General features: G+C 37.5%; 90 protein-coding genes, 1 tRNA gene and 2 other RNA genes (1 of these 93 running past the window's edge). 52 read left to right on the top strand and 41 right to left on the bottom strand.

The window, feature by feature from the left end; genetic code table 11:
• Positions 1 to 169, bottom strand: partial view of an o-succinylbenzoate synthase gene (locus LVD47_RS11275; protein ID WP_236975993.1) — the start only. It extends 878 nt beyond the left edge of the window; 169 of the gene's 1,047 nt are visible here — the first part of the coding sequence; the start codon lies at positions 167 to 169; the stop codon falls past the left edge of the window.
• 46 nt (positions 170 to 215) lie between these two features.
• Between LVD47_RS11275 and LVD47_RS11270 the strand changes: the two genes are divergently transcribed.
• Positions 216 to 623: a hypothetical protein gene (locus LVD47_RS11270; protein WP_236975991.1), complete on the top strand. Its 408-nt coding sequence runs from the start codon at positions 216 to 218 to the stop codon at positions 621 to 623.
• Positions 624 to 1,120: 497 nt separating this feature from the next.
• Here the strand turns inward: LVD47_RS11270 and rnpB are convergent.
• Positions 1,121 to 1,514: RNase P RNA component class A (rnpB, locus tag LVD47_RS11265), an RNA gene on the bottom strand.
• Between the two features lie 44 nt (positions 1,515 to 1,558).
• Between rnpB and LVD47_RS11260 the strand changes: the two genes are divergently transcribed.
• The 4 genes from LVD47_RS11260 to LVD47_RS11245 all read left to right on the top strand — a co-directional run bounded on the left by LVD47_RS11260 (position 1,559) and on the right by LVD47_RS11245 (position 8,883).
• Positions 1,559 to 4,969 carry a sensor histidine kinase gene (locus tag LVD47_RS11260; protein ID WP_236975989.1) on the top strand — a complete coding sequence of 1,137 codons (3,411 nt, stop codon included), beginning with the start codon at positions 1,559 to 1,561 and terminating at the stop codon, positions 4,967 to 4,969.
• Between the two features lie 49 nt (positions 4,970 to 5,018).
• Positions 5,019 to 5,735, top strand: a complete 717-nt coding sequence (locus LVD47_RS11255; protein WP_236975988.1) for an SDR family oxidoreductase — start codon at positions 5,019 to 5,021, stop codon at positions 5,733 to 5,735.
• A 78-nt stretch (positions 5,736 to 5,813) separates the two neighbouring features.
• Entirely contained in the window at positions 5,814 to 8,078 is a 2,265-nt protein-coding gene (locus LVD47_RS11250) for an acyl-CoA dehydrogenase family protein (RefSeq protein WP_236975987.1), read from the top strand.
• A 43-nt stretch (positions 8,079 to 8,121) separates the two neighbouring features.
• Complete coding sequence (locus LVD47_RS11245) at positions 8,122 to 8,883, top strand: DUF481 domain-containing protein (protein WP_236975986.1); 762 nt, start codon at positions 8,122 to 8,124, stop codon at positions 8,881 to 8,883.
• Between the two features lie 695 nt (positions 8,884 to 9,578).
• Here the strand turns inward: LVD47_RS11245 and LVD47_RS11240 are convergent.
• Entirely contained in the window at positions 9,579 to 10,247 is a 669-nt protein-coding gene (locus tag LVD47_RS11240; protein ID WP_236975985.1) for a metal-dependent transcriptional regulator, read from the bottom strand.
• A 324-nt stretch (positions 10,248 to 10,571) separates the two neighbouring features.
• On the opposite strand from LVD47_RS11240, the gene LVD47_RS11235 reads away from it, so the two are divergent.
• The 8 genes from LVD47_RS11235 to LVD47_RS11200 all read left to right on the top strand — a co-directional run bounded on the left by LVD47_RS11235 (position 10,572) and on the right by LVD47_RS11200 (position 19,714).
• On the top strand, positions 10,572 to 12,980 hold the full coding sequence (locus LVD47_RS11235; protein WP_236975984.1) for a TonB-dependent receptor domain-containing protein: 2,409 nt from the start codon (positions 10,572 to 10,574) through the stop codon (positions 12,978 to 12,980).
• 258 nt (positions 12,981 to 13,238) lie between these two features.
• Complete coding sequence (locus LVD47_RS11230) at positions 13,239 to 14,009, top strand: exodeoxyribonuclease III (protein ID WP_236975983.1); 771 nt, start codon at positions 13,239 to 13,241, stop codon at positions 14,007 to 14,009.
• A gap of 18 nt (positions 14,010 to 14,027) precedes the next feature.
• Complete coding sequence (locus tag LVD47_RS11225) at positions 14,028 to 14,561, top strand: dihydrofolate reductase family protein (RefSeq protein WP_236975981.1); 534 nt, start codon at positions 14,028 to 14,030, stop codon at positions 14,559 to 14,561.
• 172 nt (positions 14,562 to 14,733) lie between these two features.
• Positions 14,734 to 15,663 (top strand): T9SS type A sorting domain-containing protein, encoded by a 930-nt coding sequence (locus LVD47_RS11220; protein ID WP_236975979.1) that lies wholly within the window; start codon positions 14,734 to 14,736, stop codon positions 15,661 to 15,663.
• Between the two features lie 66 nt (positions 15,664 to 15,729).
• A complete protein-coding gene (locus LVD47_RS11215; protein WP_236975977.1) occupies positions 15,730 to 16,677 on the top strand; it encodes a TerC/Alx family metal homeostasis membrane protein in 948 nt (315 codons plus the stop codon).
• A gap of 680 nt (positions 16,678 to 17,357) precedes the next feature.
• The gene (locus tag LVD47_RS11210; RefSeq protein ID WP_236975975.1) at positions 17,358 to 17,696 is read left to right on the top strand and encodes a P-II family nitrogen regulator; all 339 of its coding nucleotides are present in this window, start codon (positions 17,358 to 17,360) and stop codon (positions 17,694 to 17,696) included.
• A gap of 25 nt (positions 17,697 to 17,721) precedes the next feature.
• Positions 17,722 to 18,963, top strand: a complete 1,242-nt coding sequence (locus LVD47_RS11205; RefSeq protein ID WP_236975973.1) for an ammonium transporter — start codon at positions 17,722 to 17,724, stop codon at positions 18,961 to 18,963.
• Positions 18,964 to 19,138: 175 nt separating this feature from the next.
• Entirely contained in the window at positions 19,139 to 19,714 is a 576-nt protein-coding gene (locus LVD47_RS11200) for a DJ-1/PfpI family protein (protein WP_236975972.1), read from the top strand.
• A 128-nt stretch (positions 19,715 to 19,842) separates the two neighbouring features.
• On the opposite strand, the gene pncA is transcribed toward LVD47_RS11200, so the two are convergent.
• Complete coding sequence (gene pncA / locus LVD47_RS11195; RefSeq protein WP_236975971.1) at positions 19,843 to 20,454, bottom strand: bifunctional nicotinamidase/pyrazinamidase; 612 nt, start codon at positions 20,452 to 20,454, stop codon at positions 19,843 to 19,845.
• A 141-nt stretch (positions 20,455 to 20,595) separates the two neighbouring features.
• Between pncA and mscL the strand changes: the two genes are divergently transcribed.
• A complete protein-coding gene (mscL, locus tag LVD47_RS11190) occupies positions 20,596 to 21,024 on the top strand; it encodes a large-conductance mechanosensitive channel protein MscL (protein WP_236975970.1) in 429 nt (142 codons plus the stop codon).
• 58 nt (positions 21,025 to 21,082) lie between these two features.
• On the opposite strand, the gene LVD47_RS11185 is transcribed toward mscL, so the two are convergent.
• The 3 genes from LVD47_RS11185 to LVD47_RS11175 all read right to left on the bottom strand — a co-directional run bounded on the left by LVD47_RS11185 (position 21,083) and on the right by LVD47_RS11175 (position 23,702).
• Entirely contained in the window at positions 21,083 to 21,925 is an 843-nt protein-coding gene (locus LVD47_RS11185) for a DUF2911 domain-containing protein (protein WP_236975969.1), read from the bottom strand.
• 18 nt (positions 21,926 to 21,943) lie between these two features.
• Positions 21,944 to 22,969: a coiled-coil domain-containing protein gene (locus LVD47_RS11180; protein ID WP_236975968.1), complete on the bottom strand. Its 1,026-nt coding sequence runs from the start codon at positions 22,967 to 22,969 to the stop codon at positions 21,944 to 21,946.
• 178 nt (positions 22,970 to 23,147) lie between these two features.
• Positions 23,148 to 23,702 carry a 5' nucleotidase, NT5C type gene (locus LVD47_RS11175; RefSeq protein WP_236975967.1) on the bottom strand — a complete coding sequence of 185 codons (555 nt, stop codon included), beginning with the start codon at positions 23,700 to 23,702 and terminating at the stop codon, positions 23,148 to 23,150.
• A 1,395-nt stretch (positions 23,703 to 25,097) separates the two neighbouring features.
• Here LVD47_RS11175 and LVD47_RS11170 point away from each other — a divergent pair.
• The 3 genes from LVD47_RS11170 (at position 25,098) to LVD47_RS11160 (ending at position 27,643) form a co-directional block, all read left to right on the top strand.
• Positions 25,098 to 25,733, top strand: coding sequence for a response regulator transcription factor (locus LVD47_RS11170; RefSeq protein WP_236975965.1), 636 nt, complete (start codon positions 25,098 to 25,100; stop codon positions 25,731 to 25,733).
• Between the two features lie 340 nt (positions 25,734 to 26,073).
• Positions 26,074 to 26,450, top strand: a transfer-messenger RNA (tmRNA) gene (gene ssrA, locus LVD47_RS11165).
• 158 nt (positions 26,451 to 26,608) lie between these two features.
• Entirely contained in the window at positions 26,609 to 27,643 is a 1,035-nt protein-coding gene (locus LVD47_RS11160) for a fatty acid desaturase (RefSeq protein ID WP_236975964.1), read from the top strand.
• 57 nt (positions 27,644 to 27,700) lie between these two features.
• Here the strand turns inward: LVD47_RS11160 and LVD47_RS11155 are convergent, their stop codons facing one another.
• The 4 genes from LVD47_RS11155 to LVD47_RS11140 form a co-directional block, all read right to left on the bottom strand.
• Positions 27,701 to 28,318: a YceI family protein gene (locus tag LVD47_RS11155; protein WP_236975963.1), complete on the bottom strand. Its 618-nt coding sequence runs from the start codon at positions 28,316 to 28,318 to the stop codon at positions 27,701 to 27,703.
• Positions 28,319 to 28,613: 295 nt separating this feature from the next.
• A tRNA-Met gene (locus LVD47_RS11150) sits at positions 28,614 to 28,686 on the bottom strand.
• A 110-nt stretch (positions 28,687 to 28,796) separates the two neighbouring features.
• The gene (locus tag LVD47_RS11145; protein ID WP_236975962.1) at positions 28,797 to 29,795 is read right to left on the bottom strand and encodes a dipeptide epimerase; all 999 of its coding nucleotides are present in this window, start codon (positions 29,793 to 29,795) and stop codon (positions 28,797 to 28,799) included.
• Positions 29,796 to 29,797: 2 nt separating this feature from the next.
• On the bottom strand, positions 29,798 to 30,586 hold the full coding sequence (locus LVD47_RS11140) for a hypothetical protein (protein ID WP_236975961.1): 789 nt from the start codon (positions 30,584 to 30,586) through the stop codon (positions 29,798 to 29,800).
• 166 nt (positions 30,587 to 30,752) lie between these two features.
• On the opposite strand from LVD47_RS11140, the gene LVD47_RS11135 reads away from it, so the two are divergent.
• The 6 genes from LVD47_RS11135 to LVD47_RS11110 all read left to right on the top strand — a co-directional run bounded on the left by LVD47_RS11135 (position 30,753) and on the right by LVD47_RS11110 (position 40,004).
• Complete coding sequence (locus LVD47_RS11135; protein WP_236975960.1) at positions 30,753 to 32,048, top strand: cation:proton antiporter domain-containing protein; 1,296 nt, start codon at positions 30,753 to 30,755, stop codon at positions 32,046 to 32,048.
• A 669-nt stretch (positions 32,049 to 32,717) separates the two neighbouring features.
• Positions 32,718 to 33,062: a PadR family transcriptional regulator gene (locus LVD47_RS11130; RefSeq protein WP_236975959.1), complete on the top strand. Its 345-nt coding sequence runs from the start codon at positions 32,718 to 32,720 to the stop codon at positions 33,060 to 33,062.
• The gene (locus LVD47_RS11125; protein WP_236975957.1) at positions 33,055 to 33,711 is read left to right on the top strand and encodes a PspC domain-containing protein; all 657 of its coding nucleotides are present in this window, start codon (positions 33,055 to 33,057) and stop codon (positions 33,709 to 33,711) included. The genes LVD47_RS11130 and LVD47_RS11125 overlap by 8 nt, the downstream gene beginning before the upstream one ends.
• 28 nt (positions 33,712 to 33,739) lie before the next feature.
• On the top strand, positions 33,740 to 35,395 hold the full coding sequence (locus LVD47_RS11120) for a serine hydrolase (protein WP_236975955.1): 1,656 nt from the start codon (positions 33,740 to 33,742) through the stop codon (positions 35,393 to 35,395).
• An 87-nt stretch (positions 35,396 to 35,482) separates the two neighbouring features.
• Entirely contained in the window at positions 35,483 to 37,063 is a 1,581-nt protein-coding gene (locus tag LVD47_RS11115; protein WP_236975954.1) for a peptide chain release factor 3, read from the top strand.
• Between the two features lie 511 nt (positions 37,064 to 37,574).
• Positions 37,575 to 40,004 (top strand): TonB-dependent receptor domain-containing protein, encoded by a 2,430-nt coding sequence (locus LVD47_RS11110; RefSeq protein ID WP_236975953.1) that lies wholly within the window; start codon positions 37,575 to 37,577, stop codon positions 40,002 to 40,004.
• A gap of 95 nt (positions 40,005 to 40,099) precedes the next feature.
• Here LVD47_RS11110 and LVD47_RS11105 read toward each other — a convergent pair whose 3' ends face one another.
• The 3 genes from LVD47_RS11105 to LVD47_RS11095 form a co-directional block, all read right to left on the bottom strand.
• The gene (locus tag LVD47_RS11105; RefSeq protein ID WP_236975952.1) at positions 40,100 to 42,316 is read right to left on the bottom strand and encodes a DUF5682 family protein; all 2,217 of its coding nucleotides are present in this window, start codon (positions 42,314 to 42,316) and stop codon (positions 40,100 to 40,102) included.
• A gap of 161 nt (positions 42,317 to 42,477) precedes the next feature.
• Positions 42,478 to 43,575: an AAA family ATPase gene (locus LVD47_RS11100; RefSeq protein ID WP_236975951.1), complete on the bottom strand. Its 1,098-nt coding sequence runs from the start codon at positions 43,573 to 43,575 to the stop codon at positions 42,478 to 42,480.
• A complete protein-coding gene (locus tag LVD47_RS11095) occupies positions 43,572 to 44,903 on the bottom strand; it encodes a HEAT repeat domain-containing protein (protein ID WP_236975950.1) in 1,332 nt (443 codons plus the stop codon). Before LVD47_RS11095 ends, LVD47_RS11100 begins: the two co-directional genes overlap by 4 nt.
• 157 nt (positions 44,904 to 45,060) lie before the next feature.
• Here LVD47_RS11095 and LVD47_RS11090 point away from each other — a divergent pair, with 157 nt between their 5' ends.
• The 3 genes from LVD47_RS11090 (at position 45,061) to atpC (ending at position 48,263) form a co-directional block, all read left to right on the top strand.
• Positions 45,061 to 46,293 (top strand): hypothetical protein, encoded by a 1,233-nt coding sequence (locus tag LVD47_RS11090; protein ID WP_236975949.1) that lies wholly within the window; start codon positions 45,061 to 45,063, stop codon positions 46,291 to 46,293.
• A 189-nt stretch (positions 46,294 to 46,482) separates the two neighbouring features.
• On the top strand, positions 46,483 to 48,003 hold the full coding sequence (gene atpD / locus LVD47_RS11085) for a F0F1 ATP synthase subunit beta (RefSeq protein ID WP_236975947.1): 1,521 nt from the start codon (positions 46,483 to 46,485) through the stop codon (positions 48,001 to 48,003).
• Between the two features lie 2 nt (positions 48,004 to 48,005).
• Complete coding sequence (atpC, locus tag LVD47_RS11080) at positions 48,006 to 48,263, top strand: ATP synthase F1 subunit epsilon (protein ID WP_236975946.1); 258 nt, start codon at positions 48,006 to 48,008, stop codon at positions 48,261 to 48,263.
• Positions 48,264 to 48,347: 84 nt separating this feature from the next.
• Here atpC and LVD47_RS11075 read toward each other — a convergent pair whose 3' ends face one another.
• Positions 48,348 to 48,872: a DUF2911 domain-containing protein gene (locus LVD47_RS11075; protein ID WP_236975945.1), complete on the bottom strand. Its 525-nt coding sequence runs from the start codon at positions 48,870 to 48,872 to the stop codon at positions 48,348 to 48,350.
• Positions 48,873 to 49,026: 154 nt separating this feature from the next.
• Positions 49,027 to 49,776, bottom strand: a complete 750-nt coding sequence (locus LVD47_RS11070; protein ID WP_236975944.1) for a DUF547 domain-containing protein — start codon at positions 49,774 to 49,776, stop codon at positions 49,027 to 49,029.
• 70 nt (positions 49,777 to 49,846) lie between these two features.
• Between LVD47_RS11070 and LVD47_RS11065 the strand changes: the two genes are divergently transcribed.
• The 6 genes from LVD47_RS11065 (at position 49,847) to LVD47_RS11040 (ending at position 57,137) form a co-directional block, all read left to right on the top strand.
• Positions 49,847 to 50,746: a PfkB family carbohydrate kinase gene (locus tag LVD47_RS11065; protein WP_236975943.1), complete on the top strand. Its 900-nt coding sequence runs from the start codon at positions 49,847 to 49,849 to the stop codon at positions 50,744 to 50,746.
• 120 nt (positions 50,747 to 50,866) lie between these two features.
• The gene (locus LVD47_RS11060; protein WP_236975942.1) at positions 50,867 to 51,538 is read left to right on the top strand and encodes an ABC transporter ATP-binding protein; all 672 of its coding nucleotides are present in this window, start codon (positions 50,867 to 50,869) and stop codon (positions 51,536 to 51,538) included.
• Positions 51,535 to 52,767 (top strand): ABC transporter permease, encoded by a 1,233-nt coding sequence (locus tag LVD47_RS11055; protein WP_236975941.1) that lies wholly within the window; start codon positions 51,535 to 51,537, stop codon positions 52,765 to 52,767. The genes LVD47_RS11060 and LVD47_RS11055 overlap by 4 nt, the downstream gene beginning before the upstream one ends.
• Positions 52,768 to 52,918: 151 nt before the next feature.
• Positions 52,919 to 54,172: an ABC transporter permease gene (locus tag LVD47_RS11050; protein ID WP_236975939.1), complete on the top strand. Its 1,254-nt coding sequence runs from the start codon at positions 52,919 to 52,921 to the stop codon at positions 54,170 to 54,172.
• Positions 54,173 to 54,260: 88 nt separating this feature from the next.
• Entirely contained in the window at positions 54,261 to 55,511 is a 1,251-nt protein-coding gene (locus tag LVD47_RS11045; RefSeq protein ID WP_236975937.1) for an efflux RND transporter periplasmic adaptor subunit, read from the top strand.
• A 204-nt stretch (positions 55,512 to 55,715) separates the two neighbouring features.
• A complete protein-coding gene (locus LVD47_RS11040) occupies positions 55,716 to 57,137 on the top strand; it encodes an L-serine ammonia-lyase (protein WP_236975935.1) in 1,422 nt (473 codons plus the stop codon).
• A 173-nt stretch (positions 57,138 to 57,310) separates the two neighbouring features.
• Here the strand turns inward: LVD47_RS11040 and LVD47_RS11035 are convergent, their stop codons facing one another.
• Positions 57,311 to 57,982 carry a DUF2461 domain-containing protein gene (locus LVD47_RS11035; RefSeq protein ID WP_236975933.1) on the bottom strand — a complete coding sequence of 224 codons (672 nt, stop codon included), beginning with the start codon at positions 57,980 to 57,982 and terminating at the stop codon, positions 57,311 to 57,313.
• Positions 57,983 to 58,275: 293 nt separating this feature from the next.
• On the opposite strand from LVD47_RS11035, the gene LVD47_RS11030 reads away from it, so the two are divergent.
• Positions 58,276 to 58,671 (top strand): DUF302 domain-containing protein, encoded by a 396-nt coding sequence (locus LVD47_RS11030; protein WP_236975931.1) that lies wholly within the window; start codon positions 58,276 to 58,278, stop codon positions 58,669 to 58,671.
• A 70-nt stretch (positions 58,672 to 58,741) separates the two neighbouring features.
• On the opposite strand, the gene LVD47_RS11025 is transcribed toward LVD47_RS11030, so the two are convergent.
• The 3 genes from LVD47_RS11025 to LVD47_RS11015 form a co-directional block, all read right to left on the bottom strand.
• A complete protein-coding gene (locus LVD47_RS11025; protein ID WP_236975930.1) occupies positions 58,742 to 59,653 on the bottom strand; it encodes a 1-aminocyclopropane-1-carboxylate deaminase/D-cysteine desulfhydrase in 912 nt (303 codons plus the stop codon).
• Positions 59,653 to 60,630, bottom strand: a complete 978-nt coding sequence (locus LVD47_RS11020; protein WP_236975928.1) for a sugar phosphate isomerase/epimerase family protein — start codon at positions 60,628 to 60,630, stop codon at positions 59,653 to 59,655. Before LVD47_RS11020 ends, LVD47_RS11025 begins: the two co-directional genes overlap by 1 nt.
• 484 nt (positions 60,631 to 61,114) lie before the next feature.
• Positions 61,115 to 62,803 (bottom strand): DEAD/DEAH box helicase, encoded by a 1,689-nt coding sequence (locus tag LVD47_RS11015; protein WP_236975926.1) that lies wholly within the window; start codon positions 62,801 to 62,803, stop codon positions 61,115 to 61,117.
• 451 nt (positions 62,804 to 63,254) lie between these two features.
• Between LVD47_RS11015 and LVD47_RS11010 the strand changes: the two genes are divergently transcribed.
• From LVD47_RS11010 to ribA, 5 genes are all read left to right on the top strand, one after another.
• Positions 63,255 to 64,082, top strand: a complete 828-nt coding sequence (locus LVD47_RS11010; protein WP_236975924.1) for a prephenate dehydratase — start codon at positions 63,255 to 63,257, stop codon at positions 64,080 to 64,082.
• Positions 64,072 to 65,247 carry a pyridoxal phosphate-dependent aminotransferase gene (locus LVD47_RS11005; RefSeq protein WP_236975923.1) on the top strand — a complete coding sequence of 392 codons (1,176 nt, stop codon included), beginning with the start codon at positions 64,072 to 64,074 and terminating at the stop codon, positions 65,245 to 65,247. The genes LVD47_RS11010 and LVD47_RS11005 overlap by 11 nt, the downstream gene beginning before the upstream one ends.
• Positions 65,248 to 65,250: 3 nt before the next feature.
• Positions 65,251 to 66,093, top strand: coding sequence for a prephenate dehydrogenase (locus tag LVD47_RS11000; protein ID WP_236975922.1), 843 nt, complete (start codon positions 65,251 to 65,253; stop codon positions 66,091 to 66,093).
• 6 nt (positions 66,094 to 66,099) lie between these two features.
• Positions 66,100 to 67,197, top strand: a complete 1,098-nt coding sequence (locus LVD47_RS10995; RefSeq protein WP_236975921.1) for a chorismate mutase — start codon at positions 66,100 to 66,102, stop codon at positions 67,195 to 67,197.
• A 380-nt stretch (positions 67,198 to 67,577) separates the two neighbouring features.
• Positions 67,578 to 68,165 carry a GTP cyclohydrolase II gene (gene ribA, locus LVD47_RS10990; protein ID WP_236975920.1) on the top strand — a complete coding sequence of 196 codons (588 nt, stop codon included), beginning with the start codon at positions 67,578 to 67,580 and terminating at the stop codon, positions 68,163 to 68,165.
• A 62-nt stretch (positions 68,166 to 68,227) separates the two neighbouring features.
• Here ribA and LVD47_RS10985 read toward each other — a convergent pair whose 3' ends face one another.
• Positions 68,228 to 68,437, bottom strand: coding sequence for a hypothetical protein (locus tag LVD47_RS10985; RefSeq protein ID WP_236975919.1), 210 nt, complete (start codon positions 68,435 to 68,437; stop codon positions 68,228 to 68,230).
• Between the two features lie 239 nt (positions 68,438 to 68,676).
• On the opposite strand from LVD47_RS10985, the gene mazG reads away from it, so the two are divergent.
• The 6 genes from mazG to LVD47_RS10955 all read left to right on the top strand — a co-directional run bounded on the left by mazG (position 68,677) and on the right by LVD47_RS10955 (position 74,776).
• Positions 68,677 to 69,450 (top strand): nucleoside triphosphate pyrophosphohydrolase, encoded by a 774-nt coding sequence (mazG, locus tag LVD47_RS10980; RefSeq protein WP_236975918.1) that lies wholly within the window; start codon positions 68,677 to 68,679, stop codon positions 69,448 to 69,450.
• A 170-nt stretch (positions 69,451 to 69,620) separates the two neighbouring features.
• Positions 69,621 to 69,896 carry a 30S ribosomal protein S15 gene (rpsO, locus tag LVD47_RS10975; RefSeq protein WP_255785100.1) on the top strand — a complete coding sequence of 92 codons (276 nt, stop codon included), beginning with the start codon at positions 69,621 to 69,623 and terminating at the stop codon, positions 69,894 to 69,896.
• Positions 69,897 to 70,075: 179 nt separating this feature from the next.
• The gene (pnp, locus tag LVD47_RS10970; RefSeq protein WP_236975917.1) at positions 70,076 to 72,283 is read left to right on the top strand and encodes a polyribonucleotide nucleotidyltransferase; all 2,208 of its coding nucleotides are present in this window, start codon (positions 70,076 to 70,078) and stop codon (positions 72,281 to 72,283) included.
• Positions 72,284 to 72,626: 343 nt separating this feature from the next.
• The gene (locus LVD47_RS10965) at positions 72,627 to 73,283 is read left to right on the top strand and encodes a hypothetical protein (RefSeq protein WP_236975916.1); all 657 of its coding nucleotides are present in this window, start codon (positions 72,627 to 72,629) and stop codon (positions 73,281 to 73,283) included.
• Between the two features lie 110 nt (positions 73,284 to 73,393).
• A complete protein-coding gene (locus tag LVD47_RS10960) occupies positions 73,394 to 73,816 on the top strand; it encodes an NUDIX hydrolase (RefSeq protein ID WP_236975915.1) in 423 nt (140 codons plus the stop codon).
• A 15-nt stretch (positions 73,817 to 73,831) separates the two neighbouring features.
• Positions 73,832 to 74,776 (top strand): phosphoribosylaminoimidazolesuccinocarboxamide synthase, encoded by a 945-nt coding sequence (locus LVD47_RS10955; RefSeq protein WP_236975914.1) that lies wholly within the window; start codon positions 73,832 to 73,834, stop codon positions 74,774 to 74,776.
• A gap of 102 nt (positions 74,777 to 74,878) precedes the next feature.
• Here LVD47_RS10955 and LVD47_RS10950 read toward each other — a convergent pair whose 3' ends face one another.
• The 5 genes from LVD47_RS10950 to LVD47_RS10930 all read right to left on the bottom strand — a co-directional run bounded on the left by LVD47_RS10950 (position 74,879) and on the right by LVD47_RS10930 (position 80,378).
• Positions 74,879 to 75,406: a DUF8685 domain-containing protein gene (locus LVD47_RS10950; RefSeq protein WP_236975913.1), complete on the bottom strand. Its 528-nt coding sequence runs from the start codon at positions 75,404 to 75,406 to the stop codon at positions 74,879 to 74,881.
• Between the two features lie 162 nt (positions 75,407 to 75,568).
• Entirely contained in the window at positions 75,569 to 76,795 is a 1,227-nt protein-coding gene (locus LVD47_RS10945) for an NAD(P)-dependent oxidoreductase (protein WP_236975912.1), read from the bottom strand.
• Positions 76,796 to 76,894: 99 nt separating this feature from the next.
• Positions 76,895 to 77,860 carry an ADP-glyceromanno-heptose 6-epimerase gene (gene rfaD, locus LVD47_RS10940; protein WP_236975910.1) on the bottom strand — a complete coding sequence of 322 codons (966 nt, stop codon included), beginning with the start codon at positions 77,858 to 77,860 and terminating at the stop codon, positions 76,895 to 76,897.
• Positions 77,861 to 77,955: 95 nt separating this feature from the next.
• Positions 77,956 to 79,365, bottom strand: a complete 1,410-nt coding sequence (locus tag LVD47_RS10935) for an MATE family efflux transporter (RefSeq protein ID WP_236975909.1) — start codon at positions 79,363 to 79,365, stop codon at positions 77,956 to 77,958.
• A 311-nt stretch (positions 79,366 to 79,676) separates the two neighbouring features.
• The gene (locus LVD47_RS10930; RefSeq protein WP_236975908.1) at positions 79,677 to 80,378 is read right to left on the bottom strand and encodes an SDR family oxidoreductase; all 702 of its coding nucleotides are present in this window, start codon (positions 80,376 to 80,378) and stop codon (positions 79,677 to 79,679) included.
• Between the two features lie 80 nt (positions 80,379 to 80,458).
• On the opposite strand from LVD47_RS10930, the gene LVD47_RS10925 reads away from it, so the two are divergent.
• Positions 80,459 to 81,205, top strand: coding sequence for an MlaE family ABC transporter permease (locus LVD47_RS10925; protein WP_236975907.1), 747 nt, complete (start codon positions 80,459 to 80,461; stop codon positions 81,203 to 81,205).
• A 10-nt stretch (positions 81,206 to 81,215) separates the two neighbouring features.
• On the top strand, positions 81,216 to 81,977 hold the full coding sequence (locus tag LVD47_RS10920; RefSeq protein WP_236975906.1) for an ABC transporter ATP-binding protein: 762 nt from the start codon (positions 81,216 to 81,218) through the stop codon (positions 81,975 to 81,977).
• A gap of 328 nt (positions 81,978 to 82,305) precedes the next feature.
• Here LVD47_RS10920 and LVD47_RS10915 read toward each other — a convergent pair whose 3' ends face one another.
• From LVD47_RS10915 to LVD47_RS10890, 6 genes are all read right to left on the bottom strand, one after another.
• Positions 82,306 to 83,646, bottom strand: a complete 1,341-nt coding sequence (locus LVD47_RS10915) for an MATE family efflux transporter (protein ID WP_236975905.1) — start codon at positions 83,644 to 83,646, stop codon at positions 82,306 to 82,308.
• A 239-nt stretch (positions 83,647 to 83,885) separates the two neighbouring features.
• Positions 83,886 to 86,450, bottom strand: a complete 2,565-nt coding sequence (locus LVD47_RS10910) for an adenosylcobalamin-dependent ribonucleoside-diphosphate reductase (protein ID WP_236975904.1) — start codon at positions 86,448 to 86,450, stop codon at positions 83,886 to 83,888.
• A 721-nt stretch (positions 86,451 to 87,171) separates the two neighbouring features.
• A complete protein-coding gene (locus LVD47_RS10905; protein WP_236975902.1) occupies positions 87,172 to 90,549 on the bottom strand; it encodes a DUF1080 domain-containing protein in 3,378 nt (1,125 codons plus the stop codon).
• 5 nt (positions 90,550 to 90,554) lie between these two features.
• On the bottom strand, positions 90,555 to 91,814 hold the full coding sequence (locus LVD47_RS10900) for a Gfo/Idh/MocA family oxidoreductase (RefSeq protein ID WP_236975900.1): 1,260 nt from the start codon (positions 91,812 to 91,814) through the stop codon (positions 90,555 to 90,557).
• A 362-nt stretch (positions 91,815 to 92,176) separates the two neighbouring features.
• Positions 92,177 to 93,409, bottom strand: coding sequence for a multidrug effflux MFS transporter (locus LVD47_RS10895; protein WP_236975898.1), 1,233 nt, complete (start codon positions 93,407 to 93,409; stop codon positions 92,177 to 92,179).
• A 111-nt stretch (positions 93,410 to 93,520) separates the two neighbouring features.
• Positions 93,521 to 94,477 carry an aldo/keto reductase gene (locus LVD47_RS10890; protein ID WP_236975896.1) on the bottom strand — a complete coding sequence of 319 codons (957 nt, stop codon included), beginning with the start codon at positions 94,475 to 94,477 and terminating at the stop codon, positions 93,521 to 93,523.
• Between the two features lie 258 nt (positions 94,478 to 94,735).
• Here LVD47_RS10890 and trhA point away from each other — a divergent pair, with 258 nt between their 5' ends.
• Together trhA and LVD47_RS10880 are read left to right on the top strand one after the other, a co-directional pair.
• Positions 94,736 to 95,362, top strand: coding sequence for a PAQR family membrane homeostasis protein TrhA (gene trhA / locus LVD47_RS10885; protein WP_236975894.1), 627 nt, complete (start codon positions 94,736 to 94,738; stop codon positions 95,360 to 95,362).
• Between the two features lie 161 nt (positions 95,363 to 95,523).
• Positions 95,524 to 95,913, top strand: coding sequence for a Dabb family protein (locus LVD47_RS10880; protein ID WP_236975892.1), 390 nt, complete (start codon positions 95,524 to 95,526; stop codon positions 95,911 to 95,913).
• A gap of 37 nt (positions 95,914 to 95,950) precedes the next feature.
• Here LVD47_RS10880 and LVD47_RS10875 read toward each other — a convergent pair whose 3' ends face one another.
• The 4 genes from LVD47_RS10875 to LVD47_RS10860 all read right to left on the bottom strand — a co-directional run bounded on the left by LVD47_RS10875 (position 95,951) and on the right by LVD47_RS10860 (position 99,816).
• Positions 95,951 to 96,580 (bottom strand): nitroreductase family protein, encoded by a 630-nt coding sequence (locus tag LVD47_RS10875; RefSeq protein WP_236975890.1) that lies wholly within the window; start codon positions 96,578 to 96,580, stop codon positions 95,951 to 95,953.
• Positions 96,581 to 96,871: 291 nt separating this feature from the next.
• Positions 96,872 to 97,666 carry an SDR family oxidoreductase gene (locus LVD47_RS10870; RefSeq protein WP_236975889.1) on the bottom strand — a complete coding sequence of 265 codons (795 nt, stop codon included), beginning with the start codon at positions 97,664 to 97,666 and terminating at the stop codon, positions 96,872 to 96,874.
• Positions 97,666 to 98,727, bottom strand: coding sequence for a VOC family protein (locus tag LVD47_RS10865; protein WP_236975888.1), 1,062 nt, complete (start codon positions 98,725 to 98,727; stop codon positions 97,666 to 97,668). The genes LVD47_RS10870 and LVD47_RS10865 overlap by 1 nt, the downstream gene beginning before the upstream one ends.
• Before the next feature lie 231 nt (positions 98,728 to 98,958).
• Positions 98,959 to 99,816: a cupin-like domain-containing protein gene (locus LVD47_RS10860; protein ID WP_236975887.1), complete on the bottom strand. Its 858-nt coding sequence runs from the start codon at positions 99,814 to 99,816 to the stop codon at positions 98,959 to 98,961.
• Positions 99,817 to 100,265: 449 nt separating this feature from the next.
• Here LVD47_RS10860 and LVD47_RS10855 point away from each other — a divergent pair, with 449 nt between their 5' ends.
• Complete coding sequence (locus LVD47_RS10855) at positions 100,266 to 101,039, top strand: AMP nucleosidase (RefSeq protein WP_236975886.1); 774 nt, start codon at positions 100,266 to 100,268, stop codon at positions 101,037 to 101,039.
• 265 nt (positions 101,040 to 101,304) lie between these two features.
• A complete protein-coding gene (gene htpG / locus LVD47_RS10850; protein WP_236975885.1) occupies positions 101,305 to 103,182 on the top strand; it encodes a molecular chaperone HtpG in 1,878 nt (625 codons plus the stop codon).
• 89 nt (positions 103,183 to 103,271) lie between these two features.
• On the opposite strand, the gene LVD47_RS10845 is transcribed toward htpG, so the two are convergent.
• Entirely contained in the window at positions 103,272 to 103,784 is a 513-nt protein-coding gene (locus LVD47_RS10845; RefSeq protein WP_236975883.1) for a DUF4943 family protein, read from the bottom strand.
• Between the two features lie 81 nt (positions 103,785 to 103,865).
• On the bottom strand, positions 103,866 to 107,153 hold the full coding sequence (locus tag LVD47_RS10840) for an outer membrane protein assembly factor (RefSeq protein WP_236975881.1): 3,288 nt from the start codon (positions 107,151 to 107,153) through the stop codon (positions 103,866 to 103,868).
• A 157-nt stretch (positions 107,154 to 107,310) separates the two neighbouring features.
• On the opposite strand from LVD47_RS10840, the gene LVD47_RS10835 reads away from it, so the two are divergent.
• Positions 107,311 to 107,958: an MBL fold metallo-hydrolase gene (locus LVD47_RS10835; RefSeq protein WP_236975880.1), complete on the top strand. Its 648-nt coding sequence runs from the start codon at positions 107,311 to 107,313 to the stop codon at positions 107,956 to 107,958.
• A gap of 440 nt (positions 107,959 to 108,398) precedes the next feature.
• On the opposite strand, the gene LVD47_RS10830 is transcribed toward LVD47_RS10835, so the two are convergent.
• The 3 genes from LVD47_RS10830 to LVD47_RS10820 are packed head-to-tail and all read right to left on the bottom strand — an operon-like array spanning position 108,399 to position 114,155.
• A complete protein-coding gene (locus LVD47_RS10830; protein WP_236975879.1) occupies positions 108,399 to 109,796 on the bottom strand; it encodes an efflux transporter outer membrane subunit in 1,398 nt (465 codons plus the stop codon).
• 6 nt (positions 109,797 to 109,802) lie between these two features.
• Entirely contained in the window at positions 109,803 to 112,964 is a 3,162-nt protein-coding gene (locus tag LVD47_RS10825) for an efflux RND transporter permease subunit (RefSeq protein WP_236975878.1), read from the bottom strand.
• A 6-nt stretch (positions 112,965 to 112,970) separates the two neighbouring features.
• Positions 112,971 to 114,155 (bottom strand): efflux RND transporter periplasmic adaptor subunit, encoded by a 1,185-nt coding sequence (locus tag LVD47_RS10820; RefSeq protein WP_236975877.1) that lies wholly within the window; start codon positions 114,153 to 114,155, stop codon positions 112,971 to 112,973.
• A 562-nt stretch (positions 114,156 to 114,717) separates the two neighbouring features.
• Between LVD47_RS10820 and LVD47_RS10815 the strand changes: the two genes are divergently transcribed.
• Positions 114,718 to 115,164, top strand: coding sequence for a VOC family protein (locus LVD47_RS10815; RefSeq protein ID WP_236975876.1), 447 nt, complete (start codon positions 114,718 to 114,720; stop codon positions 115,162 to 115,164).
• Positions 115,165 to 115,343 lie beyond the last annotated feature (179 nt).

Raw genomic sequence — 115,343 nt, 5'->3', positions numbered from 1 at the left:
TAGCCAATTCAGTACTTAATCCTTCCAATGGAGCAGCTTCTCCCCATCCCTGGGTACCATTATCTCCTTCAAGAACCAAAATGTAGGTATTTCTTTTTCGCAATACAGATCTGGACGTTCCGGCGGGAAATTTAAAATTCAATGTTAACGGGATAATATTTAAATTCATATTTTCGTCTTGATACAAATCTGAAGTAAAAATAAAAAATTGAAGAATGGTCTTAAATGTATGTAAAAGTGTTCAAAATCTACTTTTGTTTATTATGATAATCTCCGGTTTGATTTCTTGTTCGTCTTCAAATGACTCCCTGGAAAAAGAGTTGATCGGTAAATATAATGGTCAGGTTATTTCGGCTTCTTTCAATCCTGAAGTAAAGTCTATGGCACAATCAACCCGTGTAAAATTTGAATTCAATGCTGACAATACGGCTGTTTACGAAACGTCTGCCATGGGACAAAACAGGAGAGCCGAAGGAAAATTTAGGGTACAAAATGATAGCTTATATATCTATGACCTTGGCGTAGTACCAGATGGATACTTCAAATTGACTAAACTTGATAATGGACAATGGAAATTGAATGGGATAGGAAACTTCCTTCTGACCCCGGTTGATAATCAATGAACAATAGCACTGGATATTTTCAAAAGTGAATTAATTTCTCAACACATAATGAGCTAACATTCAATAGGAAGAGATTGAATGCTTTGATAAAATGAATTTCCCGGAAGAAACACGGATTTTTGTTGTGGTTTTAAAAATCACTAAAGACGTCAAAACTTGTTTCTGTTTCCAAATCATAGCACATTCGAAGTGACGATATTTGTAAAAAGATGTACCAATAATGATATTGTATTTATATATAAATTCCCGTATCCATTAGGCCATCAGCTACAAACACTAACACTTATAGTAATTAGGATACTTTCATACCACGGTAGAAAGCATAGTTAGAAACCCTGGATCAATAGAATATATACGAGGAAATGGGAAGATTCAAAACTTTGTGTTTCGCACATAGTAATAATAAGGGGAATCATTTATTTTAATGACAAAAAAATTAAATACTGATCAATAATGGATTCTACTACTTTATAAACATCCATATCAAAGATTTGTAAAAAAGTTGTAGCCCTGTAAACCGGATTCTGTCTAGTCCTATCATTTATCTAGCTCCGACGTCACCATCGGAGTCAAGCTGCCGACCCCTTACGACCTTAAAAATTTAAGCCCCGGCGAGCAACCAGGTATGTCATCAAGACAAATCGAAATATATTTGGCATTTCAACCCACAAGGTTTACCCCAAAATACCATTGCTGGTATTCTGCGTGCGCTCTTACCGCACGATTTCACCCTTATCCCACAAGCCTGCGGGACGGTATATTTTCTGTGGCACTGTTCTGTTTCTTCCTTTGAAGAACCCACCCGTTAGGTGGTGTGGCGCTCTACGTTGTCCGGATTTTCCTCTCCATATGATAAAAAAATCATTGTGGAACGATAGGATAGGCTACAACTTATTAAATATTATAATTATATATTTACATCTAAAAATAAACCTTTGCGAATACAAAAAATAAATATCATTATTGGTTCACTAGCCATGCTTTTTTTTTGTACTGCGCTGCTGACCTCAATTTTCAAAGATAAGTTATCCAATCCTGAAAATCTTAAAAAAGTTTGGGAAAGAAACATTCTTTCTACGTATTCATCACTAAATGAAGTAACTAAAAATGATGAAGTAATCAAACTATTGTCCGATTTCCCTGATTCGGGACAGACCTCGGATATTCGGGAATTTTTCAGTGCATTTGACCTAGGGAAAGGTTATACTATAAATTTATGGAAAAATGACGATTTAAAGTACTGGAAGAACCGGGATTTTAATTTTCAATTTGAAATTATTCCCCGGTCAGATACGGTAAAAATCCTGACCAAAGACCATGAATATTTTGTAAAAATTGAACTCGCTGCAAAATCTACTGATAATATCAGTGTAGTTTATATCAATAGTTTGAAAAATTTAGCCCCGGCTAAAAACACATCCCAGATAGAAGTTACTTTACCTCTTGAGGATATATCAGATGTAGTAACTAAGAGTAGTCAAACCAGGTATGATATTGTAATTATATTTTCATTCCTTCTGGGATACTTCCTGGTGATTTCATTTATTTTCAACCTGTCAAGAACCTACATTATAAAATGGGGTTTTAAAACGGTTGTACCCATAGTAATCAGCTGCCTGGTTGTATTGAGAATTCCCAGCCTGTTTTACCCTCTTCACACTTCTTCGAACTTAATTATCTTTAAACCCTATTTCTTTAGCCCTGAAGTTAAAATCAGTCTGGCCGATACGATCATCAACATCATTACGCTATTAGTATTTTCTATATTTTATTTTAGGGACTTTAAGAGTTTTTCATACGATAGCCTTTCGAAAAACAGGAAGTATTTTTTCACAATAACCGGATACCTTATATTTTGTTGCTTGAGTATGTTCTATTGTTTATTTATAAAGGCCATTGTAAATAACCAATATATCCCTTTAGACATAAACATAATTCCTAACCTGGACGGGAATCATATCATCCTTTTCTGTGCTATTTTTCTCTTGTTAATAGCATTGTTTGGCATAACCATTAGAATATTCCTTTCAATTCGATCTTTCGATCTGGCCTGGGGAAAAAAACTCGGGTTATTTACTATTTCAATGCTAATTAGTTCGCTATTTTTTCTCATAGATCCTGTAGAATTGAATATTTGGATTTGGATGTTTTCTCTATTGATTACAATGCTATTATTTGATTTATTCCTGGATACTACGTTAAGGGATTTCACCTGGATTTCGGTATGGTTGCTTACGCTTTGTCTATTTACAACGGTTCTATTTTTTCATTTTTACAAGACCAAAGTATCTAGCTTATCTCAAGTTGTATTAGAAGAAAAAATAAATTTTCCCGATTCTGTCCTCATTAAAGCCATTGAACAAAAACATCCTCAATTTAATAACAATTTAGCTGCATACACGGCGCTCAATGACATCATTTTTGAGAAGCCCATCATTCAAAAAAATTATGATATCAGGATAGTTGATTCAATACAAAGCCATGAGCCTGATCTTATTAGTAGCGACAACGATGCTTTTACTATTTACAGTGACTATAATTGGCCTATATCATATTATTTTCAGAACAATAAAGTCACCTTAAAAGCTACGTTAAAGGTTTCCAGTCTTGACTACCAAAATAACCTATCATCCGGAAAGCAAAAATTCTACAATGCCGGAGATTGGACCATTTATAAAGGAAATAAAAACTTAATGGCAGAGAGTTTATTTTTTCCGGACAACCTTACCCAGTTCAATATATCGGACTCAAACAACACAAATTTCGTCAATGGAAATACCCTTTATTCTTCAGCACGGAACGGAGAATTTACAATTATAGGAAGGCAGAAATATAATGATCTATTATTGCCTTTTTCATTTTTTTCATTCCTATTCGTTTTTGCTCTATTCATTCTCGCAATATTAGTGGGGATGCAATCTATATTTAAAATTTTACCATCAGAATTCAATCATTATCTTATAGAAAATCTTACTATAAGAAATAAGATTCAGTTTTCCGTACTCTCCATTTTGGCCGTTACATTTGCTATAATCGGAATTGTAAGTTCGAATTTTTATAAAAGAACTTATAAAGAGTCCTTGCGAAATACTGTAAAAGAGTATTACCAACAAATTCATAAAACGAAATTATCGAATTCCAACCCTTTTGAACTAGTAAGGAGCCTTCCGGGCAATTTCGTGCTATATGACCAATCTGGAAGATTAATATCTCAAAATATTTCATCGAATGACACCCCCAAAAGAATGGAGTTCAACACATTGGCAAAACTTAGAGGATCCGATTACGCTCCGTTACTCGACGAGTCGGACCATGAAGAATTAATTTTACCTTTAACCAACAATCAAAATCTCTCATTTCTCGTATATCCGGAGTTCAAAAAAGTCCCTTCCGGATTTTATAATTTTCTCAACTTACTATTAAATGCCTTTGTTTTCCTACTTCTGATTTCATCAGCCCTATCCTACTCCATATCCAATTCTATAATAAGTCCTATCACTGAATTGGGAAAGAAATTAAAAGAATTTTCTCTCGGAAAGCAAAATGAGACGCTCAAATGGAATCAAAGTGACGAACTTGGAACGCTCATTCAGGCTTATAATGAAATGATTGGTAAATTGGAACACAGTGCCGAATTATTAGCCCATACCGAACGGGAGGTTGCCTGGAGGGAAATGGCAAAACAAGTGGCACATGAGATAAAGAACCCCCTTACGCCTATGAAACTCAGTATTCAGCATATGGAACTCCGGATACAAGAAGCCAACGAAGAAGAAGCCAGGCAAATCGTCAAAGAAGTCTCCAGTGTATTAATAGAACAAATTGACAATTTAAGTCGTATCGCCAGCGAATTCTCTTCTTTCGCCAAACTACCAAAACCGGAATATGAAGAAATTCTGCTAAACGATTTGGTCGCCTCTGTTCACGATTTATTCCAAACACGAACAGATATTAAGTTTAATCTATATGTGCCAATAGATGAATTATTCGTTAAAGCAGACCGTACGCACCTTGTCCGTGTATTGAATAATCTGGTAAAAAATGCTTTACAAGCGATCCCCTCCGATAGAAAAGGACATATTTTTATTCGTTTAAAAGAAGAAGATCAAAAAGCAATTGTACAAATTGAAGACAATGGAAAAGGGATACCCGATGAACTTAAAGAGAAAGTATTCTTTCCCAATTTTACAACCAAATCTTCAGGTACAGGTCTCGGGTTAGCCATTAGCAAGAATATTATTGAGACTTTCGGAGGCACAATATCATTTATACCCAATAATCCTCTGGGCACTATTTTCACATTTGAACTTCCCCTGGTTGAAAATGGGAATATAGAAAAATCGTAAACAATTTTTGTCCATATCTACTTGAACTATTAAATAAAGATCTAAACAAATGACAAAACTCAAAAACAAAGTTGCATACATTACAGGTGGGACTAAAGGTATTGGGCTGGGGATAGCCAAAGAATTGATAAAATTAGGTATGCGAGTTGCTATTTCAGGCAGGAATTATGCAGATGTAAATGTAGTAGCCAAACAATTAGGAGAAGTGGATGACCGGGTTCTTCCATTAGAATCCGATGTACGTAACATAGAGGATGAAAAGAAAGCTGTGCAGACAATTATAGATAAGTGGGGACGACTGGATGTGCTAATTGCTAATGCAGGATTAGGGAAATTCGCCCCGATCTCAGAGATGTCGATAGAAGACTGGAATTCTACTATTGATACTAATTTAACCGGGGTATTTCACAGCGTAAAGGCCTCTGTAGAAGACATTAAGAAGTCCAAAGGCTACATTATTACGATTGCCAGCCTGGCCGGGACCAATTTCTTTGCAAGAGGAGCCGCTTATAATGCCAGTAAATTTGGCCTTGTCGGTTTTTCACAGGCGATAATGCTAGACCTAAGACAAGACGACGTCAAAGTCAGTACTATCATGCCCGGTTCCGTAGCTACCCATTTCAACAACAATGAACCCGGAGAAAAAGATGCATGGAAAATCCAACCTGAGGATGTAGGGCAATTAGTAGCAGACCTTTTGAAAATGCATCCCAGGACCTTGCCGAGCAAAGTGGAAGTACGACCTTCGAAGCCACCAAAAAACTAGTAGACCTCAATAACTGATCAAAAACCAGGGAAACAAAATATATTTTTTCATTATTTTTAATGGCAAAGTCAAGAAACTATGGTCACCACCGATTTATCTCCTGCTGCTCAAATCTATATACCTTTTTTATATATTATCTGGGCAGATGGTTTATTGACGGCTTCCGAATTATCCGTTATCAGATCAGTAATTTCGGATGATCCGCACCTCAGAGGACAAGAAAAAACTATCCTTCTGGATTGGTTGCATCCCGGACAACCACCGGCTGAAACACAATTCGAAGAGTGGAAGCAACTGATAGAATTACAGAATGCCAGCATTTCATTGGAGGAGGAATTTCCCCTTGCAAGTTTTTCCAGCCGCTTTTTACCAGAGAAGACCAGTAGTTCTTTAAATATACAGGGGTTGGAAAAAATCGAATATAATTTAGGCATCCAGCCGAACCAATACAAGCATTTATTTACCGTTGATATTCCTGAAAGAATAACAGAAAGTTCGTTTTCTGAACAAAGGATGTCAAAAGTCTTGAAAGGGAAATACGCCACAACCATCAAAAAAGTTCAGGTATTGACAGAAAATGAACTTTTTGATTGGACCATAACAAAAGATAAAACTTTCCACCGCCAAAAAGTATCCGCCCAACTTCAAGAAGTAGGTAAACACGGTTTGGGAGCTGTCTCCTATTCCCCTGATTACGGCGGAAAAAGTGACTTGCAGGCCTATGGACATATTTTTGAACAATTAATGTTTGTAGATGGAAGTTTAGCTGTGAAATTCGGAGTTCAATTTGGTTTATTTGGTGGAAGTGTATTTAGTCTTGGAACCAAAAAGCATCACGACAAATGGTTAAATAAATTAGGTCAGGGAAAACTTCTCGGATGTTTTGCAATGACTGAAGAAAGACATGGATCCAACGTGCGAGGATTGAAAACAACAGCTACCTATATCAAAGAAAACGATACTATAGAAATCAATACACCTTCCTCCCGGGATTATAAAGTCTATATTGGAAATGCATTAGAAGCAAAAATGGCGACCGTTTTTGCCCAATTAATTGTAAATGGGACTAATGAAGGCGTTCATGCAATTGTAGTTCCTATTCGCGATGAAAGCCATAATCTCCTTCCGGGCATCAAAGTAGAAGACAACGGCTACAAGCATGGACTTAACGGTGTAGACAATGGAAAAATCTGGTTTGACTCTGTTCAGGTACCCGTTGACCATTTACTCGATCAGTTTGGTCACATAAAAGATGGCAAGTACTCATCTAATATAAAAAATCCTGATAAAAGATTTTTCACTACACTGGGCACCCTCGCCGGGGGAAGAATATGCGTTGGGAAAGGAGCGAATGCAGCGGCAAAATTGGCACTTACAATTGCAATAAAATATGCATTAAAAAGACGACAATTTGGCTCTGAAATCCACAAATCGGAAACAGCCATAATAGACTACCCGACTCATCAGATGCGTTTGTTCCCCAGGTTAGCCAAGACTTATGCGATCCATTTTGCACTTGAAGATGCCATGAGTGAATATTCTGCCCTGGGCATACATGATGACAAACGCAAACTGGAAACCCAGATAGCTGCACTTAAGTCTATAGCCACCTGGCACGCCAATCAAACCGTTCAGGAATGTCGCGAAGCATGCGGCGGAAAAGGATACATGAGTGAAAACAGGATACCCGACCTAAAATCTGATATTGACATTTTCACGACATTTGAAGGCGATAATTACGTTTTATTACAATTGGCTGCCAAGGGAGTTTTGTCAGAATTCCAAACCGATTTTAATGCTGAACATTTTACCGGTGTAATTAAATTTTTACGCAGAAAATGGTCTGATTTATTGGTATCATACAATCCAATCTTTACTTCGAACATAGACCTCTCCCATTTATATAGCAGATCATTTCATATGGATGCATTTTCGTACAGGCGGAGAAGATTAACCTTTTCTATTGCACAAAGGATCAACAATTTATTTAAAAAAAGGGTAAAACCCTATCAGGCGTTTTTGAAAGTACAAACCCATATGATTAATCTGGCAAAAGCCTATGGAGAAGAATTAATTCTCATTTCAATGCATAAAGTTATATCAGAAACTGAAGACGAAGATGTAAAATTTATGTTGAAGAAATTAAGTGCTTTGTATGCTTTATCCACTATCCTGGAACACAAAGGATGGTACCTGGAACAAGGATACATTAGTGCCAAAAAATCCAAGGCTATCCGACAGTTAGTTCATCGGCATGCCCAACAACTCGTACCCGATGTCAATGCATTGGTCAACGCTTTCGGAATCCCCGGAAAATATATCAATCTACCTATTATGAGTTAATTTAGCAGCTAAAGAATGAATAAATTGAATTAAAATACCGTTAATGGGATTCAAGAGGTTATTTTTATATATCGGTTTCACCTTCCTTTTTAGTTCTGTGCTCAAAGCTCAAATTATTAATGTTGAATCAGCAAGAAAAGTTACCGACACTTCAGGTTGGGCCGGGGATTTATCTATCTCAGGTGCTTACCTTAATATAAATACACCTATTTGGAATTTTTCTACCAAATCAGACTTACAATACAAAAACAAGAAACACCTGGCTATGTTTTTGACAGATTGGTCACTGGTTCAATCCAAAGAAAATGATTTTAACAACGCTTTGTATTTGCATTTACGCTATAATTACAAAATCAATGCCCTGATAAGAGTGGAAGCCTTTACCCAATATCAATTTAATAAAATCAAGAGAATTGATTCCCGTTATTTACTGGGAGGTGGCCCCAGATTTAAACTATTGGAAAAGGATTTTTTAAAAATATATTTTGGTAGTTTGATTATGTCAGAATGGGAAAATCAAAATAATAATATTGATGAGATTGTTCACTTAATCCGATCCAGCAGTTATTTGTCCTTTACCGTGTTAAAGGACGACATGATCGAGTTTTACAGTACTACCTATTATCAGCCATCATTTTCACATTGGAAGAACTTTAGAATATTTAATGAAGAAATTCTAGAGATTAAAATTACTGAAATATTGACTTTTATTAACAGATTCGGATATAGTTTTGAAAGCTACCCCATTTTGGATGCACCAAAATCTACCTTTCAGTTCTCGTTTGGTTTAAAATTGGAATTCTAAATAAAAACGGGGAATTGATTCCTTCAATTCCCCGCTGTTGTTGATCAAAAAACAATCTTACCAAAGCCAAAAGTCGATCAAAAGTGGTTTGTTTTATAAATTCCTTTTTAAAGGTTGTTCGTTTTCGACGAAAACACCTTTGTATATACGGGTGTCCCAGTTAAAAGTCACACCTCACGCACTAAATATTTTGGATAGTACATAGAAATACAGAAATGGACCTTTGGATAGAATATTAGAATTAGCCTGGTGACTATAACATTATGGTTGATAATAGGTTTTTTTCTTAGTCCTGATCATACCCACTTTTCTACAAACTGATATCTGAGAAGAAAATATTCAGGAGAAATAAATCAAATCCCAAAACTGTTTTATTCATAACCAACAATTGAAAACTAGTAAAGATTATTTGAAAATAATTGAGAGACTACAAAACTTCTTTAGTTCAACCTACTGGCAATAGGTATCAAAACACCTCAGTTCACAAAACTTTTTTGCATAAAAAAACCTTATTCCCTTCAATTGTCAGACTCCAAAATAGTAACATTATTCCTTGCTACAAGTAAGACCCTATTAATTACCTGTGGACCTGGCCAACGATATATACTCAAAAAGATCCCTTTTACGCTCACATTAACTAGGACCGCTGAATCAATGCTTCAGGTAGCAGCGAATGAGAGAAAATTGATTTTTTTTTAAACCTCTACAACAAACACATTTAGTGAGAATTTTTCGGATACTCGGTAGGTATCATTATTCACTTGAATTTCAAGAGAATTGTCAAAATCCTGTTTTTTGATTATTCGAATCAGTGTTTTGAGGTTCATTCCCAGTTCACTTACGTATTGCAAGAAGGCTGCTGAATTATCCCGAACTGAGATAATTTTACAGCTATTTCCCTCTTCAACTTCAGCCAATGTTTTCTTTATAATTTTTTTAACATTTCCATTTTCGTCAGGTATTGGGTCCCCATGAGGATCAACTTTAGGATAGCCCAAAAATTCATCGAGCTTAGCAATTAATTTATCTGATCTGATGTGTTCTAATTGTTCTGCAATTTCATGTACTTCATCCCATCTAAAGTCTAGTTTTTCGTAAAGAAAGGTTTCCCATAACCGGTGCTTCCTTATAAGTTTCATAGCAATTATCTGTCCCTCATCAGTCAGGCTAAGATTCCCGTATTTCTTATAATTCACCCAATTCTTCTCCTTTAGTTTTTTGAGCATACTATTAGCTGTTGCCGGCGCTACACCAACCGTATCTGCCAACTGATTAGTACCTACTTTATTTTCTGGATTTTGCCACAAAAGATACATAAGCCCTTTGAGATAATCTTCCTCCTTTTTTGTAATCCGCCTATCCATTAAGCATTTTTTATCATTGCAAAATTTTCTTATCAATATATCTGTAAAGACAAATTTAAACTAAAAAAAAGAACGAAAGATTTTACTAGTCATAAGCTGATTAGAAAACAGATTAAACCCTTATCAAATTTGTGCATCTAATCTACGGGATGCTGTTTAAATTTTATTAAGTCAGCTGACAACTTTACAAAGACTCAAAGGTTATAAAAATAATAGACTATTCGGATTCAAAGATTTAAGTACTTTTTTAATTAAAACACCAGTAGGAAAATGAAAATCATTTTCAATTATTTTCGACATTTATTAAGTGAACAAAAATTAGTTATGACCATCTCACGGAGCGTATTCATTTTTATCTCGTTTTTTATCATTCCTACTCTCTATGCGCAAAGCCCTTCTAAGGAACTTTATATTGATGGCACCATAACAGACGATCAAAGCGAACCACTACCATTCGCGGCAGTAATGGTATACACGCCTGACACTAATCTCATTAAAGGCCTGACAACAGATGAGAATGGATATTTTAAGGCCGTACTTGACGAAGGGGAGTATATGTTGAAATTGGAGTACTTATCATATAATGATCAATTCATAAATGAACTTACCCTCCAAAATACTCCTCTTTCTCTAGATCCTATCATAATGACCACGGGGGATCTCGTTTTAGAACAAGTAGAAATTACCGCTCAAAAAAGCCAAATGGAATTCAAGTTAGATAAAAGGGTAGTCAATGTGGGTTCCAACCTGGCAAATTCAGGGGCTAACGTAGCTGATTTATTAGATAATATACCTTCTATTTCTTTAGATATAGAGGGGAATGTAGAATTAAGGGGAAGTCAAAATGTACGTATTCTTGTTGACGGCAAGCCTTCCGGCTTATTGGGCAATAACGTAGCTGATGCTCTTAGGCAATTGCAAAGTGATATGGTGGAGAGAGTCGAAATCATTACCAATCCATCTGCACGCTATGATGCGGAAGGAGAGGTAGGTATCATCAATATTGTAATGAAAAAAGAAAGTAAAAAAGGTTTTAACGGATCAATAGATGCTCGGGTAGGTGTACCACATAATCACGGGGCAGGAATAAATTTCAATTACAGGAGAGATTGGATAAATTTGTTTCTCAACGGGGGTTTGTATTACAGGAAGTCACCAGGTAACGGCGCAACATATCAGGAGTTTAATGGTCCGAATGGGTTGCAAATTTACGAAAGTCAATCCGATAGGTACAGGTCCGGATTGTCCAACCAATATCAATTTGGTGCAGACTTTTTTATCAATGATTACAATACATTAACCGCATCCGGTGTATACCGATTTTCAGATGGGAAAAATCGATCCGATATCACTTACAAAGATTATGACAGTGATTACAATTTAATTCAGGAAAGTATACGTACCGATTTGGAAAATGAAAACGGAAACGACCTTGAAACATCATTAAGTTATGTAAAGACCTTTAAAGAAAAGGACCGGAAATTAACCGCCGATTTTAAATGGCTCAAGAATGAAGACCTGGAAATTTCTGACATAACAGAAGAAATAATCAATACCAGTGAAGGTGCCTTGGAACAAAATTCTAGAAACCGGGAAGGGGAGGAAAATTTTCTACTTCAATTAGACTATGTTGATCCGGTCGGAAAAGAAGGACAATTCGAAGCTGGTTTCAAAGCCAACCTCAGGGATGTCACAAATAACTATCTCGTAGAACAATTAAATGAAAACAATAACTGGATACCACTAGAAGGATTTGACGACAACCTGATCTATTTAGAAAATATTTATGCCGCGTATGCCATTTATGGAAATAAATACAAAGCTTTTTCATATCAATTTGGTCTTAGGGTAGAGCATTCGGACATTACGACCGAATTGATCAAAGAAGGACTCGAAAATGATAGGAATTATACCAATTTTTTTCCCACATTGCACTTTACTTATGAACTCAACCCGGAAAATCAATTCCAATTGAGCTATAGCCGCAGGTTGAGCCGCCCATGGTTTCGTATGCTATTACCTTTTTCCAATTTTACCGATAGTCGTTCACGAAGAGTAGGAAATCCGGATTTGAATCCCGAATATTCCAATTCCTTTGAAACTGGATTCCTAAAGTATTTCACTAATGGTTCTTTACTCTCAAGTGTATATTATCGATATAGGACTGGAGTAATTGACCGTATTAGCCTGGTAAATGAGCAGGGAATTGAATTGGAATTCCCGGTGAACCTCGGCATACAAAATGCCTATGGTATCGAGTTTAGTTTTAATTATGATTTCACAAAATGGTGGCAATCAAATATCAATCTTAACTTTTACAATGCGATCACGGAAGGGACCTACCAGGATGTAGAATATAATAGTAATGCGAAAACAATGTCCGGCCAAGCCAGTACAAAATTTAAATTACCAGCAAATTTTAATATCCAGGCCTCTTTTAATTACGAGGCTCCCGAAGAAACAACCCAAGGAAGAAGAGATGCACAATATTCTATGGACATGGGTATGTCAAAAGATATTTTGAAAGGTAAAGGAACCCTGATTCTTAGTGGCCGCGACATTTTCAACACCAGAAGATGGGCAGGATATTCAGAAGGTCCTAATTTCTATAACGAAGAATGGGGACGCTGGAGGGCACGTCAAATTACACTCAATTTTAATTACAGAATCAATCAAACGAAAAGAAACCAAAACGGAGATATTCCAGGAATTGGTGAAAATGATGATTTTTGAATTTAAATAATCGTACTTTCTTTATTATTTTAGCAGCATAATTATTAACTCCAAAATTTACTTAATTCTCTTTTTTTAATAGTAAAGAGATTTAATAACGAGTGGAAAATTTATGTTGTATGTTTGATTTTCCTTTAATAAGGTCATACCCGGGATTCGTATACTTTCTCCTGAGTACCTAATGAAAAAATCAATTACATATCCGACAAAGAGGCACCCATTGTTAAGTCGCTTTCGAGATTTTTTTAAAATACAAATATGTCAGGATTAAATTTAATCACATGGAACGTTAATGGAATTCGAGCAGCAATGCGAAAAGGTTTTGAAGAAAAATTAAAGGAATTAAACCCGGACATTTTGTGTATTCAGGAAACGAAAGCACAAGATGATCAGGTGAAAGAAGCTATTGAATCTATAAATGATTATCATATTTATTACAATTCCGCCGATAGAAAAGGCTATTCAGGAACGGCTATATTTTCCAAATCAAAACCTAATAATGTCATTCCAGACATCAATGTCCAACACCATGATACGGAAGGTAGAGTACTGCTTGCAGAATATGATGACTTTAATCTTGTAAATGTATATGTACCTAATAGCGGAAGTAAATTAAAAAGAATTGAATACCGGGAAGAATGGGACGAATCGTTTGCCAGTTATCTACAAACATTAGCTAGCCAAAAACCGCTTATCCTGACAGGAGACTTAAATGTTGCGCATCAGGCAATTGATTTGGCACGACCTGAACAGAATTATAATAAAACAGCAGGCTATACCCAGGTAGAAATTGATGGATTCGAGCGATTGCTCAACTTTGGAATGCATGATGTCTATCGAGAAAAATATCCTGATAAAATTGAATATACCTTTTGGAACCAGAGGTTTAAAGCACGCGAACGGAATGTCGGATGGAGAATTGATTATTTTTTACTGACAGAAGATATAGTAGGTAGATGTGAAGATGTTAAAATTCTCGGGGAAGTATACGGGAGTGATCATTGTCCCGTTTTATTGAAATTAAATTAATAGATCATATTTTCGTATATGGCTAAACGGAAAATAATATTATATACTGCTGTTTCACTTGACGGCTTCATAGCGAGGGAAGACGGAAGTTATGATTGGCTGCATGATGATGATTATGCTGAAGGGAAAGAAGATTATGGCTATGATAAATTTCTCAAAAATATTGATACTATTCTCATGGGATTTAATACCTATAAAGATATTATGACCCAGGGTGAAGTATTCCCCTACCATAGAACGCAAAATTATGTTTTTACGCGGCGAAAAAATATCCCTGATGACCCACATGTAGAATTTGTTTCTGATGAAATTGTTGAATTTATTACTGAACTAAAAAATAGTCAGGGCAAGGATATTTGGTTAGTAGGAGGCGGTCAGATTAATAGCATATTGACAAAACATAAACTTGTAGATGAGTTTATTCTTACTTATATACCCATTACCCTTGGGAAGGGTATCAGAATATTTCACGGAGAATCATTCGATAACAGATATAAATTAAATGACGCCGTAGTTTATCCCAACGGTTTTGTACAACTCTATCTTAAATAACCCATTCGCTTAAATTTTAGCATTTTCACCCGGAAAATAGCAGTGTAATGCTGTAATAATTCATATTACAAAAAAAACCTATATATTTAGTTAAATATTTAAAAATTGCTCTTTTTTTTGGCAATAAAAAAAGACATTTGTGGTTTTAAAATTCAGAACAAAAAACGTTACCATGAACAAGATTTTTTTACTTTTATCTACTTTATTTTTCATTTCAAATGCCACTGCGCAGGAATACACACCCTTTTTTGGTGAATCTTCTACGGGTTGGTACCAATACCTGGATGCTGCAGATTTGGATGGAAAAATGACCCTTACTTTTTATACAGATGGAGATTCCATAGTTGATGGTATTACTTACCATAAAGTATATTATGACCTGGCTGGGGAAACGGATTCTATTGAATATCAACTTGACGGTCTATACAGAGAAGACATAGAAGAACAAAAAGTATATGCTCTTAATGCAGAAACAGCTTTGGAAAGAGAAAAATTGGTATATGACTTCAGTAAATCAGCAGGAGATACCATTCGACTGGGTGTTAATATTGAATTACTATTGGATTCTGTATCAAATACACTTCATTTTTGTGGTCAGTCAATGGAATTGGAAAGCCAGGTCTACTACCTTAAGAATAGCGCAATAGAAGATAGCACTGTAATATGGATTGAGGGTGTTGGCAGCTTGACTAGTCCTTTCCTTCAATATTCAGGAGTAAACTGTGACAGTATTACTGAAGCCCTTTTATGTAAAATGACTGATGAAGAAATTGTATATCATTTCAATGAAGTAGAAGGATTTGAAGATTGTCCATTTGAGGTCAGCTCATCCAATGAATCCAGGCCGGAACCATTGGAACTGAAATTATTCCCCAACCCTGCGACGAGTAGAATATACATTTCAGGAGACCCTAATGAGTTAGGTAAATCTACTTTTAAAGTTTATAGTCTGACCGGGCAAGAAATCAAAAGAGGTGTTTTAGATTATTCCCAGCAAACAGAAATAGATGTTACCAATCTTAATAGCGGTGCCTATATGATAGAGATCTTCAATAAAGAGAAGAACTTGCTTTCGATCAAAAAATTTATTATCGCTCAATAAGATAATTCATTGGGTTTTTATAAATCAAAAAGTTATACCTTTATAACAGGGGTATAACTTTTTTTTATGTCAATATTTCTTTACTTCTCACTTCTCATCCTGGTATTTATTATTCTTGATTTGTTTGTAATAAATAAATCAGTAATAGAATTAAAAAAAGCAAGAAAGAAGGCCACTATTGCTACTGCTTTCTGGATGAGTCTTGGCCTTTCGTTTTCCATAATTGTTTATTTCGGGTATAACAATCACTGGTTTGGACTTGGTAATTCTGTCGGTTTAAATACTTCCGGAAAAATCGCGATGATCGATTATATAACGGGATTTCTATTGGAACTATCCCTAAGTATTGACAACATTTTTGTCATGATACTCATTTTCAAGTATTTTAAAATTCCATTTTACAATCAGCACAAAGCTCTAATTTATGGCATTATCGGGGCAATAATATTTAGAGCTATTTTAATTTACCTTGGCAGCTATTTGCTTTCCAAACTTCCCTGGTTCAACTATATATTCGGCGCGATTCTTTTGTACTCCGGTATTAATTTGTGGAGAAAAGGAGATAAAGACCAGGATCTGAATCAAAACAAAATAATAAAATACCTCAGGAAGGTGCTTCCCGTCATCAAAGACCCTGACAATCCGCACTTCATTACCAGAATAAGAGGAATTTGGGTAGTAACACCTTTATTCCTAACTGTGATCATGATCGAATTTACAGATATTCTATTTGCTTTTGATAGCATTCCTGCCATTTTCGGAATAACGAAGGATCCATTTATAGTTTTTAGTTCCAATATTTTTGCGATTTTAGGACTACGATCTCTTTTTTTGGTACTCAGCTCTTTTATTGACCGGTTTCATAATATTAGATATAGTCTGGTCTTTATTCTAATCTTTATTGGAATTAAAATATGTATTGAGCACATATTTGAAATTCCGGCCATGGTATCATTAATAGTTGTTGTTATGGCACTAGCAGGAGGGGTTATTACTTCCATTAAAAGAAAATAAACACCATTATTCTACCTCGTAGTTAATACTAATCAATTTAGTAATCGAACATGGGCTCGACGAATAATTGTTTGATACATTATTTTTGCGAAAAAAGCAATGCCAGAATTGAGGAATCCACTAATTTTCCACCCAGGATTATTTATATTTTGCTCCTTGCTCCACTGCTAAAGCTATAGGCGTCACGCAGTCAGGTCTCTTATTTTCTCTGTCGAATTTATGATAAACTAATTTTCCGTTCTCTCCTGGGAAATCCATCACCTAAAAGGGAAAGACCATCCTATTTAGAAAGGATAGCGTATTGAAGATAAACCTTCTCATCGAAGGTCATTTCGAATGATTATACCATAGCATTTTACTGACTACCTGTAAGGAATCCATAGTCTATATTCTTAGTTCCTTTATTTATCATCGCTCTTTGGACTAATTCAGGACTATTTTGGATTTAATGTCAATTTATATAAGACTAGAAGGAACAAAGACAGCTTACTCAATACACTATATACCAGTATATTACAAACCAAAACATCCATTTTCAAATACACAATATCAAAATTTTAGCAATTTTTTCGACAAAGCTTCAAATGTAATTTAGCTTCCGTAATCAAAAAGGTATAGTGTTAAAAATTCATTTATACCAACTTTTAATATAATCACGACTCAATTAAAAAAGTACACCAATGAAAAAAATCGAAGCCATCATTCGCAAAAGCAAGTTTGAAACCGTAAAGGATGCTTTGGCGAAAATTAATGTCAAATTCTTTACAACCCAGGATGTAAAAGGATATGGTTTGCAGAAAGGGGAAAAAATGGTTTACCGCGGATCTTCCTATGGCACGGAATATATCGAAAGGATACAAATGGATATATACACTACGGAGGAAAAGTGTGATGATATTGTAAAAACAATTTTAGATTCCGGGGCTACTGGAGAGATAGGTGATGGAAAGATAACAGTTCTGCCGATAGAAAAAATATATAGAATTAGAAATGCCGAGGAAAACGCAAAGGCTATTTAAAAACCCACAAATTAATCAATAAAAAATGGATACAAATTTATTTACCACGAACAATTTATGGCTCCTTGTAGCCACAGTACTAGTTTTTGTAATGCACCTTGGATTTGCCACATTGGAAGCAGGGCTGGTGCAACGCAAAAATGCCGTCAATATATTATTCAAAAACGTAATGATAATTAGCATAGGTCTTATCAGTTATTACGTAATAGGTTTTAGCTTGATGTATCCGGGTGAATCCTGGAATGGCATCATTGGGTTTGCACAAATAGGCCTGGCTCTCCCAGAAGGTGAGTCTATAGCTTACGCCGACGGAAGTTATACCTATTGGACAGATTTTATCTTCCAGGGGATGTTTGCTGCTACTTGTTGTACCATTGTATCTGGTGCAGTAGCTGAGAGAATGAAGTTGGAGAGTTTCTTAATAATTAGTTTAATTTTTGTTTCAATTTCTTACCCTATTACCGGTATGTGGAAATGGGGCGGAGGATGGTTAGACTCCCTGGGATTTTATGATTTTGCAGGTTCGACTCTTGTTCACTCTGTAGGAGGTTGGGGCGCATTAGCTGCAATTATTCTATTAGGTCCAAGATTGGGAAAATATTCCAAGAATGGTATCAATCCAATACCCGGGCACAATTTACCATTGGCGGCAGTAGGTGTATTCCTCCTTTGGTTTGGTTGGTTTGGTTTCAACGGAGGTTCCGTACTGTCTGCTGACCCTGATTTAGTCTCTCTTGTATTTGTTACTACTTCATTAGCAGCGGCGGCTGGTGCTCTAGGATCTTTCTTTACATCCTACGCACTATTTAAGTCTCATGACCTTACAATGGTTCTCAATGGAATTTTAGGAGGATTAGTTGGAATTACTGCAGGAGCAGACTTAATGTCTCCATTCGAAGCCATTATCATAGGATTGATAGCCGGTATAATCATTCCATTTTCCGTAGTATTTTTCGATAGAATGAAATTAGATGATCCTGTAGGTGCCACATCTGTACACCTTGTGTGCGGTATTTGGGGAACTTTAGCCGTTGGTATATTTGGGTCGTTGGCCAGTATTAATCAGCTATGGTACCAATTTGTAGGGATTGTAGCTATTGGTGCCACTACATTTATATTCATGTTTATAGTTATTTATATTGTAAAAGCAACTATAGGTATCCGTGTAAGTACCGAAGATGAAACTATTGGTTTGGATACAGCAGAACACGAAATGCCTGCATATCACGATTTATCGCCAAAACCTGAAAACCTGGCGGTAAAATAAACTTGACCTATTCCATTATTGTATTTTATATATTCTAGAAGACGACCCGGTATTAAAGAATACCGGGTCTCTTTATTTTATGAAAAATATAATATTCTTTCAATAATAATTTAACTAAGCATTTATCTGTATACCTTCTATAATTTGTATATTAATCACAATAAATTTATGTACAATGAAGAAGATATTATTACTTACTGGTGATTACGCGGAAGATTACGAAACAATGGTTCCTTTTCAAATGCTTGAAATGGTAGGATATGAGGTACATGCCGTCTGCCCTGAGAAAAAGAAAGGACAAACCATTAAAACAGCCATCCACGATTTTGAAGGCGATCAGACCTATTCCGAAAAGCCGGGACATAATTTTCAATTGACCTATTCATTTTCCGATGTAATTGAAAGTAATTATGAAGGGCTCGTTATCGTGGGAGGAAGAGCTCCTGAATACCTCAGATTAAATGACAGAGTATTAGAAATAGTCAAAGCCTTCTCTGCCAAAGACAAACCCATTGCAGCTATTTGCCACGGCATACAAATTCTGGCTGCAGCTGAAGTCATTAAAGGTAAAAAGCTCACATCGTATCCAGCCGTAAGCCCCGAAGTAAAATTAGCTGGAGGTGAATATGTAGAGGTGGCTCCTACTGAAGCTGTGGTTGATGGCAATTTGGTGACCTCTCCTGCCTGGCCCGGACACCAAAAGTGGATTGCTGAATTTTTAAAAGTACTGGGTGTTGAGATAAAATTGTGACCGTATATCTATATATGATCTGGAATAAAAGAGCGATATTATTTGCTTAAAATATAGAATGAAAATCTATATAAGATTCTTACATAGAAGGTATAAAATAGGTTGGTTCGTATTGAAATGCATAATGGTTAAAAATCTGAAATAATTTTAATACCCCTTTCTATCATTTGTTTTTTGGCCTTCAAGTACCCCTCTTCAGAAATATACCTTGTACCGTTTTCAATAAAATAAGTTTGAAAACCTTCTTTTATTGCATCCATGGCTGAAAAATATACACAAAAATCAGCGGCTAACCCTGTAAAATACAATTTCTCTATGCCTAACCCTCTAAGGTAATGGCTCATTCCCGTGGTCTCTAAATGACCATTATCATAAAAGCAACTATAACTATCTATTCTTCTATTCATTCCTTTACGAAAGATGGCGCGAATACTTCCCGTTTTTAAAGCAGAAGAAAATTCAGCTCCAAAACTACCCTGAATACAATGATCTGGCCACAATTTTTGCAATAGTCCATCCCATTCAACTTCTTCAAATGGGTTTTTACCTGTGTGCTGTGATGCAAAACTCAAATGATCATGCGGATGCCAATCCTGAGAAGCTATAATCCAATCAAATTCAGACTGCAAGTCATTAATATAAGGAATTATATCATCACCCCCGGGAACACCTAAAGATCCACCCGGAAGAAAATCATTTTGCATGTCAATAATTACTAAAGCTTCTGATGTATTTCCCATATCTACGCTGATTTTACCGCTCAATCTCAATATATTTATAGCCTTTGAAATAAAAAAATCATGTTTACAAAAATTCCATAGTAAAGCAAATTATTACTATATTTTTTCTGTCAATTTTTTTTTTGAATTAATACCTGCTATATGAAGTTTTGGAGTGAGTTTAAAGAATTTGCCGTAAAAGGAAGTATGATTGATATGGCCATCGGAATAATCATAGGTGCGGCTTTTAGTAAAATTGTTGATAGCCTCGTCAAATTTGTTCTTACCCCTCCTCTTGGGTATTTAACTGGCGGTGTAGATTTTACTGATATGAGTTGGACAATTCAGGAAGCAGTTGAAAATAGTAATGGAGAAGTAATTAAACAACCTATAATTATAGAATACGGCCAATTTATCCAATCGGGAATTGATTTTTTCATTATTGCTATGACAATTTTTCTTCTTATAAGAGCAATTAATATTCTGAAGCAAAAAGCTGAAGACACAGAAGATCCCTCCACTCCAACACCAAAAGACATTGAATTACTTACAGAAATACGGAACCTACTTAAAAGTCAGGGACAAAAATAAAAGGGCAATCCTTTCGAATTGCCCTTTTATAAAAAAGTTTCTTTTCAAATTCTTATCTCTACATTTCAAGACTTTCAATCAATTTCTCATTTAACATGACATAGTGATCATTACCAGCAGCCTTAGCTGCTTTTATTGATTGATTTGCCGTTTTTATTGCCTCATCCTTTTTACCAAGTTCAGCCTCTATTTTTGCTTTCGCATGAATCACCCAAAATTGACTTCCGTTGCCCATTTCCACTGCTTTAGTAATCCATTTATGAGCTTTTTCCAGCTCTTTCCCAGCCTCCAGGTAATAACTGGCAGCTGCGTGGTAATCCCCTGCTGACGGGCCACTCATAACTTGTTCTATACTAGCAAATACTTTCTCATCTGTATTGAGAGACACTGGAATACTGACACGTGTATTTTCCCAGGACAAATCTATTGTTGCAGTATTATTACGTACATTTGCTACATTAATAGTAAAAGTTTCTACCGTTTTCTCCAATGGTTCCGGCTGTATCATTACACGTACTGCATCATTACTCTTGTCATATCCATCACCGCCGGGTAATTGCATACTATTACTAAAAATCACAGTCCATTCATCCATCCCTGGGTAAGTAAATAATGAATAAGTACCAGCCTTTAAGTCCTTTCCGGCAATCATCACATCATCTGAAAATGTAATCTTTGTAGTTGCATTTGCACCCGTCCGCCAAAATGTATTGTATGGAACCAATTCACCAAAAATGGTGCGACCTTTTACTCCGGGTCTGGAATATTCAATTTCAATTTCTGTCAATCCTACATTTTGGGAAACCTTAGACATAGGACTAGGTGCAGGAGTTTGAATTTGCGCGTTAATGCCAGTAAATACAAATGCAAAGAAAACAAGTACACATAATAATTTTTTCATAATCGTAATTTATATATTTTAATCAAAAAAAGAATCGTACTGATTGTCACGATTTTGGGGTTCCTTGATAGGTTTTTTAACAGGTTGATTCAGGTCCAGAATATCATCATTATCATTTGCTTCCAGCAACAAACCTTCTTTTTCTGGTCCGAGCAAAAGTGATTCTGATTCCTTTTCCCACTTCTCCAGTAACTCCAGACCTTTCTCTTCAAATACACCATTTTGTAGATCAATGGAATTCATAAAATCCTCAGACATTTCCATAAATTCTTCCATTTCACCTACTTTTTGACTCACATCATCTGCCACAGCCTCCAGTGCTTTGTCAAATAGTTCCTTTTTATCCTCATCACCTTTGATGATATCCATAGCTGACCGCATAGCATTTTGACCAGCAATGATTGCTTTACGTTCCTGATCCTTTAAAAAAACCTGATCTTTTACATCTTCGAGAAGGATTTCTGAATTTTCATACATTTTTCTTAATACCCGATATAGTATTTCCATCCGGTTATACAATTCTTCAAGTCGCACATTTGACTCTTTCAACCTCCCCGCCTTTCTAGACTTAAGAATCATAACATTGCGTTTCTTTCTTGCTTTTGCTTCACTAGCCTGTACTAAATTCGCTTTAATCTGTTTTTGATTATTGTAAATCATTTCTTTTAGTTGATGCATTTGCCCACGCAATTGGGCAATTTGACGGTGCATCTTTTTTACATTTTCTTGAAGATCAGATATATAGGACTTCAAAATAGAGATAGGATCAATTTTAACAAAAAGTCCGGTAATCCATCTCATGGTGTTTTTGTAAAAATACCAGATTAGATTTCTCATTTTGGGATCAAGAAATAAATATAAAACAACCCCCAACACCATAAGGGCCACTGCCAACCCCAAACCGCTCTGAAAAGCTCCAATCAAGAAAGGCCAAAGTGAAGCAACTAAAAATGCAACTCCCACAATAATACCACCGAGGATCAATCCCCCGGTTACACCTTCAGGTCGTTGCCAAAATGATTTACCTACTTTACTTGATGACATTGAATACTTTATTTAAATCCAATTACCCATAGATTATTTGTACTTAACAAAGGTACTAAAATTAGAAAACAGCTATAACAAAATCAAGGATGTAATTGCATATTATACGAATACACAATAAGTAATGATAAACAGAAAAATAATAATTTATGTTTAATTCATTGGATTTAACTAAGCCTTAAATTATTTTTGAAGTGACATTTAAGTATGTAAGAGTCTCCTCCCAATTATTCACCCTGAAAAACCTGGTTTCACCAGCGTTATGTGGAGCGGAGAATAAAATGGGACTTCCTTTAAAATATTCAAAATTGTAAGCGTGATCGTCAATAAGATATTTAGCATCTAAAAAATATTTGTGCCCACAAAAAATTCTATGCTGCCAATCTATAAAAGGCATATACTCATCCAGCCATTCATTTTTCTCCGTGAGACATTGCGGGAATTGTTGAGCTGCAGTCACAATAAAAACATCGTATTCTTCTTGCAACAACCTCATTCCTTCAATTGCTCCGTCTATAGGCTTAATCGTTCGAAAAAAGCCCTCAGTAAAAAAATACGAATTAATTATGTCAATTTGGTCTTCTGCTATGACATCTCCCAGATATTGACCCTCTAATTCTTCTTTAGTGTATTTGATACCAAAATCACGCTCATACCAATCTAAAGATTGCTGGTAAGAGTCAGCCAATACATCATCCATATCAACTCCTAAAATGGGCTTCTTTAATTTCATACTATACTTCTTTCAATTATTAAACCTGAAAATACATAAGCAGGCAAAAATGTTTACCAGATTATGGTTATTAATTAATTAATTTCCCGGTATATTATTATACTTTCCCATGGTTAATTTGATCACTACTCCCCCTGATATAGATATACATTATAAAATAGTGATACCCTGACGTAACTACTATTCCTCCCTGATAAACTCAATTTTATTCATATCTCATTGTATAGATCTACTACAATAATTTTTCCCCAGTCCTCACCACAACTTCCATTTGCATTCGAACAGGGTAATAAGATGACATTATTATAATGAAAAAGAAATAAATGCTACAGTACTATGCAACGGCCAGAATCTTCTCTAAAAGATAGAACAAAAACAATCCTCTACTTTCGATTGATACCAAAAAGCAAACTGGTAAGGCATTTAAATGAGAGGAGAGTATATCCTTTATGTATTGAATACCACAGGGTGCTACTTGTTCAAGCCTATTATTATCCCTCTCAAATAAAGGTTAGAAGAGCCAATATATATCCCACATACATACGAAATAGTAATACAAAAAGTAGTTTGCCAGACCATGCCTGGCCCCCAAAATGCCAAGGCAAAATCAGACTCGCCAACCCAAATCCCTCTTTTCAATTTTTTACCAATTCGTTTTGAACCTGCCCTTCGACAAGAAGGAATAAAAGAAACTGAAATGTCTCTTGATGAAATCAATACAAAATGCCTTCCCCCCTTATTGAGCACTACTAATATTTATTGTTCCTACTCTAAGGAATTGTAAAAGAATAGCATACATAAACAACTTACACTCATAAATTATTAGAATTTTAAATAACTGAAATGCCATATTCCCAATGAATTACAGGACAAAATCGGTTATTTCATGATGGCTATAAAGACTAATATATTGGTCAAAAAGATGATTAATAAGAGATATGGTTGGACAAATCCTCGAGGTAATTCGTTCTATAAGTCGAACATTCCATCCGTTTTACTTTGTGTAAAAACGGACATGATGATAGCATTTGAAAAACTTTTTTTAGGCCTTGATCATTCTTTGAATTTACTGGTCAATGGAGATTGAGACCAATTTAGTAATCTATATTATGAACAGCCTGCGATCAATATTTTTAAGATAGCCAAGGGATGCAACTAACTATTTCATAAATCATAAGAACTAAAAAGTATTTGCTTTTAGTATAAAAGGACAAAAGGATATATCCAGGTTTACTACATATAATAAAAGAAATAGGTTCTACCTTTTCAAAAACGCAAATTCGTTAACGCCCCTGGCGAAAAAGACCTTAAAAGAACAGATTTATTGGATGGATTTGCAATTCTATAATTGGTACTAAAAGGGTAATGGAACAGAAATTGCATTAAAAATATCTTATGATGGCTAAAAACTCAAAATTCGTTATAGCAGACGATCATCCTTTATTTTTAAGAGGATTGGCTGACTTTTTACACCAGTTGGGCTATAATGACATCATCCAGTCTCATAATGGAGCGGATGCACTCCAAAAAATAGTTGATCACCATCCAGACTTTGCAGTAATAGATATCCAAATGCCCTATTTATCAGGTATAGAAGTAGCGCAAAAGGCTTCAGATCAATCACCAGATACCCGCATCATATTAATATCCTATCACAAAGATCCTGTCATCGTAAAAATGGCAATAGAACTAAACGTATCGGCCTATATTTTGAAAGAAGATGCACTTTATGAATTAAAAAATTGCCTTGATGAACTCTTAAAAGGGAATTCATACTTTAGCAGCAAGATTTTGGGATATTCGGAAAAGAATATTGAAAATGATAATTATATATCATTTCTTACTCCTACCGAAAAGAAAATACTTCGATTAATTGGTCAGGAAATGACCAGTAAAGATATAGCCAAAGAATACGGTGTATCGATCCGGACTATTGAGAAGCATAGAAGTAATATTATAGAAAAATTATCTTTGGAAGGGACACCTACTTCATTGATAATGTGGGCAAAAAAGAATAAAACTATTTTATAATATTATCCATACGTAGTACTACGTACGATTTTGCGTATATCCACGTATTGCACATCACATTATTGTAAATTACATTTGCACATAAGAAAGCAACTAAAGAAACTTAATGAACGGATTAATCCAGTAACCCAATTGGGCTAATATTTACCTTAAGCTAAACCTCCCGAAGCAGGCCTCTTGGGGAACAAAAAGATCGAATGGGGTATCATCAGGAAATATAAAACAGATGATATCCCATTCTTATTTTAGAGAATTATACTTTACTTTCCAAATAAATAAGTAATTTCACGGAACATTTCTTGTAAAGGGGGTGTTCAACTACAGAAGTTCTTTAAAATACGGGGCTGGCTTGGATTTGACAGGAAAGATTTCTGGTCAGTAAGCATGTCGGAGCATCTTGATTTACTCCGCAACAAATAATCATGAACTTATTTTAATTGGCAATAGAAACTTTGCCTTGGCAGCCTAATTCAAGGAATTAGAAATGCCTTTGTGCCGCACGCTTGATGTCTGATATACAGCGTAGCCGCACACCATAAACTTTCAGACTAGGTAACAAAATTGTTCCGATCTGTTACTAAAATTTAGGAACTAAGGTAATCTGGCGGTTTGCATTGGAACCTATATTTTACCCGACAAAACAATTCAATGCTAAGCATGTAGAAAGCTGATGAGTGCTTTGACTGGACCCGGGTTCGATCCCCGGCAGCTCCACTATTTATTTACACAATTTCTTTAGTGCCCTTTTTTATTCTGCTTAACTTAATTTAGACTTAAAATCAATTATAGGTTTCTGTACTATCCATATTATTCGTACTTTCGCAACAAAATATTATAAGAATAGGCTTAGCCCATGGTAAAATAACAATACAAGTATGCAAGTAAATCAAATAAAAAAAGATCTCAAAGACTGGAAAAATCTAATAAAACCTTATCAACAGCACGATACAAAATTAGCCATCACTCAGATTTTAAACACATTCTTGCCCTTTTTAGCGCTTTGGACAGTTACATTTTTTGCCATGGATTATGCTTTTTGGGCAGGGATCCCCTTAGCAATTTTATGTGGCTTTTTTATGGCGCGGATTTTTATTATCCAACACGATTGCGGTCACCAATCATTTGTGAAGTCAAGGCAATGGAATTCGATAATCGGATGGGGATGTAGCATTTTCAGTACCATTCCTTATGATTATTGGTACAAAGTTCACAATTATCATCACAGCCATAATGGTCAATTGGAAAATAGACATATTGGTGACGTACCTATGCTTACCGTAAAAGAATACGAAGCACTTAGCTGGTGGAGAAGGTTAGCATACAGAATTTACAGATCACCTTTAGTTCTTCATTTAGTCGTTCCTGTAGGATATATTTTATACGTTGTTCGCACACCACTGGTTACTGAAAAAAGCGTAAAAAAAGGTCATAGAACATTATTTAATAATAATATTCTTATCCTTCTTATATATTTATCCCTTACTTTCTTATTGGGATGGAATTTCCTCATCACCCAACTTACGATTCTATTCTTCTTTATTGTGATTGCATTCTGGTTCTTTTATGTACAACATCAGCATGAAGAAACGTACAAAGAATGGAAAGACCGATGGGACTATTTAATAGCCTCCATAAAAGGTAGTACTTATTATAAATTACCCAGACCCATTCAATGGCTCACAGGGAATATAGGTCTACACCATATACATCATTTAAGCCCGCGAATCCCCAATTATTTCCTGGTGAAATGTGCAAAAGAAAATCCCGTATTTCAAAAACACGTTACTATTTTGACATTTAGGGATAGTCTCAAATGTATGTTTAATAAATTATGGGATGAAGAACAAAAGAAAATGATTAGTTTTTGGCAATATTCCAAGTTAAAAAGAAACTTAAGTTATACAAAATAAAAAAAAGGCCACTAATTTTTAGTGGCCTTTTTCTTTAATACCTTTTAAACCAGGAGATTACATGGCTTCCTTTGTTTGAATCTCTACAGAAATTTCAAATTCATCATAGATGGTTTTATCTCCCAAATTATCGAAAAATGAGCCGGATCCATATCTTACATTGAATTCACTACGGTCAATTTCGATATCCGCTGTAGCCAAATACCCACCGGCATTTTCTTTTACTTGAGCCTCAAATTTAATCTCTTTTGTGATTCCTTTAATAGTTAGGTCTGCAACAACTTTGTAAACGCCACCAGTATAAGGAACAACGTTGGTTATGTCCAAAGTAGAATGGGGGTGACTTTCAACACCAAAAAAGTCATCGGACTTTAAATGGCCTTCCAATTTCCCCTTAGAATCTCCCGAAAGATCATCTGATACGATCGTAGCCATATCAATAGCAAATTTACCATCTACTAATTTACCATCCTGAAAAACTAACTCACCGTCTTTTAGTTGAACTGTTCCGTAATGCTCCCCGGTAACTTTGTAGCCATGCCACTTAACAGTACTTTTTTCAACATCTACTTTTGCCGTCTCCGCATCCTCAGTAATCGGATTATTATTGGTAGCTTGAACTCCTGCCGTCAATAAAAGACCTGCCAATAATAAAAAAACATTTCTTACAATCATTTGATAATATTTGGTTAAACAATTAAAGCAAGAACAACACGCAATTGTACATTGTGTTCTATTAAATAGAAATATTTAACAAAATATTTTAAATAGTGGGTTAAAAAACCGGGTCCACGGGGCTCGAATGAGAAGTCAGGTACATTCTTAGTCTATGAAGAAAACTGTTTATTAAGTGGCATTATATCATCGCTCGATTGACGATTTTCACTCCTTATTACAATACAACACCGTATACCTCTTACTTACAACAAAAAAGCCGGTCTGTTTTTCAACTAACCGGCTCTTGTCTTTGTAGCGGGGGCAAGACTCGAACTTGCGACCTTCGGGTTATGAGCCCGACGAGCTACCAACTGCTCCACCCCGCGATATTAACGGATTGCAAATATAGGATAAAAATTGATAAAACAAAAATTAATATCCTTGAACTCTATTAAAAAGTATTCAAATCAGTTTAAAAAATCTATCATTCAAGGCTTTACAATATGTAATTCTTTCCCATTCCTGGTTTATCGTCCAACAATACAAATCCCTTATTTAAAAATAAGGCCTCCTGAAAATCAAAATCAATTAAGTATTCTCCATCTACATCCAAATAATCAAAGTATCCCGCCAATTGACATATTGCGCCAATTCCAATCGAAGATTCAGTCATACATCCTGCCATTATCTTCAAATCCATTGCCTTTGCCTTTTCAATGATCCGAAGTGCTGGCGTAATTCCCCCGCATTTCTGTAGTTTTACATTAATTACCTGATATCGCTGATTCATTTCCAGCAAGTTCTCCAACCCTTGAAAGCTCTCATCCGCTACAAAAGGAATTCCCGGATCAAATTCACTTAAAAATATATCTTCATTCTTTGGAACAGGTTGTTCTATTAATTCAATCTCCAAATCTTTCATAACGGCCAAATTTTTCTCCATATTTTCCTGGTTCCAACCACTGTTAGCATCTATTCGAATTACACCATCAAATTTTTTGCGAATTTTTGTTAATAATTGAATATCCCCTCTAAATCCCATTTTCAGTTTTAATATCGGCCACTCCCAATCTAACTTTTCTTCCCAATCATCCTCTGTAATGGTCAGGCTTGATAAAACAGGTACTTTTTCTTTACCACCTACCAGCCTCCATGTAGATTTGCCATGCTTCTTTCCATACAAATCATATAGAGCACAATCGACGGCGGACCTAATAAAAGGGTCCAAAGGCAATTTGGCCACCATTTCATCATACAAACCCTCAGGGGTCCAATCTTCGGAAACAGTTGATAAGTATCTTCCTGAATCCTCAAATTCCTTCTTTATTATACCTTCATCCTTATTGTAATATGGAACAACACTCATTTCGCCCCAACCTGTATAACCGCCTTCCTCCAATTTCACCAAATATCCCACTCTTTCAGTAAAAGTTCCATAGGACAATTTAAAAGGATACTTCAGAGGATAGACCTTGCGAATCAAGGATAGTTTCATTGTTAACTCTTTAATTCATTTAAAATCTTATTGGCACTGCCATCATCAAGTGATTTAAAACGATCTTCACTCAGGGGCTCATCATCAGATTTACACCAAGCCTTGAGGCATTTCACATCACTTTTCCACCCCATTCCATCAAAAAATTCCAGGGATTTAAAATCGCGAACTTTATACAGGGAATGAGCACCGTAACATGTGCCTAAGTAACAATAATTTCTCCCTGTTTCTTTTGCCATTTCAATAGAATCCAACATCAACCATTTTCCCAATGGTAATTCAATGTACCGATCAAGACTAAAGAAACTATACCAATAATGCAACATACTGTCATTCATACAAGCTAGTATAAATGCAATGTGATTGTCTCCTTCTGAATATTTAATAATATGCGTTGCAAAGGGAGAATTTAAAACATATTGCAATCGATCTGCGGACATTTCTCCACCCTTAAATCGCTCTTTACTATAATCAGTACAAAACTTCGTAAAATGGGGGTCAAGAATATCAAATTCTTCGATAGGAATTATTTCTCTATCAAAAGAAATACCTTCAAATTTACGATCCACCCTACGGTTCTCAGAACTGCGTTTAAAACCTTCTAAATCAACTCGAAGACTTCGGGCCATATAACACATATAGGAATCCAAATGAACATTTCCGGTATAGGGTAAAAAACCCAAATGATAAATATCTTCTAATTTGTCCCCCTTTTCATACATGCAATACGGTGCATAAGAAAAAGTATACGATGAATAGTCTTTTAAATACTCTGAATAAACAATTTTCATATAAAAATATTTCAATAAGTTTTGTTTCCAATAAGTTCGATGAATTTAATTATTTAAATTTGATTTCAAAATACGATCTACAATTACCAATAATTTTCCCTTTTGAACAATTTGATTTCAAATTTTTTTTACAACTTATTGGTCATTGTTTTAAAACTATGACACTATGATTGCAACTATATTCGCTTTGGCAGGAGGTATTGATTTATCCAATCCATATGTCTTATTGATTTGTGCATCCATCATTTTAGTGCTAAGTTATTTTTTCAATAAGCTATCCGAAAAGACAAACATACCCTCTGTTCTACTTCTTATAATAACGGGAATACTTATCAAATTCGGTGTTGAGCAAGCCCATTATGATATGCCAAACTTAATGCCATATTTGGAAATATTAGGTATCGTAGGATTAATAATGATTGTTTTGGAAGCGGCCTTAGACCTGGAACTCAATCCGGAAAAATATCCCCTGATAGGGAACTCATTATTAATTGCATTTTTATGCTTAATAGCCACAACTTTTGCTGTAGCCTATTTTCTGTATGCCCAACTTGATCTTACCTTCGGCATTGCTTTTCTCTATGCAACCCCTTTGACCATTATGTCCAGCGCCATTATTATCCCAAGTGTCACAGGATTGGTTTTAGAGAAAAAAGAATTCATGATTTATGAATCTGCATTCTCTGATATTCTTGGAATTCTTTTATTCTACTTTGTTATTTCGTTTCTGGAAGAAGGTGGTGTAAAAGCGACTTCACAGTTTTTTATCAGCCTTATTATGACAATTTTGGTAGCATTGATCGCCAGTATAATATTGATATATTTATTTAAAGATTTAAAAAGCCAGACCAAATTATTTCTTTTGACAGCCAATTTGATCCTTTTGTATAGTCTGGGAAAGCTTTTTCACCTATCCCCCCTTATTATTATTCTTGTATTTGGACTGGCACTTTCCAATCACGGCAAGTTTAAAAACATCCTTAATAAATACGGGATAGAGACCAGCAGTATTGAAAAAATAGAAAAAGAATTTCATCTTATCACACTGGAAACTGCTTTTCTTGTACGTACTTTTTTCTTTGTCGTATTCGGTATGACTATTGATATTCAAAACCTTTTGAACCTGGAGGTATTTCTTATAAGTCTTGCTGTAGTAAGTTGTATCTTTATCTTCCGGTCAGTAATGTTATATTTTTTCGCTCGATCCAATTTTTATCCGGAAGTATACATAGCCCCCCGCGGATTGGTAACAATTCTTTTATTCTTCCAAATACCGGAGCAATTCATCAGTTCGGAAGTAAAGCCTGGCATAGTCCTTTATGTAATAATTATTACCAGCCTTGTTATGACATACTACCTAATTAAAGACAAAATGAATCGAAACCAACAAACTGACAAAGAAGATAATACCTCAGAAGAGATAGATGCAGCTGAAAAGGATACATCATTAAAAACTGTTTAAGACCCCAATTAGTGTCACAGGAGTTACTTTTCCCAATCCAAATTTTACTGATCTTCAAAAGGGCTACAACGTTTTTTCTCACTGTTAAAACCAAATAATCTCCCTTACACCTCATTCCTGATTTCGAAGAATATTAAGAATTCAGACTGCTGACTGTATCCCGAAAACACCGAACGCAACTGCCCGAACACTCAATACGGACAAACAGGCCCCGCCTCGAATAACGACGAAATAAACCAGAAGGACTGGGTAAATATCTTACTTTCACCTTGCTCCCCGGTTGAAACAATTCTTATTCGAACGTGAGTCCGACAGAGAAAATAAGAGCTCTGAAGTGCCTGTCCCGAAATGAAATTGTCGGGAAGCGAAATATACCTACCCCTGGGAGACCAAACCAGGGTGGGAAACAAATCTTTGTCGAGCTCACGTTATTCGATGAGTTTAGGTTTAATATTCTGCTGGCTTTACTTGATTTTAAAAACATTCCAGGGGTTTCGTCCTTGCGTTAATCGGTAAAATAAAACTATTCATCTAAATTACTATACATAAAATAGTAATATGCTTTGCAAAGTACTATATCATTCTTATGTTTACAAAGTCAATTATAATTAAAATGCATTTTACCTTTTTATAATTACCAGCTATTAATCAATTATAACATGAGAAATTATGAAAGTAGAGAATATTAAAGCCCAAATGAGGAAGGGAGTCCTGGAGCTCTGTGTCCTGGGGATTCTATCCGAAAAAACCATGTATCCATCAGATATTATCCAGAATTTAAAAACCCGTCAATTAATAGTAGTAGAGGGTACACTATATCCTTTACTTAACAGGTTGAAAAGAGATGGATACTTGTCCTATCATTGGAAAGAATCAACCAGTGGACCACCTAGAAAATATTATGCTATTACTGAAAAAGGACAAGAATTAAAATCTGAATTAAAAAAAGCCTGGGAAAAATTATCACAGGCCGTAAATTTTCAAAACACTAAAAAAACAACCGAAAATGAATAAAATAGAATATATCAACCTTGGAGGTATCCCCCTGGCAGTCGACGTTGATGCAGCCCATCATTTACAAAACTACTTATTGGGATTAGACAATTACTTTGGCAAATCAGAACACGCCAATGAAATAATTGATGATATCGAACTTCGTTTGGCCGAACTTATGGAAGAATCCATGGGATCAAGGAAAGTAGCCAACATGAAAGACGTTAAATACGCTATTAATATTATGGGTAGTCCCGAACAATTCGACAACCTGGAAGATACTGAAGAATTTGCAGAATCAGTAGACCACGATTTTTCAGAGGAAAGGGAGAGCTATCAATATAAAAGGAAACTTTACCGGAACCCCGATGAAAAATTTATTGCAGGCGTTTGTTCCGGAATATCCGCTTACTTCGGGATAAATGACCCTATTTGGATTCGATTAGCGATTGTTGTCTTTACAATTACCGGTGGTGCGGGAATACTATTATATATTATTTTATGGATCGTAATGCCTGAAGCACGCACTTCCATAGATAAATTGAGAATGAAAGGAGAACCCATTGATCTTCAAAATATAGAACGAATGGTAGAAGATGGTTTTGACCAAATTTCAGATTTAGCAGACCGGGTATCTGAAAAGTTTACCAAGAAAAAGAAGAAATGGTAAAATTGCTTTTCCTTTTAAAACTACCACTATGAATACCCTACTAAACTGGCCTTTTTTTCTTGTGTACCTTTCAATTATACTTGTAGATCCTGTAAATTGTCAAACACAATCTGAAAAATTTGACCGCTTATTGGAAATGCAATTTTCACCTGAGGGACCAGGGGCCACGGCCCTGGTTTCCCAAAATGGAAAAATCATCTATCAAAGAGCATTGGGGAAGGCGAACCTTGAGCACAATGTGCCTATGGAAAATGACATGATATTTGAAATAGGTTCTATTACCAAACAATTTACTGCTGTAGCTATTTTAATGCTTATGGAAGAAGGGAAACTAAGCCTTCAGGATGATATAAAGAAATACATTATGGATTATCCGGTCCAGGGCTATAATATCACTATCCACCACCTTCTCACCCACACTTCCGGTATTAAAAGTTATACATCCATAAAGAAATTTAACCCCAATTTTTGGCGATTGGATCATACGCCTGAAGAAATAATAGATTCTTTCAAAAATGAACCCATGGATTTTGAACCTGGTGAAGAATACAGGTACAATAATTCAGGATATATCCTTCTCGGTCATATAATTGAAAAAATATCGGGAATATCATATGAAGAATTCATTGAAACAAGGATTTTCGCACCGTTGGGAATGAACCATTCCCGGTATGGTAAAATGTCAGAAATTGTTTCAGGTCGAGCCAATGGATATCATAAACAAGATACTTTTATCAATGCTGAATACCTTAGTTTAACAGTACCTTATGCTGCGGGGTCCGTTTTGTCTACCGCTAAAGACCTCCACTTATGGAATAGCGCAATTACCAATAACGAACTAATTTCCCAATCTACCAAAGAATTGGCATTTACGAATTACAAAACCAATAATGGGGAAAATATTAATTATGGTTATGGCTGGACGATCAATGAAATTAATGGTAGCAATACTATTGAACATGGCGGAGGAATATTTGGATTCTTATCTAATTCCATCTACCTCCCTGAAGAAAACATATACGTCGCTGTTTTCTCCAATTGCGATTGCAGCAGTCCGGTAGAAGTCTCTACCCGCATGGCAGCTATTACAGCCGGAAAACCCTTTCCAACTGTAGAAGATACGATTTCAATAGTTCCTTTACATTTAGCAAAATGGCAGGGAATATATCAATTTCCCGATAGTTCCGAAAGAATAGTTGAATTTAGTGATGACCAATTATTGACTTATATTCCAGGGAATACCAAAGAAAGATTATTGCCTATCGGACCAAGTACATTTATTATAGCAAATACATTTGTCAAAATCTCATTTGGAAAAAATAATTCAGGAATTATCTCCCTGGAATACAGTAATCGTATCGATAAAAAAAGGGGATTGAAAACAGATAAGCTCATTGAGAATCCAAAAGATATTGAAGTACCCGCTGATATTCTGAAAAAATATACTGGAATCTATGAAATACAACCGGGATTTGATTTACAAGTAACACTTGAAGGCACCCAATTATTTACACAGGCTACAGGTCAACAAAAATTTGCCGTTTACCCCAAATCTACAACCAGATTCTATGTCAAAGATTTTGATGCTGAATTGGAATTCGAAAAAGATGAATCCGGAGACTATACTATTTGTAAATTATTTCAGGGGGGTAGAATTGTACCCGCGACTAGGAAAAATGACTAGATATCCTATACAGAGAATGGTATTTTTTCCTTTCTGCCAGTCATTTCAAAAATTACCCTACCTTTGCACGCTCAAATCGAAATAGGAATGAAGCTAAAAGACGAAATAGCAAAAAGGAGAACATTTGGAATTATTTCGCACCCTGATGCAGGTAAGACAACCTTGACTGAAAAGTTACTTTTATTTGGAGGAGCAATCCAAACAGCAGGTGCGGTCAAATCTAATAAAATTAAAAAGCATGCTACATCGGATTTTATGGAAATTGAAAAGCAAAGGGGTATTTCCGTAGCAACATCCGTAATGGGGTTTGAATACAGAGATTTGAATATAAATATCCTAGACACTCCGGGTCACCAGGATTTTGCCGAAGATACCTACCGGACACTATCAGCTGTCGACTCTGTAATAGTAGTAATCGATGTAGCAAAAGGTGTGGAAATTCAAACTGAAAAATTGGTTAATGTTTCCAGGATGCGGAATATCCCCATAATAGTTTTCATCAATAAATTGGACCGCGAAGGAAAAGATGCCATTGACCTTTTGGATGAAGTTGAAGAAAAGTTGGGACTTAATGTACTTCCCCTTAGTTGGCCCATCGGCATGGGACAACGTTTCCAGGGGGTTTACAATCTATATGAAAAGCAACTCGTTCTTTTCAATCCACATGGGCAGCAAGACGAAGATGAAAGTCTGACAATAAAAGAACCTACATTGGAAAATCTTGAACCTCACATAGGTACTGCTGCTGCGGAAGAATTATTAGATGAGCTGGAAATTGTGACTGAAGTATACGATCAATTTGATAGAAAAGAATATGCTGAAGGAAGGCAATGCCCGGTTTTTTTTGGTTCTGCAATAAACAACTTCGGCGTGAAGGAACTCCTGGATTGTTTTGTCGAAATTGCTCCCAATCCCCGCCCTAGAATTACTGAAGAACGCACAATAGCCCCTGAAGAAGAAGCTTTTACAGGATTTGTATTCAAAATTCACGCTAATATGGACCCAAAACACAGGGACCGGATAGCGTTTGTCCGAATATGCTCCGGTAAATTCGAACGCAATAAATTTTACCATCATGTACGAAAAGATGCCAAGTTGCGATTTTCCAATCCAACAACTTTTATGGCTTCAAGAAAAGAAATAGTGGATGAATCCTACCCTGGAGATATTGTAGGATTATACGATTCTGGGAATTTCAAGATTGGTGACTCTATTACAGAAGGTGAAAAGTTAAATTTTAAAGGGATTCCCAGGTTCTCTCCGGAATTATTCCGCTATGTAATCAATAAAGACCCCATGCGATTCAAACAATTGGATAAAGGCCTGATAGAATTAATGGACGAAGGAGTCGCACAGTTGTTTGTCAAAGTAATGGGTACTCAAAAAATTATCGGTACTGTAGGGGCTCTCCAGTTTGATGTTATAAAATACCGGTTGGAAAATGAGTATGGCGCCAATTGCGATTATCAACCTATTAATATTCACAAAGCCCTTTGGATCGAAGTTATAAATAAAGAAGAATTTAAGGATTTTGAAAAAAGAAAGGCCAAAGACATTGCCAAAGACAAAGATGGGAACCTTGTATATTTACCCGAAACTGCCTGGTCCCTTAAAATGGCCCAGGACAATTATCCTGGAATTGTCTTTCATGAAACATCGGAATTTTAATTTTTGAACTTTGAGGTTGGTAGTCTTTGGGTCTCCGCTTTTCACTTAACAGACGGTCCATTTTTTGATTAAAATTAATTCTTATAAAAGAATATTATTATGGATACCTTGCTAAGAATTGCTCTATATTTCCCATCCCTTTCAAAAGAAAAACAAACTCTTCACCTTGCATTAGTGCTGCACAATACACATTCATGGGACAATACCCCATGCCATTAGAAGGTACTAATTGGTTCATTTGCTAATGCTCCAAAATCCAATACCTTTTGATACATTTTCAGTTATTTAAATTCAAAAATGATACATGCTTCTCCCGTAGGGATAAAATCATTAATTAATATAATAAATTCTATACACTTTGAAGACTCATCAACTCCCAGTATCAAGTGATCACTAACTATCCTTCAATCCTTCGACCAATCCCTCCAATCTTTCTACCAACTATAGTAACTTTTTAGAAACGCAACCCGTCTTATCAATACTACAAACTACCAACTATAATTTTTATAAAATGAATCATTTAATCTTACTACCAGCTATCTTTATTTGGGCATGCCTCACATCGGCTAATGCCCAAAGTCCTTTTACCATTACAGGAAACCTCAATGACGAATCCGAAGAGGTAATATCTTATGCTAATATTGTCTTATACGATGGTGCCGACACATCCATTGTCAAAATGAACTATAGTGAAGATAATGGAGACTTTTTATTAGAAACCGATCAGGCAGGCTCATATTTTATTGAGATTACTTATATCGGGCTTCAGGGGTATCGATCCCAACCTTTTGAATTGAATCCTGGTCAACCTACAAAAGAATTTTCAACGATTACCTTAAAAGTTCAGGGAGAAACGTTGAAAGAATTAGTCGTTACGGCTAGAAAACCCCTTCTGGAGGTAAAACCTGATAAGATGGTGGTCAACGTCGCCGGAAGCATTAATGCTGCCGGAAATAACGCCCTGGAATTACTGCGCAAATCACCGGGCGTCATGGTTGATCACAATGAAAATATCAGTCTTATGGGAAAATCGGGTATTCAAATTTATATCAATGGAAAAAGGTCTCCCTTAAATGGAGACCAATTAGCCAATTATTTGAAGTCACTCCCTTCAGAAGATATTGAAAACATAGAGCTCATTACGCAGCCTTCTGCTAAATACGATGCTGAAGGGAATGCCGGTATTATCAACATTGTACTCCGGAAAAATCAAAGTGAGGGATACAATACAAATATTGCTACTGGGTATTCTCAAGGGGAAAAAGCCCGATACAACGGTTCCGTAAACACCAATTTAAAAAAAGGAAAATTTAATGTTTACGGTGCTTTAAGTTATAATAACAACCAATGGCCCAATTCACAGGTTATTTACCGAGAACAAAATGGGATGGTCTTCGACCAGCAATTGAACACCCTTTCTTCAGGAGAAGGCTTGAATTACAGAGGAGGGATTGATTATAGTCTTTCGTCCAAAAGCATATTGGGAATTATGATTCATGGGAACACCAATGAATGGGACTGGGCAAAGGAGTCCACGGCTTATATCCGCTCCACAGACCATTCGGAAATAGATAGTATTCTCATTTCCGATGGTGGGAACTTCAGTAAAAACACCAATACCAATTACAATATCAACTACAAATATACCGGAGAAAAAGATCAATCCCTGAATATTGACGCAGATTATGGAGTTTTTGGGCATAAAAATCATCAGGACCAGCCCAATATATACACCGATGCATCGGGCCAGGAAATCCTTCAACGCAGAGATTATTATATAGAAGCACCTTCTGAAATAGAGATTTTAACTATAAAAACAGATTATGAACAACCGGTGTGGGCAGGCAAAATGGGTACAGGACTAAAATGGTCTAAAGTTCTTACTGACAACACTTTTGACTTTTACAACGTCTTCAGCGGTGATAAATTCCAGGATATGGACCGTTCGAATGATTACACTTATGATGAACAAGTTTTTGCCGTCTATTTGACCTACAACACAAAAATTAATAAATGGGGTATTCAAGGCGGTCTACGCGCAGAACACACTAGATCAAGAGGAATTTTAGAAAGTCAAATGCAGACCGAACTCAACGATGTGATAAGGAATTATACAGATATTTTTCCATCACTGGGATTCACCTACGACCTGTCTGAAAAAAATGTACTACAATTGAGCTATAGCCGCCGAATTAACCGCCCCAATTACAATTCACTCAACCCATTCGAATTTAAACTGGACGAACTTACCTACGAAAAGGGAAACCCCTTTCTTTCGCCTGAATACACCAACAAGCTACAACTGAGCCACACGTGGAACCATATGATTACATCCACCTTGGGTTACAGTGAAACAAAAGATATGATCTCCCAACTGATTGAAGTAGCAGACGGAAACGCTGCTTATCAGACCTATCAAAACCTGGCTTCTCAAAAAGATATATCTTTTAATGTTAGCGGCTCAATACCCATAGTAGAATGGTGGTCTGCATTTTCCAATGCCACATACAATTACAGGGAAACTTTTGGGGAAGTAAACCAGGGACAAGAAGCCCGATTACATCTTAATTCATTTAATTTTTACTCCCAGCATACATTCACACTGCCTTCAGACTTTTCTTTAGAATTAGACGGTTTTTACAATTCTCCTACCATCTGGGGAGGACAATTTGTATCAAAACAACAATGGGGCATAAATCTTGGTGTACAAAAGAAATTATTTGACAACAAAGCCAATCTCAAAGTAGCCATCAATGATATTTTTAATACTATGCGATGGGAATCCAATAGCAAAGTGGGAGATTTTTTCCTATTGTCCCGGGGCAACTGGGATAGCCAACAGTTAAAAGTAAGTTTTTCATATTCTCTGGGAAATAACAAAATTAAGTCCCGTCAAAGATCCACCGGGCTGGAAGACGAAAAAAACCGGGTGGGAGGATAATGTCTAAATAGTAAGCAACAAATTAGTCGAGACTAATTTGTTGCTTTCATTCCCCGGCATTATTTACTCTTCAGTGAAACTTTGCTGACAGGTAATCATTTGACTTTTTGCTCCAATCCGAATTTTTCTATGAGCTGTGTAACTTGAAAATGAAGGTTTTTACCAACTTCTGCTATAGGTTCTGAAAACTCCAAATTCTCTTCTTCCCCTTTCACCTTTCTGAATAACATTTCCCGGTCTCTAGAAGGAGATTGACTAAAGATTTTTCGCAACATGGGTAAATTTTCTTTAAAAGACTTTACTTCCATATTAGATAACCATGTATTCAACTGACTCAAAAAAATATCATCGAATAACAACCATAAAATGCCACCTGAAAATAAACCCTGTAACCAATCAACCGTTTCCTCGGGAGTAGCCCGTGTAAGGTGATATAAAAAATGTCGCTCCACTTCATTCCGCCTGAGCCCTGAATCATCCATACATACTCTGAGTGCCTTACCAGAAAAATAATCCGTCACATTGGAATGTGTAAGAATTTCCAACCATGCCTCCGCCAAAGTTTTCCGTAAATGTAAATACCGCACCCCAGCCACACCAAAACTAACCGACTCCAATAGAGATTTCAATTTCTCCTTTTCATCTTCAGAAACAGAAAATACCACATCGGGTATCTGGTAAGCGACTTTGGAAACCATACGATCCAAAAGGCTGGATACATCTGGAGACTCTTTCCAACGTATTGAACCATATTCATTGATAAAAAGTAACGAGTTGATACAGCTAAGCAATGGAAAAATAGAATCCGTAACAATATATATTTTAACAAGTTTATTGTAAATAATATCAAACAAAGGCTCAAAACCACATAAAAATGATTCATCCAATAAGCTTATCAAGTCTGACATATCTTCTGTTTCCTGGATAGACTCCAGTAATTTAGCAGAAGCTGCAGAATAGATTGTTGTCCCGAATGTTCCAGCCTGGATTAAAGCCCATTCAGAGACCGGATCCCACTCAAGATCCCAGGTTTCCTTAAAATTTCCATAAGAAGAATTCGATCGTTCAACTACCATTGCGAGGGGAATTTCCAGTACCCTGGTACAAAATAGAAAACGGGATAATTCCAAATGCTTCGTATTTCGCAAATCCAATGTTTTGGAAATTGGAAAATGATCCTTGAACAACTTCGACAAACGAGCACTTTTTAATCGCTGTCTAAAATCCTTTTGCAATGGGACCGTAAAAAGGTCTTCCGGGACTACTCCTCTTACCTTGCCCGTAAAAATTTCTGCGCCGTGTATTTCTTTCCACTCTTCACTCCCTTCATAAAAAACCGCTGTGACGACATCCTCCATTTCGGGAACCCCCAAACTCTTTTTCCCCCTGATATCACGCAGCGCCCTCGCCAACCGCACCCCTTCCAGGACATGAGCTGCACTTAATACTTTTTCAATTCTTATCACCCTCATAGATTTTGAAAGCCAGTGTACAGCAGCATCATGACCATACTTGAAAAGTGATTCATACCAGGAGGGAAAAGCAATTCCTGCCCCATAACCACTTTCCCGGTCCATTCGAGCATATGACCAGGGGACCCACAATGCTTCTGTTTTTTGAACTTTTAGCTTATCAACTTTTTTCTGCCATTTACTTTCCCCCCTGTCATAGTCTTCTAAAAACGGCACATGGTAGGCACCACAAATCACTGCAATCTTAGCAAAACCCGCATCTTTCGCTTTCTCCACCTGGCTGGCCATATACCATTCCCTCAGGCGCGTATCCTGAGACTCCTCCACCCCATTCCGCACTTCTCTTATCAGAGTAGAAATATCTTTAAAAATCCTGGTGTCATCCGATGCGGATTCCAGGTAATGATCCCACCACTGTTCCACATCTTTAAACTCCGATGCTTCAGCCAAAACAGCAAATGGATTAAGACTCCTTCGACTTCGTCCCAATTTATTCTTCATTACCGCTCCCATCGGTAAGTCTATAAATCGAATCGGAATTTTTTCATTAAATACATATTGCAAAACACACCATTCAGGGGAAAATTCAGCCAAAGGGAAATAAGCTGCACGCTCAAAATTCTTGGGATCGTAAATCAATCCGGCTACCGGTGGTTTAATCTCATAGGGATTGAAAAAATCCATCAATGACTGTGCATCAGAAGGTGCTTCCAACAACACTATATCGGGCTTCCACTCAGACAGCGCTTTCCGTACCCGCAAAGCAGAACCCGGGCCATGATGTCGTATTCCCCATATTTTGAGTTGTTGATTTTGTGAATCTTTGAGTTTTCGGGTCATTGATTTTGTTACTTTCCTTTTGCTTTAGATTTAAGCTTTGGATCCAGACATGAACAAAGCTTGCCCCGGATCCCGACACCTTCCGATATACCTGGAGCCATAGACATCGAAATCCAATCTATGGGCTACTGCCTTTCAACTATATCCATTGATAGATAAACTTATGCTTTCATCCTTTCATCTCCTCCTAATTCATCGTACAAATCCTTCCATTCTTCCCTTTTAGCCAAAACCAACCGCTTGTAATCCATCCAGGGCTTCTCATCTTTATCCGGATTTTTAACAATTGATCCCGGCAGGGTAGCTGCCAGTTCCCGGGCCCCCACCTTTGAATTTCCAAAAAAGCCAGCCATATAAATACAGTGTTCCAGGGTAGAAATTGCCTCCGCTGTACTCAATACACTTTCAGTTGTACTAATTTTTTGTTTTCCATCCAAAGTCTGACCGGACCTTAGTTCCCGATATACCTGGACCACCCTCTCTATTTCTTTCCTTGATAATTCGACTTCGTCACTGAATTGCACTGTATCTGACTGGAGTTTGAAACTTACAATATCTACTTCTTCTTCCAATGTATCCGGGAAAGGCATTCTAACAGTATTAAATCTGCGCTTCAAGGCGTCACTAAGTGGATATGTCCCCTTATCCTTGTCATTCGATGTAGCAATTATGTTAAATCCTTTTCGCGCCCGGACCTCCAATTGCAGTTCCGGGACTACTATTACTTTTTCAGACAATAGGGATAACAAATTATCCTGGATCATCGCAGGGATCCTGCTTAATTCCTCGATACGACATATAGCCCCTGCTTCCATTGCTCTATATACCGGTCCCGGCACCAAAGCCTCTTCCGAAGGTCCTTTTGCAATCAAGGAAGCATAATTCCATCCAAATAATAAGTCTTCCTCAGCAGTTGCACTACTACCCTGGATCAAATGCGAAGTCTTACCACTCACTGCAGCACTCAAATGTTCTGCCAACCAACTCTTTGCTGTTCCCGGCACACCGGTTAACAGTAATGCCCTATCTGTAGCTAATGTAGCAATAGCCGTCTCTACAAGGTGGCTATTTCCTATATATTTGGGGGTAATATTTACGCCTCCAATCTCTCCCCCCCCCTTGATAAATTGTAAAACAGCCCGGGGAGACAAATACCAGTTTTCGGGTTTCAAGCCTTTATCATTTTTTTGGAGTGCATCCAGTTCGTCTTTATATAAATTTTCTTTGCGCTCCCTGAGAATTTGAGATTCTTTTGTCATTTAGGATAGATTTCTTTTAATATCAGTCTCCGTGTATCCAAAATTCCTTTGGCACTTATCTTCCACTCTTCCTCGCCCACCAAAATATCATCGTACAATATATTCTTGATGTAATTGGGATGGATTTTACTGACCACTGTATCCAAAGGTATAAAATCGTGAAAAAAGAATTCGGATAATTGATACTTTAAATGTTTCCAAATCTTTTCCGACTGATCAACATTTAGAAAAGGGAAAATTTTATCCAGTGTCTTTTTGAATAGGGTGCTTCCCCATTGCACATCACGCAGTAAAAATGTATCCATCAAAATACTGCACGATCCAGGAGTCAAGGCCTCAACTACACTATCTTCCAACATACCTTTTTGTCCATCCAGGATATAATCCATCAAAAATTCCTGGTCTCTATGAAATTTTGCCCCCTCAACCAAAAATTGACCTTCTGGCCCCTCTGAATTTGTCAATTTACAATCTCCGGGATCAACCACTTGCAATAAACGCTCCCTTACAGCGCCGTCCAAAGTTATCGCCTTCAGGTCATTGATTCTAAAATTCAACTCTTTCAGGGCCTTTTCATGCGAAAGGCTTTCTTCATTGACATATATTCGTTTAACTATTTCCGCAACAGGGTTGTATATAGTTTCGTCTTTTGAGCGCAGTAAAGACTTCAGGGCTGCTATCCGTACTTCTTTGCTTCCCGTTTTCAATTTTGATCGCAAAAATTCCGCTAGATGTGGTGCATTATCCAAAGCCAGGATTTTAATCATTTTGGCTTGATGATGACTTGAAACAATATCGAACTGATCCAAAATAAATTTCTCTGTTTTTACGGGAAAAATCAACATGCGAAATTGCAAGCATTCGTAAAATTGATAACTACCCACTATCAGGTCTATTTCCGGATCAAATGCCCGGCTATAAAATTCCCATTCCGGATGGGAAAGTGATAATTTTAAAGCTAATCCATGACAATTATTGTATGCCAATCGCCATAAACCAGGTGTATTCTTGATTTGCGCTAATAATTCAGGTAAAATAATACCGGGAAATTTCATTTTTGAGCGTTGCAAATGAAAGAACAACTCTTTCATCATTCCTTCCATTTCTCCACTACGGATAATAAATCTGCACTCCGATTCAATATTAGGTTCTACAAAATCATCTTTAGTGAATCCGTCTAATACCTCATCTTCTTCCTGGCCAATAAGTAGTCTGGACTGAAAATAATAGTAATTTAAATCATTGGAAAAATCTTGTGCGGTATAACCGCCTTCATTCGGTTTGTTTTCCAACAATAATTTCTTCCTTAAATGATCGCTACTCAACATTCTATAAAGTAGAAAATTAAATTTAGTAAAACAAAATATAACTTAAAATCAAGTAAATTCTAATAATCACAAGGGCCGCAGAAAAATTGATTTCAAAAACACAACTCCCACTAAATATACGTTATAACAATAACTTTTACTTACAACAGATCCAACTATGAAAAATCACCATCTAGTTATTATACTCCTCGTCATCACACAGGCTTGTAAATCTTCCCACAGCGAAATTGAAGCCAATACTTTTAATTCATCTTCCGACACACTGGTAATTAACACAAAAAAATTCAAAGGAAACAGCCTTTTCCCCGATAGGGCAGGCTATATGAGTTTCAGGGACTTTTCTGAATGGGAAGAAGAGTTGGATTGGTTTGATTTTGAGTTAACTTATCCTGAAAATATGCAAAATGCAGAAATTGGATTATCAGGTATAATGTTAAAACCAATACGATTTTACGACAAACAGGGAAGTGATACGATTCAATTAAATACTTCGAGATCCGAAAACATTAGATGTATAGCCAAGGGCAAAATAGATAATAAAGAAATTTTTATAATCGATGATAATAATAATAAGGATTTTCGGGATGATTCTATTCGGACATTTCAAAAATGGAACTGGAGATCTGATGATAGCTTAATCACATATCGCTTTACTCTAGATCTAGAAAATAGTTCTCATCAAGATTCCGGGTGGATAAAAATAGGACAATCAGAAGGGAGTTACCTTTTCTCAACATGTGAGCATCATGAAGGAGAATTCAGCATCGATGGAATCCAATATACCATAGGGATTGTTGATGAAAATTCGAGTTCCTTTTGTTACTTTAAACCCGCATTTGCTTTAATAGAAGAAAATGGTCTGCAAAGGGACACCCTTTACAAAAATGATATCCTGGCAAAAAATGAATACATCAAATTAGGAAACTCATACTACAAGATAAATGATTTCTATCCGGGTTCAGGTACAATTAGGCTCACCAAGGAAAAAAACTTTGAAAGTCTGACGGGTACTCAACTCGGGGCCCAGGCACCTCATTTCACCGCACAAACTCTTTCCGGAGATACCATCCAAAGTACAAAATTAAATACCGAATACCTACTTATAGCCAACATGTCCGGATGTACACCGCGCTCGTACGATGAATATGGGAAAATGATCCAAAAACTGAATGGTAAAATGACAATTATAGGTATGGAGTATAAAGTCCCGGAGAATTTAGGTGGACTTCTCGTAGAAATTGAAAAAGATGTCAATCAGGATTTTTATCAAAAATACAGAAATGCATATAGCAGTTATGATTGCTATCTCATCGACAAGGATTATCGTATCGCTGATAAATTTAGCTTATTTGATTGGGAAACCCATCTAACCCAATATATTGAACATTAAAATTTATTAAAGAGCTGTACATCTTAAAATAAATTTCTACGTAAAGGATCTGGTTTTCAAAAGGAATCTTCCATTAGCATATTTTTTTAATTTATAATTTATAAAGTCCCCGGACTTTTTGCCATTAAGAGAAAAGAATTATCTTTGCGGAAATTTTATGACTGATTCAAAACGCAACATCTAAAGAATATGGCGAATATAGGTAAAGTAAAACAGGTCATTGGTCCCGTAGTGGACGTTAGTTTTCAAGCTGAAGGTTCACAATTACCGGATATCTTGAATGCTTTGGTGATTAAAAGAAAAGGATTTGAAGATTTGATTCTCGAAGTTCAACAACATCTCGGAGAAGATAGTGTAAGAGCAGTAGCTATGGATGCGACTGACGGACTTGTAAGAGGTCAGGAAGTCATCGACACCAATGCTCCCATCAAAATGCCGGTAGGAGAACAAATCAAAGGAAGGCTTTTTAACGTGGTTGGAGAACCTATTGACGGTTTGAAACAAGTGGTAAAAGATGAAAATTCTTATTCTATACACAGAAAACCGCCAAGATATGAAGACTTATCTACAGAGACCGAAGTCCTTTTTACCGGGATTAAGGTAATTGACCTTATTGAGCCTTACGCCAAAGGAGGTAAAATTGGTTTGTTCGGTGGTGCTGGTGTTGGAAAAACCGTTTTGATTCAGGAGTTGATTAACAATATTGCCAAAGGATATGATGGGATTTCTGTATTTGCAGGAGTAGGAGAACGTACCCGTGAAGGGAATGACCTTCTTCGTGAGATGTTGGAATCAGGCATTATCAAATACGGTGACGACTTTATCCATTCCATGGAAGCAGGAGGCTGGGATTTGAGCAAAGTAGACTACAAGGAATTAGAAGATTCAAAAGCTACATTTGTATTTGGACAGATGAACGAACCTCCTGGTGCTAGAGCACGTGTGGCTCTTTCAGGTCTGACAATCGCAGAATATTACCGTGATGGAGATTTGAGTGATGCTAATGGAGGAAGGGATATTTTGTTTTTCGTAGATAATATCTTCCGGTTTACACAGGCGGGGTCTGAGGTTTCTGCCCTTTTGGGACGGATGCCATCAGCAGTTGGATACCAACCAACCCTGGCTACGGAAATGGGATTTATGCAGGAAAGGATTACCTCTACCAAAAGAGGGTCCATTACTTCAGTGCAGGCCGTATATGTTCCTGCGGATGATTTGACAGACCCCGCTCCGGCCACTACATTTGCCCACCTTGATGCAACTACGGTATTGAGTCGTAAGCTTTCTTCGTTGGGTATTTACCCTGCGATTGACCCTCTTGATTCATCATCTAGAATTTTGGATCCGAAGATCCTGGGTGATGAGCATTATAAAACAGCACAAAGGGTTATAAACTTATTACAACGATATAAAGAACTACAGGATATCATAGCTATCCTCGGTATGGAGGAATTGAGTGAAGAAGATAAACAGGTCGTTCATCGCGCGCGTCGGGTTCAACGATTCTTGTCACAGCCCTTTCATGTTGCAGAACAGTTTACCGGTATTCCAGGTGTAATGGTACCTATTGAGGAATGTATCCGTGGATTTAATATGATCATGGATGGTGAGGTTGACGAATATCCGGAAGCTGCTTTCAACCTGGTAGGAACTATTGAAGAGGCGATCGAAAAAGGGAAGAAAATCATTGCTGAAGCAGAAACTGCATAATTATGACAATTGAAGTATTAACACCAGGTGAAAAAATATTTGAAGGAGAAATTTCCTCTATTTTAGTACCCGGGGTAAACGGACGATTTCAAATTTTAGAAAATCACGCTCCTATCGTTTCGGCACTCGTTGCGGGTACGGTAAATATTAAATTATCAAGTGGTGGCGAGAAAAATTTCTTGATTGAAAAAGGATTTATTGAAGTCTTAAATAATGAAGTTTCTTTGCTGGTCCATACACCCGTCGAAGAGAATGTATAGAAATTACAATGACATATCAGCATAAATGCAAAAAGCCGGAAAAAATTTTTCCGGCTTTTTTTATTGCAACTTTAAATAGAAAAATTATTCCACACTTATTGGCAAAACTGCCTTTTCCCATTCAACGACAATGGCGTCATCCTCTATCCTGTATTCAAGACGTTCTGTAATGTCGTCTTTCAATTCAGCTTCCACATCCACTCGCAAGGCATCTTTGGATTCATCGTAATCATATGCTCCCCATTGTTTGGCTACTGTATTAAATATAACGGTTGTCGGGCCTTCTTCCCTGGGGATCAGAAAAAAGCTATACTTTCCAGCAGGCAACTTTTTTCCCTCAATCATCAAGTCTTTATCCGTTTCCAGGGTAGTGGCATCATTTGCTCCCGCTCTCCATACTTTGTTATAAGGCACCAGGGCTCCCCAGATAGTTCGTCCTTTCACCCCAGGTGAACTGTAATTAATTGTAATATTTGCTCCATTAATGGTTCCTTCTGCCGTCATCGGGGGACTGGCCGGTTTCTCTTTATCCTGACTCCATGCAGCGGAGGTCATCATAACAGCCACAAAAAGAAAAAATGCTGTCTTAAATGCTTTTGAAATTTTCATGATCTTTAAAATTTTTAGTTCTAAGTTTAATTTTATAATTAATATCGTTTCAATGTGAATGTATTTTATTCACTCAAATGGTATAACGACAATTTTTCAAAAAAAATATATAGGAATTAACATTTTATAAAAGATAGAAAAATAATTAAATGGCCTACCTTTCATTTAGATCCCAATTATATGCTTTATAAGATATTTTCGCCTCAGGGTCTATGTTTTTATTTGAATACTTATTCAAAAATTCGATTATTGTTCCCTCCCTGGTAAAATCACCGGAAAACCATTTAAAAATAGAAGAAATTTCAATATTGTTTTCAGCGATATTATTTTTCGAATTATTATTAATAAAAGTTTTGGCTGCGGACGATAATTGGGCATTAAGATTTTCAGCAGTGTAAGCATAAGGACTTAATGAAGGACACGATATAGAAGCGCAATTAACGGCAAAATGAATTCTCGGTTCATCAAATTGCTTGCGAATAATTCCATGTTCTATATTATTCAAATCGTAAGTTCTCTTTTCAATAGTAATAAACTTTATATCCCACACTGAATTGACAAATGACACTCCCGGCTTAATATCTTTAATACTTTGAACCGGATAATTGTCGACAATCAATTTAATGGTAAATGCATTATACGCATTGATCCAGTAGGCAAGCTGGTCATTGTCCGACCAATATTTATCGTTGGGATGATTTCGGGAAAGTAATTCCAGATATTGATTTAATTTTGAAGAATCACTAATAAAGCCTTTGTAATCTACAAAACCCTCACCATCGACGTGGGATTGCAAAAGAGTGTCCCATATTTTGTGGGAAACAGGCTTCGAATCTCCTTTATATTTTGAAACCTTACATGAAAATATCATGAATACTGAGCAAATAATAATTAAATTTTTCATAAAGGTTGTATTTCACTTATTAAATTATGATCATTACATTAAATTATAATAATCACTAATTAGTATAAAGATGTTAAAAGATATAAATGTTTTGGCGGTAGGTGAAGTTTTATTTGATGTTATACAAAACAACTACAAACTGGGTGGTGCTCCTTTCAACGTGGCAGCACATATGGCACAACTGAAAAATAATAGTTACATATTATCTACGGTCGGGTCTGACCATCTTGGAGACCAAATTGAAGAGGAAGCCAAGGAACTGGGTGTACACACAGATTTTCTTGTTAAATCAGGTCAAAAGCCCACCGGTACTGTGGAGGTAGTATTTAATGACGGAGAACCGGATTATGAAATCATGGAAGATGTAGCATATGATTATTTACAAGTAAAGTACGACCATCTTGAAAGTGTCAATTGGGACATCGTACTATTCGGGACTCTGGCACAACGCACTGCTAACAATCAAGTATTTTATGAAAAACTTTTACATACCATTGAGGCTGATTGGATCTATTTCGACGCCAATCTACGAAGGGAATTTTATAATAAAGAAGTGATTGAAACTTCCTTAAAAGCTGCCAACATTATAAAATTTAATGAAGAAGAAATAGCAATACTATCCAACTTACTGTATGGTGAAAAACTAGGCCCTGAATTTTTTGCTGACCTTTTGAGATCTGACTATAATGTAGAAATTTGCATATTTACATTCGGTAAAGACGGATCCAAAGCTTTTTACCAGGGTAAAACGTATACCCAACCCATTGTAAAAGTTAGAACTCGCGATACTGTAGGTGCCGGAGACGCATTTAATGCAGGATTTTTGGATTCCTGGGTACAGGAAAAAGATATCCAAAAAGGATTAGCTGCCGGGAGTAGATTGGGTGCCTTTGTAGCCGGCCAACGAGGAGCTATACCTAGATATGATTCTGAAATAAAATCCTTTTTCGGTATCGATGAAGAAGAATGAAATCGATTTAGTCGATAATTCAACTCAATCCGACGATCTTTTTTCTTGAGGAATTTATTCCCAAATACATTTAGAGTATCAGTATATTGAGTACATTAATATCTGTTACAAGAATTTTGCATGATCCAACTACGGAATATTAAAAAAGCATACAAGACTGAATTTACCAGCTTACAGGTTCTCAAGGGAATTGACCTCATTATAGAAGAAGGTGAATTCGTTTCAATTATGGGTTCATCGGGTTCCGGGAAATCGACATTACTAAATATACTCGGCATATTGGACGATTATGACGAAGGCACCTACACACTGGCCGGAGAATTAATGAAAAACCTGTCCGAAAAGCAAGCTGCCTACTACAGGAACCGCTTTATCGGATTCGTATTCCAGTCTTTTAACCTCCTTAATTTTAAAACAGCAGTTGAAAACGTGGCTTTGCCATTGTATTACCAGAAAGTCAATCGCGACCAACGGTTGGAAAAAGCGATGCACTACCTTGAAATGGTGGGACTGAAAGATTGGTCTGACCACCATCCCAATCAACTTTCCGGTGGACAGCAACAACGGGTTGCTATTGCCAGGGCAATGGTAACAGAACCCAAAGTTCTTCTGGCTGATGAGCCTACTGGAGCTCTTGATTCCACTACCTCGCATGAAGTTATGAACCTTTTTCAGGAAATTCATCAAAATGGTAAAACTGTCGTATTAGTTACCCACGAACAGGACATAGCTGAGAAAACGGAACGCATCATAAATATTCAGGACGGTTTGATATTAAATTCCAACGAATGAAATTTTTTGACCAGGACAAATGGAATGAAATTTTTGTTTCGATACAGAAGCATAAACTCCGAACCACCCTTACAGCACTCGGTGTATTCTGGGGAATATTCTTGTTGGTCATACTATTAGGTTCTGGTCAGGGCATGCAAAATGGAATCGAAAAACAATTCCGTGGAGATGCTCTCAATAGTATATGGATGTACGGTGGTTCTACTTCAAAAACTTTTAACGGGCTACCCAAAGGTCGAAGGATCCAATTTAACAATGATGACTTTGAGAACTTACAGGAACAGTTTCCTGAAATAGAATATCTTGCAGGCAGAGTCTTTTTAAGTGGTACTCAAATTTTGAAATACAAAAAGAAAAATCTTTCCTTTTCAGTATTTGGAGTGTCACCCGATATGATCCATGTCGAAAACGCACAAATTACTTCCGGCCGTTTCCTGAATAAGACCGATGAACAAAAAAGAAGAAAAGTAGCAGTCATTGGGTCCCAGATCAAAGACGAAGTTTTTGGAAATGAAGACCCAATTGGAAAAGATATTTTACTCGGAGACGGGATGTATCGGGTCGTAGGTATTTCACACGACCCGGAAAGCAATCAGGCACAAAGAGAAATCTATATTCCAATGAGCGTTGCCCAGGTCGTCTTTCACGGCAATGAAAACATTAGCAATCTGTCGTTAATCGGAGGAGATCTTAGTGAAGAACAGGTTAACCAACTCCAGCAAGGAATTACAGAAACATTGGCTGCCAACCATCAATTTGACCCAACAGATAACAGGGCCTTATATATCAATAACAGATATGAAGATTACAAAAGGTTCCAGAATTTGTTTTTGGGGATCAAATCGTTTTTGTGGTTTGTAGGATTGGGAACCGTACTCGCGGGAATTGTAGGAGTAAGTAATATTATGTTGATTATTGTAAAAGACCGGACAAAAGAAATCGGGATACGCAAAGCCCTGGGTGCCACACCAAGGTCCATTGTCTCCATGATACTCACGGAAGCAATATTTATTACTTCCATGGCTGGGTATTTTGGTCTGGCGGCTGGCATTGTAGTTTTGAGTTTATTAGATAATTTAGACTCTGATTTTTTTAGCAGTCCAGAGATTAATCTTGGAGTCGGATTAGCGGCTATCATAATTTTGGTAATTGCAGGGGCTTTGGCGGGATTAATTCCATCAATGCAGGCCGCTAAAATCAATCCAATAGTGGCTATGAGGACGGATTAGGCCGGACCAGTTGTGTCCCCTAAGTCGTAAGCATCAAGCTCACTAAGATGAATAAGTAAAAAAATGAATATTAATGAAAACAAGTTATAACCTACAAAATCAAGAAATCCTTCCTTGTAAATTGTAGCCTATAGCTCAAAGCTTATAATATATGTTTGACCGGGATACCTGGCAGGAAATATTAGCAACGATACGAAAGCACAAGCTTAGGACAGCCCTTACTGCTTTGGGTGTATTCTGGGGTATCTTTATGCTAATATTTATGTTGGGAATGGGTGAAGGACTGAGAAATGCAGTATTCCGTGACTTTGGTAGCAGGGCTAAAAATGTCATGTACGTGTGGTCCAGCCCTACTTCAAAACCATATCGCGGATTCCAGCCGGGACGGGTTCCCCGATTGAACCTTGATGACATCACATACCTTGATGAAAATGTAGATGGTATAGATTATATTGCGCCCCGAACGACCATTAGTGGCAGCATTAGTTATAATGAAAATGTTGAAAGTTACAACATCAGGGGTGAACTTTCAGATATGATTACGGTAGAGGGATATAAAGTGTATAAAGGTAGATATATACAACCCTCAGACATTGAAGAATCCCGCAAAGTTATAGTCATTGGAAAGAGGGTTGCTGAGGTATTGTTCGGCAAAGGAGAATGGGATAAAGCAATTGGTAAATACATTACGGCCAATGGGGTCGAATTCCAGGTGGTAGGAATTTTTGGTCCGGAATTCCTCAAACCCTGGACCCAGGAAGACCTCGAAGCGACAGTAATTCCACTGACAACCATGCACAGGGCTTTTGGTACAGGGGGACAAATCCACTATTTTGCTGTTTCAGCCCTTCCCCAATATAAAGTAAGCGATATAGAGAACGATGTAAAGTCAATTTTACAACAAAGACATAGTGTTTCCCCGCAGGATCCCCGAGGCATAGGTGGATTCAACCTGGAAAAAGAATTCGATAAAATCACCGGATTATTTAATAGTATTTCAGTTTTTTTGTGGATTGTAGGAATAGGAACCCTAATTGCCGGGGTAATAGGTGTCAGCAATATTATGATGATCGTAGTTAAAGAACGGACAAAAGAAATTGGTATACGAAAAGCCCTGGGCGCCACGCCGGGTGTAATTATCAGGTCCATACTGACTGAATCAATTGTCATCACCTTAATTTCGGGGTATCTTGGATTACTGGCAGGAACGCTACTAATAGGGAGTATTGATTATATAATGGAATACAATGAAATAAATGTTCAAATGTTCTACAACCCGGAAGTAAGTTTACAAGTAGGCATTGGCGCCCTTTTGATACTAATTATTTCAGGTACTATAGCTGGATTTATACCGGGTATGATGGCCGCGAAAGTAAACCCTGTTTTAGCGTTAAAAGACGAATAAATAAATGAATCGTTATAAATATTTTGGAACAAAATTTCCTAATCAATTGACTTGGATTCCCGAATATCTGTTAAATAAATAGAACAATATGAAGAAAGGATGTCTTTTTAGCACAATTGCAGCACTGGTAATTCTCACAGCGGGGTTGGTATATTACTTTGTCAGACAAAATAAAACCCAGGCAGAAAATACAAATACCAACACACCTGAATATCTGGATATATCCCGCAAAATAGTAGCTACCGGGACGATAAATCCAAGACAGGAAATCAATATTAAACCCCAGGTATCCGGTGTAATTGACGAACTATTTGTGACCGCAGGAGAAGTAGTCGAAAAAGGGATACAGCTGGCACGTATAAAATTGGTACCCAGCCAGGTAAATATCAACCAGGCCCAATCCCAGGTAGAATTGGCCAAACTGCGTTTTGAAGATGCGACAAGAGAACTGGAACGTCAAAAAAATATCAACCAAAATAATCTTGATGTAGAAAATGCCAAATCCAGTTATGAAAATGCTAAAAGAGAGGAAGAAAGACAACGACAACTATTCGAATCTGGGGTGATTTCCGAACAGCAATACAACCAATTCAAATTGGATCTCGAACTAAGTAAAACCAATTTTGAAAATGCCAAAATCACCTCATCTAACAGCCTTAGCCAATTTGAAACACAAGTAAGCATTGCCGAACAAGAATATAATAGCGCAGTGGCCAACCTGAAATTATTAAAAGAAGGAGTCGATCAAAATTCCAAACAAGTAGCCAATATCGTCAATTCCACTGTTTCGGGAATGGTACTGGATGTCCCGGTAGAAGAAGGGACATCAGTCATAGAAAGGAACAATTTCAATGAAGGTACTACCATCGCTACCATAGCCAACATGAATTCACTGATTTTTGAAGGGACCGTGGATGAAGCCGATGTAGGAACTATTAAAGAAGGGATGCCCATTATTCTCAAAATTGGGGCCATTCCAGACAAAGAGTTTAACGCGGTTTTGGAATTTATATCTCCCAAGGGAGTAGATACCGAAGGAACGGTAAAATTCGAAGTTCGTGCTGCGGTCCAGCAATCAGAAGACAACTTTTTACGAGCCGGTTATAGTGCCAACGGTGACATTGTAATTAATAAAAAAGACAATGTCCTCGCCATTAAAGAGCGCGACATCCTTTATGAAGAGGAAAAGAAATATGTAGAAATCAAAAACGGTGAAGAATTTAAAAAGATCGAAATTGAAACCGGTATTTCCGATGGTCTGAATACCGAGATCGTAAGTGGATTGGATACTACAATGCTCGTCCGGGTCCAGCAAGAAAGTGGGGTACCTCAGTCATAAATGACTAAGAAATACGAACCAGACAATATAAAATCCATAACAGGAAATAGGTAAGTACTAAGTTCGTACGCCTAAAGGTTATCATTAATACCTGTCCTGCGATCATTTGAGAAGGACAATAAATCAGCCAATTTATAAAACCTTAAATAAGACACTAATAATTTGTAAAGGTTGGTTATTTTCATCTTCCAAAACCGGAAATAAATGACCTATATCAATGTGTTTGAAATGTTTAAAATCGGGATTGGGCCCAGTAGTTCCCATACACTCGGGCCCTGGAAGGCCATGCTTATGTGCCTAGACTCTATTCAGGATCATCACAAACTGGAAGAAGTTTCCGATATCATGATAGAACTCTATGGTTCCCTGGCCAAGACAGGAAAAGGACACGGCACGGAAAAGGCTCTCTTACTCGGATTAATGGGAGAAAATCCCACAACAATTCCCCCGGAATCCATCGATAAAAAACTTAAAGCGCTAGAATCCGGCACCCTACTCCTGGGTAACAAAACACCTATTCCGTACCATAAAGAATCTACTATCATATTCAATAAAGAAAAGGCACTAGACTTTCACTCCAACGGTATGAAAGTATACGTCAATTATATAGATGACACTACTTCGTGCTTCACATATTACTCCATAGGTGGCGGATTTGTCGTTGAAGATGGGACAGATCCTGAAAACGATGGCAAGGGAGCACCCCCCTTCCCCATCCAGTCTACTACCGAAATGATTCGACATTGCAAAAATGAAAGCTTGAGCATTTGGCAAATTGCCAAAACTAATGAACTACAAATTCACTCCGAAGAAGAACTGACTGACGGCCTCGACCAGATATGGGACGTAATGAGGAATTGTATGTTCAGAGGTTGTCATACGGATGGGATACTTCCCGGTGGTCTGAATGTCAAAAGACGGGCTAATTCACTATATCTAAAAAGAAAATTGACCGGAAATTACTCCAATTCTTCGGAATGGATGCAAGTAATACAATCGCACAGAGTCAGCAATTTCCAGGAAATAATACATTGGGTGTCAGCCTGGGCCATAGCCGTAAATGAAGAGAATGCTGATTTTGGCAGGGTAGTAACAGCGCCTACGAATGGGGCTGCGGGGGTAATTCCCGCCGTACTCGCTTTTGCGATTGGTTTTACATCCTTTTCCGGACGAGAAGAAATCCATCGATTTTTGCTTACAGCATCTGTAATAGGAAGTTTGTTTAAGCAAAACGCCACTATTTCAGCTGCCATGGGTGGTTGCCAGGCAGAAATCGGTGTATCCTCAGCTATGGCAGCGGCAGGGTTAGCTGAATTGATCGGCGGCTCACCCGATCAGGTGTGTATGGCCGCAGAAATTGCTATGGAACACCATCTGGGACTAACATGTGATCCGGTTGGTGGATTGGTACAGGTTCCCTGCATAGAACGAAACAGTATGGGAGCCGTAAAAGCTATAACGGCTGCTTATCTCGCTGTAGAAAGTGATCCGGCCTTTGCCAGGGTTTCTCTGGATGATATTATTGAAACCATGTGGGACACCGCCCGCGATATGAATACGAAATATAAAGAAACTTCAGAAGGAGGGTTGGCCATAAAAATACCGGTGAATTTCCCAGAATGCTGATTCAGTATGGCGTTATGCAAAATCAATTAACTACCAGACTATCAGACTACCAGACTATCAGACTACTAGACTACTAGACTACCAGACTACTAGACTACTAGACTACTAGACTACTAGACTAACCAACTACCAGACTACTAGACTAACCAACTACCAGACAACTAGACTAACCATCAACGTTCCTGGCCGTTACCGTCGAACAACAAAAAATCCGTTATGGCAGTAAACATAGGGATCATTGAACGGTAATCGGCCACTACTTCTTCCACAAAACCAGGATTCAAAGCCAACTTCGCAGGATATTCCCTACTTACAACAAATTGTTTTTTTCGGAGAAGATCTACCTCCTCATGGTCCTTATCATACCCCCGGGGAGCCGTTTTCAATTCTTCACCCCCTAAAGCGCCAAATCTCTTTTTAAAATCAGATTCATTTATTGCCTTTCGAAGTTCAGTGGAATCCGCCGCAATTCCCTGCCGGATAAACTCCAGATCTTTCCTTTCCGGTTTCCAAAAACCACCGGCCACAAACACTTTTTCAGGAGAAATTTGAAAATAAAAACCACCCCTCCGAAATTTACCCGAACGCACAAAATGGGCAGAAAAATGGGTTTTATAAGGCGTTTTATCCTTACTAAAGCGAATATCCCTATATATCCTGAAAATTTTGGACCTCTCAATTTCGTCAAATTGCATCAATTGGATCTTCAGCCCCTGAATAAAGGCCTTAAAATCCTCCAATCCTTTTCTGTATAGTGGTTTATGTTCATTGAACCAATCCCGGTCATTATTCAAAGCGAGGTCTTGCAAGAAATCAAGGGTTTCCGATTGAATTCCTGTAGTCATATGATTAATTTATTGTTCACTTTAATAATAATAATAATCCTGGAAATAAAAGACCTTCCTATTAGATACATGCACTGTATTACCTCAAAAATATCCCACAAAATGAAATCATTTCATAAAAGCTTGTTTTTTAAACATCATTAAATACCAACTGCCTTCATCAAAAATTTCATCTACAAACTATTAATTCCTTTATTGGAGTTTACTGATTTTTCAATATATTTAAGAATAATAATTGGGCTCCAGGAATTATCCTGACATTTGATTTTTTCAATCTAATTAAAATAAAGAATATGGCTTACTATTTCAACAAAAAAGTATCCGTCGGAACTTTTGAAGAAGCGCTTGATCTGGTTTCCGCAGCATTAAAAAAAGAAGGCTTTGGGGTATTGACCGAAATAGATGTGCAAGACACGCTTAAAAAAAAGATAAATGTTGATTTCAAAAAATATACAATATTAGGCGCTTGTAATCCTCATTTTGCTAATAAAGCCCTCCAATGCGAAGACAAAATCGGCGTTTTACTTCCATGCAATATAATCGTTGAAGAAAATAATGATGGGGGTATTGAAGTATCAGCTGTCGATCCGATAGAATCCATGTCCACAGTCAATAATGAGTCCCTTTCAGAAATTGCTTTGGAAGTCCAGCAAAAACTTAAGAATGTAATTGAGAGTTTGCCTAGTTGACCGGATACATGAACTGTAGTAAGTTGGTTCCATTCCCGATTGACAGGTGAAAAAAAGGGGCTATTTACATTTATTTTTCAGTGGATTGATGAGTATTCCTTTTTCCTCTCCATCCCTGCAGACCACCGGTATGTATAAAAAGAACTTTTGTTCCATTGCCAATTAAACCGAAGCGTATAAATTCACAAAGGGCATACATAGATTTCCCGTTATAAATGGGGTCCAATTCAATCCCGGTAGATTGCAAAAATTGGCGTATAAATCGTAACAAACGCTCAGGAGTCTTACCATATCCTCCCCAGTGCCATTGGGTCAATACCTGTATTTCTTTTCTTTCTTCTAATGACCATTTTTTTTTCACCTCAACAGAAAATTTATCTGATTTCAACGCACTTATGCCCAATAATCGTTCACCTTCTTCCAGTCCTTCAGCCAATCCCGCCAATGTCGCCCCTGTGCCTACAGGCACTATAAGAAAATCAAATTTATCTACCACTCTTCTGGATTCAAGAAGACCTTCTTTTACGCCTTCTATTGCAAGTTGATGACTTCCACCCTCCGGAATAATTAAATGCCCCTTGAATTGAGATTCAATCTGCCTGAGATATTGATCAGATTCGCGTCTTTTATATTCCTGAGGAGAAACAAAAACTACCCTTGCCCCCCACTTAAGTATATCATTTATGGTTTCATTGTGAATGGCTTTTCCTGAAGCTGATCGTATAAACAAGGTACAGGGTATCTGTTCTGCATAACAAACAAATGCCAGCGCATGAGCATGATTAGAAAAGGCACCACCAAAACTGATGATGCCCGTATGCTTTATGTCCCTCTTACATTCCTTGAGAATATATTTGAGCTTTCTAAACTTATTTCCCGATACTATCGGATGAATGAGATCGTCCCTTTTGACCCAAACACATACCCCATATTTATGAAAAAGAGGATACTCAACCTGTTCTATTGGGGAAGGAAGGTTCATTAGCTTTTCTCAGCACGCACTTTTTTTAGTAAATCCACCGTTTTCTGAATTCCTGTCATTTCATCATCATTACTTCCTTCGTACTCAATGCCTACATACCCATGAAAACCCGCATCCAATACGATGTCCATCATTTTGTTGTAATCTGTATGAACTTCCATCCCATCGGAATCAAAATCATGAGATTTCGCACTAACAGCAAGGGCAAACGGCATTAACTCTTTCACACCCTTATATCGATCATATTCTTCTGCACAACCATCTTCACTTCGTTTGATACAGAAGTTTCCAAAATCAGGCAAAGTTCCACAGTTGGGCATATTAACCTGTTTCATTACACCTGCTAACCATTCTCCGTTTGAAGAATATCCACCGTGATTCTCCACAACTATATTGATATCATAATCTTTTGCAAACTCCGATAGCGTACCCAAACCATCGACGGCTGCCATTTGTACGTCTTCAGCAGAACCTTCTCCGTACGCATTTACCCGAATTGTTTTACAACCCAGATATTTTGCAGCCTCCACCCATTTTTTGTGATTTTCAACTGCTTTCATTCTTTCCTTTTCATCCAGATGAGCCATACCACCTTCGCCATCGATCATTATCAAATGCTGGTATATACCATGGTCGTCCGCCCTTTTATTCAAATCATCGAGATAAGCCGTATCTTTTGCTTTGTCCTTGAAAAACTGATTGACATATTCTATTGCATCAATATCGAATTCTTCCCGGGCAATTTTGGCAAAATCAAGATTGGAAATTTTCCCCTCGAATATAGATTTGTGCAATGACCATTCTGCCAGGGAAATCATAAACAAATCCTGGGTCAAATCCCCTCCTCCATTTGAACTCCCCCCAGCATTTTCCTGGCTATTTTTATCTTCAGGATTTCCACCACAAGCTGCCAGTCCGAATAAACTTACGCCTGCTAAAGCTTGGGTAGAATTTTGTAAAAACTTTCTTCGCTTCATGTTAATATTTTGTAAGGATGATTATTGTAATTCTGTTAAAAAGAAACCGGAAGATATTAATTTTTTAAAAATATCCGAAATATGATCGATCACAATTAAATTGAGATACAGCTAAATTTTTATCTCAAAGTGGCCTCCAGACATATTTTTCAGCAACCTAATACTGGGTAAACCCTATATGGTATTTCTTTTGCGGCGATTATGTCAAAGATGATAATGTTTCTACCCTATTTGCCCCGTTTTTGCCCCACTATTACATATTCACAGAGTGTCCTAAAAGGGCATTTTAATTAGATACACCCTGTAGGTAAAATGATAAATAAGTTGGTTTATGGCCGTGTACCAGGTTCCGTGCATATCAAAAGACATAATAGAATTTGTAATAAAAGGTCCTTTCAGTGTATACCACCGACAGAGCACGGGTCTGGGTCTTCAAACCTATAAAATTTTCAGAATCAAAGTAATAGAAATAGGAAAAGATATATTACTTATTTTTCCTCCTGTTCTTGCGGAATTTCCGATGGGGGTTTTTCTTTTTCCTGGATTTCCTATTCTTTTGGGTAAACTGTGAAGGTCTAAAAGTCACTTCCTCCCCCTTGTAGGTTGCATTTTGAAAATCTCTTTCTATCTCTTCCTGGTAGTCTTTATCAATTTCTACCAGGGAGTGGTTTTTAAAAATCTCTATATTTCCAATCTCAAGCCCCTTGGATGACAATTGGTCATCTAACAAACGAAATATAGATTTGGGATTCATTTTGTGTTTTCGACCACGATTCAAGAAAAATGTGGCAAACTGATCGCTATTGGTTTCTCTTCTTCTAGAGTCTTTTCCATCCTTTCCGGAACGATCAGCATTCAAGTCTTTTGACTTTTTGTAATAAGATAAAAAACGGTTAAATTCTACCGAAACGAATCGCTTAATCAGTTCTTCCCGAGATAACCAATCAAGCTTTTTACTGATTTCATCGATAAATACCCCGATCTGATCTTCGTTTACCTCCACATTCTCTACCTTATCGATCATGGTAAATAGCTGTTTTCGGCAAACTTCCATACCATCGGGAATCTTCTCATACGAAACCTTTTTTCCCAATTTTTTTTCAAGGGATTTGATACTCCTAAGTTCACGGGAATTTACCAGGATTAGTGAATCCCCTTTATTGGACCCTCTTCCTGTACGTCCACTCCTATGCACATATAAATCCAGGTCATCCGGAAGATTGTAATTGATGACGTGGGTCAGATCGTCAACATCCAATCCCCTCGCGGCAACATCAGTAGCTACCAACAGTTGAATCTGGCGGGAACGAAATTTATTCATCACCAAATCTCTTTGAGATTGGGACAAATCTCCATGCAATGAATCCGAATTATAACCATCCTGAATCAATTTCTCTGCCACTTCCTTGGTTTCCCGACGGGTCCTGCAAAATACAATCCCAAAAATCTCAGGATGAACATCTGCCAATCTCTTCAATGCAGCATAACGATCCTTATTGTTCACTACAAAATAGGCATGGGTTACATTCTCAGCACTTTTGTTCTCCGACATCACGGTAATAGAATGATGATCCTGCATATATTTGGAACACATATTTACAATTGCCTTGGGCATGGTAGCCGAGAACAACAATGTCTGCTTATCCGAAGGAGTGCCGGCTAAAATAGCATCCAGGTCATCTTGAAACCCCATTGACAACATTTCATCCGCTTCATCCAGCACCAAATACCGAATAGATGTTATTTGTAGTTTATTTCTCCTGATTAAATCCAATGTCCTACCCGGTGTCCCAACGACAACCTGGCACCCTGACTTAAGTTTTTTAATTTGGTTTTCAATACTGGTCCCTCCATATACGGCTGCAATTTTCACGCCCTTCAACTGGGCAGAAAAAGATTGCAAATCCGTAGCCACCTGAAGACACAATTCTCTTGTAGGGCACAGGATGATAGCCTGTACACTCTTATCTTCAATATCAATATTTTGTAAAATAGGTAATCCAAAAGCAGCCGTTTTGCCTGTACCCGTCTGTGCTGTAGCTAATAAATCTCTGTCAGTCGAAATCACATGTGGAATAGCCTCGGCCTGTATCGGGGTTGGCTTTTCAAATCCCAAATTCTTTATAGAAGAAAGTAATTCCTCCTTCAATCCCAAAGTATCAAATGTATTCATCGTGCGAAGATAGACGAATTATCTTATCTTTTGCTGATTATCAAAGCTTTGTTTCAAAATAATATTTGGCACCAATGTGAAAAAATGAGTATCATTGGCCATTTTTATGTGTATAGAATTTTTCAAAAATTTTTTCACTAAAATTCCTGCCACTAAAAGAAAAATTTTCTACAAATATTTTTTTTTAAGGATGATGATGGAATTTTCTACTACAGAACTGGAAAATGTTAACGACCCCCTAATCTCCGGAAATAGAAAATTTTTCTATTTAAAATATAATTGCCTAAATTTGATGCGACAATTAAATAATTAAGACATGATAACTGTCAATAACAACTTCTTTTATTTTTACTTTTTTTCCGGTTCCGGAGAGGGGATCTGAAGTTGTTTTGATGTAATTCAAAAATAATAATCAGGTCCCATAAATTGGGGCCTTTTTTTTTGCACAATTATGAAGAGAGTATCAATACAGGGTTATCCGGGAGCATTCCATCACATTGCCGCAACATATTACGAAGGGCAAACCGTCGATGTAGTAGGAAGAAATACTTTTGAAGAAGTAGTGGAAGATGTTATGTCTGACGATTCTATCCACTATGGCATGATGGCGATCGAAAACAGTATAGCCGGGAGCCTAATGAAAAACTACAACCTGATACAGGATTCGGGAGTACAGATAATCGGGGAAACCTATCTCCGGATTCGCCAAAATTTATTGGCTTTACCCGGAATCCCTATTGAGAAAATAAAGGAAGTTCACTCACATCCAATTGCATTAGCCCAATGCGAAAAATTCTTTAAGAACTACCCTCACATTCGCCTGGTGGAATCAATAGACACAGCTGAGACCGCCCACCGGATAGCTGAGGAAGGAACCGAGGAAATCGGTGCGGTAGCCAGCACCTTAGCTGCAGAATTGTATCAACTTGATACCTTAGCTGCAGGTATAGAAACAAATAAAAAAAATTATACGCGTTTTTTGGTATTGGACGACAAAATGCCGGACCTGAAATTTGATAAGATTAGTATTTCATTTACCGTATCCCATGCTATTGGTAGTTTGTACAGGGCATTGGAAAATTTGGCAAAAAATGATTGTAATTTAACGAAGATACAGAGTGTTCCAATTTTGGGAAAACCCTGGCAATACCTTTTCTTTTCTGATTTCATATTGCGAAATCCCGAAAGATTAGACGATATTCTTGCCGACCTTTCTCCGCATGCCAACCAAATAAAAGTATTGGGAAAATATAAAAAAGGAATCCACCATGAAGGTTGAAACGGCACATAGAATCCAATCGGTAAAGGAATATTACTTTTCCAAAAAACTCAAAGAAATTGCATCTTTGAAAAAAGCCGGAAAAAACATTTTGAATCTGGGCATCGGTAGCCCGGACCTTCCGCCTGATCCCTCTGTTATAGAAACCCTTAACTCAAGTGCTGCTAATATTGAGAATCATGGATACCAAAGCTACTATGGTATTCCGGAACTCAGAGTCGCGTTTGCCAACTGGTATAAAAAACGATATAGAGTTAGTTTAAACCCCGATAGTGAAATCCTACCACTTATAGGGTCCAAGGAAGGAATTATGCATATTTCCATGACGTTTCTCAATCCCGGAGATGAAGTCCTAATTCCGGACCCGGGATATCCCACGTATTCGTCTGCCACTCAATTGGCAGGAGGTACCATTCGAAAATATGACCTGGATGCAAAAAATCATTGGTATCCAGATTTTACTGCATTGGAAGAGCTGGATCTGTCAAAGGTCAAACTCATGTGGATAAACTATCCCAATATGCCTACCGGTAGTCTTCCGTCTAACCAATTATTTGAAGAGTTAATTTCATTTGGCCGAAAACATAATATCATTATTTGCCACGACAACCCCTACAGCTTTATACTCAATAACACCCCAATGAGCATTCTTTCATTTGACCGGGCTAAAGAATGTTGCCTGGAATTAAATTCGCTGAGTAAATCTCATAATATGGCGGGTTGGAGAATCGGAATGATCGGAGGATGTGACGACTTCCTGAAGGAAATCATAAAGTTTAAATCCAATATGGATTCAGGAATGTTTCGTCCTTTACAGGAAGCAGCTATCAAAGCACTGAGCCTTGGAGACGACTGGTACAACCAGATTAATGAAGTATATAAAGAAAGAAAAAATAAAGCATATCAACTACTGGACTTGTTAGGATGTCAGTTCCAAAAAGACCAGGCAGGACTATTTGTTTGGGGTAAAGTACCTAAGTACTATAAAGATGGATTCGAATTAAGTGATCGATATCTTTATGAAACCGATGTTTTTATTACCCCTGGTGGGATTTTTGGTGATAACGGGAATCAATATATTCGAATTTCAATTTGCTCCAAATCCGAAGTGTTGCAAGAGGCAAATTCAAGAATTAATGCTTTTTTAAACCGTAAAATGGACTGAGTTATGAAAATCGGTATTATCGGGTTGGGATTAATCGGAGGATCTTTGGGATTAGCACTCAAAAAAAGTGGTTTTGCATCCAAAATTATCGGGTACGATATTAGTGAAGACCATATGGATGAGGCTAAAAAACTAAATATTGTTGACTGCAATGCCAGTGATATGGTTTCCCTAATTAAATCCTCTGATTTAATTATCCTGGCAGTCCCGGTTCAATACATTGAAACGCTATTACCAGATATTTTAGACTCTATTGAAAATCAGATAGTTACAGATGTTGGAAGTACAAAATTGACCATAGTCAACAAGGTAAAAGAGCATCCCAAAAGAAGTAATTTTGTAGCTTCCCACCCCATGGCAGGAACAGAATTTAGTGGTCCCCAGGCGGCCTTACCCGATTTATTTAAAGGAAAGGTTTGTGTAATTTGTGATCGGGAAGAAAGTAATGCCAATGCCGTGCAAACCGTAGAAGCTATGTATACTAGTATTGGCATGAACATTGTTAATTACAGGTCGGACGATCATGATGTACATACGGCTTATGTATCGCATATCTCCCATATTAGCTCTTTTGCCCTTGCATTGACTGTCCTCGAAAAGGAAAAAAATTCCAACCGAATATTTGAACTGGCAAGTGGTGGGTTTTCAAGTACTGTTCGACTCGCGAAAAGTAATCCCGAAACCTGGATACCCATTTTTGAGCTCAACAGAGACAATGTTCTTGACGTTCTTGATGAGCATATAAACACCATAAGTCAATTTCGAACGTTACTGATCAAAAAAGATTTTAAGAAATTTTACCAATTAATGGAGAAAGCAAATAATATTCAAAAAATTTTAAAATAGATAGTTATGAAACTCAAACCCATATTCGAAGACGTAAAGCGCCCTGTTCAGATTCTGGGGCCCTGTAGTGCCGAAACTGAAGAACAGGTTTTGGAAACGGCCAGACAATTAGCAGAAAATAATGCAAAAGTTGATTTATTTAGAGCGGGAATTTGGAAACCACGAACACGTCCTAATTCATTTGAAGGAATCGGAGCAGAAGGCCTACAATGGCTCAAAAAAGTCCGGGAAGAATACGGATTTAAAATCACTACTGAAGTAGCCAATGCCCAGCACACCTACGAAGCACTAAAAGCGCAAGTAGATGTATTTTGGTTGGGTGCCCGTACAACTGTGAATCCATTTAGTGTACAGGAAGTCGCGGATGCATTAAAAGGTGCTGATGTTCCGGTCCTTGTTAAAAATCCTATCAACCCTGACCTCAAACTTTGGATGGGAGCAATCGAACGATTGTACAACGTAGGAATTACCAGAATTGGAGCTATCCACCGTGGATTTTCGAAATTTGGTAAAAGTGTATATAGAAATATCCCCCAATGGCAGATTCCATTGGAACTAAAAAGAGAATTCCCTGATATTGAAATAATTACGGATGCATCTCATATTTGTGGTAATCGCGAAAACCTGTATGAAATTAGTCAGTTTGCACTTGACCTCAACATGGACGGCATCATGCTTGAAACCCACCCGACTCCGGATGATGCCTGGAGTGATGCAGCACAACAAGTAACTCCAAAAGTTTTGCAAGAAAACATCTTAAGTAAACTAATCGTAAGAAGTGAGGGAGCAGATGATCCTTTATTCCTGCATAATATCGAGGACCTGAGATCGCAAATTGACCTCATTGACAAAGAGGTTATTCAACTTTATGCAGATCGAATGAACCTGGCTGAAAAAATTGGTGAATTTAAGTTGCAAAACAACATTGCAATTTATCAGCAAGGAAGGTGGAGTGATGTATTGGAACGCGCAATGGACAAAGCCGGCCCGTTGGGATTGAGCGAAACTTTTGTCAATCGTATTTTGAAAGCAGTCCATCAAGAATCCATTGACCGACAGGAAGAAGTAATGAAAGCCAGCCAGGGAAAGTCAATCGAAAAATAAATACAATATTGAAAGGGAAAAAGAAACACATATAAATTTTTTGATTTAACAAGTTTCAATCGTACATTTGAAATTATTCGAGTGCTTGTTGAGTATATTATTGGAATTGATTTCTATTCCTTTGCATTTTAATTTGAATAGCTTTGGTTTCAAAGTAAGACAGATACTGATGTCTTCAAATTAAACAAATGATTTCAGTTTTACGATATACCCCAACTAATAATAAAAATATATATGTTTTTACTATCTATTTTTTTATGTGTATTCTTTTTTACCGGAGGCGTAATAATGTTTACTAAATATGGACGAAAAATTTAAACTATTTTGTATTCGCAAACATTGAATGTTTAGTTTAAATTTTTCATCTGTATTTTTAATATATGAAAAAACTATCTGAAGCCAGTATACCTACTGAATACGGGACGTTTATCGTTCTCGCTTTCGGAGATAATGAAGATGAATACAGCCCGCACCTGGCACTTGTATCCGAAAATATTGATAAAGAGAACCCCATTTTGCTTCGTATCCATTCCGAATGTTTAACGGGAGACATATTTGGTTCGAGAAGGTGTGAATGCGGAGAACAACTTCATACATCACTCGAACAAATCGGAAAAGAAGGAGGAGTTTTAATTTATTTAAGGCAGGAGGGACGGGGAATTGGACTAATAAATAAACTAAAAGCATATCAGTTACAAGACAAAGGCCTGGATACAGTGGAAGCCAACATCCATTTGGGATTTGATCCTGACGAAAGACATTATGATATCGCCATTGAAATTCTGGAATTACTTGATATCAAATCAATAATCCTACTCACTAACAACCCTGATAAATTACAATCCATCAAAGATTCTACAATTCATTTGGAAGGAAGAAGACCTTTGATAATCCCTCCCAGAGCCACTAATAAAGATTACCTTGACACCAAAGAAGAATTTTTTGGTCATCTTTTCAAACATCAGTAATAGTCACAATGGAATATGGTAAAAGATTCGTATTTATAAAGTCCTGATACCGGTTTGATTTGTTATTTAGATAATTCGGGATCTGCACATTCTTCTCCCGGTTTCTTGCCACACACAGTACATTCACCCACCTTGCTTTGTAACATAGGATTATTGTTGGCACAAGTCCCCCTGAACTCCTCTCCTTTTACAATATGCCTGATATTAATCAGTAAAAAAGAGACTCCAAAAATAGTAAATACGATAAGTAGTGTCTGCAAGAAATCTGACATAATTTGTCTTTTTAATGTATAACTAGAACAAGATGACTTGTCAATTAGTTTTTCAATTTGCAAATATATTTGAAATCCTTGAAAATCGAGTTTATTAACCTAATTTTAGGAAAGAGCTTTATTACAAGATCTATAAATTGAAGTGATTTAATTATTGGGAAATAAGTACTTTTTATTAAAATTTTTCCTGGTACTATACCAATTAAACTACATTTAGTTGACATTTTTAAAATTCTTTCATGAAACATTCTTCAGACCCGAGAGCTATAGCATTTATCCGACTTTTAGACATCATGGACGACCTAAGGGAAAAGTGTCCCTGGGATCGCAAACAAACTTTCCAAACCCTTAGAAATCTAACGATAGAAGAAACTTACGAATTAACAGATGCGCTGTTGGAAGAGGATTTACCATCTATCAAAGAAGAATTGGGAGATCTATTATTACACATTGTTTTTTATTCAAAAATTGGTGCCGAGAAAAAAGCATTTACCATAGAAGATGTTTTGAATTCAATTTGTGAAAAACTTATCCACAGACATCCTCATATATATGGCGATACGGTCGTAAATGATGACAATGATGTCAAGCAGAACTGGGAGCAACTTAAATTAAAAGAAGGGAAAAAATCCATTCTTGAAGGCGTTCCTAATTCACTTCCTGCCCTGATAAAAGCCCAACGTCTTCAGGAAAAAACGGCCCAGGTAGGTTTTGAATGGGAAAATACGAACCAGGTAATAGAAAAGGTAGAGGAAGAGCTACTTGAATTCAAGGATGAAATAAATAAGTCCGATCCATCTCAGGAAAAAATCGAAGAAGAATTTGGCGACTTTATGTTCAGCCTGGTCAATGTAGCCCGATTTTTGAAAATAGAACCGGAGTCGGCATTGGAAAAAGTAAATAAGAAATTTAAATTCCGATTCGAATTTATTGAGAAGAATGCTGAAAAACCATTGGTTGAAATGTCTCTGCAAGAAATGGACCGTCTCTGGAAGAAAGCCAAGGAATGCTAATAATAAAAATAACTCCCGGATACAGAATTAATACCAATCGTGACATAGACATAACCTAAGCCAATCAAAAGATTTCTTCAGAAATAATTGTATTTCATAGTATTAAAACTTACCTTTGCGCCGCGCTATACGTGTATTGATATTTTAAATCACAAAATGGTAATTTTATTATGGGTATTTATTTAACTAAAGAGAAAAAAGAAGAAATTTTTAAGGAATACGGTGGGTCTGAAACCAACACGGGTTCTACAGAAGGGCAAATTGCCCTGTTTACCTACAGGATCCAATCATTGTCAGAACACTTAAAACTCAACCCGAAAGATCAATCTTCCCGAAAATCCCTGTTATCACTAGTTGGTAAGAGAAGAAGATTGCTTTCCTATCTAGCGAAGAAGGATATTAAAGGATATCGGGAATTAACTTCTAAACTGGGAATAAGAAAATAATAACATAGAGAGTGCCTTAAAAGCACTCTTTTTTTTATATTTTGGTTGAATATTATTCAATTTCATTCAGTAACACTATACTGAAGTCATTCTTAATAATTTCTATTAGAGTTAAACAGGCTCGATAAATAGCTAAAAATTCCTGCCTCTTTTTAACCATTTAAAAATGTAAATTATTTATGGGACAACTTAATCCTATTCGTCAAAGCTTCAATTTGCCAGATGGCAGAGAAGTTACACTGGAGACAGGAAAACTCGCAAGACAAGCAGATGGATCTGCCCTTATTAAGATGGGCAATACTATGTTATTATGTACGGTAGTATCTGCGAAAGAAGCGAAAGAAGGACAACCCTTTTTTCCACTATTTGTAGATTATCAGGAGAAATTCGCTTCGGCTGGAAGGATTCCAGGCAATTTTTTCCGAAGAGAAGCACGGCTCAATGATCACGAGATTTTATCATCTAGATTAGTAGACAGAGCCATTCGACCATTATTCCCTGATGATTATATGAACGAAACCCAGGTAATTATCAATCTTATATCCGCTGACGAAGATGTACTACCGGATGCTTTGGTGGCTCTGGCAGCTTCTACAGCATTAAGTGTTTCCGATATTCCTTGGGATGGACCTATTTCAGAAGTTAGGGTAGCGCGAATAGCAGGAGAATATGTCATCAATCCGGGAAGAGAAGCATTGGAAAATGCTGATTTGGACATTATTGTTGCTGCTACCCAGGACAATGTAATGATGGTGGAGGGAGAAGCTGACCAATGCAGTGAAACCGATTTAATTGAAGCTATAAAAATAGGACATGATGCTATCAAAGTGCAATGTAATGCCCAGTTAGAATTAGCTCAAAAAGTCGGTGATAAAGCATTGAATAAACGTGCAATACCCGAGCCCGATGAAAATGAAGAAATAAAAAATTATGTTCAAGAAAAGGTAGCCCAGGCTATTAGTGATACAGCTCACGGTCAATTGGAAAAAGCTGAAAGAAAAGCTCAATTTGAAGAAATTCTTACTGGTCTCAAAGATAGTTATCTCGAAGAGACAGACGAAGAGACTTTTGAAGAAGCAGAACCTTTTATTGCAAAGTATTTTGATAAGCTTAAGAAAGAACTAATCAGAAAGATGGTGGTTTCAGAAGGCGTACGACTTGACGGAAGAAAATCGGATGAAATTCGACAAATTTCGTGTGAAATAGATTTCCTTCCCACCACTCATGGTTCAGCACTCTTTACAAGAGGGGAAACACAGTCGCTTACTTCGCTTACATTGGGTAGTAAACTCGATGAAATGATGGTAGACACGGCCCTTGACAATTCCAATGAAAAATTCATCCTTCACTATAACTTCCCGGCTTTTTCCGTAGGAGAAATTAAACCTATGAGAGGCCCAGGTAGAAGAGAAGTAGGCCATGCTAATCTCGCAGGGCGATCTTTGCGTAAAGTACTTCCTGCTGATGAGACCTATACAATCCGGATCGTCTCTGACATTCTGGAATCCAATGGTTCATCTTCAATGGCTACCGTATGTGCAGGGTCTTTAGCACTCATGGACGCAGGAATAAAAGTTAGTGCCCCTGTATCCGGCATAGCAATGGGTATGATCAAAGAAGGTGACGACATTGTAGTTTTATCCGATATCCTCGGAGATGAAGATGCATTGGGAGATATGGACTTTAAAGTCACCGGAACATCCAAAGGTATTACTGCCTGCCAAATGGATATCAAAATAGACGGATTGCCCTACGAAGTATTAGAAAAAGCTCTATTGCAGGCCAAAGCAGGGAGAATACATATTCTGGACAAAATGTCCGAGGCGATTTCCGAACCTAGAGAAGACCTCAAACCATTTGCTCCTAGAATATCCCAGGTCATAATTGATAAATCCTTCATTGGAGCTGTTATCGGACCGGGTGGTAAAATTATTCAGGAACTACAGAACGAAACCAATACTGTAATTACTATAGAAGAAGTGGACGAAAAGGGAATTGTTCAAATTGCCAGTTCGAATAAAGACGATATAGAAGAAGCCAAACGGAGGATCGCTCAAATCACTTTTGTACCGACGGTTGGAGAAACCTATGAAGCAAAAGTTACAGAAATGCTTCCATTTGGGGTGGTAGTTGAATTCAACGGCAAAAACGGATTATTGCACATTTCTGAATTTTCGCATAGCCGGGTGGACAAAGTAGAAGATGTCTTTAGTATGGGCGATGCTGTAAAAGTTAAATTAGTCGGTATCGACTCCAGAAATGGAAAACTTAAATTAAGTAGAAAAGCATTGATGCCCAGACCAGAACGCAGTGGAAACAATGACGACAGAGATCACGGTAATAACCGGAACCAAAATCGTGGAAACCGGGGAGGTGGTCGAAGATAATACGATACTAATCAAAAAAATAAAAAGCTCTGTAATTTCAACAGGGCTTTTTTTATATTACATTGTTTTCGTTCGGAATTTTCAAAAATATTTCCCCCCTGGCTATAGGAGAAGGTAGATTATTAAGAATATTTGCTCATAACTTTCACTATCGTAGGCTACCTACTGATTTCAAATTGAAAATATTTTGAAACTTCCTTTCGAGTCCTGAGTTATACTAATCACCGAAATGCAAATGTTTTGAGGATTAGGTATTATTTATAGCAAAACTATGAATATTTCGGGATAAGAATTTTTGGTTAAACGACGGGATTTGTATTTTTCCCGGCAATATTTTAATGATATGCTGTTGTTTTTTTTACTTGGATTATTGATATCAATCTTTATTATTAACAAGATTTATTTCGGTAAAACCTCACTGGAAACGATAAAAAAGGAATTAGAAAAAACCAGAAAAATCTATAAAGAGGAAATTCCAAAGCTCGTTTCATGGACAGGCAAAGAAATAGACCTTATGTCCTACCATATATTTCAAAAATCAGAACGAAAAGGATTCGGATATTCCTTTCGGGGTATTTTCACATCCATCTACCAGGAAAACATGATGATTGTTCAACATAAAATCCCATCTGGAAAAAAGAAAAACGGATTTACCATCATGATCACAAAAAATCACGAGATATTATGTGACCCCAAAAACAAGATATATATTAACGGCGAATTACTAGGATTAATAGATAAAAAGGGACGATTCCTCAATCCAAAAATTAAACGGATTTTCGGTAAATATGGAAGTGAAAAATTTAATAAAACAGACATTTTAAATGAAGATGGAATGATACTGGGTGCCGTAAAATCACCTGAAGATTGGGAATTGCCATTCCCCCGGGCAATGGAAGCTTACGAAGAGATGGATACACATAATCTAATCGTGTTTAAAGTCCTTGCAGGAAAATTGATGCTGGATATTTATCTTGCAAAACACAGTACGCAAAAGTAGTGCTGCAGGGTACAGGCAAATTTCCTAAAATTTTATCTTCCTCAATATGTTTACAATAATTTAACTATATTTGGAATTGGAATAATTTTAAAGCGGCAATTCAGTACTTAATGAGTGTTAAAGATTTGGCAAAGGTAGTCATCTACAGGATGGCAGAAAAAGGTCTCGAAATTTTATTGATTAAAGACGAAGGGGATCCCGATGGACAAAAATGGTCATTACCCAATGGTTTTGTACAGCCCTCTGAGATGAGTGAAGACATAATTCATCTGGAAGAAACGGAAAAGGTTCCGGCTGATTCCCGAACAGTAGCCGTTGAAAAAGATGAAAAAGACCTACCTTCTTTCCGTTCAATGATACTCAATGATATGAAATATGTAAAAAAGAGGCTAAAAGACTATATCACTGAATTTGATGACGCCTCTTATGTTTCCATAAAAGACGCTGTCAAGAGAGTACTTCCCCACGAATATGCCAAACTCAAAGAACTGAAAGACATCTTGTCAGATAAGAATTCTGTAGAAAATATTTAGTCTACTTTTTCCTATATGAATGCCATTCAACGTACTAATTTTTCATTTGCTCGCGAAGATAAAATCTACCACGGAAAAGTCAGGGACGTTTATGATCTTGGCGAAAGGTTATTAATGATAGCAACCGACCGAATCTCGGCATTTGATCATATACTGCCCAAACCTATCCCATTTAAAGGCCAGGTATTGAACCAAACAGCCGCTTACTTTCTAAAAAAAACCGAGGACATTGTTCCCAATTGGTTACTAGGCAGTCCGGATCCTAACGTATCCATCGGCCTAAAATGTGACCCGATAAAACTAGAAATGGTAGTGAGAGGTTATCTCGCCGGTCATGCCTGGAGAGAATACAGAGATGGTAAACGAATGATTTGTGGTGTTCCCATGCCCGAAGGAATGAAAGAGAACGATCAATTTCCAAGCCCCATAATTACACCTGCTACCAAAGCGGAAGAAGGACATGATGAAGATATTTCAAGAGAAGGCATCTTGAAAAATAAGATTGTGTCTGAAGATATACTCAATCAATTGGAGAAATTTTCCCTGGCCTTATTTGATAGAGGCACCCAATTAGCTGCCAAACAAGGCCTAATATTAGTTGATACCAAATATGAATTTGGATTTCACGAAGGTAAAATTTACCTAATTGATGAAATACACACCCCTGATAGTTCTCGATTTTTCTACTCCGAAGGATATTCAGATCGTCAACTAAAAGGAGAAAAACAAAAGCAGCTAAGTAAAGAGTTTGTACGTGAATGGTTAATGGAGAATGGCTTTCAGGGATTGGACGGGCAAAAAATGCCAGAAATGCCGGACAAATTTGTCAGAATTGTAAGCCAGCGATATATTGAGCTCTACGAAAAAGTAACTGGCCAAAAATTTGAAAAAGCCGACACCAGCAATATCGAGGACCGTATTCAAACCAATGTGGAAAATTGGTTGGCAGAAAATAAATGAGTTTAGTAGTTTTTTTGGACTTCCGACTCAGGGCTCCCAACTTCAAGCTCCGGTCTTCAGACTCCTGATTTCGATCTCCAGACTCCTGCCTCCCCGGCTTCATTACTTCCCCTCTCCTTTGAAATAATCTTCTTTATCCTGGAACAGTACATTGAAAGTAGTCAGGCTACCGTAAATTCGAGTGATGTATTGTTGTAGGTTCACCTTTTCTTCATCGGTCAACCCTTTACTTGCATTGATTCGTTGTTCCATCACCCGGATACGATCACGTACCATTACGATTTTGTGAAAAAAAGTAGTAATGGGAATTTCTTTAGATTTCACAGTATCGCCGGGCGACTTGATTTCCAACATTCCCCCTTCCCATTTATTTGCTAATTCCACTTCCGCAGGCAAAAGATCGTTAGCAATCAAGACCTTTTCAATACTTTTTTCAAGGGTATTCATTGAGATAGACGCACCGGCTTTTATTTCTTCAATCACATCCCAATTGTCATAGTTTTTTCCAATGGGTTTTATCCCACTATCAATAAAACAAACATCGTAAGTACTTTGATTTAAAGCTGTAATTACCCCCTTTCCATACATGGGATGGCGTACGCGTGATCCTACACCCAAGACTTTTTCCATAACTCTTTTTATTATTAATAAATAGACTGGTAATATAATAAGCTTACGTCAATTGTGCAATGATTCAATCATACAATGCTCAATAAATCAATGTAGAATTATACAATTGACCGATTCCTCATTCATTAATTCGTAATTATCCGATTTATCATTGTAGGATTCTTAATTATCCGATTTGCTATTGCCTCCTTCAACGTAGTCCTTCAAATATTGATAATCTGGTCCCAGTTCTCCGTCCCGGGCGATAGTAGCCTGCAGTAAGACACCTTTATCAAATAACTCAGACCTGATTAAAGGGAAAATATATTCAATAAATTGTTCCCCGAATGATGTACTTGCATCCCGGGGAAGCTCATTGGGCAGATTGTCAATGGTCATCATATCTATTGTCCCCTCCTGAAAGGGTGCTACCTCTACCTCTTCTTTAGCATCGTACCCAAATACCGGGTCTGCGATGGTAGTTGCCCTTAGAGTGGACGGGATGGATGCTACCGGAGCAATATCACAAGTAACATCAGCTATAACTTTCAGGTTGAAGAGGCCTGATTTCATTTCCTCTTTTGTAAAAAAAGCCGGGGCATTATTGTCCCAATAGATACCATTGATCATAATATCAGCTACATGGGTAAATGGTTCAAATGCTGATTCAAACATTTCTGGGTTTGCAAAAAATTCTGCCGCTGAAAATTCCCGTCCGTCTTTTTTTCTCGCATATCGGTCAAAATCAATTACTGTGTATACTGCTTCGTCAAATTCTTCCTTCAAAAATTCGTCCGGATTTACTGCTTTTATCCCCATATCATTCAACACTTTGGCCGCACCTTGACCTACTCGACCTTTGCCCGTAAGGACAATTTTTACAGGAGACCACTGATATTTTTTATAGTTATCCCTGACTTCTGCATAATCAAAAGCGTCTTTCATTCTACCTAGTGCAAACTCTCCTGTTCGTTGTCCATAGGTATACAATGCATTATGAGCACCTACCATCCCCGCAAAAAAACCAAAAGCGATCAGTCGTTTTCCTTTCTTATCCTTAAGCAATTCATAATCTATGAGACGGATATTCTTTTTCAGTATCGACTGCAATAAACCCCTGTTATAGGGTTGCTTTTTATACGTATGTGAAAAGAAAAAATAAGACGTATTAGGGATTAAATGATCAATAGGTACTTCTTTTACTCCCAATAACACATCGCAATCGGTCACATCATCGACTAATTGTACACCGGCTTTTTCATACTCTCGATCCGAAAAACATCGATGAAGTGATTTTTCTACTACGATTTCCTGCCCAAACTCCTTTTTAATAAAAGCACATTGTTCCGGATTAAGTGGAACCCTTTCATCCCCGGGGATCTTTCGCTCTTTGATAATACCTATTTTCATGACGGTAAAGATAATAATTCAATTACGAACATAACCACCCATTTAACTCTATAGAATAATTTCATTCAGATCACAATGATTAAAGGAAGAGCCAAGCTGTCAATAAATTCTCCCTTCCTTCAAATAATTCCGTACATAATCTTCTACACCATCTTCCAGGGAGGTTATCGGAGTCTCATAGCCAGCATTAAGTAATTTATCCATCTCTGCTTCCGTGAAATATTGATATTTGTCGCGAATGTCCTCCGGGGTATCGATAAAACTAATATTTTCTTCCACTCCCAGAGCATTGAAGGTAGCGCGGGTAAGATCCAAAAATGTACGTGCCTCACCGGTACCAATGTTGTACAATCCGGATTCAGGTTTTTCATTCAACAAAAACCACATCATATTGACCACATCTTTGACGTAAATAAAATCCCTCAATTGTTCCCCGTCTTTGTAATCAGGGTTGTGGGATCGGAACAGTTTCATGCCACCGTTTTTCCGGATTTGATTAAAAGCACCCAAGATCACAGAAGACATCCGTCCTTTGTGGTATTCATTGGGCCCATATACGTTGAAGAACTTCAGGCCGTACCAGTGCTCAGGGGTTTTTTCCTGCCCCAATGCCCACTGATCAAATTCATTTTTCGAGTCCCCGTAAGGATTTAGAGGAACTAGCGAATCCACAATATCATGATTGTCACTGTACCCGTGCTCCCCTCCTCCATAAGTAGCAGCAGATGAAGCATACAATAACGGGGTATTATGGCTTTCAGCAAATGTCCAAATCATTTTGGAAAAGGCTACGTTTAACCGTTCAAATATGGAACGATCAAATTCGGTCGTATCTGTTCTGGCCCCCAAATGAATTATGGCATCTACCTTTTCCCCATTTTTTACTAACCAATTTTCGAAATCACTGCGCTCAATCTTGACCGAATATGATTTATTCTTCCAATTATCTTCCTTATTCTGCACTGAAAAATCATCCACAATTCCAATATTGTGAATACCTTCTTCATTTAACTTCTGTACCATACAGGAAGCAATAAATCCTGCGGCTCCGGTAACTATTATCATTTCGTGTTATTTACTTTTATAGTGATGTAACAAAGATAATTAAACATATTGGGATGAATTAAAAGGGACCTGCCCATTAAACAATCCATACATTTCTAGACCTCCACTGTTTTCCACTTACCTTTCCTGAAAAGAACAACAGCAATAATAGCGATTAATGTTTCTGCCAATGTGATGCCCAGGTAAACACCTAGTGGCCCCCAATTCAAAACAAGAGCAGCCAGGTAAGCAAAAGGCAACTGAAATACCCAAAAACAGAACAAATTAATAATCGTTGGCGTCTTCGTATCTCCGGCGCCATTGAAAGCCTGAGTAATCACCATTCCATAGGCATAGAATATATACCCCGCAGCAATTACCTGAAGACTCAAGGCACCTGCTTCCACTACTGCCGGTGAATCATTAAACCACGAAATAATTTTCTGGGCAAAAAGTAAATAAAATAGCGATACGGTGACCATGATATAGGCATTGTATTTACCCGTTTTCCAAACGGATCTTTCTGCCCGATCTACCTGTTGGGCACCGAGATTTTGTCCCACCAACGTAGCAGCCGCATTACTGATACCCCAGGAAGGCATTAAGGTAAACATCATTACCCGAATAGATATAGTGTAGCCGGCAAGTACTTCGCTACCAAACTCCGCCATTATCCGCATCAAAAATACCCAACTGGAAGTTCCTATTAGGAATTGGCCGATTCCTCCGAGAGATATCCGCACCAACTTTTTGATAACTTTAAGTTTGAGAACAAAATCACGATACTTTAATTTTATTCTACTACTGCCATAAATTAAAATAGCCAGTTGAAAAATAACTGCTGTTCCCCGACCTATGGTAGTAGCTATAGCAGCCCCGGTAACCCCATATGCCGGTACAGGTCCCCAACCGAAGATAAACAACGGATCCAATATAATATTTAGTCCATTTGATAAAATGAGGGACCACATCGCCATAGAAGCATCCCCTGCACCCCGAAATACCGCATTAATGATAAATAATAATACGATAGTCACATTTCCGGCTAATAATATCTGGGTATACCGAAATCCTTCTTCGATTAAATCGGGCTCTGCTCCCATTACTGACAAAATTTCCCGCGGATACATGACACCAACAATACTTACCACCATAGCCACAATAACCCCAATAAGAATAGCCTGAACAGCAGACTCACGAGCACCTACCACGTCCTTTTCACCAATCCTGCGGGCTACAATTGCCGTCGCCGCCATACTCAAACCAATGGCAACTGCATAAATTAACGTCACTACAGATTCTGTTAACCCAATGGTAGCTACTGCATTGATACTTACTCTGGACACATACATGATGTCTACCAGGGCAAACACCGACTCCATCAGCATTTCAATAATCATAGGTACGGACAAGAGGAAAATAGCCCGGGATATACTGCCTGAAGTAAAATCAAGTTCCTTACCGGTTAAGGCAAGTTTTACATTTTGAAAAAGTCTTTTATAGGAAAAATTTCTATGTTGTTTCATTTACTATGAGAATTAGGAAATCAAAAATGTGTAGAAGAGTACCACGGATCAACTTACGCAGCGAATCGATCCCTCACAGAAAACACCCTTATGACAGGTATTTGAATGGTCTTTATTTTTGATAATATTCTCATAACTTCATGATAGCGCAAAGATCAACCATTTTTTTGAAACCAACAAAATTTGATTGTAGAAAATTAAAAGATTTGTTTAACTCTCATAAATAGTAAACAATTGATCAATTGCCTTCCGATCCATACACGAGATATTTAGATCTGTAAATCTCTGGCCAGGCTTTATCGTTTTCTCACTTACAAATCTCCCAGAATTGGCCTAATAACAACATCCTCCAATACTGCTTTACCTTGTAAGTCGGTAGCCACTTTCACAATCCTGGCTATATCTTCTGGCTCCATTAACCGATCTTTCGGTAAATCGACACCAGCCCAACTATTCGACCAAGTAGCCCCTGGCATTACATTCGTTACACGTATACCAAATTCTTTTAATTCTTCTCTCAGGCATTTACCCAATCCCAACATCGCGAATTTGGAAATAGAATAGGCCCCTCCATTGGGATAAGCTTTCAAACCTGCTACAGAGGAAATATTAATGATATGTCCGCATTTTTGTTCGATCATAGATGGAATAATGGCCCTTGACAAATGGTAAGCACTGTATACATTCGTCTCAATGGTTTTTTCCAGGACCCCATCCTCTTCACGATATATCTCACCTGGTATAAAAACGCCGGCATTATTTACTAAAAGGTCAACAGCACCCCATTCGGCCAATACATCTGCTGCGAATTCCTGTACCTCATTTTTTTTTGAAACATCTACCGGCTTTATAAAAACATTCTTGCATTCAGTTGTTTCTAGTATTTGAGATTTTTGTTTTACCAGGTCATCTAAATTTCTTGCGCACAGCGCCAGACTATGTTCGGAAAAAGCGAAAATATTGGCAACGGCTTTACCTATGCCTTTTGTAGCTCCGGTAATAATTATTCTCATGAATCGTTTTTTGTTATTATACCTAATTTAAAATTGAATCCCTAGATAAAATTAGATTAATTTATCATATTTACAATCCTATGATCAAAAGCTTACTATTTCATACGGGCAGATATGTGTTTATGATGTTTTCAACTTTGAGGAGACCCTCCAATTTTAAAATGTATTGGAAAGAAGTTGTAAGACAAATGTATGACATTGGCGTCGGCTCTATTACAATAGTAGCACTTATTTCTATTTTTATCGGAGCTGTAACAGCAATTCAATTTAGCTACCAAATTGGAGGTTCATTTATACCCAGTTATTATATTGGCTATATTGTACGAGACATAACCATTATTGAATTGGCCCCTACTTTTACCGGATTGGTACTCGCCGGAAAAGTGGGATCAAATATGGCATCCGAAATCGGGGGAATGAGACAAAAAGAGCATATTGATGCTATGGAAGTAATGGGAGTAAATACCGCTAGCTACCTTATCTTACCAAAAGTTATTGCAGCTGTTTTTATTATACCAGTTTTGGTGAGCATTGGTGCTTTTGTAAGTATTTTAGGCGGATACATTGCCTCTGTACCTTTTGGAGACCTTACCCACCCTGATTATGTAAAGGGATTACGGTCTTTTTTTGACCCCCTTAATGTAACCATGATGCTCGTCAAAGCAGTTGTATTCTCTTACATTTTGACTTCTGTATCTTGTTACCAGGGATACTATGTGGAAGGCGGTTCAATAGAGTTGGGGAAGGCCAGCACAAATGCCGTTGTATTCAGTGATGTATTGATACTTTTGGCGGATTATATTATTGCACTAATACTTACCACGTAAAATACTCTGCATGATATCAGCTAAAAATATAACAAAGAGTTTTGGAGAAACTGAAGTTTTAAAGGGAATTTCCATTGATTTCGAGGCCGGTAAAAACAACCTGATAATTGGAAAAAGCGGTGCCGGCAAAACGGTTTTACTCAAAATTCTTGTGGGATTACTAAAACCAACAAGTGGTACTATTTCATACAATAGTTTAAACTTTCTTGACCTTCACCATAAGCAACTCCAAAATCTTCGCCTGGAAGTAGGGATGCTCTTTCAGGGATCAGCATTATTTGACTCTATGACTGTCGAAGAAAATATACGTTTTCCCATGGATATGTTTACATCCATGACCCGAAAAGAAAAAAAGAACCGGGTCAATTATTGCCTGGAAAGAGTTAACCTTAGTGGCATTAATAATAGTTACCCCTCTGAAATTTCCGGAGGTATGCAAAAGCGTGTTGGAATTGCCCGATCCATCGTATTAAAGCCTAAATATTTATTTTGCGATGAACCAAATTCCGGGTTGGATCCAAAGACATCCATTGTAATTGATGAATTAATTAAAGACATTACTTACGAGAATAATATTACTACAGTAATTAATACCCATGACATGAACTCGGTATTGGAAATTGGTGATAAAATCAACCTGCTACACCAGGGAAAACTGGCGTGGCAAGGGTCAAAAACTGAAGTATTAGAATCTAAAAATGAGGAATTAGTCGATTTTATTTTTGCTTCACCATTCTTGAAAAAACTCAGAGGCAAAGCTCTGAATAGCTAATACCCGAATTCGATGAATATTTTTATTCGGATTATTTGACACCTGTGAAATTCGAAGAAGAAGTATGGTTTCCTATTGAACTATGTAGATTCCCGTTTTAGAAAATAGATTGGTGTTTTAATGGACAAGATATCGATGAAAAGCCTGATGTCATAAAGAACTGAACAAGAATAGTAAATATAAGCGGTTTCCTCCCCTTACGTTATCCAGATATTAATGAAACCAACCTACCATATCTCCCCTGGTGAAAGCATGAATGTCCAGGGAAACCCTGTTCTATTCAGCTCCTCCGGAAAGCCTTCGTATTCCTGGAATTCACGTCAACAAATCAAGCTTTTACTAAAACATTTTTGCTACGGGAAACTTTGAAAAAGCGAAAAGTCAACGTAATGGCTACAATGGAAAGCCCGGTAACGAGGCCCAACCAAATTCCCCTGGATTCCATTCCCTGGTAAAATGCTAAATAATATCCAAAAGGAATACCAATCACCCAGTAAGCTATCGACACCCAAATCGTTGGAATTTTAACATCATACAATCCTCGCAAAATTCCGATATCTATGGCTTGAATGGCATCAGAGATTTGAAAAATACCGGCAAAGATCAAAAGGGCAGCTGCATACTCAATTACTTTAATGTCACCCGTAAAGAACAAAGGTATATACGCATTGGTAATAGCAAAGAAGACCGCACAAAACACTCCGTAAACCAGTCCCATAAACAGTGTATTCTTCCCAATAGTCCGAGCATGTATCAGATCCTTTTTCCCCACTGCATTTCCCACAAGTATAGATCCTGCTGCAGACAGCCCCATCGACACCATAAATGTCAGGGATGCCACACTAATAGCTATCTGGTGTGCTGCTTGTTGTGTAGCACCAAACCAACCTATCATAATACCTGATACTGCAAATGCACCTGATTCCATAGCGTATTGAATACTCGAAGGAATACCGATCTGTAATAAATTTCGAATTCTCTTTTTACTAATAACCAGGGATCGGTTCAATTTTTGCCTGTAGATTAAAAATTTCTCACTTCTGAGTATTACTGTCAATAAAGCAATAAATATAATAACCCGGCTGATTAATGTTCCTATCCCCGCGCCAAATAAACCGTAAGCTGGTACACCAAATTTTCCAAAAATAAAGATCCAATTAAGGAAAGTATTAATCGGGATAGACAACAAAGCCCATGTCATAGCGACCCTCGTGTATTCGAGACCATCGGTAAATTGTTTGAGTGCCAGAAACATCAACATAGGCACGGTAGACCACCCCATAATTATCAGATAATCAACCGAAGCATTAGCCACCTCAATATCCTGGTCAAGATGAAATACAATATTTGAACCGGCATGGATTCCAATGCCTACGAACAGAGCAAAAATAGTACATAAAAAAAATCCATTAAACCCTATTGCCATACACCTTTGGTAATTTCCATTCCCATTGGCCGAAGCCACCATTGGAGCAATGGCATAAGATAACCCCATTCCCATAATAAAGGGTATGGCAAGAATATTATTGACCAGGGATGATGCCGCTAACAATAAAGCATCAATGGAACCAACCATGGCACTATCAATTATACCCAGTATTATTTGCGTAAGATTCCCCAGTACTATAGGAATCGATACCGTTATGATGCGTGCATTGATCGATTTCATTCGACAACCTCTATTCCAACAATAAAAATTTAATATTCCGCTTCAAAAGTACAGAGAGTATATCATTATTTTATGAATTACTCAATCTTTACCATTTATTAATTCTACAGTGAAATTCAAATGACTAAAACAAAATTTTATATGGAAACTATTGATAAAAAATTGAATCCAGAGATCATAAAAAAAGGGATACAAAATTGCATCCCTTTCACTATTTCCTTCCATTTAATTTTTGGACTTTAACCACACTTACTATAACCACAACTTTTACAAGTCAGGCAACCCTCCTCATATACCAGACCTTTGGGGTCTTCACAATTGGGACATTTTTTATCCGAAACTTCTACACCATCGAGTATATATTTTTTTAGTGCCCGTGCAACCCCGTTCTTCCAGGTATTGATATTCTCATCATATAAATTAAGTCCTATTATTAAGTCTACTACATCTTCAATCGGCATATTATGGCGTAAAACACCCGAAATCAACTTGGCATAATTCCAATACTCCTTATCAAATGACCTGGATAGCCCCTCAATAGTTATACGATATCCATCTTTATCAATGAATTGAAAATCATATCGACTGTTTCCTTTATCTGTCTTATTTTTAATCACCCAGCCCTTATTAACAAAAGACGGCAAATTGAAAGAATCTTCCATTTTACCCGTGAAAATTTCATAAGGCATTCCATCTACTAATCCAACTACGGCCAGCCATTTTTCATATTCATTTTGAAACCTTACTACGTCAGCCTCGATTTTTTTAGGCCTCTTGGGAGGGACGTAAGCTTTTTCCTGAGTATCAATTTCTTTATCTTTTGAATCTTCATTTTCATCATTGGAAACTAAAACTCCGCTCCGGGATCCATCCCTGTAGACAGTGATTCCTTTCAATCCTCTTTTCCAGGATTCGATATAAATATTACCAACTTTCTCCACAGTCACATCTGAAGGCAAATTAATCGTAGAACTGATCGAATGCGTGACATATTTTTGTACAAGGGCCTGCATTTGCACTCGCTGAAGCCAATTAATTTCAGGAGCTGTGGCATTATGATAAGGACTTTTAGCTTTATCCTTCTCTCCTGTAGCGTCCATCCATTCTTTCAATTTCGGGTGATATACAACGAATTCTTCCCATGCGTCACCCATATCATCTACAAAACTAACTTTCGCCGATTTATCAGATCCATTTACTTTACGCCGTCTTTTGTAGGAAAGTAAGAATACCGGTTCAATACCTGACGACGTATGGGCCAACATACTTAGTGTACCCGTTGGTGCTACTGTACTAATCGATATATTTCGACGTCCGTATTTCATCATCCTCTTGTAGAGATCACTAAACTCTTCTTTCATCATCTGGACAAATTCAGATTGGTCTTCAATAGAGGGATCAAAATCTTTAAAGGGACCTCTTTCAATAGCCATATCAATGGAACTATCGAATTCTGCAGTCATCTTTGTACTCATTACCTGTTCCACTATTTCAAGGGCCTCGTCACTGTCAAATTTAAGTCCCAAAGCAGCACACATATCCGCTAAAGCTGTAAAACCCAGTCCTGTTCTCCTGCCATTCTTACCATTTTCATATAGTAATTTCCAGGTATCTATTTCTACCTGCTTAATGTGAAGCGGTTCAGGATCTGATTCTACTTTGGTTAAAATTCTTTCAATGGCTTCAAGCTCCAAATCCACAAGATTATCCATTAAATGCTGAGATTCATAGGTAATCCGGTAAAATTTATCAAAATCAAACTTCGCTTCCGGACAGAAGGGTTTATCTACAAAATTGTATAAATTAATCGCAATAAGCCGGCAGCTATCACCACCTTGCATGGCTATTTCGGAACACGGATTGGTAGAACTATTTTCAAAGCCGGGGTAAACTGAAGAAGTACTATACTTATGTTGCCTGTCCCAGAATATTAGACCTGGTTCCGCGGTATTATGTGCACATTTAATTACTGTATCCCATAATTCCCGGGCTCGAACATTTTTCACATATTCAGGTTCCGGTGAATCAATTGGCCACCTCAATTGAAATTCCTCATCGCTATCTACAGCATTCATAAACTCATCGGATAAGCGTATGGAAATATTTGCACCTGTGACTTTCGATAAATCCTGCTTAATCATCACAAAATCTTCCACATCTGGATGCGCAATGTCAATAGTTAACATCAAAGCGCCCCGGCGTCCATTCTGGGCCACCTCACGGGTAGTATTTGAAAACCGCTCCATAAAAGAAACCGCGCCGGTAGTCGTCCCGGCAGCATTGGAGACATAGGCATCCTGGGGTCTTAGACCGGAAATATCCACTCCCACTCCGCAGCGTCTTTTGAATAATTGTGCCAATTGCTGATCCGTATACATTATTCCCCCATATGAATCAAAAACGGGAGGCACCACCACGCAATTAGACAAAGAAGCTATCATCTGATCATTTCCCAAAGCAGCCATTACACTTCCTTGAGGAATTACATACTTAAAATCCTTAAATAATTCATATATCCTCTGTTCATCTAATAATTCCCTCTGCTTTCCATAGGGCGACAAATGAGAGGATTTCTTACCATCCTTTTGATATTTCTTTTCAATTCTGGCAAATTCACTGGCCATTCTCATATGCATATCGTCAGGAGAAACTTCATAATAATTACCCTCAATATCCTTGACTGCATATTTATTAATCCAGGTTGTAGCCGCCAGTTCATCCCCATCAAAATAACGTATAGTCCTATCTAGAACTTCGTTGTACGAAAAAGTTTTCTTCCTGGTAGTAATTGATGATGGTTTCATGATTTATCTTTAGTAAGAAAGTAATCGAATTGGATAAAATAATGTTCACATGGAAAGCAGAAAATCACATTGTACAATTTTCTTTACACAACTTATTAAAAAAAATCATAACATAAAAATCATTTTTTCCGAGCTGTTAATAACTTTATATTTTATTAACATAACTAATATACATATTTAATAATCAATTACTTACACATAAATATTAAAAACGAATTAAAATTATCAATAATAAATATTTTTTTGTATATACCCGTGTCATTAGTATTCGCTTCTCTAAGGAGTAGAGATAAATAGAATTCATCAAAGAATGGCGAATAAAGTAAAGGCCGGCAATAAAAGGGAGCCAAAAGCTTGGCATCCCTTAATCAAAGTAATTTTGAAAAACTTTGTCAAATAATTCATATTTCGCCTGAATTCGACGAATTATTATATTAGTTCAGAGGTAATGGAATGAGAATATACAACGATTGCCCCGCTTTTCGGTGGCAGATTCTTTTTGCTTTATCGGATAAATCAAAAGGAAGGGAACATAGTGGATTCACTTTCTCGATCCAAGCCTGGGAATTTATCATATAGAATACCCCATTGTAAACAGCTACCTTCTTCCAAAAAGAAACTCTAAATAGTCTATACTCCTTTTAGTCGAACCATAATTTTGTCAAGTGCTCTGAATCCTAAAAACGCTTCGAACTCGGGTTATTTAAATTTCACACAGATTCTATAGCTCTTTCAACCGCAAATTTCTAAATTTCACTTCTGACCCATGGCCAAGAAATCCCAGGTGGCCTTTGTCTTTTCGAATACCTTTGTGTTTTTTTCCATCCATAGTACCTCCTTTGGTTACTTCTTTCAGATCAACATCCAGAATAACGGTCCCATTTAGAACAACTTTATATCGCCCATCCTGAATAACAACCTCTTCCTCGTTCCATTCTCCTACGGGCTTTAAATAGCCCCGCTTTGCAGGTGCGATACCATACAGGGAGCCATGATACTGGTACGGCTCAAGATTAGCATAGATACTGGCCGTATTATCTAAAATCTGAATTTCTTTGCCATCATAGGCAGCATTTCCTTCTAACGGTGCATGAATGCCCAAACCATTATTGGCACCAGGTGTCAATTGAAATTCAAACTTAAAGTGAAAGTCTTCGTATTCTTGTTCAGTAAATAAATTTCCGTGACTACCACTCGCTGCAGGATCTACTACTATCATCCCATTCTCGACCGTATACTGCGATTTGTTCCCAACCCATCCATCGAGGTTATACCCGTTAAAAATCGGTTCAAAGCCTGCACTTCTTTCTTCATCACTCAACAAATCCTCCCCGGAAGGAATTTCATTGATAAAAATATTCTTAAATCCAATATTTGTTCCATGAGCTTGCAATTCAATAGGGCCCGTAGGGAAAATTGGGATGGACCGATCCCAGTAATTTTCCATCACCACATTATCTACTACCAATTCACCGTTTAACCAAACCGAAACCTTTTCACCCATCATTTCAATCTTCATATGATTCCAGTCCCCAATGGCCAGGTCAGCTAACTTAGAAGGTTTACTCTCATGTTCTTTATTATTATAGAGTCCCCCGGACCCCACCTGAGCCCCGACATCTACTCTGGCCGTATCCCATATTTGTACCTGTGGAGTGCCACGCAAATAAATACCGCTATCACCTTCTTTATCAATTTGCCAATCTACAAGCATAACGAAATTTCGGTAATTTTTATCTGACACCAGGTTCTTACCATTTCCTTTGAAGCGAATTTCCCCATTTTCAACCCACCAATGTTCCTTCATCTTTTGGTTGGCTTCCTCCATCTTCGATTCCAACTCACTTTGTGACATTTCTTTCAATTTGATAGGGTTCTCTACAAATCCATGCCAGCCCGAAAGGTCTTGACCATTGAACATTGGAACAAATCCTTCAGCGACATCCTCCGGAATGGATTCAATATAGGTATCTATATTTTCTTTAAAATAGCTTGCATCATTTCCGGTAACAATATCACGTGCATTTTTCAAAAGATTGATGGCCACTTCTCCGGTCATTCCATCATTGTTCTGGGGGCCAGGCATAACTATTGACATCACAGCCATAGCAGCAGCATTTTGAATTCTTGAATATTTTGAATCCAAATACTCGCCTACCAGGACCAAAGCATAGAAATCTTTAAACGAGCCCATCTTTTGAATTGCCATAATTTTCTCATCCGGTAGTACAGCTTTATTACAGTATTTTTTAAAATAAAGTAATTTTTTTGCAACCGGCCATTCGGAATCCTCGATAGTTTCTAACAAGGCTTTAAAAGCAGATTTATGAGTAGCTGCATTATCCAGTAAAGGAATTATATCGTCAATTAATCCATCATCTCTCCATGATGATATTCTGTTCAATAATAAATTTTGATTGACTACATTATCTCCATGGAGAATTTTCTTCGCCATAGAACGGGCTTTTGATTCCTCCAAATACGTAATGAAGGGGATAAATCTCGTATTTTCCTCACTATCAATCGCCGTCTCCAGGTTAATAGCCCAACGGTCTGACTCACTACTACTCAACATTTGCTCAAGAGAAGATTGCCCTACTTTGAGATTTTCACCTTCCAAAAATTTTAATAGATCAATCATTCTCGATACCTCGGTATCACTACCCAATTTTGCCAGTGCGGATAGTGCACTTGATTGTAAATTGCCAGAAGAGGACTGTGCAATATCATAGACCGTATTGAAGTCACCTTGATTTCCTCGCATTCCAATTACAGGTAAAAGTAAAGCTTGTTTGGTTGAATCAAAAGATGATAAGCTTTGGACAATATTTTTGACATTATCTGTGCCAGTAGCCATTTTCAATGCCACAACACCGGCATTAAGTAAACGTTCATCTGAATTATTTTTTATAAATTCTAATATCTGATCCTGTACATCCAATCCTTTTGCCACTGCCAGAGCCTTTATGGCTTCTTCTTTTACATTATCTTCCGCAATACTTAATAAAGCTGTTGCCAGATCTGAAGTACCAATCCAACCTTTTCTCGATAATATCCGCAGTCCCGTGGCCTGGGCCATAGGATGCGCTCTTCCAAGAGTCTCTCCTAATGCATTCCAATAATTTTTATCGAGATTCGCCAAACTATGAGCAGCCGCCACAGCTATATTCTCGTCCTCGGAATGAAGAGCCTTTTTGATAAGTTCGATCGATTTTGCAGCATCTACAGCAACTAGCTCTTTCAATGCCAATGCCTTAAACTCAGTAGACGCATCATTTGAATTAAAAATAGACTCCAATAGGGAAAATGCCTGGGCACCGTTACCCTCTTTAGCGGCATTTTCAGAATATTTCAAAATAGCATCAACAGAGAAATCATCGGGCATCCCTTCTGATAATTCTTTAAAAAAGTTATAATACTTTTGATCACCTGTTTCAGCCATTCCGTTCATAATTACCTTCCCAAGATCCGTGCTGGACGAAGCTCCGCGCGCCGTGAGTACATTAGTCGCTTGTCCAAAGCTGGGATCTGATAAAATTTTATAGGCCTTGTATTTACTCCGATTACCTAACTGATCCATAGATTCATAAATCAAAGTCCCCACTTCTTTCCCGGGATGATACTCGAGAATATCCAATACTCTCATCTGTTGTTCTGGCCTGGAAATAAATGGTTGTAAATCCATGACCTTTTCACCAGGTATAAAATACATTAATTCTTCCAACAATATATCCATCAAATCATTGTCATTACTTTCATCTATTGCAACAATAAAAGCATCCGAAAAAGTAAGTTGAACGGCATTGGAAGCAGAAGATAAGTATTTCCCAATTCCCGAAAAAGCATACTCCAGTTTAGCTTTTTCATCTCCGGAACTTGCGTTATATAATTGCGCCAATTCGGCTACTACATCAGGTCCTAAATTGATAAGACCTTTGGTGGTTTCCGTGTAGGTATCAAAATTTTCCGCTGGTAAGACATTTAGTGCATCTGCTACCTTCGTCTCGAATGTTCGATTGTCCTGAGCTTCAAGCCCATGGAACATTGAGACTATAAATAAAAGAATAGATATATTTCTAAAACTCGTAGTACTTCTCATTATTTTTAAATTGACCAATGACCTCTCATCGGTTGGTGAATCAATTTATTTGCTCCTTCATCATTAATAAACACCTGGTTCTCCGGATCAAATTTCAGATTCCGTCCTAACCGAAGTGCTATTTTACCCATATTTATTAGATTACAACTCCGGTGACCATTCATTTCATTAAGGGCAAACTTTTGTCGGGTACGAACGGATTCACTAAATGTTTCTATCTGAGGAATAGGAGCCGGCAAGCTGTCTATTAATTTGTGAATATTAGGGATAGATGATTGCATTCCTTTGTTGAGTGTACCGTCAGGACCTTCAATAAATACCGCATCCTTGTCTTTATTTTCTCCGTCCAAAATAATTTGACAACCATCGTCATAAGTATATGTTATTCTCCTCCATGTACTCACTGCCTCCGGATGTTGTTGAGGAGCATCCACCTCTACACTTATAGGATTCGTATGATCTTTTTCCAACAAATACTGAACCGGATCCATATAGTGTTGTCCCATATCTCCCAGTCCTCCTCCGTCATAATCCCAATAACCCCGGAAGTTCAAGTGTACCCTATCTGCATTATACGGTTTGTACGGTGCTGGTCCCAGCCACATATCGTAATCCAACTCCTCCGGAACTGGCTGCGGCTCCAAATTGGTTTTTCCACTCCAATAAAATTTCCAATTAAATCCAGTTGTCCCACTTATCGTCACTTTTAAAGGCCACCCAAAAACGCGGTTTTCAACAAGTTTTTTAATTGGCTCGACAGGCACACCCATTCCATAGAATCCGGCACGAAATCGAAACCAGGTATTTAACCTAAACATTCTATCATGCCTGTTTACAGCATCAACTACTGCCTGGCCTTCTCCAATCGTACGGGTCATTGGCTTTTCACACCAAATATCCTTACCTGCTTTTGCCGCTTCCACTGCCATCAAACCATGCCAATGGGGAGGAGTGGCTATATGAACTACATCTATATCATCATTTTGCAATAATTCCCTAAAATCAGAATATGTAGTGATTCCATTACCTGTTATTTCCAGCGCTTGTTGGATATGACCTGAATCAACGTCACAGATTGCAATTGTCCTCCCTTCATAATTGAGATGTCCCCGACCCATAGCCCCTACACCAATCACTCCTTTCGTCAATTGATCCGAAGGGGGGGTAAAATTCTTCCCTCCGAGTACATGTCTCGGAACAATATAGAAACCGGCAACGGCTACCCCTGATTTTTTTAAAAAATTTCTCCTGCTTTCTTTTTTCATAATAAATTATATTGCACAGTATCGTTATTTGTTGTTATCCCATTGACCAAAGAACCGGTAATATTACTCCCATTTAAAAATAATCTAATGGATAAATTCTCTGGACCTGGATAAATTATTCCATCTGAAAATATTGTCTATACTAACGAAAAAAATTAACTCTATTTTCTTTTTGAACTAAAATTCTTCAATCATAAAGAACGACGGCAGGTAAATATAGAAAAAATTATAGCTTTAGTGTATGCGCAAACACTACTTAATTATGAAAGGAATAATTCCAACTGGACTCATAAAGAGTTGACAGCCTGCCCCAAAGAATAACTATAATTTCAGATGTAAAATGGGAGGAAAACAAATAAAAATTAGAAATGGAACACAGTCGAAACTTTTTTAAGACGTCTAATGCTTTTCATACCCAGATTCAACAGTATCATTCCAATTATGGAACAAATAGTCATTACCAAAATAATTGGAAAAATGGTTCCATTCACAGATAGTAATACACTCACCAGCCCCGTAATTAATGCGCCGGCGAGCATTTGAATACCTCCGATTAAAGCGGATGCTGTTCCAGCCAGCTTTTCAAATGGAGCCAATGCTTGAGCAGTGGTATTTGGGGTGATAAAACCGAGACAAAATAAATAAATCCAAATCCCGGCAATCGTTATCCCCTTTGACAATACCGGTATAAAAAAAGAAATGACCATAATTACAGCTACCATTGACTGTAATAACATCGTTCTCTTACATACCAACGAACTTGACCAACGTTTCAAGAAGAGGCGATTAATTTGTGCACCCCCTATGTAGCCTCCTGCATTAAGACCAAACGTCCACCCGAATTGCTGTTGCGACAAACCAAAAACATCCATATAGATAAATGAAGCACCACTTATGTAAGCGAACATTCCAGCATATGCCAGGGACCCTGCCATACTATACCGCAAAAACCAGGAGTTTAAAAAAACAGTCCTATAGTCCTTCGCTACAGCTAACGGTTTCAAAGAGACGGTAGGGTCAACTCCTTTACTTTCTTTCAATAAAAAAGTTACAGAGAAAAAAATAATTAAAGAATAAATAGTCAATAATAAAAAAATTGATCGCCACCCAAAGGAAGCCACCATAAACCCTCCGATAGTAGGTGCAATTACCGGGGCGATTCCCATCACCAGCATTAAAAAAGAAAATACTTTTGCCGTGTCTTCCGGCGGGAACAGATCTCGCACAATTGCCTTGCTGGTAATCATACCTATACACCCACCCAAAGCCATTAACACCCGGATCCCAATAAAGAATTCTATATTGGGAGTATTGTAAATAGCGAAGGCGGATATCAGAAATACCCCAAGGCCTATCACTGTGGGCCATTTTCTCCCATAGCGATCCGTCAAGGGACCAAAAAGCAATTGCCCAATTCCTATCCCAATAAAATAACTGGTCAATGTATATCCCACCTGCGTTTTGTCAGTATTCAACCCCAAAGCAATATCATTAAAAGCAGGTAAATACATATCGATACTCAATGGGCCAATGGCAGCCATGGAACCCAAAATCAATATCAATCCAAGTGTACTATTTCTTTTTTCATCTCCCATCAAATTATATTTAAAAATAGACTGTAAATACATTACCTACGGGCCTAATGATGATGAACAATAGGCCAAAAAGATCAAATACAATAAAAAGCGTTTTACTGATTTGCAGAATTAATATTCACCTTCCCAAAGACTTTCCAGAGTATTCGGCGATCTTTCTATCGTCCATGTAGTACCATCTATATATCGCATCCCCTCATCCATTCCATACAAAGCTTCCATCTCTGAAGGACTTAAAGTAATATCTTTGGCTTCGAAATTCTGTTTAATTCGCGATGGGGTTACAGATTTAGGGATAACTGATATTCCACGTTGCACAGCAAATGCGATTAAAATTTGTGCTGGTGAAACACCTTTGTGACTTGCAATATCAACCACTACCTGATTTTCAAGCAATATGGGTCTCTGGTCTCTATTGGCCGTAGGGCGATCCGCACTTCCCAATGGAGAATAGGCGGTTACGTGTACGTTCTTTTCTTTGCAAAAATCAACCAACTCTGTTTGTTGTAAATAGGGATGTAATTCTATCTGGTTAACTTCGGGAACAGCCCCGGTAACAGAAATTAAATGGTTGATTTTTTTGGAATTAAAATTTGAAACTCCCGCGTGCTTAATAATTCCCATATCTCTCATTTTCAGCATTGCACTCCAGGTTTCTTCCAGGGGAATTTCTTTTAAGGAAATAAAGTCCGCGCCACTTTTGGGAAAACCTATACCGTTTTTGATAGCTACCGGCCAATGAATCAGATATAAATCCAAATAATCAAGTTGTAAATCAACCAACGTGTTTTTTAAAGCATCTTCGACCTGATCATTCCTATGACTATCATTCCATAATTTTGAAGTAATCCATAATTCTTCACGCCCAACGACTCCATCTCGAATTAATTCGGAAATGGCTTCACCAATCTCTTTTTCATTACCATAAATTGCGGCACAATCTATGTGGCGATATCCAGCACTGACAGCATACTTTACTGCATTAAAAACTTGTCCCGGCTGAGACTTCCAGGTTCCTAAACCAATAACAGGCATTTGATCTCCATTCAAAAAGGTCAGATTTTTCATAATTCTTTATTTTGCTAAATTGTAAACTATCACTCAACTTCATAAATAGCCTAAGTGATATGGCTTAAATCGATTAATTCTTTTTCCTTATTTTGAACAACCCCGTAAAATTTGTGCTCATATAAACTGACACAAACTAAATTGCTCTTAAATGGTTTACTGATTCTACATTAATTTAATATTACTTCAACAATTTGCAACTATTTTCCCGCCAGATTATTCGAATACTAACAGTCAATAGCTTTGTAACCTTATATTATGAACAGGATTCAAACTCAAAAAGAAGAACGTATTAATACCATTACTCACGGAGTTCCCTTTCTGTTTTTTGTATTATTAATACCCTTCCTGTTCTTTTCAAAACTATCCGACGACTTCCCGAAATTTTGGCCTATCCTTCCCTTTTTATTTGGTATTATTTTTACTTACATTTCATCTACTACATATCACGCCACCCGCAATCCCAAACGCAAAGAAATATTTAAGATCCTGGACCATATCAGCATATTTTTTCTAATTGGAGGTACTTATACACCTGTGATCACCAATTATGTAAGCCACCCTACCGCCACCATATTCCTGATATCCATGTGGGGATTAATAGCACTGGGAGCTATTGCCAAGATATGGTTTACCGGTAGATTTGACAATCTAAGCACTGGGTTTTATGCCTTTCTTGGTTGGATGTTGATATTTGTCATTGTCCCCATCTTCAAAAACACACCAATTAACATTTTATTATTGCTAGTCGCTGGGGGGCTCTCCTATACGCTGGGTATATATTTCTACAAAAAAGATCATCAGCCATACTTTCATTCTATTTGGCATATATTTGTAACAGCGGGTACCATAAACCATTTTATTGCTATTTTCCTCATGTATTAACCTTAGACCGGAAAAATTGGAATAACAATTCACCAGAAGGAATTTTTTTTGCCAAATAGTATCAAAAAATAACAGTATAGCAATAAATCAGTACGAGTTTGATTTTTATAATCAGTAAGATATCCTTAATTTTATCTCCTATTTTCTAGTAATTAGTTAGTATGAAAAAAAGGATATTCTTATTTATTTTGCCGGGTATTTTATTTTTTTCATGTATTGAACCCAATGATAATATGCAAGGTACATTTACACATTCCGTTTATTTTTGGTTAAAAAATCCTGATAATGCAGAAGACCGCGCTGCATTTGAAAAATCAATTACAAAATTTATCGATAACTCAAAGTATATTAAGACCCGATATTTAGGAACTCCTGCTAATACTCCTCGTGAAGTAGTTGACAATTCTTACACCTACTGTCTTATCGTTTCCTTCGACGATAAAGAAGCTCAGGATAAATATCAAACAGAACCCGTTCATGACAAATTCAAAGAAGAAAGTGAACACTTGTGGACAAAAGTTCAGATATATGACTCCCTTAAAGTGTGGTAGGCTGTATTCAACTACTTATAAGGATTCAGGTTGGGAATTAAATAAGTTCAAAAATTTCTTTGGAATTACGTCTCACTTTAGGTGCGCGTGCAAAAATATCCTTGTCTTCATTTCTGTATCCCAATGCCAACAAAACTACCGAATGTAACTTCCGATCTTTTAGTTCAAACAATTTATCCATTTTTTGGGCATTAAACCCTTCCATGGGAGTAGCATCTACTTCGCTCATAGCGGCAGCATCTATCGCTGTACCAAGGGCCAAATAGATTTGTCTGGCAGACCATTCACTTACCTGATCCTTTGTCCTGCTGCTGAGAAAAGAAAGGATACTCTTTCTAAAACCTGACAACTCTTCCATTCCATGATTTCGTGTTACAGCGATTCGATTCAGGTAATTATCAACCTGCTCTTCTGTGACATCAGACCATCCATTGAAGATCAATAAGTGCGAACACTCCAGTATCTGGGGCTGCTGGCAGGCTTCTTCAAATATCTCTTTCCGAACTTTTAGGTCTTTAACAACAGTGACCTGAAATGGCTGTAATCCCATAGAGGTAGGAGCTAACCGTATCGCTTCCAAAATATTTTCAATAATCTCATCAGGTATCACTCTACCATTCATTCGCTTGGCAGAATACCTCCATTGAAGTTGTTTGAGTAATTTCATAAATACGATAGTTTTTGTTGGCCGAACTCACAATTAATGCAATCTTGGTTTATTGGTTTAAGAATGAGTATAACATTCCATGGAAGGAATTGTTACAGCAGCCAGCGCCCAAATCTATTATAGATAATTCTCGGGCCCCAATTCCTGTATCTGAAGCCCTATTTACAGTTTTAAATTGGACGTTTCATAATCATCAAAACCTTTTTGCTACCAGGCTGTAGGTGATTTCAATTTCTGGACTTGATACATATCAATCTCCTCCATACTTTCCGGAACTAAAATCGCTTAATATCAGGTCACCTCCGACCTGGATATTATCTTGTGGAATAGATTGGGCAGGAACCTTTTCACATGAACACCCAGCACTTCATATTTACCAATATAAGCTTCCTTTTTCCGCTTTCGTATAGCATTAAGTACCTTACTACCAAATTCTTCCGGAGTCAGGCCTTTTGAGGTTTTATTATCCATTTTTCCCTGGGGATTTCCATTTGCCGTTAGTGCATTTCGGGATACTTCGGTCTGGATAAAACCCGGACAAATGATAGATACATCAATACCATTATCCTGAACCTCAAATCTCAAGGAATCAAAATACCCATGTAAGGCGTGTTTACTGGCAGAATATGTGGAACGTAAAGGACTTCCAAATTTCCCTACCACACTTGATATGACTACAATATGACCACGATTTCGGTCAATCATGGATGGCAATACCTGTCGGGTTAATTCAATGGTACCAAAAAAATTAACTTCAAATAACTTTCGGGCAACTTCGGGTTGAGTATTAACAGCCTGTGCCCTTTGGCTTATTCCTCCATTATTAATTAAGATATCGATCGCTCCTCCAAAAGAAAGGGCTTGGTCGACTTTTTCCGGGAATTCACTTTCACTCTGAAGGTCAAGAGTCAATATCTCCTTACGCCCGGTTCCTGTGCATTCATTGCGTACATCTTCCAATTTGTCCACATTCCTCGATGACAAGATTAAGTTTGCATTTTCTTTGGAAAATACCAGGGCCATTGCCCTTCCCAATCCAGAAGATGCACCTGTTATCCAAATCCATTTGTTTTCAAATCCAGCCATTAATCTTTTACCCGGTTTAGTGAAAGTGCCTTAAGCATTAATTTCGGTAGTTTCTTTTCCGGTTTGCGTTTTCTCAAGTCCAAATACCATCCAATTTTTTTCATAATTGGAATTTTATGGGTTTCTACAAATTCTATTAGGGTCCCATCAGGGTCCTCTACATAACTAAAGTGCCCAGCTGCTTCCCCCATATCAAAACTATTACTGCTATCAACCGTAAATGGGCTGCCAAATGATGCACAAAGTTCACGCATTTCATTCATTCCTACAATATCAAAACACAAATGAATAAATCCAAGATCACCCCAAAATCTATCCGCATAAATTTTCTTTGGTTCTCTTCCCTTTACCTGAATCAACTCAATTTCTGTCTTTCCCAACATTTCAGAAAATGGACCGTGATAGGGTGCTTCCCTCGTCAGCAAAACCCTCCTGAAAGAAAACCCATCGGAATTCCATTCTCCAAAATCATTTGCAGAGTCCTTTATATCGTATTCAACTTGATTATAGCCCAGGATTTCTTTATAAAATACCATCGACCGATCGATGTCAGAGACACCTACCACCGCACCCACGATTCCTCCATTTACCCTGTAGCGTTGACCAAACCACTGGTCTGAATGAACAACTTCAAATATATTATTATAAGGGTCTGAAAAATAAAAATGTTCCTTTCCCCTTGGATCGGTTAAACGTTCAGATAATAGCTTTACTCCATTATTCTTTAACTTATTAAACGTTTTACTGACATCACTTGACTTTATTTTTGCGATATTAATACCCAGGTCCCCAGGTAAAATTTCAAAACTGGGTTTTTGAGGTGTCCTCCCCACATACTGCCATATCTCAAAACCGCCACCACCATTCAGATTCATTGCTAATACTGCGTGTCTCTTGCGCGGTTCACCACCTGTATAGGGCAACATGAGAGAAGCCTCTGCAGCTTCTTCAAAAATAGGAACATCTACCCCCAGGTTCTTCCGATACCATTTCCAGGCTTCGTGAACATTGCCAACACCAATCCCCATTTGTTGGATACCACTTATATAAGGTTTCTTCATAATTCTATTCTGCTGTTTACTATTCTGCTAGCCTTCGGTATTCAAAAGTGAAACAAGATTGAACACATTAAAATATTTATGTAGAATTATTAATCCAAATAAACAATTATACAACAAATATGAAACCACCAGAAAACACATTTGGTAACTAAACAGCAAAGAAAGGGAAAACACTTGAATTTCCGCAAAAAACAATTCGCTTTCTGAATCTTCAAGAAATCAAAAAGGATATTATTCAGCCGTTTCTAACACTTTATCTGCTCGTTTTACAGCTATTTCCTCTTTTAAAGATTTCCATTTGGATCCCATTATCTTATTCATCCCTTTATCTACAACAAAATGCCTGGTAATATTCATTAATCCTCTGGCCCTGGTCAATAAGGAAGCATTTGCCCGTAAACTAAGGGAATATCCACCTGTAACATAGTGCATAAAATGCCAACATCCCATCGGCATGAAAAGGGTCTCTCCATGCTTTAAAATAGTTCTATACCCAGTGGCTTTTTCCAAGGCGGGAAACCGCTCATAGTCAGGATTCAATAAATCAACATGGCTTTGTACTGTAAAAGGATGATTGTATAAATACACCGACTGTTCCTGGTCAAACAGGATACACTCTTTCTCTGTTTGAAAATGAGTATGAAACACACAAGAATAATCGATATCGTAGTGAAGGTTCACTGTAGATCCCGCTCCTCCAAAAAACATAAAAGGATATTTACTCATAAAGCCCCCCATGACCCCAGGCGTAGAAAAGTCGTGAACCAATTCGGGTGCATGTTCAAAAATATTATATAAAAACATCCTGTAATCGGTAGGCTCATTCTGTATGAGGGTAAGGTAATCACCAAACTTCATTTTTTTTGCCGGAGACATATATCCCTTCCCGGGTTTGTGATAGTCCTTGGAATATAATGGAACCTCTAGATGCCCATAATTATCTCTAAGGAAATCCCAAGTCCATTTATCCTTAGCGGGCCAATCTGAAGTAATGTCAGTAAGTACAACCGGAGTTTTTGTTTTTAAATACTTCTCCTGAAATTCACCTGGTGAAATTCCGGATACTCGTTCAATAGGTATTAGTTTCATAACCTTTCAACATTTTCTATTATACGCAGATAGTTAACTAAATTATTACGGTCCAAAATCTACTTCATCGATCTTTTCTTTTCCAGATTGTAAATGTACCTGATTTACGGATAATTTTACCCACACTACAAAGTTTTCAAAAAGAAATAACGATAAGTCAAAATTAAATAAAATCACATTCTACTGCCAATAGAAATTATGTAAATATACAAATATTATTAACCATCGAAACAGTAAAATATCCTATAAAGTTCAATGTTCTATTCACATTCTGTAATTTTTATATTTTCTTATCGAGAAGTAACGAGCAAAATAAAAAAACCTTCATAATGCAATAAGCAACTGTACTCCGACAACGTAAATCGCACCGAACCTAAAAGTTCAGTACGCACAGGTATTATCGTAAAAAGCCATACCTTTAATTAAAAATATCAATAGAAATCCATTATATGAAAACAAAAAAAGAAATCGTCAGAGACTGGCTTCCAAGGTATACCGGAACATCTCTGGAGAATTTTGGCAAATATATCATCCTCGTCAATTTCAATAATTATGTAGAGATGTTTGCCCAATGGTATGGATGTGAAATAAAAGGAGAAGGTCGCGCCATGAAATCCGCAACTCACGAGGATATTACCATCATAAACTTTGGGATGGGAAGCCCCAATGCAGGTACTATTATAGACTTACTTACCGCCATAAAACCCAAAGCAGTGGTTTTTCTGGGTAAATGTGGCGGCCTCAAAATGAAAACAAATAAAGTAGGAGACCTTATCCTGCCGATTGCGGCAATCAGAGGAGAAGGAACCTCCAATGATTATCTGCCTCCGGAGGTACCGGCCCTTCCAGCTTTTGCTTTACAAAAAGCCGTTTCCACAACGATCAGGGAATACGGCGAAGACTATTGGACAGGAACTGTTTATACAACTAATAAAAGAGTCTGGGAACATCGTGAAGACTTTAAAAAATATTTGCGCTCATTACGTGCACTGGCCATAGATATGGAAACTGCAACTATTTTTGTAGCGGCATTTAAAAACCATATACAAGCCGGTGCACTACTTCTTGTATCTGATATTCCAATGGTACCCGAAGGAGTAAAAACCGAAGCCAGCGATATTAATGTTACAAGAAACTATGCCGAAACACACTTACGGATTGGAATTGACAGCCTGAGACAACTCATTAACCGGTCTTTAACGGTAAAACACCTGCGGTTTTAATAAAAAAGACCGGTTCACAAAATCCCCCTGTAAGAACCGGTCCAGACCATGAGTAAACTCGTAAGTTCACTTACGAGTTTATTTACAATTTAATAACTATCCAAGTTTAAATATTATTTTATTCTACAGCTACTATTTATCCATTACTCTATTATTATTTACAAAAACAAATCGCAATCAGGACATTTTGACAGCAACATGGGAATGGCACATCTTTTGAACATTTTCAACTATATTTTGGACAACTAAAATCATAAGTAATAGCATGGAAAAAGGTCAAATTTCAGTTCAATCCGAGAATATATTTCCTATAATAAAACAATATTTGTATTCAGACCAGGAAATATTCTTACGCGAGTTGATTTCTAATGCCGTTGATGCCACTCAGAAGTTAAATACATTAGCTCGAAAAGGTGAATTCACGGGTTCTGTTGAAGGATTAAAGATTGAAGTAAAACTAGACACTGACAAAAAGACACTTACCATTTCAGATCAGGGAATTGGAATGACAGGTGAAGAGATGAAAAAGTATCTGAATCAATTGGCATTATCAAGTGCCAATGATTTTTTGGAGAAATACAAGGATGAAGGAAGTGGGATCATTGGCCATTTTGGATTAGGATTTTATTCGGCTTTCATGGTTGCAAAAAAAGTGGATGTAGTATCAAAATCCTGGAAAGAAGGTTCAGAGGCCGTTAAATGGAGTTGTGAAGGAGACCCTTCATATGAACTGGAAGAAGCCACTCGTGACGAAATAGGAACCGATGTAATCCTGCATATAAATGATGAAGACGAAGAATATCTTCAAGAATCAAGAATAGAAGAATTACTTACAAAATATTGTAAATTTTTACCCATACCCATAGAATTCGGTACGAAAGAGATACCTGTACAGGATAGCGATGAAGAGGAAGATGCAGAGCCCAAAACAGAAACAGTACCTAATCAAATTAACAATACACATCCCCTTTGGAAGAAAAATCCAACAGATTTATCTGATGAGGATTACTTAAATTTTTACGACGAATTATATCCCTACAGCGAAAAGCCACTATTCTGGATACACCTGAATATTGATTTTCCTTTTCACTTAACCGGAATTTTGTATTTCCCGAAAATAAACAACCAACTGGAAGTGCAAAAAAATAAGATTCAATTGTACTCCAACCAGGTTTATGTAACTGATGAAGTAAAAGAAATTGTTCCCGAGTTTCTAACCCTACTTCACGGTGTTATTGATTCGCCTGATATCCCTCTCAATGTATCTCGCAGCTCCTTACAGAGCGACAGGAATGTAAAGAAAATCACGGGGTATATCACCAAAAAAGTAGCAGAAAAGCTGAAGGAGTTATTTAATCAGGATCGCGAGAGCTACGAATCAAAATGGAAAGACATTGGCGTTTTTGTAAAATACGGAATGATCAGTGAAGATAAATTTTACGACCGTTCGAAAGACATAGCGCTCGTGAAAAACACAGAAGAAAAATATTTTACCCTGGAAGAATACTTCGAGAAGATCAAAGAAAACCAAACAGACAAAAACGATGTCAAAGTAGCTATTTATACATTTGATTCAGAAGTTCAAGACAGTTATGTCACAGACGCCGTCGAATATGGATATGATGTTTTGGTTCTGGACCAGGTGCTTGACAATCACTTCGTACAAACCCTCGAACATAAATGGGACAACGTTCGGTTTGTAAGGGTGGATAGCGAAACGGTTGATCGATTGGTCTCTAAAGATGAAGAAAGCGAAACTTCATTAAGTGAAAAAGAGACGGAAAAACTTAAAAAATTATTTACGGAAGTTCTGTCTATCAATGATAATCAATTCGAAATTCGCCCCCTCCCTGCAGAATCAGCTCCTGTCCAAATTGTGAAGCCCGAATTTATGAGGAGAATGGAAGATATGCAACGATTGCAGTCCGGTCAGGTTCCGACACACAACCTCGGAATGTATCAGGTAATTGTGAACGGGAACCACCCATTAATTTCTCAGAAACTAATAAATATGAGAAGTGAAGAAAAGAAACAAGATTTCACAAAGTACCTGTACAACCTTGCCTTACTAAATCAAAATATGCTCAATGGTAAATCATTGACGGATTTTGTTAAACAAAGTTTGAACTACGCGTCAAATTAATGTAATAATAACCATTATAAAGAGAAAGCCTGAAGCAATTATGTTTCAGGCTTTCTTATTAGAAAACATAAGGTAGTTAAATTATAATATCATCTCCACTTCAAGGTGCTATCCCCCAGTGGATTAATTTTCATTTTTTCTCCAAGCGGCAATTCTAATTGCCACCATTTTTTATAAGCTTCATAGGCTTTTATATGGTAACCGTGATAATAATTATAATCTTCATTTTGAGGGTCATTCATAATAAGTAGAGGGTCTGCAGAGGGATAAATTAATTCCTCCGAATCTTCCAGGAAACTCCTTCGAATAGATTCAATAGTCCACAAGACTACCACTCCTACTTTTGTTTCCGCCTCTGTCATATAGCAAACAACAGGGTTATGAGGGAACGTACGGGTAGGTATTGTCTCATTTCCAAATTCTAATAACTGGGAAATATGGTTAGCTGAAAATGAAGGGAATTTAAATTCCTGGTATTGATTTGCCTGTAACTCAAAAATGTATTCTTCTACCTGATTATTGGGTATAGAATCGATTTTTGTGTCACAACCGTGTATCAATAATATAAAAAAGGATCCAAGTAGGAATTTTGCAATAGTCACACCTGTGTAATATAGATTAAACAAATATTTACACATAAGACGGACTACTATGGGAATAGGTTGGTAGGATTCAACATTTTTTTAAAAATCCATACCCAATGATACGTGGATGTGCGGTTTTCCAATGGTGCCGGAATCAATACCCCATGCATAATCTCCTCTCAGAAAATAACCAAAAAGATTAATTCTTACACCTCCACCATAGCCCATGGCAAACGGGTCTCGAAAATATTGGACCTTGGCATCCAGAATTGGCGGACGATGTATTTCAATATAATTGATCGGATTATTGGGATCATAAGGATTCCTTCCTTCCCATGCCATACCAAAGTCAAAGAATCCAACGAGTTGAAAATCACGAAGGATACGACTCCTCATATTTTTCCCGAATAAATATTGGAAAACCGGTACTCGCAGCTCAACATTGGATAAAAGATGATTGTTTCCACTTCTTACGTTACTCTGAAATCCCCTTAGATTCGGGGCTATCGTTTGAAAAGCATAATTATACCTGTAATTAGTGCGGCCCTGATCATTAAATTGGGGTATAATTTCATTATCAGCCCCTCCGAGGTAGTATAGGATTTTTTCAGAACCAAGGCTGGCTGCTGCGCCTACACGCAGTGCAAAAACACTATGCTTCAAAACAGGTATATAGTGACGTGCATCTACCCCAAAAACGGATAAATAACCATCTGCTAAATCAAATTTAAAATCTTCAATCAATTGAATTTCCACCTGCTTCATCACCTCCCCAAAAAATTTCACCCTGGAGCCGAAACGAATGTTAGTAGAGTAAATAAACGAATTATCAAAAACATACTCCAACTTCAACCCGATTCTTTGGGATATATCGGGCGCAGAATTCAGTTCCATTATATTAGTAGGTTTTATCAACCGTTTATCCTGTCTAAGGGTGAATTTTGCCCTGATACTATTGAAAAAATCCAGGGGATAACTCACCCCGGCCTGACCAAGCAATACTTCGTACTTATTTCCGCCCTGCAATCCCGTCGGAGTGGGGAATCTTTCTGATTGTACTTTTCGATAAAATGCTAGGCTCTTGTCCAGCCGTACTTTCTTATCTCTATAAATAAGATAATATTCTGCCGAATTGAAATTAGGGGGAAACCTTACCCCTCCTTCAAATTCATAATCCTCAAACAAATCCTTAATTTCCACCTTCCCCAGTAATCCTGTCGGAATTCGCTGATAAGTCCCTCCTTCTCCGGCATAACTATCCAATCCGTCAAACAATAATTCATTACTCGGCTTGAAAGAACTTTCAAAAATACTAAACTGCCATCGATAGGGAACAATATTTGATCGATCAATATTTACGAAATCATCCCTTTGAGGCACATAAGAACTTTTTCCATCAAAGGACAAATTTGTAAAAATCTCTGTTTTCGATCGAAATAAGCTATCCAGGTAATCTGAATCAAATACGTTATCATATTCTGTCTGGAATGCCTGATTGGGATCCAAAGCAAGGAGTTTCATCGAATCCTTCCTGCTTTGTGCGTCATATTTTCTCTCCAGATATTGATAGTAAGCCACCGGTGAAACCGTATCCACTTTTATTAATCTATCATCGTAAAATGAATGATATTTTTCATCTACCTGAATAGTGTAAATTGCAGATTCGGCCTGATCCGAAACGATCGCACTCTCCAGATGCGTATTCATATCTGTTAAGAATTGGGTAGGAGAAATGTGTGTCACATATTCTGAGAAACCTGACAAAAGTCCTTGGTCTACTGTGTCTTTGAACTCTTTTCCAATTCTATAATATTTGCCAAGATTTCTTCTCAGGTAAATAGAATCTTTTTTTTCAATCTGATATTTCAGACTGGTTAGATTTTCAATACCCGTTTCTGAAGATAAAAAGTAAACACCTTCAGCAGTAGCTTTTACTAATTTTTCATTGTTGTTAGAAGTCTGATATAACGGGAAAAGATTCCTATGGTTCTCTAATTCCATCATCCAAATATCCGAGGTTGTAATCCCCGGAATACTATCTGATTGCCACTGGGTCCAGGACATTCTATCCCTATTGGACTGAAAAACAACAAATCTACCCAGTTCGTGGTTAACAATCTCAGGATTCATATCTGCGAAATAATCCTGCATATACCGATCTGACTGTCGGGTACGCAAATCATATCGATACAAATCTATATTCCCCATATCTAATGCAGAAAGTAAAATATATCGCTCGTCAATAATATCAAAACCAAAAATTCGCTCAAAACGCTCCGGAAATAATTGCTCAAAGAACTCACCTGTTTCTGTATTTATTATCCGGATATATATGTTGTCCCTCCTTTCATATATAATATACAAATCCCTTCCACTCTCTCCCCATCTTACACTGGGATAATTTTCGTCCATTGGCAAAAACGGATTTCTCGTACCATATTGAAATACCTTTTTTTTGTCACCGGTAGTTTCATCCTTAATATATACCCTGTATTTGCCCTCAAAATTAATCACATAGGCAAGTCGGTTACCGGAACGCTCAAAATCCCCTCCTGTAATTTTTGCACGCCCTCTTTTCCATAGCTTTAATTCCTGGCCCTGTGCAGGCTTTACTGTATCTCTGTCTTCAATTTTATAAATAGATTCGAAGAAGTTCTTCCACTGAACGACCATTTGGTCAATTTCAACCCCGAAAACAAAAACAAAAGCATCGTCCAAATCCCGATTCAACTTTGTCAGATAAAGCAAATTAGGGATTATACTCTTTCCATACGTACTTGCTAAAAAATACCAGAAACTATGCCCCGTCAAAATAGGATGACTTCGCTGCATTTTTTTAAAATTCAATTCCCCTTCCTCTCTTAAATATTGACGAAATTCATTGTCCTTTATTTCATTCCAATCGGCACCAGCAAATGAAATCAGTCCATCCAAAAACCATTCCGGAAGTTTTTTGGCATAATTAGCCTGCAATCCTGCTTCCACCCCTCCTCCAAAAAACATATCATTGACTAAAATACCACATAATCCTTCACGAATCCTTTGTTCAAGAGTTTTAAGATTTCCATCATAATGAACAAAAACTTTGCTATTGACTATGGAAACTAATTCATCTTCATTGTAAAGAATTTCATCATCCCCTATATTACTTTGATTTTCATCGCTTAAATCTGAAAACACCAACAATTCTATCTTCTGATTGATCTTGTGCTCAAGGAGATCCAAAATTTCAGGATATTTTTTCTCTGCTATTTTTGCTGCAATAAACCCGACACTCCTGGATTTACCATACCAATACGTTTTTACATTCTCACTTTGATAATAACTCCACTGGCTAAAATCATCGTGGTACTGAACCCTATTCTTTCCAAATTTCACACTTGACACCTGGGAAAAGGATTTAGCTGTAAGAAATAATAAAAATGATATTATTAAATAATTTAATCTCAAAGTTGTTATTTACATTTACTCAATGCGTTGATAATTTCAGATTATCACACTCTTATGTCAATTTACAAATAAATTCGTTTCAAACCCAGCATGCATGAATGAAATAAATATAAAAAAATTTACTTTCAACGATTTTCAGGAAAATACCTATGTTCTAAACGATACGGAAGGGAATGCCATTATCGTAGATCCCGGTTGTTCCAATTCTGCAGAAGACAAAACCTTATTTGATTACGTAAAGAAAGAAAGTTTACAAATACACCTATTGTTTAATACACATTGCCACATTGATCATGTATTGGGTAATTATTCGATAGTAAAAAATTTTTCCGTCCCATTTTTAGCCCCAAAGGGAGAAGAAGCCACACTTGAATCCTGCAAAGTTATTGCTAATATGTACGGAATGTATTACAATGAATCACCAAAACCGGATAAATGGTTAACTGATCAAGACTCCATCAAACTAGGTAATCACACATTTAAACTCATATCCTGTCCCGGGCATTCGCCGGCCAGCCTGGTACTTTATATACCCGAAGAATCCATAGCTATAGGCGGTGATGTATTGTTTCGAGATAGTATAGGAAGAACGGACCTCCCCGGGGGTAACCACCAGGCTTTATTAAACAATATTAAAAACAAAATCTATACCCTACCCGAAGATACCATAGTATATCCCGGACATGGACCAGAGACTACTATTGGATATGAAAAAAAGAATAACCCCTTTGTCAGGGAATGAGAAGAAAGTGCAGAAACTATAGTCTAATACGGAAAGCAATAGTTTCAGGATATAATCATAATGTATAAAATTTTTTTACCCCCCACGGAACCGGGATATTCCGAGTGTTATTGAAAATTCTTTGAAACTTGAATTCATTGAGAATAATACGGTCGCAAATCCTGGATTACCAGGTAAAATTTTGATCAATCTACCTGGACTTCGCAGTTACACCTGTTCAAAATCAGTAGATAATACACGCAAAGTTTCGTCCTATCGTTTCGAATTTACTTCTGGATAATTTTACCGGATGAATGAGACACCATATCGTCAGAATCTTTACATTTCCTTTTTACCTAAACTCCAACACTGGACATGGGTTGATTTGACACAAAATTCTTTTTGTAATTTATTTCATATCCATAAAAATAATACAAACCACAGCGTACAGACCAGTCAATTTACCAACCTCCTCCCAGTGCTTTGTACAATGAAACCAATCCGGATAACTTATTGAGATGGGAAGTAATAATACTCAACTCTGCTGCCAGTGCCTGATCCCTTGCACGAAGGACTTCCAGGTAATTGGCCAAACCGTAATTAAGCAACTCCTCTGAGTATTCTGTCGCTTTATTCAATGATTCCAGTTCCCGTTGCTGAAATACAATTTTATTCTCGGCGGCTTCAATATTATACATAGCATCAGATACCTCTTTAACGGCATTTACAAAACGATCTTCATAATTCAACACTGCTTGTTGGTATTGCAACTCTGAAACTTCACGTCTTGTTTTATTCACCCTGCGGCTGACAATAGGCTGGGTCAAACCAGCTGCCAAATTTCCAAATATAGACCCCGGGCTTAACAAGGTCCCCAAATCGAGGGTTTCAAATCCGGTACCGGCCGTGATGCGCAACGTAGGATAAAAGAATGTCTCAGCTACGTTCGTCATTTCAAATGCTGACCGGATATCGTATTCAGCTACTCTCAAATCCGGTCTGTTTTGTAATAATGCCGACGGAACTCCCACCTCTAGCAATTCAGGAAAATTTGTTTCCGCTAAGGCAATCCGGGCAACAGGTTGGTGTGTTCTCCCCAGTAATTGATTCAGGGTATTTTCAGCTAATTGAATATTTTTATTTAAATCAACGATCAGTCCCTGGGCATTATATAATTGCGCTTCCGTCTGTTGTACCGCTACTTCTGTAACATTACCGGCATCCTTTAATGATTCTATAGTCTCAATACTTGCCTTTCGGTTTTCAATAGTGCGCTCCGTCAATTCTTTTTGTGCATCCAAAGCTACCAGTTGGTAGTACAGAGAAGCTATATTGGCAATTAATTCCGTCTGAACTACCTTTACGGAAGATTCAGCCGCAAGATAATCTGCAAACGCAGCCTTTTCCTGAGCTCGTAACTTACCCCAAATATCTGCTTCCCAGGAGGCCGAAACACCCAGTTGGTATGATTGAAAAATTTGGTCACCTAAAAAAGAACCAAAACGGGAATTCGTAGAATTTCTGGAAAATGATGGTTGGAAACTGGCATTTATTTCAGGCCAATAAGCCTGTTTTCCCTGCAAGTAATAGGCATTGGCAATTTCTATCGAACGCAGGGCTATAGATAAATTATAATTATTTTCAAGTCCCGAACGGATCAGGCTTATCAGCAATGGATCATTGTAAAATTCTTCAATATCCATTGCTGCCATAGAAACAGTGTCGATATTTAAAGTATCAAAAGGGAAGGTTTCGACTACAGATTCAGGTTCACCCTGGACATAGTCGCGCGTAACCTTACAGCCCTGAAATATAACAATGGTCAAACTCAATATCGGGAGCAATAATTGCTTTGTCATTTTTCTTTAATTTTCTCGATTTAAAGAATCTGGAACATTGGATTCAACGGCCTCAGGTACTCCGGAAACCCGCTCTTGCAACCACTGAAATGCCACGAAAAGTATCGGGATTACAAATACTCCCAGTATAGTTCCTATCAAAAGACCTCCGGCAGCACCGGTACCGATTGACCGGTTCCCTACAGCCCCCACACCATTGGCAAAAACCAATGGAGTCAGCCCCAGTATAAAAGCGAAAGAGGTCATAAGGATCGGGCGCAAACGAGCCCGTGCTCCCTGGGTAGCAGCTTCATACAATGAAAAACCTTGCAACCTCCTCTGCCGGGCAAATTCTACTATGAGTATGGCATTTTTGGCCAGCAGACCAATTAACATTATCAGGGCGATTTGGAAATAAATATTATTTTCCAACCCCATTGCCCAGGTCGAAAAATAAGCACCCATGACACCAACTGGTAGTGACAACATAACCGACAAAGGCAATAAATAACTTTCATACTGAGCGGCCAGAAAGAAAAATACAAATACGATACTCAATCCAAATATAATAGTTGATTGTCCTGCTGATGCAATTTCCTCCCGGGTAATACCAGCAAATGCAAAGTCAAATCCCTGCGGTAAAACCCGGTCTGCAGTCTCCTGGATAACTCTTATGGCGTCCCCTGAACTAAATCCTGGCGTAGCCTGACCGGTAATGGCCACTGAATTGAAAAGATTGAAACGATTGACCGTTTGAGGCCCATATACCCGATCCAGATTTACGAATTCAGAAATAGGAGACATTTGCCCCTGGTCATTTTTCACCATCATGCGATCAAGGTCCGCCACCGTACTTCTATCCTCAGGAGGCGCCTGTACAAAGACACGATACTGTTTACCAAACCTACTAAAATCAGCAGCATAAAACCCACCAATATATCCTTGCAATGTACTCAAAATACTGCTTACAGATACACCGGCTTCTTTGGCCTTAGCCACATTCAAATCAATTTGGTACTGCGGAAAGTTTGTACTAAAAGAATTGGAAGCAAAGGCTATTTCAGGGTTCTGCATTAATTGCTGTACAAAATTGGTAGCGGTCTCATCCAGGTTTTTAAAACTTCCTCCTGTCCTATCAAGAACTTCTACATCAAAACCATCTGCCCTGCCAAATCCCCTAACGCTCGGAGGAGTAAAGAAAATAATATTAGCATCTGAGATAGCTGTCGATTTTTGATTTAATTGTTCGATAATGGCATTAACAGAGGCGTTCTTCCCCCGTTCTTCCCAATCTTTTAACAATATAAATCCCATAGCATAGGATCCACCCCCTCCTGAAAAAAAGTTCCTACCAGCAATTAATGTTTTCCCTTTTAAGGACTCCAATCCATTGATAGAATCATTTAATTCCTCAATTACTTCGTAAGAACGATCAAATGAAGAGCCCTCAGGTAATTCTATATTAATAAATATAACTCCCCTGTCTTCAGAGGGTATAAATCCCGAAGGGGTGTTGTTGTTAAACCATAGTGTACCTCCTACGGCAGCTAATAAAATAACTGCAGTGATCCATTTGTACTTTAATAAGAAACTAAGTGAACCTACATATTTATCCCGCATGGCATTAAATCCAGCATTAAAGGCATCGTAAAATCGCTGGAAAAAGCTCCTGTTTCCATTTTTCTTCTTGTCCGCATGTTTCTTTAAGAATATGGCGCAGAGAGCTGGACTCAATGTAAGGGCATTCACAGCAGAAATTAAAATAGCGATAATTAGGGTGACCCCAAATTGTTTATAGAATACACCTGCTGATCCCTGCATAAAGGTAACGGGTACGAATACGGCAGACATAACCAACGTAATGGACACAATAGCACCTGCTATCTCGCTCATCGCAGTTTTGGTAGCCTCTTTCGCATCATGTACGCCATCTTCCAGTTTGGCATGGACGGCTTCTACCACCACTATGGCATCATCCACCACAATACCTATCGCCAGCAGCAATGCAAATAAAGTCAAAAGGTTAATTGAAAATCCAAACATATTTAAAAAGAAAAAAGTCCCGATAATAGATACGGGTACAGCAATGGCCGGAATCAGTGTGGACCTAAAGTCCTGAAGGAAAATGAACACGACAAAAAACACAAGTAAAAAAGCCTCTACTAACGTATGGACTACTTTGTCAATGGAAGCCGTAAGAAAATCATTGACATTAAAGTTGATCAAATACTCGACACCGGGGGGGAAGTCCGCCTGTAATTCTTCGAGCCGGGCTTCTACCTTTTCAATAATTTCCTGGGCATTGGATCCCGGTGTCTGAAACACACCGAAATTCACACCTGGATAATTATTAGCTATAGCTTTGGCACTGTAGGATTGCGCATCCAACTCTACATCTGCTACGTCTTTTAGCCTCAACAACTGGCCATTATCCAATGACTTAATAATTATATCACCGTATTCATCTGCTTCTTTGTACCTTCCCGGGTATCTCAATACGTACTCAAAAGCCTCCCCGGAATTTACTCCAAGGGATCCTGCCGCTGCTTCAAGACTTTGTTCATTCAGGGACTGGATAACGTCGTCGGGGGTCAGATTGTAAACAGCCAATCGATCCGGTTTTATCCAGATCCTCATAGCATAGGTTTTACCACCAAAGGCTCTTACCTCACCTACCCCATTGATCCGCTGTAGTTCCGGTATTACGTTTATGTTCAGATAATTTTCAATAAACTTTTCATCATAGTCCGGATTCGTGGAGTACATCGAAGCATACATTAATGAACTATTCTGTTGCTTTTGGGTGATCACACCACTTTGCACTACTTCACGGGGCAACAATGCGTTGGCCCTGGATACTCTATTCTGTACATTTACCGCAGCAATATCGGGGTTAATATCCTGTTCAAAAAAAACTTCAATCGTCGCAGAGCCGTCATTTCCTGCACTTGACGTCATATACGTCATTCCCTCCACTCCATTGATCTGTTCCTCTATCGGGATAATAACACTTTCCAAAACCGTCTGTGCATTGGCCCCTGCATAATTGGCAGTCACACGGACCGTAGGTGGGGCAATATCAGGATATTGGGTCACGGGCAACGTAGTCAATCCCAGGAATCCAAGGATTAATATAATGATGGATATTACTGTAGATAGTACAGGCCTGTTTATAAATTGATTTAACATGCTCTCTTATTTAAATACCGGTTCGATTGTTCCGGCATAGTCGTCAAATGATGCGGATTGGGGATTGATTACCATTCCGTTTTTTACTTTTCCGATCCCTTCGGCCAATATTCGATCTCCCGCTTCCAGTCCGTCCGCTAAAACGATGACTCCATCAACGATGTCCAGGTAATTTAAAGGAATCGATTTCAATGAATCGTTCTCTCCGATCTTGTACACAAATTTTCTACCCTGCATATCATAGGTAGATTGCTCCGGAATCAAAACAACAGAATCATACTGCTTGGGAATCGAAATAGTGCCACTGCTGCCTGACCTCAGCTTGTGCTCCGGGTTTGGAAAGGTAGCTCGAAAATTAATAGTACCTGTTTGGGGGTCAATCTGACCGGTAACAGTTTCGATTACTCCCTTATGCTCATAAACTCTACCATTAGCCAGGATTAATTCCACATCTTCCATTGACTCTATCTTATCATCAATGGTTTCCCCTTCTACAGACTCCATAAAATCCAAAAAATCTTTTTCATTCATCGCAAAATATGCATAGACCTTTGAGATGTTGGATACTGTAGTCAGGGGTTGGGTTTCTGTCCGCCCCACCAAAGTGCCCTTTCTATAGGGCAGCATGCCTATCACCCCATTTACCGGGCTGACTATATTGGTATACCTGATATTCTCTGTTACGCTTTTATAGTTACTTTCACTTTGAGCTAATCTTGATTTTGCAGATTCCAGGTTCGCTTGAGCCGTTTTGAGCTGGACATCGCTTATTATGCCTTTTTCGACCAGGGGTCTTAATTTATCTACTTCAACCTGTGCGGCATTCACTCCGGCCTCCGCCACTTTAATAGATGATTGTGCCGCATTAGCATCCTGAGTAAGGGATTGGGTCTCTAGCTTGAATAATTGCTGGCCTCTGCTTACAAAATCCCCTTCATCTACATAAATTTGTTGGATATATCCATCAACTTTAGCTCGAATTTCAATATTCTCAATGCCCTCTATGCTGGCAGGAAAATGATCCGTACTTCGAATATCTCCATTTATTACTTCAATTACAGGAAATGAAGGCGTCTGTTTTTGCATTTCACCCCCTGTCCCTGATTTCTCACTTTGCTGACAGGAAACAAAGAATGCTGATACACATAAGAAATATATAAACAACTGATTGTAAAATACCTTTCTATTCATAGTTTTTATTTCAATATATAAGTTTGCAGAGAACAGAGTATTTAAGCACATTTACTCGTATAGAATTGCACCATAAAAAAGCTCTTCTACTGCCAAGATAAGTGAACCCAAAGGTAAGCATAAAGTCCAAAAAAGGGTTCTTGCTAAATTTACTTATTTTCAATTTTATTAGTCAATAACAGCATTTTAATATTTCCTTCACATATCAAAAAAATCAAATGTTCTTCTTTCTGGAAGTCTTTCCAAATCTATTCTAAAATAATCCCATCTTTTACATAAAAATCCATAAAAACAGAAAATCACTGAATGTATTCTAAGATTCCACAAGCATAAACGAATACCAAATTATGAGTCAAATGTAAAAATACTTTTTATTATTCAAAACAATTACTTTGTTTATTGTAGTTAAGTGCTATGATCCTATACAGAATAGGTTTCTGAATTGAATCCTATCGCTGGTCTCAAACACAAGAGCAACTGTAGACATTGAATTCACAGATAGTTGTTTCAAGTTTATTTTATACTTTTGATCCTTAACTAAACCACAATAAAATACCAAACCATGAAATATTTTACTCTGTCTATCTTTCTTATAATATGCTTTACTAAAAATGCCACCAGTCAGGAAAACTTATCATATGACCACCTTGCTATAATTGTAAAAGATGTAGATGTAAGTGCCGATTTTTATGAAAATATACTCGGCCTGAAAGAAATTTATTGTCCGCTTGATCTGACAATTCGAAGATGGTTTTCAATGGGAGGTCCCATACAATTGCATTTAATTGAAGAAGAAAAATTGGATATCCCCAGGCATAAATCTTCTCATTTTGCATTGAAAACAACTAATTTTGATGGATTATTGAAAACTCTCAAAGACAAAGAGATCCAATATTCTACGTGGGATGGTAAAAAAGGAGAATTTACAATCAGGCCGGATGGTGTCCGTCAAATTTACATCCAGGACCCTGATGAAAATTGGATAGAAATAAATGAAAGGAAAATGTAGTTTAGTCTTTTCCCTACCACTCTTCAGATGTTTCTATTACCTAAGAACCGGAGCATTGAAAGGGAAAACATATATTGTGCCATCGCATTATATACTTGATCAGGGATATTCAGTAGTAAGGTACAAATGAGTAAGATAATGGAAGAAGTTTTCTTTGGCCCTTCATTACAGATACCCTT

Source organism: Membranihabitans maritimus (genome assembly GCF_021729145.1).
Classification (GTDB): Bacteria; Bacteroidota; Bacteroidia; order Chitinophagales; family Saprospiraceae; genus Membranihabitans; species Membranihabitans maritimus.
This window is presented reverse-complemented; position numbering and strand designations above follow the sequence as displayed.

Coding starts and splice junctions, on each gene's coding strand:
- LVD47_RS11270 (WP_236975991.1), top strand. CDS start 216: ATGGTCTTAAATGTATGTAAAAGTGTTCAAAATCTACTTTTGTTTATT.
- LVD47_RS11255 (WP_236975988.1), top strand. CDS start 5,019: ATGACAAAACTCAAAAACAAAGTTGCATACATTACAGGTGGGACTAAA.
- LVD47_RS11250 (WP_236975987.1), top strand. CDS start 5,814: ATGGTCACCACCGATTTATCTCCTGCTGCTCAAATCTATATACCTTTT.
- LVD47_RS11245 (WP_236975986.1), top strand. CDS start 8,122: ATGGGATTCAAGAGGTTATTTTTATATATCGGTTTCACCTTCCTTTTT.
- LVD47_RS11240 (WP_236975985.1), bottom strand. CDS start 10,247: ATGGATAGGCGGATTACAAAAAAGGAGGAAGATTATCTCAAAGGGCTT.
- LVD47_RS11235 (WP_236975984.1), top strand. CDS start 10,572: ATGACCATCTCACGGAGCGTATTCATTTTTATCTCGTTTTTTATCATT.
- LVD47_RS11230 (WP_236975983.1), top strand. CDS start 13,239: ATGTCAGGATTAAATTTAATCACATGGAACGTTAATGGAATTCGAGCA.
- LVD47_RS11225 (WP_236975981.1), top strand. CDS start 14,028: ATGGCTAAACGGAAAATAATATTATATACTGCTGTTTCACTTGACGGC.
- LVD47_RS11220 (WP_236975979.1), top strand. CDS start 14,734: ATGAACAAGATTTTTTTACTTTTATCTACTTTATTTTTCATTTCAAAT.
- LVD47_RS11215 (WP_236975977.1), top strand. CDS start 15,730: ATGTCAATATTTCTTTACTTCTCACTTCTCATCCTGGTATTTATTATT.
- LVD47_RS11210 (WP_236975975.1), top strand. CDS start 17,358: ATGAAAAAAATCGAAGCCATCATTCGCAAAAGCAAGTTTGAAACCGTA.
- LVD47_RS11205 (WP_236975973.1), top strand. CDS start 17,722: ATGGATACAAATTTATTTACCACGAACAATTTATGGCTCCTTGTAGCC.
- LVD47_RS11200 (WP_236975972.1), top strand. CDS start 19,139: ATGAAGAAGATATTATTACTTACTGGTGATTACGCGGAAGATTACGAA.
- pncA (WP_236975971.1), bottom strand. CDS start 20,454: ATGGGAAATACATCAGAAGCTTTAGTAATTATTGACATGCAAAATGAT.
- mscL (WP_236975970.1), top strand. CDS start 20,596: ATGAAGTTTTGGAGTGAGTTTAAAGAATTTGCCGTAAAAGGAAGTATG.
- LVD47_RS11185 (WP_236975969.1), bottom strand. CDS start 21,925: ATGAAAAAATTATTATGTGTACTTGTTTTCTTTGCATTTGTATTTACT.
- LVD47_RS11180 (WP_236975968.1), bottom strand. CDS start 22,969: ATGTCATCAAGTAAAGTAGGTAAATCATTTTGGCAACGACCTGAAGGT.
- LVD47_RS11175 (WP_236975967.1), bottom strand. CDS start 23,702: ATGAAATTAAAGAAGCCCATTTTAGGAGTTGATATGGATGATGTATTG.
- LVD47_RS11170 (WP_236975965.1), top strand. CDS start 25,098: ATGATGGCTAAAAACTCAAAATTCGTTATAGCAGACGATCATCCTTTA.
- LVD47_RS11160 (WP_236975964.1), top strand. CDS start 26,609: ATGCAAGTAAATCAAATAAAAAAAGATCTCAAAGACTGGAAAAATCTA.
- LVD47_RS11155 (WP_236975963.1), bottom strand. CDS start 28,318: ATGATTGTAAGAAATGTTTTTTTATTATTGGCAGGTCTTTTATTGACG.
- LVD47_RS11145 (WP_236975962.1), bottom strand. CDS start 29,795: ATGAAACTATCCTTGATTCGCAAGGTCTATCCTCTGAAGTATCCTTTT.
- LVD47_RS11140 (WP_236975961.1), bottom strand. CDS start 30,586: ATGAAAATTGTTTATTCAGAGTATTTAAAAGACTATTCATCGTATACT.
- LVD47_RS11135 (WP_236975960.1), top strand. CDS start 30,753: ATGATTGCAACTATATTCGCTTTGGCAGGAGGTATTGATTTATCCAAT.
- LVD47_RS11130 (WP_236975959.1), top strand. CDS start 32,718: ATGAAAGTAGAGAATATTAAAGCCCAAATGAGGAAGGGAGTCCTGGAG.
- LVD47_RS11125 (WP_236975957.1), top strand. CDS start 33,055: ATGAATAAAATAGAATATATCAACCTTGGAGGTATCCCCCTGGCAGTC.
- LVD47_RS11120 (WP_236975955.1), top strand. CDS start 33,740: ATGAATACCCTACTAAACTGGCCTTTTTTTCTTGTGTACCTTTCAATT.
- LVD47_RS11115 (WP_236975954.1), top strand. CDS start 35,483: ATGAAGCTAAAAGACGAAATAGCAAAAAGGAGAACATTTGGAATTATT.
- LVD47_RS11110 (WP_236975953.1), top strand. CDS start 37,575: ATGAATCATTTAATCTTACTACCAGCTATCTTTATTTGGGCATGCCTC.
- LVD47_RS11105 (WP_236975952.1), bottom strand. CDS start 42,316: ATGACCCGAAAACTCAAAGATTCACAAAATCAACAACTCAAAATATGG.
- LVD47_RS11100 (WP_236975951.1), bottom strand. CDS start 43,575: ATGACAAAAGAATCTCAAATTCTCAGGGAGCGCAAAGAAAATTTATAT.
- LVD47_RS11095 (WP_236975950.1), bottom strand. CDS start 44,903: ATGTTGAGTAGCGATCATTTAAGGAAGAAATTATTGTTGGAAAACAAA.
- LVD47_RS11090 (WP_236975949.1), top strand. CDS start 45,061: ATGAAAAATCACCATCTAGTTATTATACTCCTCGTCATCACACAGGCT.
- atpD (WP_236975947.1), top strand. CDS start 46,483: ATGGCGAATATAGGTAAAGTAAAACAGGTCATTGGTCCCGTAGTGGAC.
- atpC (WP_236975946.1), top strand. CDS start 48,006: ATGACAATTGAAGTATTAACACCAGGTGAAAAAATATTTGAAGGAGAA.
- LVD47_RS11075 (WP_236975945.1), bottom strand. CDS start 48,872: ATGAAAATTTCAAAAGCATTTAAGACAGCATTTTTTCTTTTTGTGGCT.
- LVD47_RS11070 (WP_236975944.1), bottom strand. CDS start 49,776: ATGAAAAATTTAATTATTATTTGCTCAGTATTCATGATATTTTCATGT.
- LVD47_RS11065 (WP_236975943.1), top strand. CDS start 49,847: ATGTTAAAAGATATAAATGTTTTGGCGGTAGGTGAAGTTTTATTTGAT.
- LVD47_RS11060 (WP_236975942.1), top strand. CDS start 50,867: ATGATCCAACTACGGAATATTAAAAAAGCATACAAGACTGAATTTACC.
- LVD47_RS11055 (WP_236975941.1), top strand. CDS start 51,535: ATGAAATTTTTTGACCAGGACAAATGGAATGAAATTTTTGTTTCGATA.
- LVD47_RS11050 (WP_236975939.1), top strand. CDS start 52,919: ATGTTTGACCGGGATACCTGGCAGGAAATATTAGCAACGATACGAAAG.
- LVD47_RS11045 (WP_236975937.1), top strand. CDS start 54,261: ATGAAGAAAGGATGTCTTTTTAGCACAATTGCAGCACTGGTAATTCTC.
- LVD47_RS11040 (WP_236975935.1), top strand. CDS start 55,716: ATGACCTATATCAATGTGTTTGAAATGTTTAAAATCGGGATTGGGCCC.
- LVD47_RS11035 (WP_236975933.1), bottom strand. CDS start 57,982: ATGACTACAGGAATTCAATCGGAAACCCTTGATTTCTTGCAAGACCTC.
- LVD47_RS11030 (WP_236975931.1), top strand. CDS start 58,276: ATGGCTTACTATTTCAACAAAAAAGTATCCGTCGGAACTTTTGAAGAA.
- LVD47_RS11025 (WP_236975930.1), bottom strand. CDS start 59,653: ATGAACCTTCCTTCCCCAATAGAACAGGTTGAGTATCCTCTTTTTCAT.
- LVD47_RS11020 (WP_236975928.1), bottom strand. CDS start 60,630: ATGAAGCGAAGAAAGTTTTTACAAAATTCTACCCAAGCTTTAGCAGGC.
- LVD47_RS11015 (WP_236975926.1), bottom strand. CDS start 62,803: ATGAATACATTTGATACTTTGGGATTGAAGGAGGAATTACTTTCTTCT.
- LVD47_RS11010 (WP_236975924.1), top strand. CDS start 63,255: ATGAAGAGAGTATCAATACAGGGTTATCCGGGAGCATTCCATCACATT.
- LVD47_RS11005 (WP_236975923.1), top strand. CDS start 64,072: ATGAAGGTTGAAACGGCACATAGAATCCAATCGGTAAAGGAATATTAC.
- LVD47_RS11000 (WP_236975922.1), top strand. CDS start 65,251: ATGAAAATCGGTATTATCGGGTTGGGATTAATCGGAGGATCTTTGGGA.
- LVD47_RS10995 (WP_236975921.1), top strand. CDS start 66,100: ATGAAACTCAAACCCATATTCGAAGACGTAAAGCGCCCTGTTCAGATT.
- ribA (WP_236975920.1), top strand. CDS start 67,578: ATGAAAAAACTATCTGAAGCCAGTATACCTACTGAATACGGGACGTTT.
- LVD47_RS10985 (WP_236975919.1), bottom strand. CDS start 68,437: ATGTCAGATTTCTTGCAGACACTACTTATCGTATTTACTATTTTTGGA.
- mazG (WP_236975918.1), top strand. CDS start 68,677: ATGAAACATTCTTCAGACCCGAGAGCTATAGCATTTATCCGACTTTTA.
- rpsO (WP_255785100.1), top strand. CDS start 69,621: ATGGGTATTTATTTAACTAAAGAGAAAAAAGAAGAAATTTTTAAGGAA.
- pnp (WP_236975917.1), top strand. CDS start 70,076: ATGGGACAACTTAATCCTATTCGTCAAAGCTTCAATTTGCCAGATGGC.
- LVD47_RS10965 (WP_236975916.1), top strand. CDS start 72,627: ATGCTGTTGTTTTTTTTACTTGGATTATTGATATCAATCTTTATTATT.
- LVD47_RS10960 (WP_236975915.1), top strand. CDS start 73,394: ATGAGTGTTAAAGATTTGGCAAAGGTAGTCATCTACAGGATGGCAGAA.
- LVD47_RS10955 (WP_236975914.1), top strand. CDS start 73,832: ATGAATGCCATTCAACGTACTAATTTTTCATTTGCTCGCGAAGATAAA.
- LVD47_RS10950 (WP_236975913.1), bottom strand. CDS start 75,406: ATGGAAAAAGTCTTGGGTGTAGGATCACGCGTACGCCATCCCATGTAT.
- LVD47_RS10945 (WP_236975912.1), bottom strand. CDS start 76,795: ATGAAAATAGGTATTATCAAAGAGCGAAAGATCCCCGGGGATGAAAGG.
- rfaD (WP_236975910.1), bottom strand. CDS start 77,860: ATGATAATAGTTACCGGAGCCGCAGGATTTATTGCTTCCTGTATGGTA.
- LVD47_RS10935 (WP_236975909.1), bottom strand. CDS start 79,365: ATGAAACAACATAGAAATTTTTCCTATAAAAGACTTTTTCAAAATGTA.
- LVD47_RS10930 (WP_236975908.1), bottom strand. CDS start 80,378: ATGAGAATAATTATTACCGGAGCTACAAAAGGCATAGGTAAAGCCGTT.
- LVD47_RS10925 (WP_236975907.1), top strand. CDS start 80,459: ATGATCAAAAGCTTACTATTTCATACGGGCAGATATGTGTTTATGATG.
- LVD47_RS10920 (WP_236975906.1), top strand. CDS start 81,216: ATGATATCAGCTAAAAATATAACAAAGAGTTTTGGAGAAACTGAAGTT.
- LVD47_RS10915 (WP_236975905.1), bottom strand. CDS start 83,646: ATGAAATCGATCAATGCACGCATCATAACGGTATCGATTCCTATAGTA.
- LVD47_RS10910 (WP_236975904.1), bottom strand. CDS start 86,450: ATGAAACCATCATCAATTACTACCAGGAAGAAAACTTTTTCGTACAAC.
- LVD47_RS10905 (WP_236975902.1), bottom strand. CDS start 90,549: ATGAGAAGTACTACGAGTTTTAGAAATATATCTATTCTTTTATTTATA.
- LVD47_RS10900 (WP_236975900.1), bottom strand. CDS start 91,814: ATGAAAAAAGAAAGCAGGAGAAATTTTTTAAAAAAATCAGGGGTAGCC.
- LVD47_RS10895 (WP_236975898.1), bottom strand. CDS start 93,409: ATGGGAGATGAAAAAAGAAATAGTACACTTGGATTGATATTGATTTTG.
- LVD47_RS10890 (WP_236975896.1), bottom strand. CDS start 94,477: ATGAAAAATCTGACCTTTTTGAATGGAGATCAAATGCCTGTTATTGGT.
- trhA (WP_236975894.1), top strand. CDS start 94,736: ATGAACAGGATTCAAACTCAAAAAGAAGAACGTATTAATACCATTACT.
- LVD47_RS10880 (WP_236975892.1), top strand. CDS start 95,524: ATGAAAAAAAGGATATTCTTATTTATTTTGCCGGGTATTTTATTTTTT.
- LVD47_RS10875 (WP_236975890.1), bottom strand. CDS start 96,580: ATGAAATTACTCAAACAACTTCAATGGAGGTATTCTGCCAAGCGAATG.
- LVD47_RS10870 (WP_236975889.1), bottom strand. CDS start 97,666: ATGGCTGGATTTGAAAACAAATGGATTTGGATAACAGGTGCATCTTCT.
- LVD47_RS10865 (WP_236975888.1), bottom strand. CDS start 98,727: ATGAAGAAACCTTATATAAGTGGTATCCAACAAATGGGGATTGGTGTT.
- LVD47_RS10860 (WP_236975887.1), bottom strand. CDS start 99,816: ATGAAACTAATACCTATTGAACGAGTATCCGGAATTTCACCAGGTGAA.
- LVD47_RS10855 (WP_236975886.1), top strand. CDS start 100,266: ATGAAAACAAAAAAAGAAATCGTCAGAGACTGGCTTCCAAGGTATACC.
- htpG (WP_236975885.1), top strand. CDS start 101,305: ATGGAAAAAGGTCAAATTTCAGTTCAATCCGAGAATATATTTCCTATA.
- LVD47_RS10835 (WP_236975880.1), top strand. CDS start 107,311: ATGAATGAAATAAATATAAAAAAATTTACTTTCAACGATTTTCAGGAA.
- LVD47_RS10830 (WP_236975879.1), bottom strand. CDS start 109,796: ATGACAAAGCAATTATTGCTCCCGATATTGAGTTTGACCATTGTTATA.
- LVD47_RS10825 (WP_236975878.1), bottom strand. CDS start 112,964: ATGTTAAATCAATTTATAAACAGGCCTGTACTATCTACAGTAATATCC.
- LVD47_RS10820 (WP_236975877.1), bottom strand. CDS start 114,155: ATGAATAGAAAGGTATTTTACAATCAGTTGTTTATATATTTCTTATGT.
- LVD47_RS10815 (WP_236975876.1), top strand. CDS start 114,718: ATGAAATATTTTACTCTGTCTATCTTTCTTATAATATGCTTTACTAAA.